Source organism: Cytobacillus sp. FSL R7-0680 (assembly GCF_038009245.1).
Lineage (GTDB): Bacteria > Bacillota > Bacilli > Bacillales > Cytobacillaceae > Cytobacillus > Cytobacillus kochii.
On the sequence record NZ_JBBPAO010000002.1, the window covers coordinates 57,672 to 173,014 of the forward strand.

Consider the following 115,343-nt stretch of genomic DNA (forward strand, 5'->3'; position numbering starts at 1 on the left):
TATCTTCAAAAAGAAGTGACAATCTATAGCTATAAAAATACAACCTCTTCCATTATAATCATAAGAAAGACATTTGACTAGATACCCCTAGATGATTGAATAAGTATGAGAAAAGGAGAACCTCATGACTGTATTATACGGCATTATAATCTTTTTACTCATTGTTGCTATTGTTGGTACTTTGTTATTGACAAGTCGCAGTGATGACAATTATCGATCTTCTACAAAGAAAAACAGTAGAAACCTTTCACTTATATATATTATCCTGATTATCCTATCTATTATTGCACTAGGTTTATATATTATCATTTACTAATACTTCTAATGAAGGAGATGATTATGATCAACCAACAATTAACTGAAGTGACTACCATTCATACAATGCTCCCAAACTATTGGCCACATTTTATCGCTTCACCTTATGCCTATTATGATCATGAGTCTGTTTGTTTATATCATCATCCGCATTTTAATGGTCAAGAAGTCATACTCCCATGGAACAATCAATTTACGGGCTCTACCTCAATAATTTTCGAAAATGAAGTAACAGCCATTGTCGACATAAATAATCTTAATAAAGAGGAAGTATACGCCACCCTTATTCATGAGCTTTTTCATTGCCATCAATATCATAAGAAAGAAAAGCGTTTTCCCAATGAATTAGTAGGAATTGCTTATCCTCTTGAAAGAGAAAATATTCAATGGAGAATCCAAGAAAGAGAGTGTCTTAACCACGCATTACGTATTACTAATATCAATAGACAAAGAGAAGCGATTCAAGCCTTCATATATTGGCGAGAAAAAAGAAAAGAGCAGTACAATGAGTTGGTACAGTATGAAAGCCGTATTGAAACAATTGAAGGACCGGCGTTTTTTATCGAATTCCTTGCATATAAAGATATCGTCAACCAAACAGATGAACTGGTACTTGAGCGTTATATTAAGTCATTAACAGACTACTCTATTATGACAAATAGAATAAGACATAGTTGCTATCCCTCAGGTTTAGCTCTTTGTTTATTACTTGAGAAATTCTCTCCACAATGGAAAGAAGAATTATTCGAACATCAACTAACTATTTATGAAATCTTACAAAAAGAATTTGAACCAATAGCTAGAGCACCAAAGAAAATGCATCTGCCATTTTCCTTAGACGATCTTATTCAGGAAGCTGAAATGAATAAAGAGCTTGAAATTAGCAGTTTTAAAAAAACAAATGGGTTCCTTCTAACACTGATAGGCAAAGGAAGGATTCAACAATTTGACCCTATGAATACCATACAATCGCATAAAAACTTCCTTCATAAAAACGGTATGACCATACGTCTTCAAGAGCAGTCCATATATTTTTCACGACCTGTATTAGCCTTAACAGAAAATAGATTAAACGATGTGTTACAGCTACAATTTGTCATTAATCACCCTCCGGAACAGACAATAGATGGCATCTTTATAGAAGGGATTGGCCATTTTTTGGGAGAGATCAAGCAAGTGGGTAATAACATCTATATCATATTAAGTAATTAACCTATGAATCAATATTGAACATAGTTTTGGAGAATTTCCTTCCCCTTATCCCATATCATCTTTAGCGCGTTTTTCCTTAGCGAATGACGCCTAATTTTTTTCTGCTCGGATCTTCTTTTTAGCTACAATTCTCCCTTTTTTTTTCTTCTTGAGTAAGATATACATCTGTTTTATATTTTCACGTAATCAATTTCCACTTACAATGAACGGCAGATTACATTGAGATTATTTCAAGCGACACTTCTACTTTTACGGCCATTCCATTTTCACTTCTATAACCTGACCCTTTATCTCTTTTTTATAAATCACAAACCTCATCCTTTCCAAAAATAATTGCCTTGGTATCAATGACCAAGGCAAAACATCATTCATTATCTTAAGGGGTCATAAGGAGTAAGATCAAATGGTAAAGTATGATTCAAAGCGATTTCACTAGCTACTACGCCTATATAAGGACCCATTGTTATCCCCGACGGCCCCAAGCCTGTGGCTATAGTGACATTATGATGTCCTTGCAGTTTACCTAATAACGGAAGGGTGTCGGGTCCCATTGGTCTAAAACCTACACGCATCTCGGAAATTGAACTATTTTCTAATGATGCTGCCATCTCCAGTCCTGCTTCAATTACTTCTTTCACTCCTCCAGCTGTCAATCGATAATCAAATCCTGCCCCCGCTTCTCTCGTTGCACCTACAACGATTCTTTGATCATCAAAGGCAAGCATATAGTAACTAGAATCCGGTATAACAACTGGCCAGTCTGAAGTAATATGTTCCTTTACACCGAAATGAATAATTTGCCCACGTTGTGGTTTAATAGCAATAGAACAATGAAGGGGTGAAAGAAACTCATTTGTCCATGCGCCAGTCGTTACAATGATTTGGTCACACGCATATAATTCTCCATTTACCTCTGCACCAACTACATGCCCATTCTTTAGAGTAAGACTTGCTTTGCCTTCTACAAATTGAGCCCCATGTAAGGAAGACGCTCTTTGCATCGCTTGACAAAGTAAATGTGCATCCACTCTAGCTCCCCCACTCACATAAAGTGCTTGATATTCTATATTCAATAGCGGGAATAAACCTCGTGCTTCCTCCCCTGATAAGCGCTTAATATCTCCTACCTCAGGCGTAGCCGCAGCTCGTTTGCTCATTGCCTCCGCTTGAAATTGTTTTATTACCTCATCCTCTTTGCTTATTGCCAGTGCACCAACCTGTTTATATCCTATATCCCATTCACCATCATTTTCTAATTCTTTAGTGAGCTCTCCATAATACAAAGCTCCCCTTCGAGCCAATGTATACCAATCTGGATGTTTATGATGAGTAATCCATGGACAAACAATTCCAGCTCCTGCAGCAGATGCCCTACCTTCATGGTTCGCATCAATTACAGTAACATCGATGCCGTTTCTACTTAAATGATAAGCAGCACTCGCTCCAACTATGCCTGATCCGATAATGATCACCTTAATTGTTAACATCTCCTTAATCAAACTGTGATATTTGCCGTTTTTTTATGAACGGCACCCTTTTTTTGAGAGGATTCACTATGTATACATATACTAATATAAAGGCTACTTCAGAGGTCCATTACAAATTTTATAGAAGGAGGAATGTCCATTGATATCTTTTAAAGTTCTACTTATCCTTCTCATCTTTTTATTTTCGATCTTGATAAGCTTACTTTTCAGAAAACTCACCTTTCAGTACTTTGATAGCATTGTCTTTCTTCTCATATCTATCGCCTCTTGCATTTCTATATTTTTCCTAAAAGGGAGTCATCAATATTTCTTCCTAATAGCCTGCATAAGCAGCTTTTTGATTTCCTGCATATATTTTTTTCTCTCATTCTATGAATAAGAATTATATATTTTGTTTGATTGTTAAAAACATTTTTTCTATTACTGTTTCTGGTATAACCGTAACTGCATCACCAAAACTAATTTCAGCAAAATACTCGTTATCTTTCTTTTGAACTCTAGATGTGATACCCACACCACATTCCTCATACACCAATTTCAACAATTGTTCTATATCCTCGATGTCTTTTTCAAAATAAAGATGGAACATATTTGATTGGGGTATTTTTGGTTTTGTATATAAACCATTTATTTGATTAAATCGCACAGCGAAGAATCGTGATATTTCATAATATCGCTTCATTTTATCTTTTCTTTTTTCATAATAATAGTCTGCTGGAATGATATAAGGGTAAAGACTAATGAGATCTCCGCCGAACCTTTTTTTCCAAATCTTTGCTTCTTCAATAAAAGACTCATCACCTGCTAAAATTGCTCCAGCTATCCCACCTACACCTTTATAAAAAGAAAGATATACACTGTCAAATAATGCACTTATTTCTTCTGCGCTCTTTTCATAATAAGGAAGCACTTCTAATAATCTCGCACCATCTAAATGTAGTTTAATATTATTCTCGCGGCAATGATTCGCCATTTGCAGAAGTTCTGAAAATAGGGGTACGGACCCGCCTATTTCTCTTTGCGGCAACTCTAATAACAATGCAGCGAACGACTCATCTAAGTGACTAATCTCTTCATAGCCTACAGGTCTACTTTCTTCACTGACGAATGTTACATCAAACTCGTGTAGCATCTTAGGGCCATCTTGTTCATGAATTTCTAGGTGGCATAATGGATGATAGGCAATTTTTTTTGATTGTTTTTTATCACTCCAGATTCTCAGAGCAATTTGTTGCGCCATTGTTCCACTCGGAAAGAAGACTGCTTTTTCTTTTCCTAATAATGTTGCCATCTTTTTTTCAAATTCTGCAATGATTTGACCTTCCCCGTAAAAATCGCTAGTGACATCTTCTGGTACATGACGGAAGGCTTCTTTAAGCACTTCCACTTGTCGCACTCCATGACCGCTTAAAGTATAGAGTGATTTTTGATAAATATCTTGCAATAGTGTCAAAGGTAGCGACCTCCTTATTCTGAATTTTCATGAATTATTATAACATGCCTAGAGGTGATTGGTAGGCAGAAAACTTCGCGTTACGAAATGATTGTAGTTATTTTATCAAACTCTAAAAAATCTTAACTACTTTTATCCTCGATGGCAGACAACAATTTCCCCCTGACAGTGACCATATTGTTTTTTTATGTGGGCTTTTTGTATACCTTCAATATTCAACGGATACACATGCGCCAAAACTGGGGTTAGATTACCTTTTTCTACTAATTGTTTTATCTCTTCTAACCCCTTCTTAATTGAATATGTAGTAATATATCTTATTGACAAACATTCTTTATCAACGACTTGAAATTTCGGTTTTGTGAATTTTAGCACTTCTGCTTCTGGCTTCAACCACCTTAACGCACTTAAATATGGATAGCCTTGTCCAATTGTATCAATTAGTAGATCAAAGCGTTGTTGCTTATGAATAGGATTCAGACAATCCCCATCAATATGAATGACATCTTTCTGCTTTACATCTTCGGAAAGTATGCCTACCACTGTGCCCATTGCCCTTAATAATTGAATGAGCATCAAACCTACATTCGTTTGACTACCTAAGATTAGAACATGGCTTCCTTCCCTCACCCTCCCCTCAACTGTTGCTTGCCATGCCGCTATACTACTTTCTAATAGAGCAGCCGATTCAATAAATGTTAAATTATTAGGCATGAGACAAACATTAGATGATGGTACTAACGTTTCGTTGGCATATGTCCCATATGTAGAAATAGTTGTTAGAAAGAAAACTTTGTCACCAGCTTTGAACTGGGAGACGTCTTTTCCAATTGCTTTAATGATTCCGGCTCCCGAACTTCCTAGAATGACCGGTAAGTTAAGATTGTCACTCAAACGTTGCCCCGACCTTAATTGCCAGTCACTCTCTAACACGCCACTCGCTTTTATTTGAATTAATATCTCGTCATCACCAACTGGTGGTGTTACTAATACAATTTCACGTAATTGGTGAATATCGCCATATTGAAGAATGCCAATTCCTTTCATAGAATGCCTCCGCTTATTATTACTGTTTATATTGTTCATTTTTACCAACTAGATATATTCTTAAAAATACATCTTGCACACATAATTTTATTGATGTATCACATTCTAATGATAATAATGTTTTTAGAGGAGGGTAAACTTGAGTGCAGCTAATTTCTTTCGTGTATTTAATGCCATCATCTTATGGGGAACGATGTTTTTTATTCCTGGTAAATCAATTAAAAGGTTTCTTCCTGTTACTTTATTTTGCTCTTGCATCCTTTTAATTGAAACATTATTTTCGTTTGTTTTTAAATGGTGGAGGGTAAAGGGCGGAAAGAAATACATGCTTTATGATTCAATTGCCTTTATATTGGGACCCTTATTCACAATTAATATTTGGGTGTTCCATTTAACATACGGGAAGTTTTTTCGATATGTCGGTCTTAATCTAATTATTGACCTTTTATTTGCCTATCCTTTCAATGCTTTCTTTCAAAAAATTGGTCATTATAAACTGTATAAATTCACATCATTTTCATTATTTATTTCTGCCTTCGCCTATGCATTAATTAATTATGGCTTTCAAGTATTATATGAACGATATCCGAAAGAATATATAAAAATGGATAAGGTGAGTAAAACAGAACCTACTGTTAAATGACCTTATCCTCTTTTATTCGGGAAAAAAAGCATTAGATAATTTTTGCTATTTTTTCAAGAGAAGTATTGATGGTAGATATTTGCTGTTGAAGAGAACATAATTGTTCATACGAATAAGTATTAAATAAGGCATTAATATAGGCCGCTCCCTCTTGTGTTAAACGAACACTAACAATTCGACGGTCATTATGTGCTCTACTTTTAGTTACAAAACCAAGTACCTTTAATTTATCACTCATATTCGTTGCAGCTGCTGGGGACATATAGAAATCTGTAGAGATATCCGTGATTTTCATTTCACCACGCTTTTTCAACTTCATCATAAGCCAAATAAGGTTATCATTGAGCGTTTCTTGTTTATGCAATAACACATTAATAAAGTATTTATTACTGGCCATTTCCCCAATTAGGTGCTGTATAATTATTTCATTCCTTGCGTTCATTTTTTCATTTCTCCTAATCTTTTATGAAGTAAAATAATTAAGGAAGGTTGACGCTCGGCTGTATAACCGAACGCCTATACAATTATTCTTCTGTCAATATAGTTTTTGCTAATGTATCATCTAATTCTTCAAAATCATCATAGCTGATTGTTTGATATAGTTCTTTTCTTGTTTGCATATTAGCAAGTGCATCTTTTTGTGACCCTGTTTCTTTAATGATATTAAAAACGTTTTCATATGCCTTCGCTGCCACTCTTAATGAAGTAACAGGGTAGATAACCATTTGAAAGCCCATTTGTGAAAATTCATCCGCTGAGTAGTAAGGTGTCTGACCAAATTCAGTCATATTTGCTAGTAAAGGAATTGAAATCGCTTGTGAAAATAGACTAAACTCTTCTTCCGTTTTTAATGCTTCTGGGAAAATAGCGTCCGCTCCAGCTTCTGCATATGCTTTCGCTCGTTCAATCGCTTCATCAAGTCCTTCCACCGCTCGTGCGTCTGTTCTTGCTATTATCATTAGATGAGGGGCAACTTCTTTAATTACTCTAATTTTTTGTATCATTTCTTCTGATGTTACAAGCTGTTTTCCATTTAAATGGCCACATTTTTTCGGTAACTTTTGATCCTCTATCTGCACAGCAGCCACTCCAGCTTCTTGCATTTCTACAGCTGTTCTTGCCGCATTTAATATCCCACCGAACCCTGTATCAATATCAACAAGTAATGGCAAATTAGTTGCTCGAATAATTTCTTTCGCCCTTTCTGCCATCTCAGTAGATGTAACCATACCTAAGTCTGGCAGTCCTTTACTTGCCGTATATGCAGCGCCTGATAAGTACAGAGCATGAAAGCCTGCTTGTTTTGCCATTAAGCCTGCCATTGCATCATGCGCCCCAGGTATTTGCAATATATTCTTATCTAGCATTTTTGAACGAAATTGCTCAGCTAAATCTTGTTGAGTCACAGGTTTATGAACAATCCATGCCATCTTGCATCCCCTCCTAGATTAAGAATAAATTCATAAATTCATTTACTGCCATCTCTTTTAACGTTTCTTGATCGGAAATAGCTCCAGCAATGCTTTTTTGTGCCTTGTTTGAAAAATGAGTTTTAATATTATACTCGAATTTCTGCAATACTTTTGGAATCGCTTCGTCACGGCGGAATCGATGACCTAATGGATATTCACATTCAATCTTCTCAGAAGAAGTTCCATCCTTATAATGGATTTGAACTGCATTAGCGATTGAGCGCTTGTTCGGATCTAAATAATCCTTCGAGTATTGCAGATCTTCCACTACCTCCATCTTCTCTCGTAAGGTGTCTACTCGGGGGTCGCTAGCTACATCATCCTCATAATCCTCAGCGCGAATATTTCCTTTTAATAAACCAATAGCTGTAATGTACTGAATACAGTGATCGCGGTCAGCTGGATTATGTAATGGACCTGTTTTATCGATAATCCTAATCGCTGATTCATGTGTGGTAATCGTAATTCGATCGATATCGTTTAAATCACCCACATCGCCATTTTGATGAAGTGAAACGGCACACTCCGCTGCAGTTTGCGCGTGAAATTCTGCCGGATAAGAAACTTTGAATAACACATTTTCCATTACATAAGCACTTAACTCTCTTTGTAGGGTAAGTTTTTGCCCTTTAAACAGAACGTCTTCAAATCCCCAGTTAGGTGCAGATAAGACACTGTTATAGCCCATTTCACCTTTCACAGCCATCATAGCTAACTGAACACCCCTACTTGTCGCATCTCCAGCAGCCCATGATTTTCTTGAACCCGTATTTGGCGCATGACGATATGTCCTTAATGCAGAATTATCCACCCATGCAAGTGATAATGCATGAATCACCTCTTCTTTTGTTGCACCAAGCATCTTTGCCGTAACAGCAGTTGTTGCCACTTTAACAAACAGTACATGATCTAAACCCACGCGATTTAAACTATTATCTAGCGCTAATATTCCTTGAATTTCATGAGCCTTGATCATCATTTCCAGGACTTCAATCATTTTAACTGGCTCTTTACCAACTGAAAGACGTTGCCTACTTAAATAATCTGCAACTGCCAAAATACCACCAAGGTTGTCAGAAGGATGCCCCCATTCAGCAGCTAACCATGTATCATTGTAATCCAGCCAGCGAATCATACAGCCAATATTAAATGCACCTCTAATGGGGTCTAATTCAAATGATGTACCAGGGACTCTTGTTCCATTAGGTACAACCGTTCCTGGCACAACAGGACCAAGTAGTTTTGTACATTCAGGATAATCAAGCGCTAATATTCCACAACCAATTGTATCGAGCAAGATATAATGTGCCGTGCGATAAGCCTCTTCACTTGTTATTTCATAATCCAATACATAATCAGCAATTTCCGTTAAAATAACATCGGTTTCAACCTTTTCATTCGTTTTCAGCATTTACTCGTACTCCTCCTCAATTTGGTAAAGTATGACGTGCACCTGAATAAATGACCCGCGGTCTAAATAAGCGGTTGTTTTCATGCTGTTCAATGACATGGGCACATAAACCAACCGTTCTTGCACTAAAGAAAATCGGTGTGTAAAGTGGGATAGGAATTCCTAACATGCCATAAACCGGTGCGGCATAATAATCTAAATTAGGGTATAGCCCTTTCTCAACTTCCATGATTCTTTCTCCTGCTTCACATTTTCGAAGCAACGAATCATCTCCATTTTGTATGGATAACTCCTGTAGAGCTTCCTTCATCATTAATGCTCTTGGGTCCATTTTTTTCATATAAACTCTATGACCAAAGCCCATAATCTTTTCTTTTTTAAATAGTTTTTTATAGAAGAGACCTTCCACGCCAGCGACACTTTCCGCTTCATTCAACATGTACATAACCGCTTCATTTGCACCGCCATGCAAGCTACCTTTTAAACTTGCAACTGCGCCCGTTAACGCTCCAAATAGATCGGATTGCGTGGAAGCAATTACTCTTGCTGCAAATGTTGAGTTTGGCATTTCATGTTCACTATATAAAAGTAATGATTGGTCAAATACTCTTTCTTCTAAATCGGAAGGTACTCTACCAGTTAACATATAGAAAAAGTTGGCACTATATGATAGGGATTTATCCGGTTCAATTCTCTCCAGACCTTGTAATATACGATAACTGTTAGCTACAATTGTCGGAACTCCGCCAAGTAGACGATAAGCTCTTTCTTTATTTGCTTGCTTCGACCTATCATCTAAGGTCGAATCATATCCAGCCAAGCTTGAGATGCCAGTGCGGAGCCCATCCATTGGATGTGTTCCTTTTGGTAAATGAGTAAAAACCTCCATTACGGCCGTTGGTATTTCATAATAGGACTTTAACGTATTAGCTAATGAATTTTTTTCCTCGTCTGTTGGTAATTGATCTTCTAGAAGTAAATGGATAATATCTAAATAGCTTTTCGTTTTTGAAAGTTGAATTAAGTCATAACCTTTTATGACAATCTCTCCATGAACAGTATCTAAAAATGAGATGCTGGTCTCAGAAGCTATGATTCCCTCTAACCCTGGTATATACTTCTCCTCCATGCTCACAATCATTTTCCTCCCATCCAATTACATCGTGCCTGACAATGCTGTAAGCCCTTTCAGCATTCCTTAAATATATTTGGATCTTCTCTTCTTCTACAGAGAGTGTTCGGATGTCTTCTTTATACTGATCTAATACTCTTTTTAAACTATAACTCTCAGCAGAATAGCTGTTCATCATGATCGTTGATTTCATTATGTTCACATAATAAGGAACGGTTCCAAACAAAGCTTTTTCCTCCGTTCTTGCTCACCTTTTTACCATATCAATCCATTAAAAAAACAACTTCTAGAAAGAAGTTGTTAAGTTCAAACGAATACTAAAATAAACATGCGACCTTGGCATGTATTCATTACCCGTACTTAACACCTCCTATATCCACGTAGGAATTGATGTTTACACTAAACAGGCAGGTCTCCTGGCTTATGGTCAACATGATACGAAACCTTCCCATCTCCAATTTTAGGAAACAGTGGTATCTTTCATATCACTCGCAAATACAGTTGCGGGACAGCGACGGAATCCAACCGTACTTCCCTTTTAAGTAAATAGACAAGCGAGCATTCTATTTACACCTATTTTTGAAAATATTCAATTGTTCTATTTAAATATATCAATATTTTAGAAAATTGACAATTATTTTCTTAATCGCACTACTTTTCACTTTAAAATTAACACTTTTTATTATAACAATTTAAATGTCGCCTACAAACATATCTTAAAAGAAATACAATTTTAACATAACATTTACCATTTTACAGAAAAAAATCTATCGCCCATAGACAGACAAGACGGCTTTTTGTTATAGTATATTAGTTACCATTGATAACTATTTTAAATGAGGTGAATATTATTATTGCTAGCCAAAGGTTCTTTCATCACTTTATGATGCTTTATCGCCCTTTTGAGAATAGACTGAACAGCTTATTAACGAAACATCAATTACAACGGGCACAGTGGACAATCCTTTATTATCTCTACCATTTTGGTCCAACAACTTTAGTAGAGATTGCTGCATATCAAGGTGTCGAAAAGCCAACAGTTACGAGGACCATAAATCAGCTTGAGGAATATGGATATGTAGAAAAAATCCCAAGCATGGATAAACGTGAAAAGAAAATGAAAATAACGAACGAAGGTGAACGCATATACAAAAAAATCCGCATTCCGATTGATCAGTTCGAAATGGAAATATTAGAGGGAATCACACCTGAGGAACAAGAAGAATGTATTCGTATTTTTGATAGTATTAAAAGCAATTTGTAAGGAGGAAGAAAAGAATATGAGTTCAACAAAAGAAAAATTATGGACCAAGGACTTTATCACCGTTTCTTCCGTAAACTTTTTTCTAACATTAGTGTTTTATTTATTAATGGTTACGATTGCGGTGTATGCCGTTGAAGCACATCATGCGACCGCCAGCCAAGCTGGCTTAGTTACTGGCATATTTATTATAGGAACATTGGTAGGAAGATTGTTTATCGGTAAATATATTGATCGTATTGGACGGAAGAAGACTTTAATCATTGGCTTACTATTATTTAGTTTATCAACAAGTCTTTATTTTATTGAAATTGATGTCAATTTCTTACTTATTACCCGCTTTATCCACGGTTTAACATTAGGGATGGCAAGTACAGCAAGTGGTACAATTGTCGCTTCAGTTATACCGCAAACAAGGAAAGGTGAAGGAATCGGCTATTTTAGTATGAGTAATACTTTAGCGACAGCAATAGGACCTTTTATCGGTATGTTAATGAGTCAATACACAACTTTTCATACGATTTTCATTTTTTGTTTGATTCTTGGTATTATTGGCCTACTTATCGGGTTAACTGTGAATGTGAAAGAGTTAACTGAAGATCAAAAAGCTCAATTTCAATCATCTGGTTTTCAATTATCTAGCTTTATTGAACCAAAGGCACTTCCAATTGCACTCGTCACATTAACAGTCGCATTTTGTTATTCAAGCGTCTTGTCTTTTATTAACTTTTATGCAATTGAAAAGGACTTAGTAAATGCTGCTAGCTTTTTCTTCTTTGTCTATGCCATCGCTGTCTTACTATCCCGTCCTTTCACTGGTAAATTAATGGACAGCAAAGGGGCAAATTACGTGATGTATCCAGCGTTCATTTTATTTGGAGTAGGTCTATTCTTACTTAGTAATTCATCAAATGGTGTTATGTTATTAGTGGCGGGGGCTTTGATTGGCTTAGGCTTTGGTAATATGCAGTCTTGTACACAAGCGATTGCGGTCAAATTAACGCCACCCCATCGCATGGGGCTAGCTACTTCCACCTTCTTTATCTTTCTCGATGGTGGTTTAGGTTTTGGACCCTATTTATTAGGTTTACTGATTCCTATAACTGGCTACAGTATGTTATACATTTACATGGGGATAGTGTCGATTGCTTCAATTATTCTTTACTTTTTAGTTTATGGACGAACCGAACATAATGGGAGTAAACAGACACATCAAACAGCATCAATGTAAAATAAGGTATGCTATAATGAAAGAAGAGACTCCACGTAATGGAAGTCTCTTCTTTCTAATTAAAATGGTTTATTCGGTTCATATGTCGGTTGTTGATTCGTCACTTCATACTCATAACTTTTCTCCATTGCTGCTTGTACTTCTTCTGACTGTTCTAATTCTGTATCCATTTGATTGTATTGTTGAGCTTCATTTTGAGCAGCAATAATTTTCTCATCCACTTGATTATCATACTTTTTTTCCATTGCTTTCACTCCCCTTTTATAAGATGTCTCGCCTATTTTCCCCCTCAAAAAAACGATTTATACAAAATAATAAAAAAGGAGACTGTTCCATGAAGGAATTAATTAAAAACCATCTCCCGCATCTTCAGGAAATACAGATTGAAAGCAATCATTCTGGTTGGGATCATCATATTTATATTGTCAATCAAACATATGTCATCCGAATACCAAAAACAAAACAAGTATTAGTGAAAATAAAAAAGGAAATAAAGCTACTTCACCAGCTCTCATATCTTTCTTCCATTATTGAAATACCAAATTATCTTCCATTTTATAATAAAGACGGACAAATGATTGGTGTTTTTTACCACTTCATTAAAGGACAAGCATTATCTCATTCATTGATTACTCCTCCTTTATATGAAGCCAAGCGGCTAGGAACATTTCTTACAGAATTACATCGTCTGGATATAGATGAAGCAAAGAAATGTAACATAGAAGAACTACATAGTGAAAATTATTGGGCGCAATTACATCAAGCCCTGATTAAAAAAATATTTCCGTTCTTAAAAGACGCAGAAAAAGAAGAAATTGATAAAATGTTTTTAGCGGTGTCAAAATTTAAAGAAGCAAAAGTGGTGATTCATGGTGATCTAACAAGTGCCAATATCCTTTATCATCCAAGCAAAAAGGAAATATCAGGAATTATAGACTTTACAGATACGCAAATAGGGGACCCGGCGTTTGACTTTGCAGGGCTATATTGGGATTTCGGAGATCAATTCACCAAAGAAGCTCTCGCATCTTATCAAACAAAATTCAATAAAGATGAAATGTATAGAAGAGTCACTTCCTTTTACGGCTTACAACCAATATTTCACAAATGGTTGAAAAACGTCAATGACCAGGATGAAAAAGTTGTTCGACAATCCATAAGTACAGGAATGACCAAAATACAAATTATGCACAGATAAGTTTAACAGTATTCTACAACTATTATTAGAAACCGGACAAATCCATATAATTTTGTCCGGTTTCTTGCTTATTATTACTTCGTTATTCCATCCACGCTGGCTTTCCAAATCCTTGAAACTCTTCGTCGATAATTTTTTCAAATTCTGCAGACTCAACCACTTCTTTTAAGTCTTTCGCATATTGTTTATCTTCAAAGTCTGCTTTAACTGCAACCACGTTGCGATAATCATCAAGCATATTTTCTAGTGCTAATGCACTTAATAAGTCCATATCGGCTGCCAACGCAAAGTTACCAGGAACTGCAGCAAGATCCACCCCCTCAAGAGATCTTGGTAATTGTCCTGCTTCAATCGGTTGAAAAACTAAATTCTTTTTATTCTCCTTCACATCTTTTTCAGATACTGTTAGTGGATCGGCGTTTTCATCAATCGTAATTAGACCTTCGTCATTTAACGTATTTAAAGCGCGTGCTGCATTCGTTGGGTCATTTGGAATAGCAATGGTTGCACCGTCTTTAATCTCATCAATTGAATTAAACACATTCGAGTAAATCCCCATTGGGGCTGTTGGTACAATAATTAATGGTGCTAAGTCCATGTTATTTTCTTTCTCGAAATTCTCCAAGTAAATTGTATGTTGGAAAAGGTTAGCTTGTATATCATCTTCATTTAAAGCTTTGTTAGGTTGGATATAATCGCTAAACTCTACGACAGTTACTTTATATCCTTTTTCCTCTAGACCAGGTACAATAGCTTTTTTCAACATATCACTATAAGGACCGGCAGTAGCACCAATTTTTAATTCTTTCGTTTCATCCACCTTTTCTCCACTCGTGTCTGAACCTCCGCCACATGCTGTTAGTAAACAAACAGTTGCAATGAATAAAACAATTAGCCACTTTCTCATTATGTTTCCTCCCCATAGCTGTAACCAGAATTTTAACCAATAAAAAAAGCCACTATTCATCATCTGAAAGAGGCATTGGTTTTATTCCGCCTTATCTTTCAGAATGAATGGATATCATTCTGCAGGAATTGGCACCTTCCCAATATTGGGGGTTGCCGGACGTCATAGGGCCTAGTCCCTCAGTCTCTCTGGATAAGCTTTTCATTTAATTTTTATGATATGATATTACTACTCTCTTTTATTTTTGTCAATGTTCGAAATAATGCTACATCCAATCTCCCAAGAAAATGGGTTTAGTGATCCAACTACCTTTCCTTTATTCTTTTAAAACAAAAAAGGAAATCGAATATTTCCTTTTATATAAAATTAACTGGACAATTTGTCTTTTTGGTTATAAAATGCGTTCGTATATAGATTAAATGAATGAAGGTGGATTAAAATGGAATTATCGCATCGTTTGAAGCAATTACCTCAACAATTTTTTGCTTCCCTTGTTCAAAAAGTTGCTGCTGCAAAACTTGAAGGCAGAGATGTTATTAACCTAGGACAAGGCAATCCCGACCAGCCAACACCTGCACATATTGTACAATCACTTCAGCAAGCTGCAGAAGACCCAATGACACATAAATATTCTCCTTTTAGAGGAATTAATGAATTAAAGAAGGCCGCCGCTTCCTTTTATGCGCGTGAATATGGGGTAGAAATTGAGCCTGAAAAAGAAGTAGCTATCCTTTTTGGCGCAAAAGCAGGTTTAGTAGAAATTCCATTATGCCTACTCAATGAGGGAGATTTAATGCTCTTACCAGATCCAGGTTACCCTGATTATGAATCTGGTGCGGTTTTGGCAAATGTAAAATACGAAACCTTTCCTTTAAAAGAAGCAAATCAGTTTCTACCTGATTACTCGCAATTTACAGAAAAACAAAAAAAGGATGCCCGCCTACTATTTTTGAATTATCCTAATAATCCAACAGGCGCGACAGCTGATTCCACATTTTTTGAAGAAACTGTTGCTTTTGCTAAGGAAAACAACATTACCATCTTGCATGATTTTGCTTATGGTGCTATCGGCTTTGATGGAAAGAAACCTGAAAGTTTCTTAGCCACAGCCGGAGCGAAAGACGTTGGTATTGAAATGTATACATTATCAAAAACATATAATATGGCTGGGTGGAGAATTGGATTTGCAGTTGGAAATGAACAAATCATTGAAGCCATCAACCTTCTTCAAGACCATATGTATGTAAGCTTATTCCCTGCGATTCAAAAAGCTGCAGCCTATGCATTAAATGGGGATCAAACAAGTGTAGACGAACTTGTTGCTCGATATGAGAGACGTAGAAATGCATTCATGAACGCTTGTGAAAAGGTTGGCTGGCACGGCAAGTCTCCTTCAGGATCGTTTTTTGCTTGGATGCCAGTGCCTGAAGGATACAATAGTGAAGAATTTGCTGACTACTTACTGGAAAAAGCTGATGTAGCTGTTGCCGCAGGAAAAGGCTTTGGGACCTTTGGAGAAGGTTATGTTCGGGTTGGATTACTTGTCGATGAAGAACGATTAATTGAGGCAGTAGAAAGAATTGGTCAACTCAAATTATTTTAATATAAGAGGTATGGCAGCCACAAACCTAGCCCATAGAAACATGTATAACTTATGTTCCTATGGGCTAGGTTGTGTAACTTGGAGGCTTTTATGAACGAACTCAAGCTTCATATTCTCTTCCTTTTAAATTCGCATTCCCGTTACAAGGTATCATCTTCATTGTTACATATGTCTTTACTTAGTTTTTTCGGAACGTATCTTTATCCGACAACCTTTTTCTTTTAACAAAGCCAACCTATAAACACATGTGCAAACATATACATTATCCAAGTAGGCTCTCAGTTTAATAAATGTTCATATAGCATGATCATTTATCACTGATTGAAGAAAACTTTGTAACGATTGTTCCGTATGAACAACATTTCTTAATTGATAAGGCTGAAGTGCTTTTGTTAGACTCGGATTTATACCAATGAGTCTCACTTCTCCTCCTGTCATTAGAAGAATGCTCTTGATTAAAAGCTCTAAGCCGCTCGTTCCCTCTTTATATACTTTAGCAACCGCTGTTAAATCAATCAGTATCCACCTGTAATCATGATCTGACAGACGGGCAAGCGTTTGCTCCATAATCGTTGTAAATTTATCGCCCGTCATATCGCCAAACAAAGGAATATAACAGATCTCTTTTGTTAAAGAGATAAAAGGACCTGATAATTCATCCAACCTTTGCAATGTTTTTTCTAATGTTTCCTTCTGCTCATAAAGCTCAAAATCTGTCTTTGCTAATCTGTTTTGTAGGGCCTGTAATTTCTCCATTAATGGTTCATTATCATCATCTTTGAATAAAAATTGCATGGACGCATTACCTTGAAAATCCCAACTGATATGAATATCAAATAGTGCTATCGGTATACTTCTTGTTTTTAAATTAGCTTCAAATCTCATACTCTTTTCTGGTATGGCAGCTACCCTTTCAAACTTAGAGATACTCCCTTCATCAACTATACTTTTAATCGTACCTTCTGATAAATCAAAGACTTCATCCGCTTTAGATGTATAGCTAATGATTTCACCATTCTTATTAGCTAGTATATACGGTATCGGCAAATGTAGATCAATTAATCGCATTTTTCCTCCCCTCCGTATTAAAAGCAGTGATCCATTTATCTACAGCATATAAGTTTGAAATAATTTCCGGCTTAATAGCGGTAAAAGAAGCTAAATCATATAAATTTGTCAATCTTCCACCTAATAAAATCCTAGGTTTCTTTGGTAAATAAGAAAAAGCTTCCATATATTCCGTAAGTGCCGGTAAATGGGTAGCAATCGAAACTGATAAGCCAATTACATCTGGTTTCCAATCCTTCGCAGCCTGCAATGCATATTGTACAGGTAAATTTGCTCCTAAAAACTTGGTTCTCCATCCATTCTCTGCAAATATACTGGCTACCATCTTTAATCCCAAATAATGCTGCTCTCCTGATAAACAAAGAAACATGGCGGTCGGTGCATCCTTAACAGGTTTAAACTTGTGCTTTGCAGCTAATCTTGAAAGAATGAAATCGCAAACTCCAGATGCCAAATGTTCATCTGCAACTGTTATCTCAAAATTTTCCCATTTAAGACCAATATTAACCATAGCTGGTGTAATAATATCTTGATAAATTTCTACATTAGTCAAATAATCGAATCGCTCAATATATTCCCAAGCATCAGCAACAGCTCCAGATAAAAGGATTTCTGCTAGATCTTCTCCTCTCGTCACTGTGCCTCGCCTCCTTGAACATCTCTTAAAATAGACACAGCCTCTCCTAACAAACCAATATATGCAGAACTAATTTCACTTTCTACCACCGTACATTTCTCTAATTCCTCTTCTAAAAAAAGAAAATTATCAATCAAGGTTTGCGTCGTCATACCATATTTAATTAAGATACCTCTTAACCAAAGGGCATAGTCAGTGAAAATCTTTGACGTATTTAATTCCATTGCCGTCTTTAAATAATCTAAGTGATGCATATTATCAATAAATGTTTGATTTCTCCCACGTTCACCATATCGTTCAATTAATGTAGGGTCTTCTCGAAATATCCTTTTTGTTACTTCTTCTGCGATTATTTCATATTTACTCACTTTACCACAACCTTATATTGCGACACTTTTGGAATGACTGCTGCTAATTCTTTATCTGGATACTTCTTTTCAAGATCATGAATTCGTTGAAAATCTTTACTTCTTACCCAGCGTAAATAATCTTCCTTTGTTTCAAAAATTAATTGTACTGTCAATTCTCCTTTACGTTTATCATTCTGAAGCAACATAAAGTCGACGAACCCATCTGCTTTATCGACTAAACGTGAACGATTCTTATATATTTCAATCACTTCATCTGCTTTACTTTCATTTACATCAAAAGTTGAGAATACGGTATACATAACTTCCCCCTACACATTTGGACTTGTGTTACTTCTCCATTCCATTACAATGGTTGGAATACTAAATCCGAAAATGGAATCATTCATTTTTCCTACTTGTTTAAATCCTTTTGAATGATAAAAATCCAAAGCAGAATCATTTCGCATCACAACAGAAACCGTAATTTTATTGACATCATAAAAATATTCAAACATCGCTTTTAGTAGGGCTGTACCAATACCTCGGCGGTGAAAACTCGGCAATATATATAAAGCACCTAATTCTATTTCTTTCTTAATATTTATTAATGAAAAATGAACGAAACCAATAACTTCTCCTTCTTCTTCAGCAACCAATAAAACCGAAGTAGATAAACTTCTCATTAAAGCGTCTTCAGTATATACAGATAATAAAAAATCAACCTGTGTTCGCTCGGGAATTAAGCCTTCATATGCGTAACGCCAACTCTCCCTAGCAACAGATTGGATTTGTGTACTATCTTTTCTTGAGAATAATCTAATTTTCATGTTCAATACCCACTAAAAGGAAGGAAATTTCCTTAAACGTATTTTATCTATAATTGTAACAGGAAATGAGGTTAAGAAAAAGGCAAAGGCAAGAATGGTATTGTTCATAAAATAAACAAACGTAAGTTTTTACTCAAAGCTTGTTCCAAAAAATCATTCTATTGTATAATAGGACTAGATAAAGGCATATATTAGAAAAGATCGGTGGTGCGGCAACACCGTCCGATCTCGCAATAGCATTAGCCAATGAACAATTGACACCATCCACCTATACATGAGGTGGATTATTTTTTATCATCGTTTTTGAATTGTAGCACAGCCATTATTAAACTTGTAAATGTACAAGCAAACACCAATGCCTCAAAAACTGACAAAGCAACACCCCCCTTCTACGGGGAATAATGGCTAAATTGACTATTGCTATTCTTATTATAGCACCACTATGTATATTTTTGGAATTTTGTGAAAAAATCACATAGATGCGATCATTCAATAGCAATTCAGCAAAAAAAGAGTTGAAACGAAAGAATAAATTTTTCATTCCAACTACTTCTCATTTCATGATTATTTCTTAAGGCCCCGTTTTAAGAGAGTGATTTCTAACTTAAAATTTCTTAGTGCTTCTTCCTTTGATTGATCCTTAGAAAATGTTTCGATAATACTCCTTAGTAAAACAGATGTAAGTATCTTCATTAAATACTTAAACTCTTCCTGATTTGAGATATGCAATATTTCTTTATTTACCTTTGATTCGAATTGGATAAACTGCTGATTCGTTTCATATCCATTGAAACTTCGACCAAATTCATGTTCCACTTCATATGTCATATTTAAAAATAAATTTTTGAGAAAGTTCCGATTCTCATCTTGTTCAGTAATCACCTTTTCGAAAAAAGCAATCATCATTTCAAAAATATCCCCATTGTGCTTATTCAATAAAAAGTAAACTTCACTTTGATTCCTTTTTACTCTCTCTTCTAGCAAGTAAAAAAAAGCATCTTCCTTATCTTCAAAATATTGATAAAAACTCCCCCTTGGAATACGGGCAGATTTTACAATATTACTAATAGATGCTTGCGATAGTGGAACACGAGAAAACTCTTGCTTTACAGCATTGATAAGCTTTTCGCGTTTTTCAATTGATAAATTATAAAAAGTGATTTTTGGCATTATACTCCCCTCCCTAAAGGAATCAATCTAAAACGAGGAACGGCGCTGTTCTTCACGCAGAAATTCCATGAATTGTGCAAGCGCCATAACAGGCTTCTCATTAATTATTATGATATATCTTTTTTTCATTTGTTCAGTTGCTATTTTGCTGTCATTAATACGTTGGATCATATAATCAACGCTTGTTTTCTCAATTGCTTTTCTGCGGATTTTCGATTCCTTAGATAAAGCCATACCTACAGCACCTAAAATGGAGTAGATGAGCAAAGTAATCCAAGTGTTTTCATCCATGGGCATGGTGAAAAGAACAATGATGATATTCATGATTGAGAAAACAACAAGCGGAAATGAAAATAACGAAAATCGAGAAGCAACTCTCATCGCTGGCGCTAAACGTTCATTTAATAATTCAATTTCTTTCTTAACAAATACAGGCATATCAGTAAAAGGATTCATATTCATGTGAATGCCATCCTTTCTATTTTATTTAATCACAAATAGGGTTTTCCCCTATCTATAGTTTCCCCTCACCTAATGGGAATACTGCCGGTAAATACATGCCGATGTTACCAAAATCAGTTGTGCATATTCCTTAAACCTTGTGGCTTTTTACATATAGAAACCTTTATACCTTGCAAACGAAGTTTCTTAACGATTTGGTTTAATGGCGTATTCAATATTTCCCCTCCCAAAAATGACAGTGTGTCATAATTAATTTTAATTTTAAATGACAACGTGTCATCTGTCAATTGAAAAACGATTGGATTTATTTTGTAAGTCGAAACTATTGTCAACTAAACTGGACAGGAGTATAATTTAACCATAACGTTATAGTTTGGAGGTATCATATTGGGAACGAGAAACTAAAAATCGGTGAATTAGCAGAAAGAGTAAATTTAACTAAAAGAACCATTGACCATTATACAAACCTTGGGTTACTTGAAGCAGAACGTTCTCCTTCAAATTATCGCTATTATGACGGATCAGCCATAGAAAGATTACATTTAATTGAAAAATGGAAATCAGAGGGTATGTCATTAGTGGATATTAAGAAAAAGTTGGATGAAAAAGATGTTCACGAAGCAGAAGAAATTGATGTACGTGAATTAAGAATTAAGATTAATGGGTTAAAGGATGATGTTTCAGAAGTGCTTGCCCATTTAAACAAGACTGATGTAACAAGTCAGGAGTATATTAAGAAAAATGTCTCTTCCGAAAGTATGTCCCTTATTCAAACATTGCTTTTACTCTTAAAATAAACAAATAAAAAGGCATTGCTTATAGGAAAGTTGGACAATGTAATGGTAAGACATGAATTCTCGTCACTTCCTGAGACTTACATTCATGAAGCAAAAAAATAGGAGGTGAAAGTCTTACCAAAAGTAAGACGATTACATTTTGACGGTAACGTTAAATTTAATATTACTTGTTATACTTATTGCTTTAACTGCTTTTTTCGTGTCGACGGAATTTGCAATAGTTAAGGTTCGAATGTCTAAGATTGATCAATTGATAGCGGAAGGGAATAGTAAAGCTGTTTCAGCAAAAAAAGTAGTCACCCATTTAGATGAATATCTATCCGCATGTCAGCTTGGAATCACTGTAACAGCACTTGGATTGGGGTGGTTAGGTGAACCCACAGTACTCAAGTTATTACAGCCATTATTTAATAATTTAAATCTTAATGCCTCTCTTACACATGTGATTTCGTTTGGTGTATCATTTGCGATTGTGACTTATTTACATGTGGTCCTTGGTGAATTGGCCCCAAAAACGATCGCTATTCATAAGGCAGAAGCCATTACCCTTGGTTTTGCTAAACCTATTATTTGGTTTTATCGCATTACCTATCCTTTTATTTGGGTGTTAAATGGATCAGCCCGTCTAATTGTAGCGCTTTTCGGTTTCAAACCTGCATCTGAGAGCGAAGCAGCACACTCGGAAGAAGAGTTACGAATTTTAATGTCTGAAAGTTATAAGAGTGGTGAAATCAACAAAAACGAATTAAAGTACATGAATAATATATTTGAATTCGACGAAAGAGTAGCGAAAGAAATCATGGTACCACGAACAGAAATTATTACTTTTTCTATCGATGATTCCTTTGAAAACCTTAGAAATATTATTAAACAAGAACGTTACACTCGTTATCCAGTTGTCGATGGTAATAAAGATAATATTGTCGGTTTTGTTAATGTTAAAGAGTTTCTTACCGCAAACCTTCAGCCTGAACAAACAAAGAAGCTTTCTATACATGATTTCATTAATCCTGTGTTGCGTGTTATTGAAACCATTCCAATTAACGACTTATTAATAAAAATGCAAAAAGATCGTATACACCTCGCAATCTTAATGGATGAGTATGGTGGAACGTCTGGATTAGTAACCGTTGAAGATATTGTTGAAGAAATTGTAGGTGAAATTCGTGATGAATTTGACGAAGATGAAATTCCTGAAATTCGTAAGATAAAGGAAGGCCATTATATTCTTGATTCTAAAGTATTAATTGAAGATGTTAACCATTTGTTAGACCTTGACTTGCCAGATGATGAGATTGATACAATTGGAGGATGGTTCCTCACATTAAATTTTGATGCGAAACTTGGTAGTCAATTAGAGTTGGATGGATACTTGTTTACTGTAACCGAAATTGATGGTCACCAAATACATTATCTCGAGGTAAAAAAAATGGATGATCCTATCATGACAAACAAAGAGCCGCTTATTGATTAATGAACGGCTCTTTGTTTTCACTTATACTAACTTTTTATCATCGAGTTTGAGCTGTTCTTCTAATTCTCTTCTCATTTTATCCGTTTCTAATAAATAATTTTGATGTTTTAATTCTTCTAATTTTATTTGATCTTCAATTATTTTCGCCTTTAATTCGGTTTGAGAACTTAAATGGCTAGTAATAATCGCAACGATCGGTATACCAAAAATCATTATGACTGATACTAATCCAATAATCATTCTGCCTATCCCTCCTCTAACAAATCGATCTTATTTACTATATTCTATGTTCAAAACAGCATTTCCTTTACCCTTAAACAACAAATGAGGTAATGTTTCACTTTTCAAAAGGCAAGTCCTGACCTATATTAATTCAAAATATGAAGTTACTTTCTTGGTACGAACCTTTCTATATATACGGTTTGTGCGAAAAAAAGTTTCATCTTTCAGGTATAAATGACTATTTCAAAATAAAAAGGACACCGTCAATCGATGTCCATTCGTTAAATTTGTAAATTTTCAATAATGGTGGATATACCGAGTCCACCGGCGATACAAAGTGTAACAAGAGCATATTTCTTTCCTGTTCTTTCAAGTTCATGGATAGCCTTTGTTAAAAGAATTGATCCAGTTGCTCCAATTGGATGCCCCATAGCAATGGCCCCTCCGTTCGGGTTTACTTTTTCTATGGATAATCCAAGCTCTTTTATAACAGCTAGAGCTTGAGCTGAAAAAGCTTCATTTAACTCAATAATATCCATATCCTCTATTGTTAATTGAACTTGTTTTAACGCCTTTTGTGTGGCAGGTACAGGGCCTATCCCCATATATCTAGGGTCAACACCAGCAGCTGCTTGAGCAATGATTTTCACTTTCGGTTGAATTGAGAACTCATCTGCTTTCTCCCTTGACATCAAGAGTAATGCAGCTGCACCGTCATTTCTACCACTGCTATTACCTGCAGTGACTGTCCCTCCTTGTTTGAATACTGGCTTCAGCTGTGAGAGTTTTTCTATTGTCGTTACACGGGGGTGCTCATCCACCATAAAAGTTGACGATTTTTTTCTTTCATTCACAGTGTAAGGAAGAATCTCCTTTTCAAAAAAGCCAGCAGTAATAGCTGATCTTGCATTTTCTTGGCTTCTTAGCGCAAATTCATCTTGTTCCATTCTTGAAATTCGATACTTTTCTGCTAAGTTTTCAGCGGTCATCCCCATCGTTAATTGCCCATATTCTTCCACAGGTTGTGAACCAGGCTGACTTTCCGTATTAGGATCAAGTAAAAGCCCATTTCCTGACTTAAGGCCGAAGCGAATATTCCGCATATAATATGGTGCTGTGCTCATAGATTCCGCTCCACCTGCAATAACAACATCGGCGAATCCACTCATGATTTGTTGGGCAGCTGAGTGAACGGATTGTACTCCTGAGCCACATTGGCGATGTAAAGTATAACTTGGTATACTTTCAGGAAAACCTGCTCTTAATGTAGCTAGCCTGGCTAAATTAGAGGCATCTGCACTTTGTTTTGCTTGTCCGATAATAATTTCATCGATTTCATTTTTAGGTACCTTCATCTCTTCCATTAACCCTTTAAGTACATGGCTAGCTAAGAAATCGACCGTTTCATTACCTAAACTACCACCTAGTTTCCCAATCGCTGTCCTCTTCGCTTCTACAATCACTACATCTTTCATCGCGTTTGCCCCCCGTTATTATGGCAATCTTCATTAAAAGGAGCTTCCGTCTTTTCTCTTATTTCTTCAATAGTGCTATTTGGCATTATTTCTATACAGTATAATTCTCCATTTCTCACCTCAAAAACAGCGAGCTCGGTAATAATTAAATTGACACTTCTTGTGGATGTTATTGGATAAGTACATTCTTTTAAAATTTTGCTCGTACCATCTTTGGATGTATGAGACATGGTCACAATAATTTTCTTTGCCCCTGTAAGTAAATCCATTGCACCCCCAACACCCATAATATTTTTTCTTGGAACTGCCCAATTGGCAATTAACCCTTTGGCATCTACCTGTAATACACCTAATATCGCCACATCTACATGTTGTCCTCGAATCATAGCAAAGGACTCCGCACTATTAAAATATGAAGCTCCAATTGCTTCACCTACAGGTAACTTACCAGCATTCACTATATTTGGATCAATATCAGCCTCGTTAACATCCGTTACCCCTAATAAGCCATTTTCTGTATGGAAAAATATATCACCATCTGCAATATGATTGGCAACAAGAGTCGGAATACCAATCCCCAAATTGACAACTGAGCCACTTTTTAGTTCTTGAGCAGCACGTTTAGCAATTAAATTTTGCATTTCATTTTTATCCAACACTCTTCACCCCATCTTTCGTTAAAATCTTCGTTGCTTTCACGATCCCATTTACAAATAGATGGGGTGTAATGATTTCTTCTGGAGATAGTTCACCAGGTTGCACAATTTCGTCCACTTCGGCAATCACATAATCAGCAGCTGTCGCCATCATCGGATTAAAGTTCCTAGCTGTTTTGTAATAAACAAGATTCCCTAATGTATCAGCTTTCCACGCACGAACTAATGCTACATTTGCTTTTAATGCGGGTTCAAAAATATATTTCACACCATTGATCTCTTTTTCTTCTTTTCCTACGGAAAGTTCAGTGCCTACACCGGTTTTCGTGTAATAGCCACCAATACCTGCACCACCTGCACGAATCGATTCTGCCAAAGTTCCTTGTGGAAGAAGCTCTAGCTCTAACTCACCTCTTTGATAGGCATCTCCCACATCTCGATTACTCGTAAAATAAGAGCCAATTCCTTTTTTTACTTTCTTTTGATTAACGAGTATACCTAAGCCTTTTCCCTTTTCACCGAGATTGTTAGAAATGATTGTTAATCCTGAGACGTCTTTTTGTGTAAGTTCATCAATTAATGACAGCGGTGCACCAATCAAGCCAAAGCCGCCAACCATGATTGTTTGATTGCTTTCCAATTTTTCAATTGCTTCTTTTGCCGTAGAAAAAATTTTCATTGCTCATGCCCCATTCTTAAAGAGTCGCTTGCTTCGAACCAAGCTGGAATACCGGCTGTCAATAAACAAATGGCACCTGTTTCAGCTAACTCGGGCTCTTCTGCCCCACTTCGTCTCGCTTTTTCCATCCACGTTCCCGCTATCTTACCATTGAGAACAGTAATATAAATACCGCTCATTAATAAAAGCTTGTTCTTACGAGAAACATGACCATCTCGGAGAATGACCTCTTCCATATCTCCGCCATCTTTTTTCGTTTGTAGCACGTTCTCAATAAACGCAGCATTCTCACTACCGATCATTTGTATATATTGACACAATATTTCTTCAACAGTATCTATATTTATTCGGTCTAATGTCTCGTCACCGACTAACTCACAAGCATATTGCATGGACTTTAAACCAGTTAGAAGAGCTTGTTGTCCATTATATAAATAACTAACTAATAAATATTCTGCTAATTCCGGTAACGAAGCTCCACCATCTATAGCACCCTTCGTATGGTAGACCATACTCCTTTCATATAATCTCGCCGCATTCATACCGACAAGTAATATATCTTTTTCTTTTACAGACAAAGCCCCCGGTTTCATAATGTCCCCACGGAGACTTGTATACTGATCGAGCATGTTTGGACTATAATCATGCATCTGTTGTACCCATCCAGGAACTTGATCATATACTTTTTTAAAATAGTCCAATCCCTTACTACTCATATTAATATCCCACCTTTTTATAAATGTTTATTTATACGCAAAAAGGCTACTTTAAACGAGACGCCTACAAAAAGGGTAAGAGTCTGAAGAGTTTAAAGTAGCCAGTATGTCCAATAGCTTAATTAAAAAAGTTCGTTTTCTAACGGCTAATGAATAGGCTTTCATTCTGTTTGTTTTTATTTTACACCACTTTTGAAAAATTTCAACTAGTCGCATCAATATTTCTTAAAAAAGCTTTTATGCTATTGTAAATTTCTGGTCTTGAAGTAAACACTAATGTATAGTGATTGCATGGCGTCGTTATTTTCTCTATTTGCTTAGCATATACCATTGTATCAATATAATCTTCTGCATGAAATAACGGGTCCATTGCACCAATTCCACCCTCTGCATGAACAAGAAAGACTGGGCAATTCACTTCTTTAAATATTTCTTTAGGATCAAATGTATAGAAACTGTCAAAATCGGTTTTAATCTTTCCTTCACTTGCATGATTTCTCCACTTTTGACCGATTTGATGAATCTCATATAAGCCAACGTTTTGCATATGCTCATCCCAAGGCACACCTAAGTTTTGATAAATTTGTTTAATCTCATCTAAGTATGCTTGTTCACTTTCATACGCTTTGCTCAATCGGGCAAGAGAGGGTTCAACAATCTTCTTTTGATGTGGTGTACATGTCGCTGCACCATCTAGCAAGATTAATCCTCGAACTTCAGATTGAAGTCTACTGGCCACAATAGAACAGATAAAAGCGCCCATACTATACCCCATCAAAATTGGTTGATCAATATTTAACTCTTTAATCAATGCTTCAACATCTAAAGCATGCTTCCATATGCTCGTATCCTCATCTGCATCCGCACTTTGCCCTCTACCTCTGACATCAATACTTACAATACGATAATCTTTTAAACTTTCTGCATAATAGTGCATTTGCATATAATTACCCGTTAACCCATGGACAGCAATTATCGTCCCTTTCTCACCTGGGTAATCAGCTATTTGTATACTTCGACCATTAATATTTTTTTGATAACATTCCATTATGACACCTCTTTATAAAAATATAAAACTAGTTATACTCCTTATTATTTGAAATGTCAAAAACTTTCCCCATCGTTATATCCTGTAAAATCCCTTGTTGATGTTGATGGTTATACTATAAATACCACTTGTTTTTTAGAGCAATTATAAGAATAAAAAATGATACGTTTAACTATTTACTTTTAGTCATCTTTTCGAATTTGATTAATAAATTATATTGAAAGTGGAAGAATCAAATGGATGATTTCTCTTAATCTTTTATTTTACAAATCAGCTAAAGTGGGTATAATGAATAGTAACTTGAAAGAAAGGTGGGGTACGGATGACTGGCAAAAAGATATACTCTTTTGGATTACTTATCATGTTCTGTGCATTTTTAGTTGTCCACTATCCTAGCGATCATTCAAGTTTGAGCACTTGGGGAGACCATCAGCATGCAGTCTTTAACGACTCCCATTTAAGTGATACCTCTCCATTAAAAGATGAGCTCAAAAAACATCCTCTTGTTTTCGAGCATGTTTCACTGATACTCATCAGCTTACTCTTACTTGGCATCTGCCAACTCGCTTATGTTTCTATGCAAAACAGTAGACATAAGCAGCCGATTTTCTTCCAATCTAATTATCTCTAATTATTCCTTAAATTTGTAAGAATATAACACAAATTTAAGGAGGATATGATAATGATTGTTCGTATGATTATGATTAGTATGTTTTCAATAACTGCAACTACACTTTTATTTTTCCAAGGATTAGAGATTTTTCAAGCTTTCTTCGACTATTATAAAAATAAATAAATACGTTAATTTAGCCGCTCACTTTACTTGAGCGGCTTTTATTTTAATCACTTCTATTCCTTGTTTTTAGAAACAACCATTAGCAGGGTAACTAATTATTATTCTAAAGTCATTGCGATTCGCCTCATAAACCACTAGATATTTTTTTATGGGCTTTGGTGGTATAGTAAAAAATGGGCAAAATCCATCCAGCCATACTGTTGAGATAGAACTAGATATTAAATTAAACAATAAAACAAGGTCGCCCATTCACTACAAGTAAAAAGACCAGAATAATTATCCTGGTCCCCTTCTATATAAAAGCTTTATTTCGCTTTTTCATGCCTTTTTTCTAAACGTTTTTCGATGACTTCAAGCTGATCTGGATTTTTTAATAACTCTTCTTTATTACGACGAACTAATTCGATGTATGATAACTTTTTCTTTCTCATAAATATTTCTCTCCTTATTTAAATGACTTTATTTTCTGAAAATAAAGTACATATCTTTTTAGAAGAAAACAGTTTTGTAAGATTTTCTGACAAAATTAATTGTCCATACAAAATCCTTTTGAGTTTTCTTTAAATTCAGATTAATATGAAACAGAAGAAATGTCAAGACTTTTGAACCAAAATGCTATCTTTATATAATTATGTCATAAAACCTTCACAAAATTTTAACAATTAAACAAACCTTATTAAATACTGTTTTATAACATATTCAAACAATATTGAGCTGTATTCATATAGGAGAATTTTCTTAGACCCATCAAATATCTGGTATATCAAAAACATATTGACATAAATACCCTTTTATATTACATTTTCTTATTTATTGATGTAATCTCCCCTCTTTAGCTAAGGTCCCAGACATAGAAAATTAACTATGAAAGCCAAATAAGCAAATTTTCTGTGGTAGAATAATCCATAAATAACCGGTTTGGCTGGTTTAATAATACATTTAGCGATAAGGAGAATTTACCTTGGAATTTAAACTATTAGAAATGAATGATTTAACTAAATGCTCGGAAACATTTATTGAAGTATTCAATGATGAGCCATGGAATGATGAATGGACATTTACAAAGGCTAAAAAATATTTACTGAGTTTTTATCAGACACCTGGATTTTTAGGCGTTTTAGCAGTAGAAAACGACGAAATTATCGGCTTTATTCTTGGTGTAAAAAGAGTATGGTGGAGCGGAGATGAGTTTTTTATTAATGAAATGTGTGTAAAAACACAAAGTCAAAATAATGGTATTGGAAAAGCGCTGTTAAATCATTTAATAAAAGAGCTTCATAACAGTAATATAAGTAACATTACACTTCTCACAGATAGAGGTATACCTGCCGAAGAATTTTATAAGAAAAATGGTTTTGAAGAAATAGAAAGAATCATTTTCTTGCATAAGAACATCCAACTTTAGTTCTAGAAGTAGATTTATCCATTTTAATTGGATAAGAAAAGACTGGTGTTATAACCAATTATTGATAATAAACACCCAAATTGTAAAAGAAGGTCTTTTACTAACCAGAGTTTCTTTAGTTAAAGAGCCCATCTCGATTGAGAAGGGCTTTAGGTTTATTCATCTCGATTATCATTATCATTCATATCTTCCGGGTCTTCCACCGCATCTTCTGGATCGGGATCACTATCTTTTTCATCATCTTTAAACATAGTATCATCTTCATCTACTCCAGGTATGTTCTCATCACCATTATTATCATTTTCTACACCATTATTGGTTTCTGGAGGTGGATTCTGATCTTGATCATCATTCGCTCCACATGCTGCTAACGAGAAAGACAATAAGATACTTGAAAGAATGAATAAAAACCTTTTTGCCATAACTTTCAACTCCTTTTAAATTATTGACTCTTTAGTCGTAAATATTTTCCCCTTTTATAAGAAAAATATTTATAAAAAAGTAAACCTCCCACTTAGAGGAGATCTACTTGGAAGGAGTTATACACCAATAGTATGTTCTTGAGGTATAGAAAGTATCCTTTTAATAAGGTTATTACTCATACTTAAAATATTGATCACCATAATTGAAGTTGACATCACTTCTTGTTAGTGCATCCAATACAGAAAAACGCATTCAGATTTTAGTACTAAAAGAGTAATATGACAGAGCCAAGCTGGTTGTTAAGTATCCGATAGAAGATGAAGTGAAGTCAACTAGACTAAAAACTCAAGATGGATAAACATACTATGGATATTTTTAAAGAACTTATTTGAAGTAACACTTGAAAAACGTAAAGATATAGATGAAATCTCAATTCACGGACTACACACGGAAGTATTTTGTTTTATAAAGGTATTTCTCTCTAAGGCATGCTGATGTAGATACAACCAATACACGCAGTTTAATAAGGGAATTAAGAAAAGTTGATGAGGATTTTACAGTGAAAGTTCTAGCAGCTTTATAATTCTTTTAAAAAATACCATTTACAAACACTCCTAAAACCTGATATTATAACCTATTGTTGACGTGGTTCGAAACCATCCCACGATAAAAAACTAGGAGTGTAATCAAATGAATATTAGAATGATTGTAGCTAATGGTCTTTTGGCTGCTATGTATATTGCCATATCAATGGTATTACAGCCAATTGCTTTTTCAGCTATTCAGTTTCGTTTTGCTGAGATATTTAATCATCTCATTGTTTTAAATCGTAAATTTATTTACGGCATTGTCCTTGGTGTTTTCTTAACGAACCTATTATTTTCACCAATGAAGCCATTTGATTTAACATTTGGGGTCGCCCATTCCATTATCTGTTTACTAATTAGCTTAGTACTTTTTAAATTTGTTAAAAATATTTGGTTACGGATGTTAGTAAACACCATCGTCTTTACTGTAATGATGTGGATTATTGCCTTACAATTAAAAATTGCTATTGGCCTTCCATTCTTATTCACATGGCTCACAACTGCCATTGGCGAATTTGCTGTTTTAATTATCGGGATGCCTATTATTTACTTTTTATATAAGCAGTTGTATAAAAGTAATTTAGATTTATCTAATGATATGAAAAAGCGTTCAACCTTTTAAAGAGGTGAACGCTTTTTTAATAACTCCAATCAAAATTTTACAATTGTTCTTTTTCTTCCTTTAATGCCTGATCTAAACGGTCGTCGTCTCCAGCTCCATCTTCATCAATTTTTTCTTTAGATAAGAACCAACCGCCTACTGCGATAAGAATAAGAACGATGTAGAACGTTGCTTTCCAAGCGGTTGAATGAGAGAACCCCTCCGGTAATACAGCCAGTGCAGGGTGTGCAAGAGTCGTAACTGCTAACTTTACACCTACCCAACCGACGATCAAAAAGGCAGTAATTTCTAACCCAGGACGTTTATGAAGTAAGTCTACAAAGATATTAGCTGCAAACCTCATAATAATTAGCCCAATCATACCACCTGCAAATACAACGAGGAATTGTCCTGTATCCATACTTCCAATTGTACCAATACCAGTTGGTGGTAATGCCATCGCTAAAGCAATTGCTGCCAAGATTGAGTCTATTGCAAAGGCAATATCAGCTAACTCAACTTTAAGAACCGTCATCCAAAAACCTGATTTCTTTTTCGGCTTGGCTGAAGGATCAGGCACGTCATGCTTTTTGACCAGAAACTTCCGGAATATATGATTCGCTGCGATAAAGATTAAATAAATTGCACCTAATGCTTGAATTTGCCATACATCAACAAGAAATGAAATAGCGAATAATGAAGCAAACCTAAATACAAACGCTCCAGCTAAACCATAAAATAATGCTTTCTTTCTTTCCTTTTCAGGTAAGTGTTTGACCATAATGGCTAGAACAAGTGCGTTATCCGCTGCTAATAATCCTTCTAATACGATAAGAACTAAAAGCACCCAACCATACTCTAATAATAATGCTGCTTCCAAATGAATTTCCTCCTTCATTTATGTAACATCCCCTGCGAATATCATCTTCAAGTAAGAAAAACAGTATTAGCATTTGCTTAACCTTCCCTGTTTATTTCACTTAAAAACAAAAAACCTTTACCGATATTCGGTAAAGGTTTAAAACATAAAAGACCTTCACCGAATTTGGTAAAGGTCTTGCTAACAACGATCAGAATTGTTGCCAACAAAGCCGAGAGCATGATACTCCGAATTGACGACTTTGCTGTAAAAGCTACTCCCCTTTGGAGATGCTATTCATTTGATACCTCTATCATATGCAATCATACCTCAGCTGTCAATCATTTTTTTGCTGTTCATGTATTTTTATTAAATGGGCTAATAGTTTTGGTAAAGTTTCGAAAGCAAAAGGAATTTGCAGACGCTCTGTTTTTTGATGTGCATCCCTTCCCATTGGTCCAACATTAATTACAGGGGCAGTTATCTTTGCCATTTCCTTAAATGGGATTGAATACAATTTCTCTCCTCCTGGCAAATTATCGTTATAAATATCCATATCCTTTAAATCAGCATGTAGGCCCGCATAACTCAAATCAGATATCCCATTGAAATAATTGACTGGGTGAATACGCTCTTGATATTTTGTGTCAGCAAAATCTATTAAAGAAGAAGATAATTCAGCAATACACTCATTCTCACTAGAATTAACAGCAGGATAATACGGTGGGGCATAAAATAAAATAATCATCGGACCTAATTCTTGACACAGCATTGCCAATTGGTCGACAATTTGTATCGTTTGATCACGAATATCGCCCTCGGTCTCTTTGGCAATCGATTGCTCTAGTATATCTATATACTCTGCACTTGTTTTCTTGACTGCGTAAGCCCTGATTTCCTCATACAAATAAACGTGAATATGTGATAACTGTGACTCATCCAAACCATTTAATCGATATTTATCTCTTATAAATGCTTCCATTTTATCAGCGGCCTTTATAGCCACTTCCTTCATTTCATGCATGACATCAACAGGATTTCTTTTCATTAATAACACATTATAAAGACTTGCTGAACGATGAGGAATTTGTGTCGTATAGCCTTTTTTCAAATCTCTTTGCCAAAGCAATGTCGGTGGAGGAGACATCACACCATTTACCTGTTCTGAAAGCTCTTCATTCCACTCAACTTCATTCGTTAAAATAGATGACATCCAACAAGCATTCATCCCAGAAAACGGCTCACCGACATGAGATTCTTTCCCAAAACACAATGCTCCCGGCATAATTTTGCCTATCGTTCCTGTATAAAAATAATGATTATTATCTTGGGGAACTTGAGAAAACATCGGCTCGGAATTTAAATATAATGTATAATTGAGGCAATGTTCTTCTCCAAGAGAAACTAATCTTGGAATCACTTCTCTCATACCAACTGAATTCACTTCCTCGTCTGGGACAGCTACTAATAACAAATTGATGTTCCAGTCTTCATTCGCCGCTTTTTCTAACAAAGACATATGTTGAACTAATCCGCATTTCATATCCATCATACCTCTACCAAACAACCAATCTCCACTAATTAAATCTTCTTTTGCATCTTCCGGTAAGGTATCAAGACGATTATGCAGCTCTCTCGTCAATTCAACAGGATTAAAAGCGAGATGCTGCAGGTCACCATAGTCTTCAATATCTACTACGTCAAAATGACTAATCATCACTACCGTTTTTTCTGCTAAGTTATTTTTATATAGAGCCGTTAATATAGAACGACCATCTGAAGTCGGATGATTCACTACATACCCGGGATATTTTTGGTAATAAGGTAAAGATTTTAATACTTGTTCCACTCTTAAAGGAAAGTATTTCTCTCCTGGTGAAAGGCTAACACTATCAATGGATACAAGCTCTAATAAAGTGGCCAACATTTGACTTTTAGATTGAATAAACATTTCTGTGCTCATATCACTTGCCCCCCTTATTATTTTCATCACCTAGGTTGTTGCCCTGAGATACTATATGCTTATGAATTAGTATAATGATGCGTGTTTTTTACTACTGTTTAAAGAATATATTAGTCCTTTGTACCAGCTAAGTAAATATATTTTTAGAAAATTGGAAAACGGGGTATATGTTAAACAATTAAAAACTTTAACAGAAACTACTCGCAGTATTCATTCACATTCAGTAACTTAGGTATAGATAACACAAAGAACCTGCATATACACTTTTCTACCAGTGTATATGCAGGTTTCCCTACAGACCCCTAACATAGCTTTATCCAATTGGTAATGCGACCTCTGCAAAAAATTCTTCATACAATGCCTGAACAGCTTTCTTCTCATCTACTTCTTTAACCGCAAACATCATACTTACCTCTGAAGATCCTTGGTTAATCATTTCAATATTAACATCCGCTTTGGCTAAAGCATTCGCAGCCCGAGCCATCGTGCCAATGTTATGACGCATACCTTCGCCAACAACCATAATCAACGCCAAACTATGTTGAATATGTACTTCATCGGCTACTAATTCACTTTCTAAACGTTTAAGTAAAACTTCTTCTTCATCTTCTTGTAGTTGATTCTCTTTAATAATCACAGTCACATCGTCTATACCAGATGGTGTATGTTCATAACTAATCCCGAACTCTTCTAAAATGGCATATAATTTTCGACCAAATCCGATTTCACGATTTAATAAATATTTACTGACATAAATACTACAAAAACCAGTAGCACTCGCAATACCGACAACTGGCCCATTTTGATTTTCTCTTGTCCGTAAAATCGTCGTGCCCCTTGCCCTTGGATTATTCGTATTTTTGATTTGCACAGGGATTCCTGCTTGAATGGCAGGTATAAGCGCCTCTTCATGTAAAACAGTAAAACCTGCATACGATAATTCGCGCATTTCTCGATAAGTTAATTCTTTAATTTCTTTTGGCTGTTCAACGAAAGTTGGATTTACTGAAAAGACTGCATCCACATCGGTGAAATTTTCATATACATCTGCCTTTACCGCATATGCTAAAATCGACCCGGTGACATCAGAACCACTACGAGAAAAAGTAAATATCCCTCCGTTTTGGCCATAACCAAAAAACCCTGGAAAAATAATCAGTTCACAAGACTCACGTAGACGTCTAAGCTTTTCATAAGATTTAGGTAACACTTGCGCATTGCCATGCTCATTTGAAACAATTAGCCCTGCTTCTCTAGGATTCATATACTTAGCTTTCACGCCTTGTTCTTGGAAATAGCATGCAACCAATTTAGCATGGTTATCTTCTCCACTTGCTTTTATACAATCTAAGTATTGTTCAGGGTTGTTTTTATCTCCAGCCAGCCTCACTAATAAATCATTTTGAATCGTCTCAATGATGGTTGGCGGTAGTATAAGGTCGTCAGCAATTTCTTTATACCGAGCGACCACTTGCTCAATATAAGGACTCGGATCTTCATTATTGATTGCATGCAAACCACATGAAATAAGTAAATCAGTAACCTTTGTATCATTCTCATGTCTTTTACCCGGAGCCGACACCACAATTATTCTTCTTTCATTGTCAGAATGCACAATATCAAACACACGCTTTATATGCTTAGCATCGGCAAGCGATGAACCGCCAAATTTAACAACTTTCATCAAGACATCTCCCAATTTATTCTCTATTTTATATCTTCATTCTACTACTGAATGAGAAATAATCAAGAACTTTTTCTACTCAGTGAGAACAAATGTATTTTTAGAAAGGACATAAATGTGATGAAATGAACAATTTGTTAGTAGATACCAATGCGAAAAATTCTTGTTTTTGTAAAGAAAATCAGTGAAAATACCACTCATTTTTCTTCAAATGCCAATGATATGCTTTTTCTTAACAACAGCTAGTTGAAAATAATTTAAGCACTACTTCTAAACAATCTTTAATCGATATTTTCCTATTGCAACTATTACTCCATTCCTTACTTCAGCACTTTTGTCTTTTACTGACCTTAGGAAACTTATCTAAAAACACCGTAGACATAGTCTACGGTGCTTCAGTTCATTCATACGGGTATTTTATCAGCTATATTGATTAAATATATTGCTTTGGTGTTTGAGACTTCTCCGTCATCCATTCATATTGCTTCCATTTTAACTCAAATAATTTTAATGGATCATGGTAGACTTCTGGATTACTTCTCATTATCTCTAGTTCTTTGTTATCATTTGCAATTGTCATATGAGATTCTTTTACTGTTTCTTCTAATACCGCAAATGGTGATTGGAAAAACATTTGAATATCACGATCCAACGCTTTCTCAAAAAGTTCAAATTGCTGGATAAAGTTGTCTGTAATTTGACTTGCTACTTCACGATAGTCCTCATTGTCAACAAATTGTTTATACTTATTGTAAAGCATTGTTTTATTTTGTGGGATGAGTCCAAAGATCTTCCCTGCGCTTTTCAATAGCATTTGCGTTGGTGTATGACGTAGCATAATATTCGCTTTATCTAACCTTACAGTACCGTGAGTCAGGCGGTCAGCATCGCGCTTCCAATCTTCGAGAATACGGAAATCACAGTTTAATTGTAATTTTTCAAAGCCGTATAATTCATTGAAGCTATCCGCCATCTCTACTAAGAAAGCCTGGCCTGTCAAAAATTCTTGCTCACTTTCCATAATCCAAGCTTGAATGGATTCCCTATATTCCGGTAATACCTTTTCGGATATATACTGTTGGACTCGTTCATTCATTTCATTATTCAACTCGATATGAAGCTTACTAAAGTCACTATCTTCTCGAATCAATTGGCTACACTCACGTAAAATATCTGGAATAGCTGCGGCTAGCTTATCTTCCATCGTCTTTTTAATATCACGATAAGAGTGACTGATATTTTTCACTTTTTCTTCTTCCATATCTTCTAATTGATGAATAGCACCATTCAACTTTGTTAACATTTCTTCATGCCAGTTCATATCATCAATTAGCGCATTTTCTTTTTCTATTCGTTTATCAAGAAGAAACTTAATCGATTTTTGAATATAATGCAGCATCTTCTCTGTCCGCTCTTGCATTAAATGACGTCCTTCATTCAATCCAGCTAAAAATACTGCAAAATCTTTCAACTGTTCTGTTGGATCATATTGCGGTGAGTAAGCAAAGATTGTTGCTCTTGGAAAATAGGTAGAAACTCTATCAGCAGTTTCATCCATCCACTGCATGGCTTCTTCCTCACTACTAGCTGCATCCATATGATTTAAAATAAAATGCACCGGTAGACTAGGTGATTGCTCTCTAATTTTTACGGCAACATCTAATTCTCTATCTGTTAACGGATACTCTGCATTTAAGATAAATAACAGGCTATCGGCAAAATGCAAATATTGAAATACATCATTTCTAAACTTGTTACTGCTAGAAAGGCCTGGTGTATCCATAACCGCCATTCTTTGTTGCGATAGGAAAGGTAGAGAATGTTTATAATCGACCAATACTTGGTCCGATCGTTTTTCTCCTGTTCTTAAATCATCCATAGAGTCAAGCGGGATAATAGCAGTATCAGAAATAGAAGTGAGTTCTTTATAATCAGCATGCTTATACATCACAGTTGCCGTTGTATTCTCTGCTTTCACATAATCTCCAAGTAATTCTTGGACAAACTCAGTCTTTCCACTCCCAGACATCCCCGCAATGATGACATGATTTGTTTCTAAATCAAGTAGTTCTTTTACCATCCATTCAAATCTTGCACCCATTAATACATCGTGTTTCCTTGCCCACTCCATGATGGATTGGAATAATTGATAATTCTCTTCAAGTGTATGCTCCACTGGCGCTGCTTCTTCTATCATTCTTTCCGCATCATTCATCACTTCAGCATCAAAACTCTTAGTAAATAGATCACTCCATGCAAGAACTGAAGCCGATGCAATAAGGCGGTAAGTATCTGAAGAGATTCTCAACCAGTTTTGCAAATGAGGTGGAACGATTTTAGAAATCTCTTTTATTTGTTTTTCGCCATTTATTAATTCGAAATAAGTATCATGATAAATAACCGATAATTCGTTCCAATGATACCCGCTTTGTGTATCTAACTTTTGCATAAGTTGGTTAAATTCATCTAACCAATTAAAATAGTATTCTTCCCCTTTATAGCTTTGCCAAAATGCGACAGATACAGCTTCGAACTGGCGAACATCATTTTGATAAAGAATCGTTAACGCCTCAATAAAATACTTGGGAGCCGTTTTTTTCGTTTTCCCTTCTATAACATATCCCTTTAATGTGTGGAACCAGCTAATTTCTTGCGTTCTCATGGCTTCATTTACAGCTAATTCCACTGCATTTTGCCAATCTTGATGGTCTTCAAAAAAGACGCGTGCGATTCTTGTTACATCTGGATAATCCGGATTTAAGAAGACTGCTTTTTTAATTGCATCTACTGCCTTCTCTAATTTTCCCTGTTGTATGTATAGAGAGAATAATTGGAGGAGTACTTCTATCTTCAATACATCTGAATCTGTATCAATTGATAAATAAATTTCCTCTGCAGTACCTAATAGGTCTAATTCAAAATAGGCATCTGCGACATTTTTCCGTGCCCATGGTTGAAACTCATTATCTATATTTTCCCATTTAAAGATGGCCGCTTCATAATCTTTATGATGAAAATATACTTCACCTTGTGCAAACCGAATCATTGTCAGGTCTGGCGATTCTTTTAAATTCTCTTGCATATAAGCATTCCCTAATACTTCAACGGGATGTGTATGTTCATGATTAATTGTAAATGTGTCATGGAATTGTTTATTAATTAATTGATTTTCTATACTCATGATTGTTCCCTCTCTTTGCAATTTAGGATAGAACCATTATCCTATCTGCTTCTATCCTGTTATTCTAACAAAATAATCACTGCAAATAATTTCATTTAGCTATCATTTTTGATACATAAATGTTGAAGAATGTAATATTTTTAACTTACATTTATATTATTCGTTGCATTGTTACCTTTTTTGCACGTTGAATAGGAATTAGTTTTTGATAGGATTATATTTTTTAGAGTATGCCGAGTTTATACTATACATACCTCTCATCAATTTCTTTAAAATGAAACCTTTTTTATCCTGAAACGTCTATAATCTTAGTGAAAGGAGCGTCATACGATGAAGAAAAAATCGAGGGTTTTAACTATTATTACAACTATTACCCTATTATTCTCATTACAAACCACTGTTTTTGCTTCAACAGGGTCAGCCGATTCTGAGGAAAGTATTAATGAGAAATATGGATTACCAATTGTTGCCTATGGTGAGGCTTTAAGTTCAAGCCAGAAAGAGGAAACCAAAAAGCTATTAGGTGTAAAAGAAAACAGTAAAGTAGAAGAAATTATTATTACTGCTGATGATATTGTTCATTATATTAAAGGTGATCCCCGCTCTAATATGTATTCCTCCGCGAAGATTACGCGCACAGATACAGGTAAGGGTGTAATCATCAACCAAATGACACCTGAAAACATTACTGAAGTAACTGATGAAATGTATGCCAATGCCTTACTTACAGCTGGTATAGAAGAAGCCATAGTTGATATCGCTTCTCCGGTAAAAGTCAGTGGTCACTCAGCTTTAGTTGGAATATACAAAGCCTATGACCAAGGTGAAGGCGAGAAGTTAGATGAGGAAAGAACAGAAGTAGCTAACGAAGAACTAAGTATTGCGACAAATTTAGCAAAAAAAGAAGGTATGGACCAAGAGAAGGTAACCGAACTGCTCACTGAAATCAAAAAAGAAATAGCTGAGCAAAACCCTGCAACAAAGGAAGATATCCAACAAATTGTTGATGAACAAATGCAAAAGCTAGAAATACAGCTTAGCGAAGAAGACCGCAAGCTCCTTTATGACCTTTTTGAAAAAATGCGAGAACTTAATATTAACTTTGATAATGTCAAATCCCAATTAGAGGATTTGGCCAATAGTGTACAGGAAAAAATTTCAGAAGCAGTTGGTGATAAAGGTTTTCTTCAAGCTGTATCTGACTTCTTTAAGAATTTAATCGATTCTATAAAAGGAATTTTCTCCTAATAAATTTGAACCAACTCCAATTACGGAGTTGGTTCTTCTCTTTTTGAAAGATTTCGGTAGGACAAACAAGACCAATTTTGTGAAACTCACTTACTTTTTTATTTCTAAAGTAGTAAATGCATGATAGCTAACTATCAATATATAAGTGAAGAGACACCATGCGGGTAATCACAATAGATAGCTGGGGAAATCGAGGGTGCACGGGCTTCTTTGGGTATTCAGCATAGTTAGCTGAGCACAAATCGAAATTGCTCGGCCTTCTTGGGAGTTTTCAGCTTACTTAGCTGGGCAAAACTCATGTGTTTGGCTATCACTTGAATTTCTGGCAGCAAACCTCCATAACTTTGTTAATCACCCAAGGGAACCAAACGATTGACATATAGCCTTTCTTCATTGACAATCACCAAACGATGCTATTTCTAACTAAAAATCTGCCATCAAATTCAATCGGAACGCCTTTTCCGTCTTTTTCAGCATGAATATGTAGATGTGGTTCTGACGTATTACCTGAATTGCCAACTAAACCGATTGGCTCGCCTACTTCTACCCTGTCACCTGATTGCACACGTACACTACCTTCTTGCATATGTGCTAGTAAAACCTCTACACCTTCACAGGATATAACAACTGAATTACCTGCTGCATTTTTAGGGTCTGCATTGGGAGGGACTAAATCTGCTAAATCATTCTCCGCTTGGACAACCTCTCCAGTACACGGACTTGTTAGCTCATCACCGAATATTTCGTATTTATCCAACTCATTGGGATAAATTCCAGTTGCTCGACTACCTAGCGCATTTAATTTCACGATATCTACCGCATAGGCTTGACTCTCATGATCATGATGATAATTGATTTGGACATGACTGCCACCTTGCCCAACATAATAAACCCCATCATGCAGCGGGAAATCTAACTGTACTGCCTTCATATTCGTCGAGAACCCACTAAATGTCGATACATTATAATAACCAAAAACAAGAATAAGAAGCCCGTAAATGACCATTGATATTTTTTGCGATAAATTGAATTCTGTCTTAAACGGTAGTTTGTTCACTTTCTTCCAAGATAAAAATACAGCAGCAATGAAAAAGACCAAAATAAGAAATCGTAAGTAGTAACTAAACAAATCCCAAGGAGAGGAAAAGAACAGCCAAAGGATGAGTAAACTTGTCATCGTAGCCTGTAAAAGCCAGTCTAGCTTACTATGAACCTTTCCTTTCCATAATGAAAAAGAAAAAACAACAGGTAAAACAAACTGAATAAATAATAAAAAAAGGATATCAAAGGTCATCGAATGTCTCCTTTTCTCGTAAAGTTATATAAATTACGTCTGACGACTATTAAATGTTCCCCCTTTTTTTTATGAAAATGACTTTTGACCCTGTAGAGCGACTGAATAAAGTACCTTCATTGCTCAGATATATTTTGTAATAACCTCTCCACTCTGTCCAAACTAATAGATAAAACAAGCATTGATCCTATGCCCCAAAAGTGCCAATATCTTGTATTATGAAAGAGAAAAACTGCTCCAATGATAAACATTAGTAAGGAAAAAACGATACCAAGTAAGACTTTCTTATCTTTCAAAATAGTCGTTTTTAAAGAAACTCTCCTTTTTCTTACTACAATAATAGCCAAGAAACACATTCCTAAAGCAATAATGTGCATAATTCCATTTCCGTTTCTACCTAATTGATCAGATGTTAAAAATAACAAAAAGCTTCCAACTACAATCATGCTCACACTTAAAATGACGCGCATTTCACCCCTCACTCCCTCTACTTAAACATCGGATCCACTCATATTCAATTGCAGGTAGCCCTTCTTCGTTATCACTATTAAAGGCTATCTTTTTAAATTCTTTGCCTTCGTAAAACTGCTGTGCTTTTTTGTTTACTTCGAAAGTATATAATTTTAAACGCCCGCATGAACGAGCTTTCGCATGCTCTAATAATGCCCCACCAATTCCCAATCCTTGATGAGCTAAATGTACATATAGTTGATTAATCTCGCCTTCATTATAAGCAATCATGCCAATTGGCGTTTCATTTAGCACCGCTAAATCTACTTGAAATTGTTTTGTTAACATATGATTGAGAAAATAGATATGCCCTGTCATACTATGTATTTCCTTTTGACCAATAGCAGCTTCTTTACTCTCCCTCCAAAAGCTAACTGTCGAGAGGGCATACTTCTTTTCATAAGCAATGATTCGCCAGTCTTTCACCATATAACTCTCCCCTTCATTGTCCAACCCTTATATATATTCATGACAAAAAGATGATCCCCTCCTTTTTTATATGGAGAAAAACTTTTTAAGCGCGCTTTTTTTGTATATAATAGATAGAATCAACAGGCACTTTATTTATAGGCTTATTCAGATTAAAATAAGGTAAAGAACAAGGTAGAAAGGCTGATATCGGATTGGAACAATCAAACTTTATTCGTACAATTATTAAAGAAGATTTAGAAAATGGAAAGCGCGACACTGTTGTAACCCGTTTCCCACCTGAACCAAATGGCTATCTTCATATTGGACATGCCAAATCCATCATTATTAACTTTGGTTTAGCAGACGATTTTAACGGGCAAACAAACTTACGCTTTGACGATACAAACCCACTAAAAGAAGACCAAGAATATGTCGATGCCATTAAAGAAGATGTAAAATGGCTCGGGTATGATTGGGAAGAGCTACATTATGCATCTAATTACTTTGATGAAATGTATAACCGTGCAGTGCTTTTAATTAAAAAAGGCAAAGCATATGTCGATGATTTAAACCAAGATGAAATTCGTGAGTACCGTGGGACTTTAACTGAGCCTGGTAAAGAAAGTCCTTATCGTAACCGTTCAATTGAAGAAAACCTAGACCTATTCGAAAAAATGAAAAACGGGGAATATGAAAACGGTCAAAAAGTTTTGCGTGCAAAGATAGATATGTCATCACCAAACTTAAATTTACGCGACCCTGTCATTTACCGTATCTCTCATGCGACTCATCACAATACGGGTGATACATGGTGTATTTATCCTATGTACGCTTTTGCCCATCCGCTTGAAGATGCAATCGAAGGTGTAACGCACTCATTATGCACGACAGAATTCGAAGATCAACGTCCTCTTTATAATTGGGTTGTAGCGGAATGTGAAATGGAAAACCAACCACAACAGATTGAATTCGGACGCTTAAATATTACAAATACAGTAATGAGTAAGCGAAAACTAAAGCAATTAGTAGATGAAGGAATTGTTGATGGCTGGGATGACCCAAGAATGCCAACGATATCGGGTCTGCGTCGCAAAGGGTATACTGCTAGTGCCATTCGTGAATTTGTTCAAGAAACTGGTGTCTCTAAAGGTAGTGGTGCAGTGGATGAAATGATGCTTGAGCACTATGTGCGCGAGGATTTAAAACTCAGTGCCCCACGAACAATGGGAATCTTGAAACCTTTAAAAGTTGTAATCACCAATTACCCTGAAGGCGAATCCGAGTGGTTAGAAGCGGAAAACAATCCTGAAAACGAGGAAATGGGCACAAGACAAATTCCATTCTCTCGTGAAATATATATAGAACAAGAGGACTTTATGGAAAATCCTCCAAAAAAATATTTCCGTCTTTTCCCTGGAAATGAAGTGCGCTTAAAGCATGCTTATTTCATCAAATGTAATGATGTGATTAAAGATGAAGATGGTAATGTTGTTGAATTACACTGCACTTATGATGTTGAAACGAAAAGTGGTACAGGTTTTACAGGTCGTAAAGTCAAAGGTACATTACACTGGGTTGATGCAAAAAGTGCCATCCCTGCTGAATTCCGTCTATATGAACCTTTAGTATTAGACGAGCAAATGAAAGAAGAAGCATCAGAAGACAAAGATTTCTTAGACTATATTAATCCAAATTCACTTGAAGTGGTGCAAGGATTTATTGAACCAAACTTGAAAGATGTTCAACCACAAGATAAATTCCAGTTTTTCCGTCACGGTTACTTCAATGTCGATTCTAAATATAGTACACCTGAAAAACCAGTCTTCAACCGAATTGTATCGTTAAAAAGCTCTTTTAAGCTAAATAAGTAAGATATCTTACGCGAATGGTTCTACTTAATGAATCATTCGTGTTTTTCGTGATCTGATCTTTACACCGTTCACTTTATAGATTATTTACTTGTCCCTTCACTAAGGGAATGCTAAGGAACTTATAAAAAGACAAAAAGAATGTTGAAATTAGCTTGCATCAATATGCGAGAGCGTTAATTCTTTCTCACATTTGTAAGCCCTTATTGCCCTACTCATTTCTCTATTCCTCCAACTATTAGTCGTGATTTCTCCTTTTGCCCTACTCATTTCTCTATTCCTCCAACTATTAGTCGTGATTCCTTCATTTGCCCTACTCATTTCTCTATTCCTCCACTTATTAGTCGCGATCTCACCATTTGCCCTACTCATTTCTTTATTCCTTCACTTATTAGTTGCGATTCTTCCTTTTGCCCTACTCATTTCTTTGGTTCTCCATCTATTAGTCGCGATTTCTCCTTTTGCCCTACTCATCTCTTTATTCCTTCATCTATTAGTCGCGATTTCTCCTTTTGCCCTACTCATCTCTTTATTCTCCCAACTATTAGTCGCGATTTCACCATTTGCCCTACTCATTTTTTATTCCTTCACCTATTAGTCGCAATTTCTCCCTTTTACCCTACTTCGATTTCTCTATTCCTTCACTTATTAATCGCGGAAACCCTTAATCATCATTCTACTTCATCGCCCTATTAACTTACCTGGCAAGCCGGTTTTTTTCGTCTTTCAGATTGGCCAACATTTCTGATAATTGCAATGATATTTATGAAGCATTTTGCTTGCCAACACTTTTTCCTTATAAAAAAAATGGTTCGCTACCTTACCTAAATTACGGTACTTTGTTTTCTATATTTTTTGTATATGTGTTACTTTAAACCCTTCTTCATATTTAAGACCGTATCCTAAGGCTCTATCCATACTAATGTGAGCAGACCAGATCAAAGATACCATCAATAATATAGGTTCCTTTATTACAAAATAAATTCCTAAAATCAATAGGGGGAAAATAAATGTATGGCCTATATTATAGAGAATCACCCCTACTTTTTTGTTGAGGAGATAGCCAAACATAAAGACGTCTGGTAAAAACAAAAAAATAACAAAGGCTAGTATTGAGAATTCCCAAGTAATATAAGCTACTACTGTTAATAATAGTAAAAGAATATATTCCCATTTAACAATAATGCGATTACTCATTTTCCACACCACCTATTTTCATCTGTTCATATACATGGTGAATGAGTTGATCTAAGTTTCTTTGGTTCTCTTTAAAGTTTCCTTCCTTTATCATGAAACGAATCTCTTTTAAAGCTTCCAAAGCAACTGTCAAAAAGTGAAGTTTCTCTTCAACACTATCAACCTTTACACCTATTAACTGCTCCGATTTTATTTTACAATCCTCTGACGGCTGAGTCCGATCTAATATAAACAGTTCACTGATTTCTTGTAAAGAGAATCCTAATTGTTTTAACACAATGATATATTTGAGTTCTCTTTCATTTTTGTCTGTATATAATCGATAGCCATTTTCAGATCTTTCTGGAGTAATTAAACCGATTTTTTCATAGTAACGGATTGTCTCACTAGAAATATCATATTGAGAAGCGATTTGTTTAATATACATTTCCTTCCTCCTTTTCTTCTTATTTTGAAGATAACATTGGAGCTTACTACAAGGTCAATATATTTTTGAATTTTTCCAATCTTTATCTTGCATCACAGCGATACAATCATTTCTAAAAAATGTGATACGACATACACTTAATAAGATAAAGAGTTGAAAGGTGATGACCATGTACCCTTATTCATATAATGAAGTGCGAAACAAAGAACGAAGATTACATGTGAATGGTTTAGGAAGACTTTCCGTCCAACCTGATATAGCCACTATTCATATCGGTGTCATATCGGAAAATGAAGAAATACAGATAGCTGAAAAGGAAAATACACAAGCCACAGAATCTTTCCTTTCTGCTTTAAAACAAGCCGGTATCAATGAAAAGCAAATACAAACGACTCACTTTAATGTACAGCCCATCTACCATCAACAAGATGATTCTTCGCAGATTTCAGGCTATCAAGTGACAAATGAAGTCCGCGTTACCGTCAGTCAACTTAATCAAATAGGTACAATTATTGCTTTAGCAATGGAACACGGAGCCAATCAAATAAATAGTCTTGAATTTGGATTAACGGAGAAACAGAAGTGGTATTATAAGGCATTAAATGAGGCATTAGTGGATGCGATAAGTAAAGCCCAATCTATAGCTAATGTTTTAAATGTAACAGTAGATCTTACCCCGATAAAGATTACCGAAGACAGCAGACAAATACAGCCCTTCACACAGAAAATTGCTCTTCAATCTATTGCTTCTCCGCCCATTGAACCTGGTGAAATCATCGTGGAAGCCATAATAACTGCCGTTTTTCGTTATTCATAACATGCATCTTAATCATTCATGGTGTATGATGGTCGTATAGAAATGGAGGCCATTACATGTTTTATCGACTGACAAAAGAACAGCAACAACAAATGATTGAAGAAATCCAACAGTTTTTTCTTCAGGAAAAAGACGAGGATCTTTCCGAATTCGCTGCTGAACGTGTGTTAGATTTTTTTAAAGAATCACTCGCCCCTCACTTTTACAATGCAGCTATCCAAGAGACTCAATCCATGCTAAAAGAACAGTTTGCTAGTATTGAAGATGAGGTATTAACCTTAGAACGCCCCATTCGACGTTAATAAAAAAAAGTGGCCAATTCAGCCACTTTTTTGTCTATTCCATTTATTGATAGTTGGATACAAATTCATCACAGAAATCGGTCATAACCACCTCAACGCCTTGGTTGAGTAGTGATTGAGCATCGGACCATCGATTAATTGTATAAGTACGTAATGGGATTTTGTTTTCTATTGCCTGTATACCATGTATGGATTGCACAAATTCTTTTTGACAATGAATAGCATCGGCTCCAATATTCTGAGCTACCTTAATTGCATTAGCATGTATACCTAGAATTAAATACCCTGTATTTATTTCATTATCTAATGTTCGTATTCTCTTCACACTCTCAGGGTTAAAAGATGAAAGAATGATTCGATCTCTTAAACCATATTGCTCAATTAAAGTTAACACCTTCTCCTCCATACCATCGTAACGAAAGACATCATTTTTCAATTCTACATTTATAACCAATTCATTATTCTCCTCTTTCGCCCATTGAAAAACCTCTTCTAATCGTGGGATTCTCGCATGGTTAAATTCGGTGTTAAACCAGCTCCCTGCATCAAATTGCACAATATCTTTATATTTAAAATCCCTGATAAACCCTGTACCATCTGTTGTCCGATTGATTTTCTCATCATGAATGATGACAAGTTCACCATCTTTAGATAATTGGACATCTAATTCGATTCCGTGAACACCAGCTTTTCTTGCAGCTTCAAAAGCAAGCATTGTATTCTCCGGAAAGCGACCACTTAATCCACGGTGGGCAAATATCATTGCTCAACCATCCTCTCCCTTTTCTACAATTGTATAAAAATTATTTAAACACAGTATGAATCGTTTGTAAAAATTCCTTTTTATTGATGTTAAAGATTAATCGAATGTAAGCAGGGTATACTCTCATATAAAGACATGTAAAGGAGATAAAATCTTATGAGAGAGTATGATTCTGAGCAACATTATATGCCTATCACCTCAACAACGAGCGGTATGATTGTTAATTCTGCAGAAGGTGTTGATTATATAAACATTCAAATCGTTAATGTTTGTTTTGTTAAAACAGCAGAGGATGCATGGGTCCTTGTTGATGCTGGTATGCCAAAATCAGCCCAAAAAATTATTGAAGCTGCAGAAGAATTATATGGAAAGGGTGCGAAACCTGTTGCGATCATATTAACACATGGACATTTTGATCACGTAGGTGCGATTCATGAGCTATTAGAAGTATGGAATGTCCCTGTTTATGCTCATTCGATGGAATTACCTTATTTAACTGGTCGGAAAGATTATCCAGAACCTGATAATACAGTTGATGGTGGATTATTAGCTAAGTTTTCGAATTTATTCCCTAATGAAGGTATTAATATTTCACAACATGTAAAACCGTTACCAAGAGACGGTCATATTGACGAAATGCCCGGTTGGCAGTGGATTCATACTCCTGGACATACAGAAGGTCATATCTCGCTTTACCGCAAAAGCGATGGTGTCTTAATTGCTGGAGATGCCTTTTGTACCGTTAAACAAGAGTCCCTTTTTAAAGTGATGACACAGGAGCAAGAAATTAGTGGTCCCCCAAGGTATTTAACCACTGATTGGCAACTAGCAAAAGAATCTGTCAGAAAACTCTCTGACCTTAATCCTCATATCGCCATCACAGGACATGGTATTCCTATGGCTGAACAAACTCTCCAACAAAGCCTTATTACTCTTGTAAGGGAGTTTGATGACATCGCAATGCCTGAAACTGGTAGATATATAAAAGACGACGAATAATAGTAATATTCAATATCTTTTATTTCGGTATCCTGAAGATTTTGCTATTATTAAGGGTAGACTTGAAAAATTTCTACCGATGGAGGATACCTTATGTCTAAAAGAAAAATGATTATCACACAAAACTTAAGCGAGGAACTTAAAACAGCCATTACAGAAATCACTCCTGATTGGGAACACATCATAGGGAAGGATAACGAAGTTTGGGAGAGTCATATGAAGGATGCAGAAGTGATTGTTGCTTGGAAACATCGTATGCATGATACCTATGCGAATAATGCTAACCTTCGTTGGATTCAAACATGGAGTGCTGGTGTGAATTATTTGCCACTCGAAGACTTTGACAAGAAGAACATCCTTCTAACAAGTGCAAACGGGGTACATGCTTATCCAATTTCGGAGACGATTTTTGCATTGATGTTAGGTTTAACAAGAAGTATCGACCGTTATGTTAAACAACAACAAGAAAAAGTATGGGATGGAACTGGTAACAAACTCGAAATGCATGGAAAGACCATCGGTATAATTGGTGTTGGAATGATTGGACAAGAAACTGCTCGAATTGCCAAAGCGTTTAATATGCATGTCATTGGTGTTAGACATTCAGGCAAACCTGTCGATTACGTAGATGAAATGTATACTTCACTGGAACTTGACGACATCCTACCTAAATGTGATTATATTGTCGTCACCCTGCCTTTAACGAAGGATACATACCATATGTTCAGTAAAGAACAGTTCAAACGCATGAAACAAACAGCTTTTTTTATTAATATTGGACGCGGTGAAATTGCTGATGAAAACGCACTTTATCATGCTCTTTCAGAAGGAGAAATTAAAGGTGCTGGTATTGATGTTTTTGAAAAAGAGCCGCTCCCTGAAGATAGTCCATTATGGGGATTAAATAACTTAATCATCACCCCACATACATCTGGCTCAACCGAACATTACAACGAAAGAGTCATTAAAAACATCTTCATTCCTAACCTAAAAAAATATTTGAATGGCGATGCTCTCGATACGAATGTAGTGGATTACAAAAAAGGATATTAAAAAACAAAGTCCGAACGATTATTTAAACGCTGCTAAAGCTTCGAATAATCGTTCGGATTTTTCACCCCTTTTAAGAGGAAATTCATTTACAACCCTATTTGTTTGCCACGTTTTTTTCTTTTATTGGCTTCATCTTCTCTGTTCTTCTTTTTCTTAATAATGATTCAATCGCACCTGATCCAAGGAGTACACCAGGAATGATAAAGACAAGACCAACCCAATGATAAACCGTGATTTGCTCCCCTAAAAATAATGCCGACCCGACAAGAGCAAAGAATGTATTTAAGTTTAAAAAGATGGCGGCTTCAGCAGGACCAATTTTACTAATCGCATAATTGTAGCCCATTTGTCCAATAGCCGTTGCTAAAATGGCAGATGCTAAGAATAAAATCCATAAAGAACTTGGAGCATCTAATAAATTTGTAAATGCCAAAGGCTCTGAAATCAAACCTATGATGGCGAGAATTATGCCCCCAAAAACCAGCATATATCCAGTGAGTAGTCTACTATCAATAGTTTTCGCTGCCTTACTGATAAGAATAAAGCTGAACGCTTGGGATAAAATCGATAAGAAAATATAAATATCTCCAAAAGAAAAACCAGATAACCCTCCATTACCGATTACAACGATAAAAGAAACACCAATAATGCCAAAGATAAAACCTATAATCTGCATACGTGAAGGCATGGTTTTAATGATAATGGCGGAGAGAATAGCCGTCAAGACTGGCCCCGAACCTAAAATTAATCCTCCGTTAGCACCAGTTGTTTCCATTAACCCATGTGCTAGGAAAAAATGATGAGCCGTAATATTAAAGAGACCACCATATATAATATATTGAAATTCCTTCCGATTTGGTCTTCTAACTTTCCCTATAACTCCGAGCATAAGAAAAACAAAAAATCCCGCAACTAGAATCCTGATAGCAGTAATCGTAATCGGTGGGAAAGATGAGACAAGGATTTTAATAGCGGAAACATTAAATCCCCATATCATCATTAATATTGTCATAAATAAAAATAGACCGAGCTTGTTCATTCCCATCCTTCTTTCCGTCTCTGTAATGAAGTAAATTTTAACATATATTTTCTTCATATGGATAGAAAGTAAGCAATTGATGAGCAAGAAAAGGTGGAAGCATCCGCCCCCACCTTTACAGAACTGAACCTTACCTATTTTAAATCCTCTTCAAGAAACATTTGTGGCTCTACCTTTTTCTCTTGTTGCTTTCTAGGTTTGATCATCCGATCAATTTGCGCTTGTTGATATACCGCCGTTCCAACAATACTAGCTACATCCTTTAGTTTTTCCTTACTAATTTTATCAATCGTATCATCTGGTGTATGGTACCAAGGTTCTGAAGGGCTGTGAATAAATAAAGCTGCTGGAATACCTACCTCGGCAAATGGCACATGATCACTGCTGCCGCCACTTCTAATCGGTGTCGCTTCTCCATTTAACCTCGAGCTAGTCTCTTGAGCTAACTCGGTAACAAGGTTTGGCTCCCCATCAATTGTGGCCAAAACTAAATTACCTGCATCTCTACTCCCGACCATGTCTAAGTTAAAATTCGCCACAATTCTATTTCGCTCATCTTCAGGTAAACTATTTACATAATGTGTAGAACCAAGTAAACCTACTTCTTCAGCACCAAATGTAATAAAACGAATTTCTGTATCAGTTGGGAATAATTTAAGTACCCTTGCCAATTCAAGAGTCATCGCTGTTCCTGAAGCATCATCATTGGCCCCTGGTGCACCAGCTACAGAATCATGGTGAGCACCGATCACAATAATATCATTCGTATCTCTTAATTTTGAGGTTGGTTTTTTCGTCGCTATGACATTATGAGATGTTTTTTCTCCTGTACTTGCCCCTTCTATATTGATAGTCGCTTCTGTAACCTCTCCGGCTTCTATACTAGCAAGCAACGCATCTCCCTCTGCTTTTGACAAAGAAATCGCAGGAACAAATTGATCATTATGTGCTCCCAAAGTTCCATTTAAAGAGCCCTCACTATTATTATAAATAATTACACCCGCTGCCCCTGCCTCTCCTGCATTCAACACTTTCTCACTGAAGCTTAACTCTCCGCGTTTGATTAAAACAATTTTTCCTGTAACATCACCTAATTCCTCTGGTTTACCTAGACCGCCATAGACGATGTCCCCATTCACATTCCCACTAATAGAATACGTAAAGTAGTCAGGGTTTAGTTGTTCATTATATCCATCGACTTGTAGTTCAATCGTATGTGGGGGTGTATACCCAACATAGGTAAACGGTTGAATATCTGCACGATAACCGTAATTCCTAAACTCTCTTTTGATAAATTCGACAGCCTCATCTTCCTCAACTGTTCCCGCAACTCTCGGCTCTTTTGCAAGATGAGCAATATTGCGATAGATTTTGTGCTCATTTACTAACTTTGTAATTAAATAGTCATAGAAGTGATGTGAATGACTCTGTGTATCAGCAGCTTCAACAGGTTTAACAACATAGCCATGAACACCTAATGCACCAAATACGAGAGTAGTAGCCAAACTAAATTTTAAGATAGATTTCTTCATTTTTTTCCTCCTATTAATCGATTTTCTAAAAGTTTAGACTATTAATTCCGAGTTAATAAGTGTAGTATTCACTATCTTTCAATAGGGAAAAAATGCTAGTTTCTCATATACGAACCTTTTAACTACAAATGATAGATGACAAATGATGGATAGAAGAGGAGGGTTACTCTCAGGTAAATATAAATAAAAAGGAGTGATAATGAGAAGGTAATTTAATAGAGAGCTTATATTTAAACAATTTCACAGATCCTTACATTCCATAAAATTTCAAATCAAAAAGTTTTCCAATACATTAAGAATGCAAAATCAGCCTTCAATTCTAAGTAAATAGGCATGTTCTCCAACAATCAATTTCAAATCAAAAAAGCTGACTATTACAGTCAGCCTTCTTAAACAACTACTATTTATTTCAATACATCATGGTCAACATAACGCTCACCATTTATCTCACTAATTACATTAATAGCTACCTTCGCGCCATCACCAGCAGTAATAATTGTATGTACACTTACACCTGCTGTCGTACCTGCAGCCCAGATGCCAGGAATATTGGTTTGACCTGATGCATCTACATCAATAATGGTTTTTACTCTTGGCTCTGTTCCCGGTTTCGTTTGTACACCTGCTTTTTCGGCTAAATCAGCCAAGAACCCTGTTGCTAAAATGACATGTTTCGCTTCATAACTACCTTCAGAAGTAGTAACAACGAAACCTTCTTCTTTTTTCTCAATAGATTCTACTGTTGCATCTACTAATTCTGCCCCAAATTTCTCTGCCTGTTTTTTCCCTGTGCTAACCAAATCCGGACCTGATACCTCTAATACACCATAATGGTTTTCAACCCAAGCCCTTTTTGTTACACCTTTGTCATTATCAATAACAATCACTTTCTTCCCCGCTTTAGCAGCAAATAAAGCTGCACTCGCACCAGAAGGCCCTGCTCCAACGATTAGAATATCATACATGTTCCATTCCTCCTCAAGAAATACTCTCTCTTTTCTAGAATAGACAAAATAATTAGAAATGTAAAACATTCTATCCTTTTAGAGGTCAAAGCTGCTTTTGTAAAATCACCATATGAATGAGTTGTTTACCACCCTCATAAATAGGGCGGTCATAATGTTTCACAAAGAAATCATCAATCTGATGAGAAATATGAAATCCACACGCCTGGTAAAAAGGGATCGTAAGGGGACTATCTCCCGTTCCTACTTGAAGCTTGCGGGCTCTCCCTTTATAGAAATCTTCCACAAGCTGAATCATCTTTTTGCCATATCCTTTTCGTTTTAAATGTGGGGCAACAGCCATATTCTTTATTTCATATATATCTTCATTCTCCTTTGTTACAACACAAACGCCGATTAACTTTTGTTTTTCCTCGAAAATATAAAGGTCTCCCCGCTCTAAATACTGATCAATCATATTCTCTTGTTCATCTGCAAGCAGTAGCAGATCTATATATCTTTTCTTATCTTCATTAACGAGCTTTAACTTCATCATGTCACATCCTTACGTATTAATCTTCATCCTTTATATCCCGATCTTCTGGAATTGGTTCCTTCGATAACTCTTCCACCAATTTCTTATATTTTTCTAATTGTTGAAAATGGGTTTTAAATTGATCTTTATAAATGAGTACTGCTCCCTCGCTATCATGAATGACACGAATTTTACCTTGGAGGATCAACTCTTCTACATAACTGACTGATACCGATAAATATTGAGCTGTCTCTTCTATTGTTAAATACATGATTACTTCATCTCCTCCAACTAGTTTCTACTATTATAACTTATTTCTTTAACGCTTATTTCTCCTACTATCATACTTAATTATTAAAATACTCAATCTTTAATGGCAAAATTTTTCATAATCGATTACTATAAAGTATAGTGATTATTTGTTTTACAGAACAGGAGCATAGATATGAAAACAAAATTCTTAATCTTCTTTTTTTTAGGAAGTATCATTTGGGTCATTTCAACAAACCTACTCATTAGGGAATTTCATACATCATCCAACTTAATCTCCATGATACATATAAAAGAAATTTTATATATCTCCTTTACAACTTGTCTCTTCTACTATTTTATAAAAAGAATTGAAGAACTAAATACATCCAAAGAAGATAAAGAGAGATTATCCACACTTATTAATGCAATGGTCGATTTCGTAAATTTTAAAGACGAAAAAGGGAGATGGATCGAAGCAAATAAAGTCGCCCTTGAACTATTTAATCTTGAAGAAGACCAATATCGAGGAAAAACAGATATTGAACTCGGCGATCAAGCAAGAAGTTTTTACAAAAACTCCTTCGCTCATTGTATGATTTCAGATGAGGAAACATGGGATAGTGGAAAAATTGCGAGAATCGAGGAAAATATATTACAACCCGATGGAACAAAGAAGATATTCGACACAATTAAAGTTCCTCTTTTTCATGAAGACCGAAGTAGAAAAGGGCTTGTAATTATCGGTAGAGATATTTCCGAAAAAAAGAGATTGGATGAATTATTACAAGAAAGTCAACAGCAATATAAATCGCTGTTTTTGTACAGCCAAGATATGATCGTCATGATGGATTTATCCGGACGGATTACTCAAGCAAACCCCCAATTTAAGGAGATAACCGGTTATCAGCCAGAAGAAGTACTCCAACAACCCATCACCCACCTATTTCCTAAAGACTTACATGATGAATTATTTAAAAGTCTTGAACACATACGACAAACGAATCAACATATACAATGTGAGATGGCGATGAACCATAAAAATGGTCCTCAAATCATCTTAGAATGTACAGCTGTGCCTATGATTATCAATAATAAACAAGCTGGTATTATTTGTTATGGGAAAGACGTCACAAAGCTACGATTAGCTGAAGAACAATTAAGAAAAACGGAAAAATTATCTGTAGTTGGTGAACTATCAGCGAGTGTGGCTCATGAAATAAGAAACCCACTCACTTCGTTAAAAGGATTTGTACAAGTATTAACGACAGAAGACAGTAAACATGAATTTTATTATCGCATTATGGAAGAAGAATTGGATCGCATCAATCATATTGTTAGCGAACTATTACTACTAGCCAAACCACAAGAGATTAAATTCATTCAAGCAGATATCTATGAATTACTCCATAATGTCATTTCACTATTAAAAACGGAAGCATCACTCCATAATATCCAAATTCAATTAAAGTCATATTTACGTACGCAAATTTCTATACTGTGTGAACCTAATCAACTTAAACAATTATTTATCAATTTAATAAAAAATGCTATTGAAGCCTCAACTGACGGAGACGGTGAAATCATGATTTCATTAGAAAAGGAAGAGGATACTGCTATCATAAAAATATCTGATAATGGCGATGGCATGTCTCCAGAATTATTAACAAAACTCGGCGAACCTTTTTATTCATCCAAAGAAAAAGGTACTGGTCTTGGTTTAACAGTCAGCAATAAAATAGTTCAAAGCCACAATGGTTCCATTCATTTCTCAAGTATTTTACATGAGGGAACAACAGTAACTGTCAAGCTGCCGATACAAATCGCTTCGCGTGTACCAGTTGGATAATGAAACAGCCAAAATGCCGGTTTACAGAAGAACATCGGTATTTTGCCTTGGCTATTCTTTAGTCTTTTAACATAAGTATTGATACTTTCTAGACATGCTCTTTCAGTTCAATTATTCTTCCATCTAAAAAGGCACGGATAAATACTAAATTAGCATTTATCCGTGCCTAATGAATTATTTATCTTTTACTTCTAATAGTTTTAGCCTCAAGTCGTTTTCCATATGGGCTAGATCACTTTCGGCTTGTTTTCTTTTATGTCGACCTTCTTCTTGGATGCGCAATGTTTCTTCAATCGTTTCGACTAGGTTTTGCTGGGTTTTCTTTAATGTTTCTATATCTACTAAACCGCGTTCGTTCTCTCTCGCTGTTTCTATAGTGTTCATTTTTAGCATTTCTGCATTCTTCAATAGTAAGTCATTCGTTGCCTTTGAGACATGCTTTTGCGCTTCTACTGCATGGCGTTGGCGAATCAAAGTTAAAGCAATAGAGACTTGATTCTTCCATAATGGAATAGCAGTCATAATGGATGATTGTATCTTTTCTACTAGCGCTTGATTTGTATTTTGGATCAGTCTAATTTGTGGCGCACTTTGGATGGTGATTTCTCGACTTAACTTTAAATCGTATAAACGTTTATCCAATCTTTCAGCAAATTGGACTAAGTCATTCACTTCCTGTACTTTCATTTGATCCTGTGATGATTCAGCTTTCTTTTTTAGATCCGGAATCGATTGTTCTCTCATTTCCTCAAGCTTTAGTTCCCCTGCAGCGATATAAATATTTAAGGCATGGAAATATTCTTTATTGCTTTCATACAGCTTATCTAGCATAACAATGTCTGAGAGAAGCAGGTTTTTACTTCGCTCTAACTTCACACTGATGCGATCAATTTGTGCGCCTACCTTTTGATATTGCGACAATACTTCATGGACAGAACCTGAAAGCTTGCCAAATATTTTTGAGAAAAAGCCTTGTTTTTCATGCTTTAAATCATCCGGGTTCACTTCATTAAATTTTTGCATAAGTTCGCCCAAAATTGAGCCTACTTCGCCGACATCTTTTCTTTGCACATGGTCAAGCATCGCATGTGAAAAATTGAGTAACTTTGATTGAGCAGGCGTACCATATGAAATCATAGCTTGATGATTACTTGGGTCGATTTGTTCAGCTAATTGGTAAGCTTTTTGCCTGTTTTCCTCTGGAATGACATCAATCAATTTTACACGACTAGATGAGTCCTCACTTTTAACCTTTGTGACTGTCTCGTCGTCATTACCAAAAGGGTCCGCTAAAAGATCATCCAATATATCTGCACCAAGGGTAGGTTGATTTGACGTATTTTTTTCTTTTGTCATTTTAATCGCCTACTTTCATCATTCGTTTTCTCATCTTTTAATTTCTTAATGTTATGTTTGGCTACATCTATTTCATAATGAAGATCATCAATATCATTCGCTAGCACTGAACGTAAATCCTTATCTACATGAACCATTAGCTCTTGCAAAGTTTTTCTGGTCTCTGTTAATGATTGCTCAAGTTCCCAATCTTTCTTTGGTTGTGAGGAAAGAAAAACATATTTTTCAGCGAGTTCTACCGCTGAATCCAAATGCGAATAGAAGAATGATTCAGCTTGATAAAAGCGTCTCGGCTCCTTTTGCACAAGCTGGTAAATCCTTTTTGTCACTTTAATAAAATCTTTACGTTGACGACCAGATGGCCAATGGCGAATTGCCATTAAAGCACGATGTAAACGACTCATCTTGATTCGGGCATCATCTAAATTATCTTGGATAAAACGAAACTCTTTCCGCTTGAGTCCCTTACTTTTCATCCAACGATGGACAATAATTATTCCACTCAACCAATACGTAAATACACCCACACCAGCACCAATTAGTCCACTCATCCAAAAACCGTAATTCATAAAAAAGTAGCTAATTAACCATGTCAACACAGACACAGGTACAGTGATAAGTATCCGTAGAAAAAACACATAGAACGGGTTCAAAATTATCGACTCCTGACTTTACCGCTTATACTATTTACGTAATTCGTCTTATTTAAGTTTCAAAATAAGTGAACTTATTTTTACTTACCCTTACAGTATAAGAATACAACATTTGAAGGAGTTTTTTCCATGGACTAAGATTGTAATTCCAACTAAGCCTTAAGTCTTAAAGCAAATATTTACAAAAAAACTCGCTTAAATAGCGAGAAAGGCTGAAATAATGATCAAATATAAAAAAATGCATTTTCATAATATTAATGCATTCATTTATGTATCATTCTTAAAACGATGAATCCTTTTATGAATAGCCTAGTTCAACGGTTACTATTGTACCGCCACCTGGTTTACTATCAATCTTCATCGTTCCATTATGCTCTTGGATAATTTTATTGCTAACAGTTAGTCCTAAACCGATTCCTTTATCCTTAGTAGTATAAAAAGGGGTACCTAAATAATGCAAACGATCTGAGCTTATACCTATACCCTCGTCTTTAAAATTTATTCTTACTCTTTTATTTCTTAATACTTCTATAGCTATAATTACTTCTCCACCATTTGGCATTGACTCTATAGAGTTTTTTAAGAAATTAATAAATACTTGCTTTAATTGATTTTGATTACAAAGTAATTCAATTTGTTGATCTGGCTTTAAGAATCGAATTTGAACATTACACATCATGGCTTGTGGGTGAAGAAATTTGAATGTAGCTTCTAAAATCTCATAAAGGTCAAAATAATCATAATCAACTACTTGCGGCTTAGCTAAAGACATAAATTCGTTGACAATTCCGTCAATACGCTCTAGTTCATGAGAAATAATTGATAAATACTCTTTCTGTTTATCTTTCTCCTCCATATAATGTAATAGTTTTGAGAAACCCTTTAACGATGTCAGTGGATTTCTGATCTCATGTGCCACACTGGCTGCTAGTTGACCAATAATGGATAGGCGATCTAAATTTCTTAGAGCATCATCATTTTTCACACGATCAGTGACGTCCCTACCGACACAAACATACAATTGAATTTCATTAAATTCATTAAAAATCGGAGAAATATTAGACTCAATATATATGATATTCCCACTACTCGTTTTCATGCGTGATTGAAGAATTTGGGATTCTCCGGTATCATTAATTTTTTTATACAATAACTCACTGTACTCTCTTTCTTCTTTATTCATATGATCCATTACACCTTTCCCCAGATAGGTGCCTTTTTCCAACCCTAATAATTCCTCAAAGGACGGGGATACATAAATTACCTTCTTATCTAGTCCGTACAGTAAAATTAAATCTGACGTGTGCTCTGTAATTAATCGACTGATCCCTAAATTATTTGAGACAATATCCTCTATACATTCAGAATCCGCCAATTCTTTAATAAATGTAATCCCACCAGCAATTTGCTCTAACGAATCATAAATGGGATAATGCGATAATTCCAAATTAATAAGATGGCCATCTTTATGAATACCCTTTGCTTCCGCTTTATCTTGAAAGGGCTTTAATATATTGTCCTTCTTCAACCGCAAATGAGTATATAAATTCGTACCAAGTGCATCTTGTTCACGGTAGCCCAATAAGTCCGTATACGATGGATTAATTTTATTTATCCGATGATTTATGCTTGTCAAAACGATAGCTGCAGATGTATGGTTCATTAATAAGTGAGTAACCTCAATTGGGTAAACCACCTTTAGGCTACTATGATTTTGAAAAAGCGCATCATTCTTTGACATAGAAACCTCCAAACTTCCTCTAACCCAGTTTATTCTACAATTTTATTTCTTTTCAGTGGTCTTAAACTGAATGACTATCAATATGTTGAATGTTTTCATATAACATTTGATTTGTGGTTGGTTGTGCTAGCTTGTGCTTTTTATACAATGCTATTACCGTTCCCGCAAAAAGCTCCACTTCACTTTTCCTTCCAGCCTCGACATCTTGTGCCATAGACGGCTTACCCTCTGCATTTAATTGATTGAGAACATTTAGCCAATACGATAAGTCATCTTCTGTTAAAGTGACCCCTTCATACTGTGCTATACGGATCACTTCTCGCATTGCTGCAATCATCGTTTCTCTCGGCTCTCCCTCTACTTGAATTGTTCCATAATTCCCCCGATAGACTGCAACTGTCTGATTCACACCCACATTCAACATGAATTTGCCCCACTGCCTCTTTATCATATTAGTATCTACTTCATACGGAATACCTGTGCGATCGAAAAATTCAGCTACTTCCTTTGTCATTTTTGATGTCTCACCAGCCTCCTGATCGCCAAAACAAATCATCCCCATATGATGATAGCTTAGTATATTGTTTACTTTAACAGCATCCATCCCTTGGGCTACGCTATATAAAACTTTGTCTTCTCCAAATACACTACCTAATATGCGTTCACTTGAAATCCCGTTTAATAAAGAAAGAATGATTGTATGCTCATTGACAATTGGCTTAGCTAATTCAATGGCAGCATCCAACCCATCTGCTTTAACTGAAAAGATGAGTAAATCAACTGGTTTTTTTATACTTTCTGGTGTTCTATAATCAAAATCGCAAAACTGTTGGTTTGCATAAACTCCTTTCTCTTTATATTTTTTCACTCTTGCCTCATCAGCAACAAATGTAAGTGCACCTTTTGGTAATGAAAGGTTCATTTGGCTACCGAAAAGAACGCCCAACGCACCCAATCCAATAAAAGAAACTGATTGAATCCCCATTCATCTAACCCTTTCATACTTTTATTGAAAATTTTATCACAAAATTCTAAAAAAATAAGGGGCTAGAGAAAGTTAGTTTAATAATTTTATATGAATAAGGATTTCTTACCTATTTATTGCTCTATATTTTCGTCTTAAGACTATTTAACTCGCTCGGCATAAATAATATATCTCTCAGGTGCATCTCCCACAAAACTAAAAGGGTAACAAGTAGTAACAATTAATTCTTCTTCTGTTTGTTGCAATGTAATGACACTTGTATCTTCTTTATCGACAATTTTTGTTTTAGTAATTTTATAATCAAATTCGCCATATGGTACTTTTATAGTGAAAATATCATTTAATTTTAACTTGCCCATCCCTCTAAAGACAGTGTCCCTATGACCTGAAAGTACAATTTGACCTCCTTCATCGGGATATAAACTCCCTAAATAATGGCCAACTCCTTTAGCCAGATCATCTGCATCAACTCCCTCAATAATGGGTAATTCTGCATCAAGCTTCGGTATCAAAAGTATCCCTGCTGCTTCTCCTTTTTTCGGCAAATAAGCTTCTGCCTTTTTCGCCCCTTCAGCTACCTTTGCCTTGGCCACTTGTAATGACTGGGATTCCTTCACATTACCAGCAACAATTGTCCAAACACTAAATCCGATAAATAATAAACCAATAAACATCATACTAAGACCGACTTTTTTCAAGCTCGTCTACACTCCATTCAAAAACGAATTAATCTACTAAATCTTAATTCCAGTATATAGTAAATCGCTAGTAATCTGGTAGCAATATTTTATTTTTTCCACCCGCTGTAAATAATAATAATTACGATTTATATTTAAAAAACTGCATACCAAAATATAGTCAACAAGTGCACAAAAAGACACTACACTTTCTGGAACATTGAATAGGATGGATTAAATATCCTTACTTATGAAGCTGGTAATCAGGTGGTTCGGTATTCGTTCAAACGAGTGGATGGAGATCAAGCCGCACCAAAGTTTGTGCAATTTAGTGACCATCGTATTTATCCAACACCAAGCGCTCATTTTCATATGTATCTAGGTAATGACATCAGAAAACTCTCCTAGAAGAACAAATGGGCCAACTTATGATCCATCAGATTTGGGTGGAGAAGAAATTGTTCACGATCGTACATTAAGACCTAAATGATATATAAAAGCTAGGTTTGTAAGAGAAAAGAAAACAGGTTTACTCACTATGAAACTAAAATAGAACACGAAAAATTTTTCGTGTTCTATTTTAGTTTAACTATTTATAATGTCTTTGTATGATGAATGGCTTGTGCCAATGAAGAATAGATTTTAATATTACGGAAATTAATACCTAATTGAACAGCTGTTTGCGCAATTTCTGGTCGAATACCTGAAAGACTGGCGACGGTACCAATTAATTTCAAGCCATCTATAACCTGAAAAATTTGAGCAGCCACCATTGTATCTATGATTGCTACGCCAGATAAATCAATTACAAGCTCTTCAATTTGCATATCGTTACATTGTTCGAGTGTCTTATCAAAAATGACTTGAGCACGATGAGTATCAATATCTCCAACTAGAGGGAGAATAGCTACATCCTGTTTAATTTTTATTACTGGTGTACTAAGTTCAATAATCATCTCTTGCTGTGCTTTTAACATACGATTAGATTCTTCGATATTTCTTCTACTAAATTCACTCATAATTTTTCTAAATGATTGCGAAATCAATCGATTAAGCGTGTTAACCTCTTTATGTGATAACACCGTCGTTGATTCTTCAATATAATTTTGAACTACATCGAAATATTGTTCTTGCACACTAAGAAATTCACTAATGATTTCATCTAAGGGCGTGCTTAAATGGGCAGGGTCCTTTGCAATAGAAGTAACCCATTCATCGAATGCTTCTGTTGGTGCCTCAGATTCTGTGTTAAATAACTCTGCAAAGATTTCATGGAATGCATGATTTTGTTTCTTTAATATAGTAATTTGAGAATCGTCTGTTGTGCTATAGACACCATCTTTACTCTTATCTAATTCCGCATACCAATTCTCTGTTAAATCCCAAGTTTTCTCCTTAAAGTACTCGTAAAATGATTTCATCCGCATTTTCTCCTAATCATCAACATTGTCAGTATCACTTTCCCCAAAATATGATACCAGAATTCTTATACCCAATCACCTAAAACTATAAACCTATTTTTATAAATTTTTTTAAATTAAACTGTTTTTACATGGAACGCCTTTTTCAACCAATCTTTTCCTTCTACTAATCTACTAACCATCATCGCGCACACCGTATTACCTGTTGAGTTCAGAAGTGTGGCTGGCGCATCAATAATTGTACTGATCACAGCTATAATCGGCAGTACTTCAGGCGGAAATCCAAATACACTCAAGATGAGCATTTCACCAATTAATCCCCCACTAGGTATCGCTCCCATAACCGCACCTACTAAAAAGGCGACTGCAATGATACTTAATATTGTTGGCAGATCTGTCATACTTTGCCCAAACAAGCTAAATATAAAAACAATCTTAATCACGCCACCAAAAACTGAGCCATCTTTATGGGTGTTTGCTCCTAATGGGATAACTGTTTCAGCTATATCTTTAGGTACGCCCATTTTCTTCGTCGCGTCAAGATTAACTGGAATACTTGCCGCACTTGAACATGTTGCAATTGCAGTCACTGAGGGTGAAATCGCATTTTTCCAAAATACACTGATTCCCTCTTTCCCACCAGCAATAAAGGCATACAATGTGAAAAAGCCAAAATAATAGACAAGTGTTATACCTAGATATAAAACAAAAGCACGAACATACCCACCTAAAATCTGCGGTCCTAATTCACCAATGATCGTTGCAAAATAACACCCTAGACCAATCGGCGCATAATACATAACAATCTTTACAATTTTCATCATAATATCTGTGCCTGATTGTAAGAAGGTAGCCATTGGTCTGCCTTTCTCACCTACTAGTGCGGTAGCCAAGCCAAATAAGATTGCGAAAACAATAAGCTGTAACATATTGCTCTTAGAGAATAAAAGATGAAAATCATTAACAGTCACCGTCTCAACTAGTTTTGCAAGTAACGAAATATTCTCAGGTTCCTCTTCTGCCACTTCCGCCTCATCCATCATAGCAATAATACTTGAAGTATCCGTATCTTTTAATGGATCGAATAGAGAGGTACCTGCGAATCCTAATACAGCAGAAACGACTGCTGTTAAAAAGAAAACGAGGAATGTACTTCCCATAATTTTACCTAAACGTTTCATCCCACTAATATTCGCAATAGCCGATGCTATACTAAAAAAGACGAGTGGAACAATAATCATAAACATTAAATTTAAAAATAAATCTCCAAAAGGTTTCACAACTGATGTCGCAGGCCCAAACACTACCCCTGCTATACCGCCAATAAGAATAGCAGCTAATAACAAAATAGTCGTACGATAGGTCGAAAATAACTTCTTCATTATAAAAAACTCCTTCCTCTCTTATTTCATGACACAAAAAGAAAACTCACCCATTGGCGAGTTACTAATGGTAGCATTCAAATGTTCTAACTAAATTGATAACCCTTGTATTTTAGCGTATTTTCAACCTTTAAGCTAGCTATTAATGATTGGAAATGAGATTCGCTAACCCTACTTTCGCTTCTCTTATAATGCCTTCATCCTGTTTATCCATCCCATAAAAAAGTAAATAGCACATCACATGCAGCCCTCTGAACATAGCTAACGATTCCGTTTCTTTATCAATTTCACCATAAATAGAAAAAAAGCTTTCCCTCATATATGATGGAACGAACGTATAAGCAACAGCTAAATCAACCGCTCGATGGCCAAGATGCATATCCCCAAAATCAATTACACCTGCAAGTCTTAAATTATTACAAATCAGAAAGTTGCGGAAATAAAAATCCCCATGAACCAATGTATTCCTTGCCGTTACACTCGTATTTATTGCTAGTTGAATAATGGCTAAAAAAGGTTTTCGGGAGTCAATAACTTCATTTGCCTCCATCCATTCTAATCGTTGAATAACTTCTAGTTTTTTTGCATGAACGTCTAGCCTGCCAATTTCATCCCCTATGATTCCAAGAAAATGACTACTTGGTATTTGATGAAGGGCTTTTAAAAATAAGGCAATGTCCTCAACGATAGCGCCACGATCTTTCACGCTTATCTCTCGTTCATTGGTAGAAACACCCTTAATCAACGGATAACCTGTGAATGGGTATGGAAACTTACTACTTGGTTGACCAATATATATAGGTGTAGAAATTTGAATATTACTGTGTAAGTGTTGCTTTAATTGTGGTAACCATCTATTTTCTCTTTCTATTAAGGGTACAGCAATTTTTCTTCGTGGTAATCTAAAAATGACCGATTCATTTACAACGAAGACTTTATTATCCCATCCTTCACCGCTCTCTTTAATAGAGACAGGTTCAAGTATCGGAAACTGTTCCCTAATTATTTGTTGTGCTTCGTCTATAGTAACTTCAACATCGCTATCCCATATCGCAGACAAATTTCAGCCCTCCTCTTTAATAACAGTTTGCTATTTACACCTAAATCCTATATTATCACACTAACTAAAGCTTCCTTATTTATGCTTGTAAAACTTCAATTTTAAACTCCTGAGTAATAGTTCTTTTAGACACGAAAAATTCCCCTTTAACAGTCAGATTTCTTGAAAAATTTGACTACTAAAGGGGAGCATACAATCACACTACACCTGCTTTACTTTTTATTTAAGTTGTTCCGGTACGTCTGTCATAATGACCTCGACACCTGTTTCAACTAATTGTTCCTTTACTGCTCTTTCGTTTACCGTATAGACACGAAGAGGAAATCCTTTTTCTATCGCATCTCTTCCATAAGTAGAAAGAGCGAAACTTGGTTGACAATGAATGGCATCGGCACCTATATCCCTTGCTACTTTAATAGCATCCTGTTTCACACCAGCAATTAAATAACCAACCGAGATATTCGGATTTATCGCTTTTACTTTCTTTAAACTAGGTGCATTAAATGAAGAAATAATTACTCGGTCTTGTAATTGGTACCGATCAATCAAATCTAAAACTTTTCTTTCCATCCCCTCATAAGCAATGATATCGTTCTTTAATTCTATATTTAATGTAAGGTCATTGCCCTCCTCTAAAAGCCACTCTAATACTAGTTGAAGTGATGGTAAACCCTCGCCGATAAAATTAGAAGAAAACCATCCTCCTGCATCTAAGCCAAGGAGTTCGTCTAAAGTTAAATCTTTAACATAACCCTTGCCATTCGTAGTACGATTAATTTGTTCATCGTGAATAATGACCAGGTGGCCGTCCTTACTCATTTGCACATCTAATTCGATTCCCTCAACTCCAGCATCTAAGGCTGCTTGGAATGCAGTCATTGTATTTTCAGGAAAGGTACCACTCATTCCACGATGAGCATAAATAGAAACTTCCTCCACCCTCTCACTGACTCCCATTTTTTCTGTTCGCTGCCTCTAATGACTGATCTATTTCTGCTGCCGCACGCTCCAATGCTTCTTTCGGTTCAACACCTTGATATAGGCTTTCCATTGCGCTCACAACTTTTTGACGCGCTTCTGGGAAGACAGAAATTAATGCCCCTTGAGTCGCCTCAGATGGAATTGTATTTTTCAACTGATCAACTGTTACTTTTAGCTGTGGATACTTCTCCCACTCTTCTTGTACAAGCGGTAAGTCGTAGGCTGCTGGGTTAATAGAAAAATAACCTGACTTTAAATGCCATTGTGCCTGTACTTCAGGGGTAGTCACATACTTCATGAACTCCCATGCAGCACGCTGTTTTTCCTCATCAATATCTTTCGCCATCCATAAAGAAGCGCCGCCAATAATTACCCCTTGTCTGTCTACTCCATCCGGTACAGGTAAATATCCTGCGCCAACCTCAAACGGTGCATTATCAACTGTAGCTCTAATACCTGCTGATGAATCTAGATACATAGCAATTTTGCCAGATTGGAAAGCAGCCCGGATATCATCCCAATTTTGTCCAGTATTATAGAAGGTACCTTCTTTATGCATCTCACTAATTAATTCAAAGACTTTTAGTCCTTCTTCACCGTTAAATACTGCCTTTTCCGCATTACCAGTGCGTCCGTTATCATTATCAACAAATAATCCACCTTGGACCGCGATTAATTCCTCAATAAACCAGCCGTAATTTAAAATTGAAAAGCCCACCTGGTCATCGTTCGTTAATTTCTTAGCCGCCTCTTTTAATTCACTATACGTCTCAGGCGCTTTCTCTGGATCTAATCCAGCTTCTTTAAAAGCATCTTTATTATAAATAAGTACCGGAGTGGATGAGTTAAATGGCATGGAATATTGCGTGTCATCTACAGCATAATAATTAGTGATATTCTTCTCCCATTGATTCATATCGTATCCTTCATCATCAATAAATTTCTGCACTGGTTGTATTTTCCCTGAATCAATCATATATTTCGTCCCGACTTCAAAAGTTTGCATGATTGCTGGTGCATCTTCTGTTCCAGCTACCGTATTAAACTTCGTAATCGCTTCTTCATATGTCCCTTGAAAAACTGGTGTCACTGTAATCTCATCTTGTTCCGCATTGAAACCATCAGCTACTTCTTGCACAACACGCTCAAGCTCGCCACTCATCGAATGCCAAAATATCACTTCTGTTTTTCCATCTCCACTAGCTTCCTCTGTAGTTGCTGAATCATTTGAACATGCCGTCATGAATATGAGCATACATAAGATACTGACCACCCAAAGCTTCTTCATTCTTTTCATCCTCTCCCCACTTCTACTTTATTGCTCCTCTAGTTAACCCTTCCTGTAAACGTTTTTGACCAACAAAGATTAATAGTAAAGTTGGCAAAATGACGAGCATCACCCCTGCCATTACCACCCCCCATTCAGACGCAATTTCTTGTGTCTGCATCTGCTTTAAGCCAATTTGGACGGTCCTTACCTTTTCATCATTCGTGACAAGCAATGGCCATAAGTACATATTCCAAGCCGTCAAGAAGCAATAGATTCCAAGCGTAATTAAACTTGTTTTCGAAATCGGCAAGACAACCGTTAAGAAGAACTTAAAGCGACTCACCCCCGAAACCTGGGAAGCTTCATATAATTCAATAGGAATCGTCTTAAACTGTTGTCTAAGCAGAAAAGTCCCAAAGGCCATAGCGAAGAAAGGAATCGTTAATCCTGGAAAACTATTTAACCATCCTAATGACTGTATCGTTTGAAAGTTTGGTACCATCGTCGCTTCCCAAGGAATCATCATCGTGGAAATAAAAAGCATAAACAAAAGGTTTTTCCCTTTAAATTTTGTAAAAACAAAAGCGAAGGCCGCTAAACTGCAGAGTAGTAATTGTCCCAACATAATGACTGTGGATACGACCAAGCTGTTAATCAAATACCGCAGTAATGGAACCTTTTCGAAAGCATGAAGGTAATTGGTTAGTGTGAAGTTTTCTGGTATGAGCTTTCCTTGCAGAACTTCTCCCCCTTGCATAAAACTAATCATAAAAGCGTAAACAATGGGGAAAAACATGATAAAACCTGAGAGAATAAGGACTAAATATAATAAGATCTTCTTCCCGATTGTCATTGATAATGCACCTTCCTCTCACCGAGCTTGAACTGGATCACTGTCAAGATGAAGACACATAGAAAGAGAAGAACCGCCTGTGCGCTGGCAGAGCCAATATTATAGTTAATGAAGGCATCTTTATAAATGGAATACACAATCACATTGGTCGAATCGATTGGTCCTCCCTTTGTCAAAATATCGATTTGCCCAAATGACTGAAATGAATTAATCATCGTCACTGTAAGAACAAAGAAAAGTGTTGGTGATAGCATTGGGAGTGTGATTTTTCTAAAGGAATAAGAAGAACTTACCCCAGCAATTCTTGCGCTTTCATATAATTGGGAATCGATATTTTGTAACCCCCCTAGCAAAATGAGGAACGTAAACCCTGTATTCATCCAAATCGTCGCGATTGCGACTGAGAGCAAAGCAGTATTCGGATCTAATAAGAAATGCATATCAGCAAAACCAAAAAAGTTTAGTATTTTGTTTGCTATACCAATCGATGGGTTATAAATAAACATCCATATGACTGATGAGGCAGCTACACTCATGCCCATCGTTGAGGAAAAGATGGTTCTAAAGAAACCAATGCTTTTCAATTTCTGATTAGCTAGTAACGCCAAAGCAAGAGCGAGAATCACGCCAACTGGTACCGTGTATAAAACAAATAAGAAAGTGGCCTTAGCACTTGTTAAAAAACTAGTTGAAGAAAGCAATGTGGTAAAGTTTTCCCAACCCGCAAAAGACAACGGTTTTCCTTGTGTATCAGTATAGAAAAAGCTCAAATATACCGTCCTAACCATCGGATAAAATAGAAAAATAATAAATAAAATAAAAGATGGTAGTACATATAACCAGCCCTCTAAAGATGCAAGGGAAAATCGATTTTTTCTTAGAGATGGCCGCTTTGGGTCAACGTTCATATTAAGTGATGGCATAAAACTAAATCACCTCCACACCTTCAAGAAAAGTATTCTGTTTCGTTTGATCATCAAAAAAAACTAAGTCCTCTATTTTGATAGCAAAAGAAACCTTCTCTCCTAAAGGAATCGCATGCTGACCTTGCCACCTTGCTGTCCACTGCAATTTATCCGTTAACTGAAAATTAATTAGTGTTTCTGTACCAAGCATTTCTACATTCGTAACGGTAGCTTGCAATGTGGCTTCATCCGTATTCGTTGCTCTTACTAGATGCTCAGGTCTAATTCCAATCGTGAATTCACCAGCTAAATTCTGATGAATTTGTGGGAGCCTTGTCTCGCATGGGAGATGGACATTTCCATTTTGAATATATCCATTAACCATATTCATTGGCGGTGCGCCAATAAACGATGCCACAAAAGTATTCGCCGGGTGATTATAAATATCAAGCGGCTTCCCAACTTGTTGCACTTCACCTTGATTTAAAATCATCATGCGATCGGCCATCGTCATCGCCTCTGTTTGATCATGTGTGACATAAATCATCGTAATACCCAATTTTCTTTGTAACTGCCTTATCTCTGAACGCATTTTTGTTCTCAATTTTGCATCAAGATTTGAGAGTGGTTCATCCATTAGACATATAGGATCTTGTGTAACGATTGCTCTAGCGAGTGCTACACGCTGTCTTTGACCACCCGATAATTCTCTTGGTTTCCTTTTCAAATATGGTGTGAGTCCAAGCGTTTCTGCCGCTTCCTGACACCTCTGTGATTGTTCAACTTTCGTCAGTTTTTTCACATGTAGACCAAAGGCAATGTTTTGTTCAACTGTCATATGAGGAAACAGAGCATAATTTTGGAACACCATAGATAATTCTCTCTTACTTGGCTTTAACTTATTTGCATAAGCCCCGCCAATATAAAGCTCACCACTACTTATTTCCTCTAATCCAGCAATCATCCTTAACAACGTACTTTTTCCACAACCAGATGGCCCGACTAACACAAAAAATTCCCCAGGCTCAATCACAATATCAATCCCTTTTAACACTTCTATATCCGCTTGGTAAGACTTTCTCATCTGTTTTAATTCCAAAGCACGCATATTCTCTCACCCCTTTTACCGCCCCCTAAAGAAAGCCATATACCGATGAAGTAAAAACCCTTTACTCGTCGAATATACGGCTTTTTGAAGGAAGGCAAGTCTTTCCACTTGTTATATATTCATGATACTTTTGGAATATGAAGGAAATATTAGATTCTCGTATAATAATGTTAAATACGCTTTAACTTTATGGATGTAAGGTAAAAACAGTGGTGAGAACAGATAATATAATCGGTTGTTCACATCGCCGTTACCCCATCCAGCTACCTACTTCCTATTTACTCATCAAATAAAAAAAAAAGAACATACATAGAGATATGCATGTTCTTATTCCAATATATGATTACTCGATGATAGACCATTCCTTTAGCTCTAATCGACGAGCATGATGGACAATATATGGGTCATTTTCTGCTAATGTCATAGCCTCATCATAACTATCAGCATTGTATACGACTAGCCCGCCAGTTCCATCAGCAAAGGGACCTTTAGCGAAGATTTTCTGTTCTTTCTCCAGTTTGTTTAAATACGCTAGGTGATCTGGACGAATCTCCTTACTTTTTTCAATATCTACCATATGCAGTATTGCCGCAAAATAAGCTATGACGATAACCTCCTATGAATCTATTTACTTTTTTCTAGATTATACACCAACACCAAGAGAAAAAAGAATAACCGCTAGTACAACAGCAACAATTGGTACCACTACAGTCATTAAACCGAATGCAGGATAAGCATCCTTATGCGTTTCCCCAGCAATAGAACGAATGGTTGTCACCGCATATCCTCCATGTGGTAATGAATCAAGCGTACCTGAAGATAAGGATACCGTTCTATGAAGCGCTTCTGCATTCACACCCATATCTAAATAATGAGGTGCTAAGATTGGTAAAGCAATTGTTTGCCCGCCAGATGAGGAACCGGTTAATCCAGCGATAACCATAACAGACAATGCCCCTCCAATTAATGGTGAACCGGGAATACTGGTCATAAAATCTACAGCAGAAGAAAACGCAGGAGTGATTTTTGCTACACCACCAAAACCAACAACAGCAGCCGTATTTCCAATTGCTATAAGAGCTCCCATTGTTCCTTCGCCAACAGCTTCCCAGAAATTTCTGAAATATTTACGATTAAGTAACCATGTAGCGATAACACCACCTGTTAAGGCAAGAATTAATGCAGATTGCGCTAAAGAATCGTGGAAAACAAATGCAACAATAAGAACAACTAATAAAGGAATAAGGCTTAATAAAGGATGAGGTAATTCACTTCTTATTTCATTGTTATCCGTATCTCTTCCAACAAATTTCTCCCCCTTCCTTACCGCCCTCCGTATCACTTTCATCAATAACCAATAGCCAAATATAAGCATAAATATCGCTGTTATTAAACTAACTTCCCATCCGGCATAAGGGTTTGTCCCTAAATAAGGAATTGGAATCCAGTTTTGTATTTCTGGTGAACCTGCAGATGTCATCGTAAAAGTCGTTGACCCAAAAGCAAGTGCAGCCGGAATAAATCGCCGAGGTAAATCGGCTTCTTTAAACAAACTTACTGCCATCGGGTAAACAGCAAAGGCAACTACGAATAAACTAACACCACCATAGGTTAATACTGCACAAGAAAGGACTACTGCAAGCACAGCATGCTTCATCCCGATTTTAGTTACAATCCAATGGGAAACGCTTTCAGCAGCACCGCTATCTTCCATTACCTTCCCAAATATTGCCCCGGCTAAAAACATCAAGTACCAAGAAGTAATAAAACCGGCAAAACCATCCATATAACCCGTAATGAAATCTACTTCATCCTTACCTGCAAACTGTGGAAATAACGGAACACCGTTCAGCACTGCAACAAACAGTGCTGAAAGTGGCGCCACAATTAAAAGGTTCATCCCACGCATCACAAGGACAGTAAGTAAGACTAACCCTCCAATTAAACCGATCATACTTAACATTGAATATCACCTACTTTTTATCAAGTTAAAAGCTCATTTACTGTTGATTTCCGTATCTTCTCACACGTAGTAAAGCTTGTTCTGCATGACCTGCGAAATTCTCTAATTGACATAAACGTGCAGCATATTCACCAATATAGGCACTTTGTTCTTTTGATGTTACCTTCTGATAGGTCACTGTTTTAAGAAACTTTCCTACCCACAAGCCACCAGTATACTTCGCTGCCCCTTTTGTTGGTAGTGTATGGTTGGTACCAATCACCTTATCACCGTACGCTACATTCGTTTCTGGTCCTAAGAACAAGCAGCCATAATTCGTCATATTCTCTAAAAAGAAGTCTGGGTTTTTCGTTAATATCTCTACATGTTCAAATGCAAGTCTATCTGCTTCTTTTAAAGCTTCCTGTTCGTCCTCAACTAAAAGGATTTGTCCATAATCATTCCAAGAAACACGTGCTACATCAGCAGTCGGTAATATCTTTAATTGGCGTTCAATTTCTTTCACTGTTTCCTCTGCAATTTTTTTAGAGGTAGTTATTAATGCACCTGGAGATGTCGGTCCATGCTCTCCTTGACCTAATAAGTCAGTAGCAATCATTTCAGGATCGCTGGTTTCATCAGCCACGACTAGTGTTTCCGTAGGTCCAGCGAATAAATCGATACCCACGCGACCATATAATTGACGTTTGGCTTCTGCAACAAAAGCATTTCCTGGACCAACAATCATATCAACCGCTTCCATTGTTTCCGTGCCAATTGCCATACCAGCCATTGCCTGGATGCCACCTAAAATATAAATTTCATCTGCTCCTGCTTTATGCATAGCGTACACAGTTGCTGCAGGGATTTCACCATTGATGGGAGGAGTGCAAGCGATGACCCTTTTTACCCCAGCAACTTTCGCAGTTAAAACACTCATATGTGCTGAAGCCACCATTGGATAACGTCCACCTGGAATATAACAACCTACACTATTAACTGGAATATTCTTATGACCTAAAATAACACCTGGCATTGTTTCAACTTCAATGTCTTTCATTGATTTTCTTTGCTCTTCGGCAAAATTTCTAATGTTATTTTGAGCAAACTCAATATCTAAAATAGTTTGTTCAGGAATCGAAGCGCAAATCTCCTCTATTTGTTGCTTACTTAAACGAAAAGTTTCTGGAGTCCATTTATCAAATTTTTCCGATAGTTCTTTTAAAGCCTGATCCCCTTCTCTTTCAATTTTATTAATTGTGTTTCTTACAATCTCAGAAACTTTTAAATCTTCTTGTTGAATATCCTCTTCTACTTTTCCTCGTTTTAGGTAAATGACCATCATTAATTTCCTCACTTTCTGGATTTTTGCATACGTATGCAAAAGCATTCAAAAAAATATATCATTCCATTTTGCATACGTATGCAAAGGTTATGAAATAGATGATAAATGAAGCGTTTTCATTTGTCAAATATATATTTTGTTATTTTCCTATATTCAGAAATTTTTACATAAAGAAAAATCCTTGGGCTGCAAGGACTTTCCTTCTTTTATTTTGTCGTTTGACGATGGATAAACTTACCTTGAACCTTTACTGTCTTATGTCCGGTTTCCCGCTGATTTCGTTCAAGAAGGCGAATGGTTTCATCCACCATCTCTTCAATAGGTTGAACCCATGTAGAAAGATTATAATTAGGCCAAGAGGACATTTTGATATCATCAAAACCAATCACCATTGTCTGTTCTGGCACCTTTATTTCCTTGCTTTTCAATGCATCAAGAGCACCTAATGCCGTAATATCATTAGCCCCAAATATCACATCTGGTACATAATCTTTTTCAATCAATTCTTTTGTTAAGAAAAAGGCTCTCTCGTATGTATAGTCACCTTCAAGAATCTCGACGGGGATTCCTTTGTTTTTGAAGTAATTAACAAAACCTTCTTGTCTTTCCTGACTAGTTGATGTATTTATTTTACCTGTAATAAAGACGATTTTTTCACAGTACAGGTGATCGACATATTTTGCTATTTCATTTGCTGCATTGATATTATCACAACTGACAGAATTACACTCAAGATTCTTATCATAGCGATTAAACAATGTCACGGGAATATGATTATTTTTTAGTTTAGTCACGATGTTAGATGAGAGCATTGCATCTGTAATTATAATCCCCTCGACATTATATTCAAGAAAGTGATTGATTTCTTCTTGCTGTATCTCTTCATTTTCTGTATAGACAAATAAAACTGAATATCCCTTCGCTTTTAGCTTGTTCGTAAAAATCCCTAATACTTCATGGTAAAATGGGTTTTGAATATCCTTCATTGCTAATCCAATCATATTTGTTCGTTTCGTTATAAGACTTCGTGCAAGAGCATTCGGCTGATAGTTTAACTGCTCAGCCACCTCAAGCACTCGCTGTCTTGTCTTCTCGGACACACTTGCACCTGGAGTAAATACTCTTGATACAGTTGACTGCGAAACATTTGCCAACCTCGCCACTTCTATCGCCGATACTATCCTTTTCACTGTTTTTTCGACCCCTAATCCTTTTGATATGTTATAGTTTAACATTTTTTCGAGTGAATGTTAGAACCCTAACATGACGTTATCAATAAAGTTCTATTCACGAAAAAAACCTAGCGGATCAATAAACTAGGTTTTTCCTTCTCCCTTATTTAACGACCTCCATATGATCCATCGGCCAAATAACCGCTTTGGCTTTCCCAAGGATTCTTTCTTCAGAGATGACACCTATGACCCTACTATCAAGACTTCGTTTTCGATTATCTCCTAATACAAAATAATGCCCCTCAGGAACAACGGTTTGACTTACTTTCGTATCTTTGAGCTCAAAATCATCTGTAAGCATGCCTCTTTCTAGTGCTTCTTTTAACTCATCTAAATAAGGTTCATCGTATTCCTTACCATTTATGTATAAATGATCATTTTCATAGGTAATTTCATCTCCTGGCAGGCCAATTACTCTTTTAATAAAATTACGCTCTCCATCACTATCAAACACTACAATATCAAAGCGATCAGGTTCACCTAATTTACTCATAACAACTCGGCTTTGGTCATGTAATGTCGGTTCCATTGAAGCCCCATCTACAACGACAGGAGAAAAGATGAAAATACGGATAAGAAAAGAAATAATTAGTGCAATTATCAATGCTTTGATCCACTCAAACATTTCAGTTCGGACTTTTTGCACACACAATACCTCCTAATATTTCTCCATTTTCTATTCGCTATCAGGCGAGCAAACTCCTCCCGAATGTAAAATATATACATCTCACTTGTTATATTTTCTTATACATCTCTCACAAACACAACTTTTTCCCCTATTCTCCTGAGGAATTAATTCTAAGAGCGTTTGTGGGATACCACCAATATGGAAGCACCAACAATTCTTGAGCTTGCTCTCTTCAAGCCCACAGTTGTTTTGCTCACCGCAAACTGGACATTGTTGTTTATTCATCATTTCACCTCTCACCCAATACTACTCAGCTTTTATTATGGCATAAACAGGAGATGAAGTTCACAGAAAAAATAGGAAAAGCATGTAGCCTTTCCTTTAGCATCTATTCACTAAAATCAAGATTTTGCGGTTCTTTTGGTAGACTCTCTTGAAAAGAAAGGTTCGTTGTTGGCACATGTTCACTGACTTCTACTAATTGAAACCCATCCATCCAGACCTTCCCTTTTCCAATGAGTAATACCCCGAAATGAATGGACATACTCTCTTCAGGCACATCTAATACAATGGTATAATGATTCCACTCATTTGTACCCGTAATGGGGCGATTATCCATATTATCGAACTGTAGTACATCACCATTATTGTCATCTACTCTCATCCAAGCCCCACATTTCTCTACATCTTCCGTCTTTATATAACATGTTAGTTTCAGTCTTTTCCCTCTATATTTCTCAGCTTGGAACTGTTGCATAATAGTAGCGAATTGCTGGCTATTCACATCACTAATATTTTTAAGTAGAGCAGATTGATGCCCAGTATGGAAAGTTTGTTGATCCAATGTCATTTGATAATGTTCTGGGGCGCTTCCACTTAATATCCAGCCATGAATAATTGTTTCTTTCGTCATCTTATTGTTCTCCTCCTTTAAATGGATAAGACTAAATAACTTACGGTACTTGCCCGGTGGTAGAGAATAAATCTCTTTAAAAGCTCTCGTAAAAGCCTCTTGAGATTGAAAATGAAGCAAAAAAGCAATCGAAAGAATAGATTCATCACTTTCTATTAATAACGACACTGCTAAAGCAAGCCTACGAAAACGAATATATTCACCAATTGTCCGACCTGTTTCTTGTTTGAATACCCTTATTAGATGAAACTTGGAATACCCTACATTCCTTGTTAAATCATCAAGTTGAATCTTATCTAGTAGATGCGTTTCTATAAAGCAAATTGTTTTTTGCGTCGTTTCACTATACTGCACTCTCACTCACCTCACCTTTATTTTACGATAGTTGATTGAGGTTTTTTTGATGGGGATTGCTAAAATAATTAATTATTATCCTACAGGGGGAATTTATTCGATGGTTACTTGTTGCTCATATATTGTAAATAAATGTTTAAAAAGTAGAATCAATATGAACTTCTTTTATAGAAGTTCTTCCCCGTCCGAAAACGCGAAACTCAAAGACTTCTGATTAAACACTTTAAATGACAAAAGGATTAGTCCTTTATTTTACGGCTCTGTTTTCTTTTGTACTTTCCCTTCAAATCAGTACTTCAATTATCCTGCTCATGAGGGCTATTACTATCAGTTTACTTCATTTTTTATTTGGAAGCCCTCTCTGTTCATATGGTATAATTTAACTAAATGGGAGTGATAAGACATGAAAACCATAAGCAAAGGGAAGTATCTATGGCTTTTCTTATTAATGGCGGTTCTCTTTTTCAATACCCTTCTATATCAGACCTCAGTTGGTGCATTGATTCTACCGGCAAATGCGCAAGACGTTGTTTTAGGTTCATTGATTGACTTCATGATCATTTCGCCATTATTTTCCATGTTATATAAAGGGAAGTTTTCTTTAAAATCTGCATTGTTACTTTGTGCGAGTGGCTGCCTTTTGGCAAGATTGATTATACCAGCGGAATTGCTGGCGCCATATTCCTCTTTTGTATGGGGCGTTATTTTAATCGAGGGTATATTTATTTCTTTAGAACTTTTACTTATTGTAACCTTTATAAAGTATATGCCAAAAATTATTAAGGAAGTAAAACAAAGCTCATTACCTACTGTGTTCTCATATTCAAATGCTGTTGATCACTACACAAAGAAGTATCAGATTATTCGTATTGTTTGTTCGGAATGTTTGATGTTCTATTATGCTTTTGCTAGTTGGAAAAAAACACCGCGAGAGGGAATAACACTTTATAAAAACTCCAGTTATATTGCTTTTCAGATAATGCTTATCCATGCCATCCTCATTGAAACTATCGCGATTCATTGGTTAATCCATCAATATTCTATCGTTTTATCAATGATCCTATTTATCAGCAATGTGTATGCTGTTATTTTTTTCATTGGTGACATACAAGCAATGAAATTAAACCCTATTTATTATCAAAACGGTACTCTATACCTATCACTCGGATTAGTGAAACGAGTGGTTATTCCAATTGAAAATATTAAAACACTGATGGAGGAAAAATCATTACTTCAAGGGAAATTATCAAAGGATACCGTTGAATTTATGACTAGAGATTTAGAAAAAGTGTACCCAGATATCATTCTAGAACTAAAGGAACCTGTTCATGTAACTTATTTTATGGGATTTAAGAAAGCCTATAAAAAAGTAGCGATTCGCTCTGATTCTCCTTTACAGTTGAAAGAGTGGCTCACTTTATAAATCACCTTCCCACCTACAAACCTAAAAAGAGCGTGCACCTCAGGATTGTGCACGCTCCTAGCTTATTTATTGATCTCTTCTGCCACTACATGACTTAGAATTTCGATTCCCTTTTTAATTTCCTCTTTACTCGCATAGCTAAATGATAAACGTAAGAAGCTTTTGCCTTCATCTTGGTGTAAGAAGAAGTATTGGCCAGGTACGTATGCTACGCCTGCTTTTTTCGCTTTCGCAAGCATTGCCGTTGTATCGACCCCAGGCACTTCAATCCACATAAAGTAGCCACCTTCTGGGCGGTACCATTTCACACCCTCAGGCATGAAATGAATCAATGCTTCGTATAAAATGACTGCTTTTTCTTCATATTTTTCTGTTAGTAAAACAGAACGATGGGCTAAATTCACTTTTTCTAGATAAGCAGACATTAACGACTGGGCAAAGGGATGCTCTAAATCCTTCTTGAACCAGAAAAGCGCTTCTATCCACTCACTATGTGCAGCGATCCAGCCAATACGCATGCCTGGAGCGACTATTTTCGATAGCGAGCCGACATAAAACACACGATCCTCTTCATCTAATGATTTTAATGTTGTTGGACTCTCTCCAAACGCAAGCTCCCCGTAAGCATCATCTTCAAGAATGAGAAAATCATACTCTTTTGCTAGTTTGATTAATTTCTCCCGCCTAGCGAAAGATAACGTCGTGCCTGTTGGATTCTGGAAGGTTGGAATTGTATAGAGAAGCTTTGGAAGAGGTTCTTCCTTCTTCGTCCGTTCGATTAATATACCTTCCAATTGTTTCGTGTCCAAACCATCTGCATCAATAGGGATTGTGATGATGTTTTTCGTGTAATTTTGGAAGATTTCCAATGCCTCCATATAAGTCGGTGACTCGACGATAATGAAGGCATTTTCATCTAATAAAATACGAGCAATAAGATCGATGGCCTGACAAGCACCTGAAGTCACAAGTACTTCATCCTCTTGCACTTCCATCTTTCGTTCGTTCATACGCTCAATCAATTGTGTTTTTAATTGATCAATTCTTGGACTACCAATATAGTGAAGCGGCAAATCTTGTTCTTCTGTCAATAATCGGTCTGTAGCTTCCTTTAATTCAGTTGACGGAACAAGGTTAGCAGCCGGATAACCTGAGTTCAGGCGAATACATCCTTCCGGTACTGCCGACATCCATGACCCTGGAGGTATATTGCTGAGGGCCTGCTTAACGACCTCAGGGAAATAGGCTTCTCTCTTCAATTGTACCAAGCACCTTTCTGTTTTCATTTATAAAATTAAATAGATTTTAAGCTTTCTTCTCGTATTAATGATAACAGTTCTTCTTTGTATTGTGCGAATTGATTTGTCGCTTTCACACTAAAGTCTCTTGGTCTAGCAATATCAATCGGCACCTTTTTCTTCAGCCTTCCTGGTCTAGCTGTCATTACATAAACCGAATCAGCTAGAAAAATTGATTCATCGACATCATGCGTAATAAAGAGAATCGTTTTCTTCGACTTTTCCCATGCCTTTAATAAAACCTCTTGCATAATATTTCTTGTTTGCGCATCAAGTGCACCAAACGGTTCATCCATCAATAATACCTTCGGGTCATTTGCTAACGCACGAGCGATGGCCACACGCTGTTTCATCCCTCCAGAAAGTTGAACAGGATAATGATTCTCAAATCCCTCTAATCCAATTAATTGAAGATAATGGCGAGCGAGTTCATCTCTTTCCTTTTGTTTTGCTCCCTTTAATTTTAAGCCAAAAGAAATATTTTCTTTCACCGTCAACCAAGGATATAGAGTATACGATTGGAATACCATGCCCCTATCTGGGCCAGGCCCATCGATAGGTTGGCCATCTAATAATACCTCACCAGTTGTCGCTTCTTCTAAACCAGCAACAATTCTTAATACCGTTGATTTACCACAACCGGAGGGACCAAGAATCGTGACAAATTCACCATCATCAATGGTAAAGGATGTTTTTTGTAGTGCGGTTGTGTCGCCGCTTTTTGTTCTAAATATTTTATCCACATCTTTAATTTCAAGCTTCGGTGTAGTCATATTACAATCCTTCCTTTCTCATCCATGAAAAAGATTTACGGTAAATCCATTTAAAGATGAGGTCAGTCAATAATCCTAATAAACCAATAATCAAAATACCAACAATAATTTTATCAGGTTGTAGGAATCTTGATGCCTGCATAATCATATAGCCGATTCCACTGGAAGCACCAACAATCTCTGCCACAACTAAATAAGTCCACGCCCATCCAAATGTAATTCTTAATGTATCAACAATCCCAGGCATGGTTGCCGGGAGTATTACTCTCGTAAATACTTGTAACTTAGAAGCACCTAATGTATAAGAAACATCAATTAAATCATTATGCACATTCTTTGTTACATCCATGATCATTAGCGTTAATTGAAAGAAAGTTCCGAGAAAGATAACACTCATTTTTTGCGTTTCTCCAAGACCAATCCATAAAATTAATAATGGAATAAACGCTGAAGCTGGCATATAACGAATAAAACCAATGAGTGGCTCAAATGCGCCTTGCATAATTTTTAAAGAACCCATTAATATCCCAAGCGGTACACCAATTAAGGCTGCCACTAAGAAACCGACTAATACTCTTGAAAAACTAATGCCTATATCTGAAAGAAGATTTCCATTGGTAAATAAATCTATGCCTGTAGTTAATACCGCCGTAGGTGTTGGTAAAAACAACGGGTTAACGAGCCCAGTATAAGTAATACCTGCCCATATTCCTAATACAATAAGAAAAGTGATAATGCCCACTGATGAATAAAGGGACTTTGGAATATCTTTATTCGGGGTTAATAATTTTCCTAACATTTTTTCTCACCCATTTTCTAATTTTTCCTTCTTCAGCCATTTACCAGAGATAAAAATAACCTGAGCCTAACCGCTGACTGCTTGCGGTTAGGCTCCAAATGATTCATATCATTACTTGATAAAAGTGGGGTTAATAATATCTTCTGCTGCTGGTTCAGCTTTAATAATCTCTTGTTCTTTATAGAACTTTGCCGCGTTTTCAGTCGATTGGTAAATGCCGCCTTTAGCGTCTTCTATACCAAATAATTCCTTATTCGCCTCATTATCCAAGAACTTTAATCCTTCTGCCGTTGCAACAAATTCTTCTACATCAATTTTTAAGCCTTTTGCCATGATTTCATTCGCTTCATCTTCGTTTTCTTTCCAGTAGTCCATTGCTTGACCCATGGCTGTTACAAATGCTTGTACATCTTCAGGACGCTCTTCAATGACTTTTTCCGTGAAACTAACTGTATCAACAATAATACCAGGAAGATCTTTCGTTGTTAGTAATACTTTACCGTTCGCTTCAGAACCGTTAGATAACCAAGGCTCCCATGTAACTGCTGCGTCTACTTTACCAGCTGCAAATGCTGCTCCTGCATCCCCAGCAGACATTGGTACAACTTCAACATCTTTTTCAGTTAAGCCTCCATCTTTTAGTGCGGTTAAAGCTAACATATGACTTGTAGACCCGACTTCAAAAGCAACTTGCTTGCCTTTTAAGTCACTGATTTCTTTAATATCATCTTTGACTAAAATACCGTCTCCACCGTAAGAATCATCCAATAACCATACCACATTTAAAGGAATATCTGATGCAGCTAATGATACTTGCACATCAAGTGCAGTTGCCATTCCATCGATTTGTCCGCTTGCTAGGGCTTGTTTTCTTTCTCCAAGACCTTCAACAATTGAAAGTTCAACATCTATTCCATTCTCTTCAAAATAGCCTTTTTCTTTTGCTAAAAATAGCGGTCCATAACCTGTCCATGTTGGTAAAGTAACTTTTAATGGTTCTTTGTTTTCGCCAGAACCCTCTTCAGATTCACCAGATCCGCCGCAAGCAGCTAATGTTACAGCAAGGACCATCATTGTAATTGCTAAAAACCATTTTTTCATGACTTATTTTCCTCCATTAACCATTCTATTTATTTTTTTAACATGTCTTTTCCGTATTCATCTGCTTGCTTGACAGCTGTGATAACCATATCTGGTGTCACCGCAAATGGCATATTCTCCATATCTTCAATAGTCACTGAAACGTCTCCAAGTTCCTGCCACTGTGATTCAGACAATTCAGGCACATTCATTTGCTGTAGTGTATATGGTAGATTCACTTTTTGATAGTAAGCAATTAACTCTTTGATTTCGCTTTCTTCTTCATTTTCCATTGCTAGCATCGATAAAATACCAAAAGCAACAATTTCACCATGATACGTTTCATGTATTTCTGGGAATATCGTCAACCCAGAGTAAATGGCATGCGCACCTGCAGTTCGACAATCATCACCGCCGTACCCACTTACACTTCCACTAATTAACAGAATCGCATCAATCATATCTTCAAGCTCAGTTGACAATTCCTTATTTTTCATAGATGTAACTGATTGCTCACCGATTGCTAACATCGTTTTGTATAACTGATTAGCAATAGCAATCGCTGTTTGATTCCTTGCATTTGGTGTTGCTTTTTTAACTGAAGTCTTCGTTTCGAACCACTTAGCTAACGTATCACCAATTCCAGCAATCAGATATCGAACAGGCGAGTGCAAAATAACTGTTGAGTCAACAACAACCATTTCTGGTACCTTCGCATCTCGACTGATGGCAAGAAATTCACCTTGTTCACTATATGTAATCCAAATAGGAGTCGTTGCTGCGCATGTTGCTGCAATCGTCGGGATTGCAACAAGAGGTTTATTTACGTGTGCGGCTACTGCCTTAACAGTATCAATCGCTTTCCCTCCACCACATACAAGGATGACATCATAATCGATTGTACTGAGTTCTTCTATTAATCTCTCAACATTTTCTCTAGAAGATTCTCCACCGTACCAAATGGAAGCATCCAGTGTCATTCCCTCATTATTGAAACTGTCTCTTATATGACTTTCCACTATTTCACGACTCTTTATCCCACCAATAAGGACGACTTTTTCTCCAAATTTCTTTACATTACTGCCAATTTTCATAAGTGCGTTTGGCTCTCTTATATACTCCGGTGTACCTACTGTTATTTTCATTAGAAAGAACCCTTTCTATCCAATTGCATAGATATGAATATTTATTAATTTTATTTAATCAATATACGACTTTCCACCTAAGCTGTCAATGAAAAATTGTGATTTTACCCTGATATAATTTGTTGTACCAGTCAGTTTTTAATTAATATAAATAAAGTGTTTTTTCTAAGTTCTTATAAAGATAACTTTTTGAAAATAAAAACGAATGGTTTGTGGAAAAAGTGGAGGACATTTAGCAGCTTGGAAGGCAGAGATAAATACAAAGTTATAGTATAATCAGCCTTATCAACAACGATGGGAGACCTGTTTGTGAAAAGTAAAGGTGTGATTTCTTTCGGTGAAGTAATCATGGATCGCATTATTTCACCTAATAGCCAATCATTCATGAAAGTAGGAGGAGCAACCGCTAATGTAGCCATCCGTCTAGCTAGGAAAAGTGTTCCTACCTTTTATATGACAAAAATAGGTACTAATGAGCATAGTCAATATGCCAAACAGCAATTAGAAGATGAAGGTATCAATCTGTCTGGTACCATTACTTCAGTTAATAAAAAGTTATGTATAGTATCAATTGTGCAAGAGGATGGAGAGCGTGAATTTCAATCTTACGAAAATGACACCCCTCATATATGGTTAGAAGCAGACGAGTTGAATGAAAGCATCTATCAAAAAACGCATATCTCCTATTTCGGTTCCGGGACGCTTTTTCATGACATCGCAAAGAAGACAAGCTTGAAAGCACTTGAATTAGCAAAGAAATATCAGCATTTCATCGTCATGGATGCAAATATCCGTTTAAAGAGATGGAAGAATGAATCAGATTGTAGAAAGACAATCAATTCCTTTTTAAAAGAGGCAGATCTAATTAAAATGACGGAGGAAGAGCTGCTATTTCTTTGTAAAGCCAAAGATTATAGAACAGCATTACAACAGCTTTCTTCATGGTCTAATCAGTGGATACTGATTACTAGGGGTCGTTTAGGTGCAACATTACTTCATAAAGAGAAGAGTATAACCGTTGAAGCACCTACCGTAGATGTTGTTGACACAACTGGAGCAGGAGATGCCTTCTTATCAAGTATTTTGCACGATATTTATTATCACGGGATTCCATCAAACGAGCTGGAATGGAAACATGTACTCCTTCGAGCAAATACAGAAGGAGCACATGCTGTTTCTATTTTCGGTGCTTATTAAATAGTCTACTCTTTTAAAGCAAAGACAATCATAAGCTGAGGCAGAGTGGGTAATGCCTCTTCATTTATATTGAACTTGGGATGATGGTTTAGGATAGCGACTATTTTCACTTCATCCCAACATTTACAAATGCAACAACCTTCCCTTTATATAAATCCAAAATCTTTTAGCTCACGTTGAAGGTTCTAGCTCGGAAAAAGTATCCTTTCAAACGGTTCATGAACCTTTACCTTTAGAAACTTTCGGGATGATTATATATGGGAGGCTTCCATGGTATGAAATGACATGTTTAATAATGGATGAAGCATTAGTTCGTTATCTACTCAAATTGCGCCGCGCTCAGCTTCTACTTTTGCTTCAAATGCGGCGATTCCCTACTCAATTTCGTATCATTCTGAAAGCAGTGATTCATCGGCTCATTACTACCTTTCAAAATATATCTACCCATATTTTCACAGCTGTAGCTAGTATTAATAATGCGAGAATCATTTGCAGCACTTTCGTATTCATTTTTTTACCTGCCATTGCACCTAAAGGTGAAGCAATTAAACTAGCAATAACCATGATGATTGCCGGATAATAGTCAACTTGCCCAGTAGTGACTTTTCCAACAGTTGCACCAATGGATGATATTAAGGTAATAGCAAGAGAAGAAGCAATCGTCATTTTTGTTGGGATTCTTAATACGGTTAACATAATCGGGACTAATAAAAAGGCACCTGCAGCCCCAACAATCCCTGCTGCCACACCGACGACAAGCGCAAGAGCTGCCGCTAACCATTTATTAAAAGTCACTTGATCAAATGGGATATCATCTAATCCCTTTTTAGGTATAAACATCATGACTGCAGCAATTAAAGCTAGTATACCGTATACGAGATTAATGCCACCTTCTGACATGAGCTTCGATCCATAACCGCCTATAAAACTACCTATTAAAATACTAGCCCCCATATAAATGATTAATGTTTTATTCAAATATCCACCTTTACGATATGCCCAAACCCCGCCAATCGTAGCGAAGAAAACCTGGACAGCACTAATACCTGACACTTCATGCGCAGTAAAAGTCGCGACACCTAGTAATGGTGGAATATATAATAGCATCGGATATTTAATGATAGAACCACCGATACCCAGTAATCCTGATAAGTAAGAGCCAATAAAACCAATTAAAAATATCGTCACAATAAATGCTAAATCCATTATGCTCATCTCCTTAAAGCTGACCTAAAAAAGGGACCAATCTCCGGTCCCTCTATATGAATATTTCTTTATCTCACCGCACAGCGATTGGGTCCAATCTCCATCTCTCTTTGTTTATCATTATCTGGAGTGATTTTCCCCATATTTGTTTGACGTATTTCTTGATACGCATTGGGTTGCGGTGGGAGATTTTCAGTGACAATCTTTCTAAATTCACTTTCGTCCTCAATATTTAACCCATGGTTCTGTTTAAAAAGAACACCTAATTTTTTGGCAACACTGCCATCATCATTCAATTCATCAATCATCATAAAATGGGCAGGTAAAACGATGAGTTCACTTGATAGTTGTTTATATCGCTTATATAAACTCTCACGTAAATCTCCAACCCAGTCATCTGCAAGCCCAGCTAAATCGGGTCTACCGATAGAATCAATAAACAATATATCGCCTGTTAATAAATACCGTTCATCTACGACAAATGAAGTCGAGCCAATGGTATGTCCCGGTGAATAAAGGGCATGAATATTGATAGATGTTTCCCCAATTTTCACTTCACTACCATCTTCTAGTTTGGCATAATTGAATGTTACTTCCCCTGCATCTTTAGGTGGTAACCAATAAACAGCGTCCATCTTTGCTGCGATGTCACGTCCGCCAGAAATATGGTCTGCATGTAAATGCGTATCAAAAACATGCGTAATTTTCACCTTTTTTTCTTTGGCAAAATCAAGATATACATCTATCATTCTCGTAGCATCGATAATTGCTGCTTCACCATCTGAAATGACCATATAAGATAGACAGCCTTTACCCATACGGACGAATTGATACATTTCTCCTCCTGTACTCAATTCCCCTACTTTAACAGGCTCTAAATGCTCACTCCACGCTTTCATTCCACCTTCTAAATAACTGACCTCCAACCCTTCATCTGATAGCATCTCCGCCACCATGATAGAAGAGCCTTCTTTCGCACATACAACTAAGATAGCTTGATCTTTAGGCAGCTGCTCAATGATTCCTTCTACACCGTCTAATAGGTCAAAGTAAGGTATATTCAAATAGTTAAAATCATGACCTTCTACCTTCCAATCTTGAAAATCAGCTTCATTACGAACATCTAGAATAAATAATGGCTCTTTATTTACTACCATCGTTGTTAATTCACTTGCTTTCATTTTATTAAAAGACATCATTATACCCCCAATGGTATTTATTATTTCAAAATTTTTTGTGCTACAACCATATTTTCATTTATTATTTTTAAATTCCTTCCACTTTCCCATTCCAACTATTCATACCTGGCACAACATTGACTGCTTTAAATTCCTTACTTTCTAAAAGTTGTGCTGCCATATCACTTCGGTTACCGGTACGACAAATAACATAAATAGGCTCATCTTGATTAAGTTTATTTAGTTCTTGCTGCAAACGTCCAAAAGGTACAGATAACGCGCCAGGTATGTGACCAAAAGCATACTCCGCTTCTTCTCGAACATCTAGAATCTGTATAGACTCCCCGTTAGCGATTTTCTCTTTCAGCTCATCATTCTTAATGACATGTGGATGGTGCCGTTCTGGTTGTTCCTCATAATCAGAAGCCTTACGAACATAATGCTTTAGTACTTCCCCTTCCTCTACAGTACCTAGATATTGATGTCCTGTACTTTCAGACCAAGCTTTGAGGTCAGCTTTAGACCCTTTGTCAGTTGCTAGAATTTCCATTACTTGCCCTGCCTCTAATTCCTTCATGGCCTTTTTTGTCCGGACAATTGGCATCGGACAAGCTAACCCTTTTGCGTCGACTGTTTGATTTGCTTTCACTTCATTCATCTCTTTGGCCCTCCTTATATACCTATATGGGTATATTTAAATGTAAAAAAAATTATACTACCTTGCCATCCCATGCGAGCATTCCACCTGACATGTTCTTCACACGATAACCATGTTGTTCTAATAAAGCTGTTGCTTGCCCACTTCTTGCCCCTGAACGACAAACCATTATATAATCTTTTGATTTATCTAATTCATGCATTCTGAACTCTAATAATCGTAATGGTATATGAATGGCTGATGGAATTTTTCCTTGTTCTACTTCTTCCACTTCTCTTACATCCACAATGCTCACATCATAGTTGTTTTGCAAGAGGTCTTTGACACTTTCTGGTGATACTTGAATCATAATAAAACTCCTCTCTTACCAGGCATTCATCCCGCCTTTTATATTTGTGATTTTTGTATACCCTAGTTTCTTCAATTGTTTCGCTGCTTGCATACTCCTCAAACCACTTTGACAAATGACTACTACTTCTTTGTCTTTGTTTAAATTCTCTGCTTGATCCTTCAATTGCTGCAACGGAATGTTTTGGAAAGAAGGAATAGACCTACCTTTAAACTCTGAATGAGTTCGAACATCAACAAACTGTTTTTCCTTATCTTTTAGCACCATTCGTAAATCGGCAGTTGAAATCTGCTTTATTCCTTTCACTGATATAAAACGTGTAAGAAAAAAGGCAGTAATAAAGAATAAAAGGACATAATTGATCATTTCCATTTCATATCCCCCTATTGATTAGATAAATAAATTCACATTCCCATCTTCAGCATCTGCTAAATAAGCAGCTACACCTGCATACTCAATACCGTCTAATAGTTCCTCCTGTTGTAACCCCAACAAATCCATTGTCATTGTACAAGCAACCAGTTTGATATCTTGTTCTTGTGCCATTTCAATTAAATTAGGGAGAGGGACTGCATTATGTTTTTTCATCACATTTTTAATTAATTTTGGGCCCATACCTGCAAAGTGCATATTAGATAGCCCCATGTTATCGGCACCTCTAGGCATCATTTTTGCAAACATCTTTTCCATAAAACCTTTTTTTACTGGTACTAACTCTTCTTTTCTTAAAGCATTTAGTCCCCAAAAAGTGTGAAAAATTGTTACTTCATGATCGTAAGCTGCTGCACCATTAGCAATAATGTAAGCCGCCATAGCTTTATCATAGTCCCCACTAAATAAGATAATAGTTGTTTTTTTCTTTTCTACCATAATAGCCTCCTTCTTACCCTTTTTTAATCCAGAATTTAAAAACATTATTTTCTTCAGTATGATCAACTAATTCATGGCCACCAGATTTAGCCCATGCTGTTAGATCACTTTTTGCTCCTTTATCTGTTGCGTGAATTTCTAAAACCTCACCACTTTGCATGTCATTCATTGCCTTTTTCGTTTTCACAATCGGCATTGGACACGCGAGCCCTTTGGCATCTAATACTTTGTTTGCATTCATTATTATTTCCTCCTTTTTGATATACATATACCCCTATAGGTATAATAAAAGATAAAAAAATATATTGTCAAGAGAACTCTATCTACTTTTTACTAACATCGATACAGCCTCTTTTACCATTTCTTCATTACTTGATCCTTCAGTCCCATTTAGTACGCATTCAACTAAATTATTGCTGACGATTAAACCAATCGTCCGATCTGCTGCAGAACGAACAGCTGAGAGTTGTGTTACAATTTCCCGACAATCTTTATTATCTTCCATCATTTTTACGATACCGCGTAATTGTCCTTCCATTCGTTTTACACGGTTGATCATTTGTCGATTATATTTCATTAATGCCTCCCTCCTTACAACAACCATCATATACCCCTATAGGTATAATGTCAAATGGAAGTAAAAAGAAAATATTAAATTTCTAATATCCCTCTAAAATATTGTTTTACTCCAACCTTATTTGCCCAGCTTTTTGTTCCATATTCATAATGCCACCACTCATCTATATTCGAGATGAAACCAGCATTCAACATCGTTCTTTTTAATAGTTTTCTATTGGCTAGGTAAATATTTTCGAGCGAGGTCAATGGTTTTTTTTCCTCAAAATAATCTAACTGCGACCTTTCATGAAATTCATCAAATTCACTTCCCATTGGTAAGAGCCCATTGCCATCAAATAAGGTAAGGTCAACTGCTCCACCACTTAAATGCGGAGAAGGGTGATCAACATCTTTTGTAGGCTTAGCCACATATTTTGCTAGTTCCCTTTCTAAAGAAACACCTTGAAACCCCTTTAGCATTAACTCCTTCTTTGTTGCTTCATAAATGGCAAGCTGTGTTTCAAAAGAGCGCCATCCATCCCATACGTTAACCCCGATTCCTTCCGGTAGAAAAGTAACTACTTTCAAAAGTTGAGTAGCAACCTCACTTCTCACATAGCATTCGTTATGAGTACCGTTTAGTCCCATTTTGTAGTAGTACGGTTCAATTTTAATTCTTTCCGATAAACGAGAGAGCGGCACCATTCGTTCGGTCATTCTTTGTTCACCTCTTTTCACGCCATTTTCTATATTTAATTTAGTAGCTTCTCGTCTCTGTTATTCTTAAAAGTCATCTTTAAGCATCTCAAAGATTCATGTCCTAATTTACCAAAAGTAAATTAGGACATACACACTTTGCTTGACTATTCCCTACTTATTTTTGGGGTGTGATCTGGTTGACTTTCCACTCAGTTGTATTTGTTTTTCCTATTTCCTTTTTCAAAATTTTCCATCTCATCCTGCTGATTTTCATTCTGGATGTTTTATCATTTATTTATTCGTTACTTATCGCCATTACCCTTTCTAGTCATTTCATTTTCTTTCCTCATTGGCTCCAACATTTACTGAAACATTAACCAGAGATTTTTCACATGTGCCAGCTTCATCTTTCTGATACTATGTGATCGTTTTTCTTGAATATATTACACAGAACTGTTCTGTGTCACTGGTATCCAAATAGCTGTTTTCACTTGATCAGCAGATAAGTCTTTAGTTTGGATAGAGACAATTTCAGGTCCTTCAAGTTGTTGGTAGTTAGTTGAAGGAAACCATTCTGCGTATATTCTTCCCCAAGCTTCTTGCAATGTCTTTGGAAATGGGCCGATTGTTTCAAAAATTGCCCATTCCATAGCTGGCACTTCAAGTGCTGAATATCCTTCCACTTTATTTGAGATAGAAGCAACACCAATATAATGATCGAGCTCTCCTTTTTCTTCCATTCTTCCTTCAGAAAAATTGGTTGAGGCTTGGATGATGCCATTTGGTTCAACATTTGATAATGTTAATAGCTGTTGAATCTTTTTCTCATCTAGTTGATGCCACATTTCTTTAATTGCTGGATTTACACCCTTAAATACAATTGGTACTCTTTTTTGTAATCCGATAATCCAAAAAGCCTCTTTTTTTACGATATGATAATCCATTTCTACTCCTCCCTGTATGATTAATTGGAAGGTCATCTTAGGAAAAACTTTTAAAACATGTTGATTATGTCTTACCATTCTTGGAGTAACTCCATGAAATGAATAAAATGCTCTAGAAAAGGCATCAGCGGAACGATATCCATATTTTACAGCGATATCTATTACTTTCAGATTCACATGATCTTGTATATCTATTGCTGCTAATGTTAAACGTCTTTTTCTTATATACTCAGATAAGGGCATACCCGCTAAGAAAGAAAAAGTTCTTTTAAAATGATAAAGTGAACACCCAGCTACCCTAGCCATCTCTTTTTCATTCATTTGTTCAGTTAAATTTTTTTCGATGTAAGCTAGAGCATCATTTAACCCTTTCATTTGATTCATTATCTGACCTCCCATAAATATAGAATAGCAACAGATACTAAGTAAGAGTCCGACAATTCTTGCACTAATATTATCGGGAAGAAGTTATCCTCCAAGTTTTGGCGATTGGGGATTTGTCCTAGCTAAGCGGAAGCCCATCTCACTTGAAGATGTCGATATTTCTGTTGAGACAAAGTTTTTACGAATGAGATATTAGAAGGACTCACTGTATTCGGAAAAGATATCGATGAGAAAATGATAGATAGTAAAGGCATGCCTATTGAGCCGGAAGTGAATACCTTGATCCATCCAACCTTAATCGAGAAATATGAACGTGCTTGGAAGAGCTATTAAAATAGAATATCTTACACTCACTCTTAAGTAGTTTTGTCCTTTCTCTACCTTTTTTTCATATGAAAGACGTTTTATTACATCTTAGTTTCCTCGTTGCTTGAATGAATACGGAATTTATATTCTTATATATCTGTTGTTATTCGTTCAAGCAAACTTGTTTACGATTATTCTTTGCTACTATCAAGAAGATGGATTTTCTAATTACATGCCTAATTTTGAACTCCTATTCCTGATTAATTCAGTAGCAATAATAAATATAGAATGAGCTGATTGGTTTAAATTTTCGTTAAGGTTACCACTTAAATAGCTTTACTTTTATTGTTATAAATGAGAAAAGGAATGACAGTCGCCATCCCTTTATTTTCCTACTGATTCGTAGCATATACAATTAGTCACATGATCATTAACCATTCCCACAGCCTGCATAAAACTATATATGGTTACAGGACCTACAAATTTAAATCCCTTCTTTTTTAAATCTTTACTTATCTGGCTAGATAATTCCGTTTGAGCAGGGACTTGATCTTCGGATTTCCACTCATTCTGATAAGGTATATGATCTACATAGCTCCAAATGTACGCTGCAAAGCTGCCGTATGTTTTTTGAACTTCCAATAAAACGCGAGCATTATTTCTAACTGATTGTAGTTTGGCTAAATGCTTAATCACACCGTGGTTCTCTTTAATGGCTAATAGGTCGGCGTCTGTTAAACTTGCACAATATTCAATATCAAAATTATGGAACGCCTCATGGTAGTTAGCTCTTTTAGATAGAACAATCTGCCAAGATAGACCTGCCTGAGCACCTTCCAATGAAAGCATTTCAAACAAATAGCGATCATCTTTACTAGGAATACCCCATTCCTTATCATGATAAGTCTGCATTAATTGATTGCTATTTGACCAAGAACATCTATACATATATATGCCTCACTTTTTTTCTTTGACTATAACATTGTTTAATGGTCATTGCATGTATAAGAAAGACAAGATTATTTTACTAAAATATAATTCCAACTTTATACCCTCAATCAAAAGAGGCGTAAGGTTAGGGAGCTCATCCTAATCGATAAAGCAAGCATGATAACATACGATTCGGCATATTTACCATAAAATACTGATAGGATAAACAGGAAATTATTTTACAATTCGAACAGAAAAGAGGAATGGCGATGAGTAAAGTAAAAGCTTCTCTATGTGCATTATTAGTTATTTGTCTTATCCCTATTACTGCTACGGCTAGTAGTGGATGGGATTATTTAGGTGAACAGAGTTTATCAAGTAACGGAGCAGAAAGTGAAATTTATGCTTCTACTGGTGGCGACTATATGATTTGCCGTGATAACTATGTTGGTCCAAAAGGAAAAGTGAAAGTAGAGTTATGGGAGTACGATCCCGAAAGCTATAATGATTATGTCGGCTATCGCAATATTGCAAGGGGAGAATGCGGGATTTTCCGTAGTATCGGTAAATTTGTTGACGGAGGAAATGAAGCAGAATTTTTCGCTAAATCTCGTACCAGTAGTAATATTCATTTAATTTTTTACGATTAATAAGCAAAAAGTGCGCGCCGGCTTACGAGGTAAGAAGCTGGTGAGCACTTTTATCTATGGGTTATCTTTTCACCCTTGAAATGGTTAAACCATCTCCTATTGGAATTAAAGTAGACTCTAGTTGAGGATGACTAGCGACTATTTGATTAAATCTCTTCATATTTTCTGTATAACGTTTAGGTTCACTACTTTCATCCGCTACACTTCCATTTGCAAGTACATTATCACAGACGATTAATGCACCATCCTTTGCAAGCTTAATACAAGCAATTAAATAATTTTCATAGTTTTCTTTATCGGCATCAATAAAGAAGAAATCAAATTGTCTCCGTTCCTCTTCAAGTACTGCTAAACTTGTAAGAGCTGGACCTACGATATAAGATACTTGCTCATTAAACCCCGCTTTAGCTAAATTGCCTGAAGCTAGTTCGGCATAGCTTTCTTTTATTTCTAAAGATGTTAGTTCTCCCGACTTCCCAAATCCTCGTGCTAAACAAATGCCACTGTATCCACCGAGCGCACCAATTTCTAGAACATTCTTTGCTCCTGATGTTGATACGAGCAATGTTAAAAGCTTCCCGGTAGAAGGAGAGACAGAAATGGCTCTCATTCCATTTTCATTAATTGATTGAAGTACCTCCTCTAGGAGCTCATCGTATTGATAAAACACCTTATCAATATATCGATTAATTTGTTTCATGCTCATCCCCCTTATCCGTATTCAGTTCTGACTCTCTCGCTAATTCGTTCAAATGAAAATGATGGATGTATTCTTCAATAATCATATCTATTGCTCTCAACTCTCCCACTAATATAGGGTTAATGGTCTGCAATTCTGGTGATGTTAATTGTTTCTTCAAAATCGATTCCTTGAGCCTTAAGCTCTCTAAAAAAGTGAGCGCTCGTCCTCTACGAAATGTTTTAGCCCCCTCTTTATGCGGGCGGTTTCTTTTGCCCCTTCGCTCACCTCTAGGATGATCCTCGAATTCACTTTGTTTATCTTTCATTATCTCACCTCCTTCGTACATTACAATTGTATACAAACGTATACAATTAAGTCAATCTAGATTATATGGGTGACTGTTAGTAGCTAGTGAATGTTCACTTGCCTTTTTCTTGAGTCATCCCTCTCACACATGCTACCATTAAAAGTGACATAAATTGGAGGCTGTGACTATTGACAATACAAATAGAAGAACATTTACAGCAAATAACTGAAAGAATCATTACTCAAAAACCTTTATTAGCAGAAAAGCGACATATAGCAGCTAATCAATCCTATACAAAGAAAACACAAGTGGATATCAAACTTTGGCGAGAAAAGTTAATAAATATTTATGCTCAATCTATCTCAACATCCGAAGAGCACACGTTTGAAACCTTACAAGAATGGGGAAAAGAAACGGTTAATTTATGGGCAAATCTTAACTTGAATCTTGAAACTGCAATTGAGGAAGTAAGATACTATCGATCACTGATCGGTGAAATCATCAAGAAAACGGCCAATGATTTCGCTCTAAGTATTGATGTATTTTACGATATCATTTCAAAATTTGATGCTGTAGTAGATCGTGCTGTTTATTGGCTGAGTATGTCTTACTCGAAACAGTTTAATCAGCGAATCCTTAGTGCAGAAACTGCAGCCGAAGAACTTTCAATTCCCATTGTAAGAATTACAGAAAAACTCGGGGTCATCCCTTTGATTGGTATTATGGATACAAATCGTGCACAAAAACTGATGCATGTCTCAATAACGTCTGCTTCTAATCTTGAATTAGAGCATATCATCTTTGATTTATCAGGCGTACCCATTATTGACACGATGGTCGCCAAGCAATTATTCGATGTAATTGAAGCACTTCAATTAGTCGGCATTTCAGCGAAAATCTCGGGTATTCGCCCAGAAATCGCTCAGACAATGGTTTCACTTGGCGTTAGTTTTAAAGTAAAAACCTACTCTAGTCTTCACCTCGCTGTAAAGGAAATCCAATAAATGAGAAAAAGAAGGGGCCAGCTTTGGCCACCTCCTTCTTTTATAAATGTGTATAAAAATCTCTGACACATTATTTCACTCCCCAAAAACAATTGATTAACTCTAGTCCCTCATCCAAGCAACAGAATTAAGAGAAAATATGTATATTGGATAGACAAAAAAGCCTGCAAGAATAAATAATCCTGTAGAGGGATTAGGGCTGTCTCCAGGATAGGTAATAGGAAACAAGACGCTGTTTACATAAGAGAAAACAACTAGATAAGGAAGCCATAAGAGTAGCGACCAATAATGAATCTTTCTCTTTTCAAACCATTGAAGAATAAGAAAAATAAGCCATACTGTGATAGCAATAAAGCCGATCAAAATAGCACTTATAATAATGATATTCACTGTTCCAGTTTCAAAACCTGATAACCGTGCAAATCGATGAACGTTTGCCATAAGTGTTATTGGAAGATAAAATATAAGAGCTAAACAGATGCTAATGACATTTATGCGGAAAAAGTTCTGCAAGAATTGCACTCCTTTTCTGTAAATATATAACTGTATATTAGCAATATTTTTATCGAATTTCAATAAATAATATTTCTAATACAATAAATACATAAGGATTCCAACCCATTAGGCACTAGCTAATCCAACTCAAACCGACAAACCATATTGATCATTCATCTCCCAGTTTTTTCGCGAAACTTCTCCTAAGAAAATCGATTGTTTCTTTCCATGAATGCACGCTCGCTTTTGCTGTTTGTGCTTTTGTACCACCGGTAAAGCCATTGGCTACAATCGGTAAATACGGTATTCCAATTTCATGGCCTGCGGCTTCATAAAAATGTTTTTGAATATGTTCATGTGTACAAACATCATGAAAAACAGAAGAACGAAAATTAGCGTCTTCTTTTCCAGATATCAATAAGAATTCCTTTTTGGTTTCTTCAATAGGGATAATGGCTTTATTGAGTTCATACAAACAATCGTACCAGTACGATAATGGATTCCCTCCTTTCATCCATCGTGCCCTACAGTAAGACGCTACCTCTACAGGGTTTTCTTTAGAGGCATAGGGTAAGGCTTGTCCGCGAAAATTCCAAGCAGGCGGTAACGTTCTTTCTTCAGACCATGGCACAATGCCTGCAAAAGAAACGGCTGAACCATTAAGAGAGACAGCTGCTGTGATTTCATCAAACAAGACAGCCGACCATAAAGCTAGTTCACCACCTCTTGATGTTCCATGGATTCCTATCCAGTTCGGGTGAGCATCCCTTCTATTTGTCAACCAAATAATTGCATTTTCAATGAGTTCTAGAGGGACCTCTACCAATCTATCATTTAACCCTTCTTCACCAAAATAAGCTAAAGCCAATGTGTTAAAACCATATGCAGTTAATGCACTTGCAGCAAAATCGTTTGTCCCCCCTTCAGAACCTGAAACGACTATAAGGGAAGGTCTTACTTTATGATCCCGATGATAATAATACCTCCCGATCAAGCCATCACCATTGATTGGGATACTATCCACTTTTTCATCTTTATACCATTTCTTCATTATTATTTTCTTATCTAAACAAATATTATTTCTATAAAGAGCAATTTCATATTCATGAGGATTTAATCTTATGTACGGCTCGCCTTTATTTTCTGTTTGTTCTTCTATTTGCAGCGACCAAAAAAGACCCATTGCGTCCGTTTCGGTATAAGTGCCTTCATATGGCTTTGCGGTTGCTAAGTCAATTTTCCCATGTTCATCTGCAATAAATTGAGCATAAGAAATTCTTTTAATGAACTTATTCTTCGTTACTGAATGCCTAATAAGCTCTACTTTATACCGCTTACCACTTTGTAAGGGATAGAAGCTTAAATGGAGTGGCTCAGCAATCATTGAAATCCAGCGATTGTTTTTTTCATGAATAATAGTCATCTCTTAACCTACTTTTCGATATTTTGTTGCTTCATTTCTCTTTCAATTGAACGGACCATTTCTTTTAGCTCTGCTATCTCCGTCAGCAATTTCTGCTGATCTTGTACTTTTGGTTGAAAAAACAGCCGATAAAGCTGCGAAATTCCCCAATATACCATATATAAACTAATACCAAATACAAGGAATATAATCGCAATGGGTATGATATTCTCCATTAAAAATACACCTCCATTTGTATTTCTTTCCTTTGTCATTCTCTCTTTAGAAGGTTTTTCAGATAACTATATTATATATCACAATTTACTTTTTTGTATTTTTTTTACAAATAAACCATAGTTTTTTACTTCTATTAAATTAATAATGGAAAATAATGTAATAATTCTAACTTTTGAGTGCTAAATTGGTATCGATGCCGTGTGAAGTATAAGGGATTGCTTGCCTTATATAGTGGGGGTTATTCTATTATTAAGAAAAAGAGTTCTATAGGGAAATATCCAAGTTGAGCTGCAACCCTTAGGTGAGATGGTAATTAAGAAAAGAACAAAGACTATCTTAGCTTTGTTCTTTGAATTCATAGCATATAATTGTTCCATTCATCATTTCTTTATTGAGCTGCAACCCATGGCGATAGTTGCAGACTTACATCACTTGTATTAATGTTTTGGCCAATAAAAAACCCCTGCAAATTTTGTGCTCTGAAATTAATTGATGGTGCATCTTGTGTACTCGCATAACCTGCCGTTTCAGCACCAATATTACATCCATTTACTTGATTATATACAGCTAAATAGTATTGTTCTTCTGCTAGTAATGTGACTGGTGAAACGAGTGGTAAGTTGAATACTCCTGGTGTAATTGTAGTAACAAGAGGTGTGACCGCTATTACGGTTGCATTATTATTACCCACAGGACTTAAGATAGCCATTTGAAAATCGCCTGTTACGTTCCCATCTTGAACAATATAGCAGGAAAGTTCTGATACCGTTTGCTCTGTTTGATTAAATACTAATGCACCGACTGCCTGAAAGTTCCCTCCACCTGCGTTAAATGGTAATTCTGCATTGATGCTACCCATTGTTAATGTTTGAAGGAAATTTCCACCACCTCCACCACTTGGACCAGTTGCACCCGTCGGACCTTGTATGCCTATTCCTGTTGGACCAGTGGGGCCCGTTGGACCTATGGGACCTGTTGCTCCTGTCGGACCTGGTGGGCCTCCCGCTGGACCGGTTGCACCCGTCGGACCGGTGGGACCTCCCGCTGGGCCGGTGGGACCTGTAACACCTGTTGGACCAGCAGGGCCGCCTGATGGTCCTGTGGGGCCTGTAATTCCTATTCCTGTCGGACCTGTTGGACCCGTTTGTCCTGTGGGACCAATCGGGCCGGTTGCTCCTGTTGGTCCCGGAGGTCCTCCTGCTGGACCGGTGGGACCAGTAGGACCGGTAGGACCACCGAATGGACCAGTGGGACCTGTGACTCCTGTTGGTCCTGGAGGTCCTCCTGATGGTCCAGTTGGACCGGTTACTCCTATTCCTGCCGGACCAGTGGGGCCTGTTGGACCAGTTAAACCGGTTACTCCTATTCCAACTGGACCGGTTGGACCCGTTACACCAGTCATACCGATAATGATTGTACCAGGACAACATATATTACAGTTATCACAATGGGAGTAATATCTTTTATTACATTTACGACAATATTTCTTTTTCTCTCTACTAACTAACACGATGAAACCTCCCTTTTTTTAATCTATATAATTATGTTATTTGTACAACTTCCTTTTGATTGTATTCTTGCCTATAGGCTAATACTTTGTCATATCAATTCAAAATAAAAGAGCTGCCTCAGCAGGCAGCTAATTCTAAAAGCTTCAATCATATGGTTGATACTGAATAGGGTGAAATTGTTTTTGTTGAGTATGTTGAGTTTGAGAATTAGGTTGGTAATAGTGTTGATGGGGATTATGATGTTGGGTTGTTTGTCGTTGACAATCCGCCGATGGGCCAATGATTACTGTGTTAGTAATAGGTGAAATCGCTTCTTCCCATTTATTCTGATCAAGACAATAGTTAGCAGACATCACTTTACTTGGAGTTAATCGCAAAATATCTGAGCCATATATAGCTTGTGGATAAGGAGCATCAAAAATAGCTAATAATTGCGTGTTATCCTCGGTCGCTACCTCATAATGCCAAAAACCTTGAGGGACATTTGCTACTTGCCCTGGTTGAATTGGTATATTTTTCAACTCATTCGTAAAGGGATTAATAAAAGAAACGACCGCAGAACCTCTCACACAATAGACCAGTTCTGAAGCATTTTGATGAATATGAGGTTCTACATATTTCTCTTTACTAAGAAAAATATCTAACATTGACACATTCCCAAGCGTGTTTAGCTGATCCCTCCCTAAAGCATTAATATAGTTTTGGTTATCCCTTTTGAAAAGTTGGTTATTTCGTAAGTCATACATATATTGGTTATTAGGTGATTGATAATCTATATATAAAACAGCCATACCACTCACTCGCCTTCCTTAAATCTCATTCGCTTTAGTATATGGGCTGGGCTGTAAGAGGTGAATACTTTTTATTCTGTGATTTGATTCCATGAAAATTCTTTAGAATCAAGTATCATAAGGAATTTGAAGTTTCTCATACGACAGTGAAAAAGATTGGTTATTATAAGGAGCATTTCATTTAATACATCCCACTTTCCGCTATCAGTCGTCAATACAGCGTGCAGGGCAGTTAGCTAAAACTATACCCTAACAAAAACCGGATTAAGGATATGTCTGTTCATCACCTTTGAAAAAAGGGTAAGGACGATGATGCCTATGGGTCTAATTACTATTTGTACTTTCTAATCGAAGGAAAAATAAATAAAACTGACACCTTTTGAGGAGTCAGCTTATCGTTTAATTGTATATCTACAATTTTAAGAGAGTAATTAACTAACTTACTTTTTTACCTTTTCCATTATCTCAATCATCTCTCGATACCCTCTATCCCTCGCATGTTGCAAGGGTGTTACCCCATCTTTGTCTGTAATCGTAATATCTGCTCCATGATCAATAAGTAATTGAACAATTTCTTGATGTGTTTTCCCACCATCACTTAAAATGATGGCCTCGAGTAATGCTGTCCAGTGCAAATTATTGATATGATTCACATCCGTATCAGAATGTGTGAGCAGTTCCTTTACAACTTCAATATGTCCCCGTTCACATGCCGGAATAATGGCAATGCCACCGTAGCGATTAGTGATTGTTGTATCGGCCCCTGCTTGGATAGCTAATTGAACAATTTCAAGGAGTCCTTCAGCACCTGCGTATAAAAGCACATTTTCTAATCGTTTATTTCGAATATTGATATCTGCACCATGCGCTATTAACACTTGCACAATTTCCACTTGATTTTGTTGGGTCGCAGCCATAACGGCTGTATTCCCCTCGTCATCTAGTGCATTTATATTCGCCCCGATATTTAACAATGTTAATAAATGATCTTTGTCTCCATCTCTAGCTGCCTTTATTAATTGTAAACTCACAATAACTAACCTCCATCTTTAAAGTGTACCTATATATATGTTTATAGTTATGAGGGGGCAAATCCTGCTTGACTGATATAGATTTGTTCTGGTGGGAAAACTTTTTTAAATCTTTTCTCTACGCAAGTGATAACAGACGGTTGATACCATTTTTCCAATCCTAATGCGTGATACTTCTTTTCAATCCCTAAACGACTTGTCCGTTTTCCACCACTGCCATCACCCATAAAATAATCATCGATACATACACGATCAACATATTCTGTTAATTTTGTGGGAAATTCCTCACTGCTAGGCAGTATGGGGGCAACTGCTACTTGTGTGGGGATATTGGCATCTGCTAGTTTTTTTAAGGCATTCATTCTCGCCTGAATAGGCGGTGCTTCGTTTGCAAACTGCTTACGTATTTCTTCATCATCGGTCTCAATCGTCATACTGACTCGAACCCTGTTTCCTAATTTCTTTAATAAATCAATATCCCTTGTAACAAGCGGGCTTCGTGTTTGAATAAGGAGAAAATCTGCTGGGTTGCTAACAAATACCTCTAAAAGTGACCTTGTGACTTCTTCCTTATACTCCACCGGTTGATAAGGATCTGTACTCGAAGACATGAAGATTGTGACGGTTCCTTTCTTCTTTTCCCTGTTCAATTCTTTGTTTAACAACAGAGCAGCTTCCTTTTTTACATCGACCCACTCACCCCATTCTCCTTTTCGAAAAAGGGAAACAGGCATTTGTCTTACATAACAATACTCACAGGCAAATGTACAGCCCGTATAAGGATTCAGAGTATGTGTGTATCCTGAAAGATAGCCAGTTCCTTTATTGAGAATCGTCTTCGGTTGTTTATAAAGATACTCTTTTGTCATCTTCCCAACACCCCATTATGAGTTAGAATACTTTACGACTATAAATAGTCAATGAGACCGCCCAAGAAATCAAATAAACGAAACTCACTAATACAGCGAGGAGCAGTATTTCACTACCATTTAATGAAACCATATACTCAAAAGTAGACATTAAAGTCCCAGCCATATTCAAATCGAAAACCCTCGCTACTACCATAGTTACCCCAAATAACCCCAGTGTACCAATTAATAAATATTGACTCTTAAATTGATAAGAAAACGGAAATAGGAAAGAAATAGCCAACATTACAAGACCAAAAATAAGTAATGCCTCTTTCCAGCTTGTAAACGTCGCATGAATTGAAATATTCCAAACAAATACTACCAGAACGACTAAGGCGGTGTATATAAGTGTACCAAAATATTTTGAGCTTACGATTTCTTTTCTTGTATAAGGTAATGCATTGAGCATTTTGTTAATCTCCGGTTTTTCATCAATGGCAAATGCATTCATCGCCAAGGCAATACTGAAAATGAGCGCATTCCATATGCTTGAAGAATTTTGGGTTAAGAATAAAATAAAAATTGGTAGCAAAAAAATCATCGTGTTCCTTTGTAAGATAAAATCTTTTTTTAACAAGTTAAACATGCCTCTCTTCCCCCTTTTTCGTATAAAACATTAAATCTTCAATTGTTGGCTTTTCAGTGACGACTAAATCACCAAATACGTCATGTACTCTTCTTTTGTTCGCTGTTAATCCTTCAAAACCTGATGAGGATTTGCGAATACCAATGAACTCTTTTTCCGTATCGCGATCTAATAACTCGATGCCACCCTTAACAATAGCGTAATCTTCTTCAATGCGAAAAGCTTCTTTTGTGAAAATATGCTCACCATTATGAATGAAAGTAATATAATCTGCTATTCTATCTAAATCCGAAGTAATATGAGTAGAGAAAAAGATCGTCTTCGTCCCATCTTCCATAATTTCTTGTAAAATATCTAATAATTCTCGCCGAAAAACTGGGTCTAAGCCAGATGTCGGTTCATCCATGATAATCAGTTCAGCATGATGCGACAAAGCAACTGTTAAAGAAGTCTTCATTAACATGCCTTTGGAGAATGTCTTAATTTTCTTCTTTAAAGGCAGCTCAAATTTTCTTACATACTCATCAAACAATGCATCATCCCAATTACGATAAGCAGGGCGTAGAAGTTTGCGTAATTGAGCAAGAGTAATATGTTCATAGTAGACATTCTCATCAAAAACAAAGCCAATCCGTTGTTTGATTTCTTTTTCAAATTGTTTATATTCAAGTCCAAATACCTTCACGTCGCCTTTGTCCGGTTGCAGTAAATTCATCATCAAATTGATTGTTGTGGATTTCCCTACCCCATTTCCCCCGATAAACCCAGTAATAAACCCTTTTTTCACAGTTAGGTTCATGTCTGTTAATTGAAAACTCCCGAATGATTTATGGACACCTTTTAACTCAATTACATTCTCCATTAATTTTCCTCCCTGTATAGAAATGAAAGTAATTCGATTAATTCAGTAAGTGGAATGCCTATTTCCTTACTATTTTCCACGGCAGACAGTAATTGTTCTTCAATTACCTTCATTTTTCGTTCTTTCATCATTTCATTATTTTGTTCGGATATGAATGATCCTTTACCAACTACAGAATAAATAAAGCCATTCTTTTCAAGCTCTTCATAAGCACGCTTTGTGGTAATGACACTGATGCCAAGATCCTTCGCTAACTGCCGCATAGAAGGCAAAGCCTGCCCTGCTCCAAGCTCGCCTTTCAGTATTTGCGTTTTCACTTGTCCACAAATTTGTTCATAAATCGGTTCTTTCGATTGATTAGAAATGATTATTTGCATCATTAACCCTCACCAACATATTGTATATATACTTTATATACAATATACACAAATAAATGAAGGTATGCAATACTTTTTACAAATACAAAAAAAAGAAAAGCATCTCCCACTTAATAGAGTGCTTTTCCTTCCAACAATATGACTATTCAATTACTTTTTCCCAACCAATATTAAAGGCAACTTTCCAGCTAACCATTAAATATAGAACTGCTAAACCTAAATAGATATAGGTTCCATAAGGATATATCGTACTTACATAATGCAAAATAGCGAATACACCAGCCAAGAACATCAGGAAGAATGCGATGATTCCATTTCCTGTTTGAGTATATTGATCAAAAGACTCTGTAAACGGAATGGCTTTTTTAAGAATCGCAAAACAAATAACAACAAATGTAAAGGCATTAAGTAATACAATGATTAATTCTGGAATAATCTTCAGACCATACAAAAAAGTAAAAACCAAACTTAGGAGTAAAAACGGTGGTAAAAACAGTTTCACTAAGAAGGCTTTAATCGTTCCAGAAAAAATCGGCTTTAGCTCAATAATTGGAGCTGTTCTGTAAATCCAGGCCCCTTTATACTTAACGGAATACGGCATTAGCAACATAATCGTCGGAATGACAAGTAAACTAAAATAAATTGTTAAATAGGTATGACTATTTGCTAGGTCTTCCCCATTATCACCTAATACACCGAAAATGAAGATAAAAGGGATTACTATTGAAAACCCTAACGACGGATAAGCTTTCAGTTTAAAATCTCTTTCATTTTTCATCATCGCACTAGCAAAACGGTAAAATGCTCTTTCCTCCTGTGTGCGACAGAAAAGTTGAAGTAACCATTTTCGCCATTTCGCCTTTTTCATCCCCTTTGACTTCCCTTGATAAGTCAGCTTCTGCAGGCTATGTTCAAACATATCATTGAATTTTAAATATAGGATGATCGCTGTACATGGAACGATGATGCTTAAGGCGGCAAACAGAAGATAAAATCCCTCTGTGCTTTGGTTTAAGAGTAAATCCATATTGGCGGCGAACCACATAGGAAAGATAAATACTTGCCACCACTGCGGTTCAATTGTGATGGTTAAATTGATGATTTCAAATGATCGTGCTAGTAGCTGATAACCAACCATAATCATCAATGACAACCCAATTTGTACATAATTGATTAAATCTTTAAGTTTCTCACCATCGAAAAATTGTAAGATTAAGAAATAAAATAAGGCAGTAAGAACAACCACAAATAAATTAATGAAAATAAGATTAATAACAGCAAGCAGCAAGAAAAGAATGCCATGTCTAATCAGACCAACAATTAATGGAATCGTCACAAGGGCAATAGATAAATACCCTAAATAAATAATGATATGCATCATTTTCGCCGCACTAACCGTTCTGCGATTAATAGGCTTAGGGTAAAGAATATTGCGGTCGCGAATATCTAACAATACACTGGAAAAGTCTGAAATCATCGAAGTCATAATAAAAAAAGTAAACATACCGAAAAACATACTCATTTGAAATAAATAATGCTCACCAATAAAAAGCAAAGGGATCATAAAGAGCCCAAATAATACATATAACCATAATGACTTAATAAATTGATTACCCTTATCCTTCTTTTGCGAGTTTTGAGCTAACATTGTCGGTGTGCGACGACCATCCATCGTTAACTTCACCTTTAATATTGCTCTCATCACTTCATAATCAATATCAAATTTCTCGAAGACTTTTTTCAAAGGATCGAGTAGTTTAAGTGTTGGGATGTCCTGCATTATGCCATCTCCTCTACCACTGAAACAAATCGTTCTCCGATTTCCTTTTGTTGATTAAATCCTGTAAGTTGATTAAATATTTGCTCAAGCGTGCCTTCTGTATTCTGACTTTTCAGCTCATCAAATGTACCGTCTGCGGCGATTTTCCCATCATGGAGCAAAATAATTCGACTACTGATTTTCTCAACGACATCCATAATATGAGAAGAATAAAAGATTGTCTTCCCTTGCTGGGCAAGTCTCGTCATAATTTCCTTGAATATCATTACACTATTAGCATCCAATCCATTAATAGGTTCATCGAAAAACAACACATCAGGGTTATGTAGTAAGCTTGAGATAATTAATAGTTTCTGGCGCATCCCTTTCGAATAGGATGAGATACGAGAACGAAAGACCTCTCCAATCCCAAAAAGCTCCATTAAACGCTTCGCTTTGTATTCCGCAAAGTCAAACGGCAAACCATACAACTCACCTATAAAGGTTAAATACTCCTGTGCCGTTAAATTATCATACACTTCTGCCATCTCTGGCACATAGCCAATCCTTCTTTTATAATTAACGTCTCCATCAGCAATATCACGACCAAAAATCTTTACTTCTCCATTAAAATCTCCTTCAATCCCTAGAAGAATTTTCACTGTTGTACTCTTTCCCGCGCCATTCGGTCCAATATAACCAATAATTTCTCCACGTCTTACCTGTAGTGAGACACCATTCAACACCAACTTAGATCCGTATCTTTTGTATAAATTTTGAATATCAAGAATGATATCTTCCATCTTTCCCCCTCCTATCTTTTCACCATTATAACGTAAAAATGGGTTTATTTGGTTTGATGTCGAAAGGTTTATACGAGTGAATGTTGAAGATTAGTAGTATCGAACTTTTAACCTACTAAAACGTTCAGCTAAAATGGCAGGAAATATCCCTTGCTTTTTATCATATATATCAATAAATGTAAGAATGAAACGAAGTATGAGGAATGAAGAAAATAATTGTCATTTTTGTTATTGTTTTCCACACTGTCTGCCTGCAATGACTCGCCTTATTTATATAAGGGAGAAAGTGAACATTCGGAAGGAGAGCTTCGTTATATCATATTGTCAGACGAAAGTGGAGAGTATAAGCTTACGATTAAATAAGGGGAACCCAGAGGAGTTAAAGAATGTTTTAAATTATAGCTTTAGCTTCGAGACAAGTCAGTTTGCTGGTGGAGGAACGAGAGCTTTCGATGAAAATGAAGATATACCTAATCCGCGGGTATTTAGAGATAGTGGTAGTTTAGACAACAGCTTGCATTTACTAAAGGATGAAAAGATTGATGTAACGGTCAAGTGGGGAGAACAAATAGAGGCTTTCACCTTAACAACTAATAAAGAGTAAGGTTGTTCCCCCTCTCGTAACAACCTTACTTTTTATGAAAAACTCTCTTTTTCAAAAAAATCATCACTATAACAATAAACACAAGAGCAATGGCGCCATAAACAATATAGGAATACATATCCATATAACCGACCACGGACTCCCATGATTCTCCTACCGCAGCGCCAATAAGGACGAGGACGATATTCCAAATCAATGTCCCAGCCGTTGTCAAAATAAGAAAAACAAGAAAATTCATATGCGCCATCCCTGCCGGTAAAGATATTAAACTCCTAATTAAAGGGATAAAACGACAAAAGAAAACGGTCCACTTTCCGTATGTTGAAAACCAACCGTTTGCTTTATGAATATCTTTTTTGGTTAATCTTAAAATATGACCCCAACGTTCTACGATTCGCTCCACTTTTCTGATGTCAATCAGCAAGCCAACACCATAAAGAACCACTGCGCCACCTACTGACCCTAAGGTCGATGCTACGACAACGCCAGCTACACTTAAATTCGTAGTAGTCGTCATAAATCCACCAAAAGTTAAGATTACTTCAGATGGAATGGGCGGAAAGATATTTTCCAACATAATCAACAAAAAAATCCCAACATAACCAAACTGCTCCATCACACTTGTAATCCAGCTCTCCATCTGCCTTTCACCTACTACTCTATGATTCTATTACCATACCCTTTCTTTGGTGAAATAACCAATGAGTTGGAGCAATCTGATAAAATATTGCTTAAAATAGGGTGCTATATAAGCAGTTTATATAATAACCATTCATCTCGGATAGGAATACCATTACTTGCCACAAATGGTATGGAAGGTTTTACAGTTCGCGCTTTCTCTACTGCGTTTGGATAAACTGCTTTTAATACATAGCCGCGTTTTTGATAAAAAGATAATGCATGTAGATTATCGTTGGTTGTGATGAGCTGAACCGCCTTTGCCCCCAATTCTCTTGCCTTTTCTTCAATAACACACATCAAACTTGAACCAATTCCCTGCCCTTCATATACACTGTCTAACGAAATGACTTCACATATATCTTCATTATGCCTAATGTAAGTCACTAGGCCAACAATCTCACCTTTAGCACTCTTATATACATAGCCATCCAGCTCATCACAATGATAGACGCCAGAGGAGAGAACCATCTCTGTCGTTCCCCAATGATTCGCGAAAAAATCACTCACTTTTTCTCTATTATCCTCGTCTATCATCTCAATCATAGATAACATCCGTTCTCCATTGTTTAAACGCTGGACTTAACTCACTCCAAACATCAAATTGATTGCCATTACAATCGTAGAAAATAAAGTTCTTGCCCGCATGACCACGATCTTCAATTGCTCCTACCAACACTTCTTCCTCTATAAAAAGGGTATGCAATCTTTCCAGCTCAGCTAACCCGTCCACTTCAAAAGTAACAGAAAAATGTTCTCTGCCTTCTATGTCAACAAATTGGGAACGCTCTCCACCTTCTGCTTTTACTAAAAAGATACTTTGATTCGCTAAATCTAGAATAGCTTTATGTTGATCCCTATAATTAACAGCTGCACCCAGATGTTTCTGATACCACTTTGCTGATTGTTCCACATCTATTACAGGTAGATAAGTCGTTCCTATTCTTACTAGACGTTCCTTCATTTCTTTATCAGCTCCTTATTGCTAAAATATTCGCCTTTGCTCTTAGATTTCCTTTTCACTTAATGAAAATGGAAGGATTCTAACAGTTGAGAAGCGAACACTTTATTAGCATTAAAACTAATAAGGAGGCAGCATCATTTGAGAATCGTTGATACAGTTGGAGATTTTGTGAGCCATTATCAACCAACATCCGAATACTTAGAACAGTACTATCATCAATTTCAAGCAGACTATGAAGTTTATTTCGCCCATCATTGTTTACATATTGAAACAAAAAAACGAGCAGCATTGAAGAAACACCCACCTAAGCTACCAGAACTTTTACCGATGAGAGACTTATTTCTTGAACACATACCAAATATACTTCAACGATATGAAGCGATGTTTAATGTAAAATATACTAAAACAGTCCGCTTGCTCGTCGGCTTATATGGGAGCAATGCCTTTGTGTATCAGCAATATCAACCTGATGTAGCCTTTTGTCTAGAAAAACTCCCCTATAACGAAACCTATATTAAAATTATTATTGCCCATGAGTTTGGACATGTCATGCATTATTTATATAATGACATCTATTCGCAAGACTGGCATCTTGTCAATTGGACTCATCCCTATACATGGCTCTTACAAGAAGGCATCGCAACGGCCCTTTCCACGCTATTAGTAGAAGCACGATTAGACGAACATTTCGCCTTTGAAGAAGACAGAAAGTGGCTTGACTTCACTCAAAAAAATGAAAGTTTGATCGCGAAACAGTTTCTTTATGATATGAAGACCATTAACGATAGTCATACAATTTATAAAGAATGGTTCTCTATTAATGGAGGGAAAAACTTCAAGCAGACCCGCTTAGGCTATTACCTTGGCTATCGAATCGTTAACGCATTATTAACACAGTATGATATAAAAGAAACATTCACCATTTGGAAAGAAGATGAATTTGTTTCTATAATGGAACAACAGCTTAGAAATATGACCTGACAGACAATCGCGATTTGTAGTGTTCCCCCATCTACTAATCGCGATAATCATTCATGTGTGTAAAAGTCCTTTACACCCCCTTCACGCAACTTTTACATAAATTAGAACAAAAGTGCGATTGCCACAACAAATTCAGCAAGCATTCTTTCCTTTCAATCGTAAAAACCCTTCCAAATCACTCCTTTCCGCCACTAATTACCCATTTTTTCTTCTTTACTCTTTTTTCACCCTCTCTTTATCAACCGTTAAAAATTCGACCTTATAGTTATCTTGTACAAACCATTTTAGGGGGGAAGAAACATGTTGAAAAAGACTTGGAAAAAGAAACTATTGTCACTCGCACTTGTATCTACCATTGCTGTCGGGGGCATCTCTACCGTACTACCTGAGCAAGAAGTAGAAGCGAAAGGAAAGCCAAAGGGGAAAGATAAAGCACAAAATGTCATTTTCCTTATTCCTGACGGTTTTTCCGCGGCCTATGCAACAAACTATCGTTGGTATAAAGGTGAGGATACCGTTCTTGACTCGATGAACATCGCGATGCAACGTACATACTCAGCGAACTCCAATATTACAGATTCAGCAGCTGCCGGAACGGCGATGGCAACTGGCGTAAAGACCAATAATGGTATGATAAGCACCGATCCGACTGGTAAAGAACTAAAAACAATTTTGGAAGAAACAGAAAGGAAAGGGAAATCATCTGGGCTAGTTGCCACTTCAACGATTACCCATGCGACTCCAGCAGCTTTTGCTTCACATGTCGCTTCTCGTGCAGATGAAGCAGATATTGCCCCTCAATTACTCGACAATGATGTGGATGTCATCTTAGGTGGAGGACAAAAATACTTTACTGACGAATTAATTGATGAAGCGAAAGACGAGGGCTACCAATTAGTTACAAATAAAAGAGAATTGGATCGTGTGAAGAAAACGAATAAAGTGCTTGGTTTATTTGCCGAAGAAGGAATGGCACCGGAGCTTGATCGCGAAGACACACAACAGCCTAGTCTAGCAGACATGACAGAAACGGCTATCGATACATTGAAAAAGAATAAAAACGGCTTCTTCTTAATGGTGGAAGGAAGTCAAATTGACTGGGCAGGGCATGCGAATGATGCAGCATGGGCAATGAAAGACAGCGAAGCATTTGAAGAAGCTGTCATTGAAGCAATGGATTTCGCTAAGAAAGATGGCAATACGCTTGTTGTTGTTGCTGGAGATCATGATACAGGCGGAATGTCTGTTGGCGGTTACGGAAATGGTAGTGCCAATGTGGAAATGCTACGAGATGTGACGGCTACAGGTGACTATATGGCATCCAAACTTAATAAGAAACGGACAAACGCTAAGAAAGTGCTAAAAGAATATGCAGCGATTGATTTAACGAAAGCTGAAGTCAATGCAATCAAAAATGCTGATAATCCAGCTTCATCTATCAATCAAATCATTTCAGAAAGAGCATCTGTCGGTTGGACAAGTACCGGCCATACAGGAATTGATATCCCCGTTTATACTTATGGCCCAGGATCAGAACTGTTTACTGGCACAATGGAAAATACAGACCTACCAGTAAACATGGCAAAAGCGATGAAAATGAACTTTAAGCCTGGAAAATAAAAATGAAACAAGCCATCTCCAATCAGTTGGAGATGGCTTTTTAATCTACTAAAACTAACCTTCCTGCGCCTCTTTCTAGTACATCCCCTGCACCCGGAAATATAAACGTCCATGGCATTGACGTATTTGGCTCAACATGTATTTGATTCGTTGTAAAAATATGTTGAGCAAGTTGGGTTCCATCCTCAGCTAAATAAGACACAACAGTATGCTCTAAAACAAAAGCTTCTTTCGTTGTATTTTGAATCAGTACCGATATCAATAAGTCCTCTCGATGATTTTTTGCTTGCCAAATAGAGGTAAAACCAATCATTCCATTATGTAGATGAGGAACAGATTGACTATAAATCCCCTCAATCTCTTTACGGTCCTTTTCTGATAAGGTTGAGGCCCATTTTTCTTGAAAAACTAATGAATGCATTGCTTCATCCCTTTCCTATTAACTTAATATTAGACATTTAACTGATAGAAGTAAAATGAAATAAAATTACCTTAATTAAGAAGGACAAGCTTTAACGGACGGTTCGAATAGTAAGGACATTATTAGAATAACCTTATTTTTACTAGGATTGGACAAAGACAATCCTATAAAATTTAAAAGTGCTTAGGCATGAACTCAATTTAACCTATTAAAAGCACCTCCATGTTCAATATACTTTACAAAACGAAGTCCTTATCTTGATTGTAGGTACTATTTATATAACCTATTCTATATAAGAACAGTGCAAAAACTCTTAACAAAGGATACATTAGCGAAAGCGCTTGGCTATCACTTGCCACAAACCAACTGGCTAGAACCTTATCCACTTTTAAAAATCCTGATAAAAGCACGTGGACAACAAAGTTGAAAAAGTATTGTCATTTACATAATTAAAGAGGAAATAAATTTAATCGCCAAAACAGTCATGATTACAGTCATAACGGCATGGGTAAAGAAAAAAAAGGGAACCACACAAGATTTGTGTGGTTCTACAATGAAGATAGATTCATTTGACTAGCTACCGAACATTAATTCACTTTTCTATGTTGCTGATTTAACTTCTGGATAATTGTCTGATAAAACTCCACTTTTTCCTTCTGCAACAAAAACATCTGATGATTAGGGTTCTCCTCTTGCATTGGTCGTAAATCATCAAACAATGTTTTATGAACATTTACAACATCCTTAAGAATATCAATAACGGCATCTAATTCCTTTTCATTCAATCTCTGTGACATAACGAGTCCATCTTTCTATATTTGAATTGAGTTTCTTAAAACTAAATATAAATAACAATTTCAAATTCAGGCTTTATTGATAAATAAAACAAATAGCTATTAATTACGACAAATAACCAAAATTAACCTTACTTGTTATTATTATTGTATTAATTTTATTTTAATATATAGTATTAAATGTTAAGATTTCAATGTCATATTTGAAAATACTATCTAGACAAGCAGTTATCTAAGTATTCTTCATGATTTGCAGCTATCTCAACAGATCCTAAATCATACATTATTTGAATTGCCTTTTTACAATTTTTAGTTCCCAGTTCTATTTTATTTGTCTTAATTTCATACAATCCTCTAATGAATAAGAGTTTTGTTTTCTCAAAAAATAAATCTGTATCTTTTAATAAATCTTCCAGTGTCTTAATAAAAAATAAAGAATCTGCATATCTTTTTCCTTCAACACAAAAAATCACAGCATTGAGTAAAATTCTAATAACCTCTTGTCTGTTGACTCTCAAATTCATATACATTTTAGTCTTTTTTAATATTTCCTTAGATAGAATAACCATTGAATCCATAGTCAATAAATTCATAGAGTTTCCAAACAGGACAATCTCAAAATATCCCCACGTATCAATAGATAATAAATATTCACTTATATAATCCCTATCTACTTGAGAGACATCCTTCGACGGGTCTAGTGTATGTATAATTGCGCTAATCATAATATAACTAAACTTATATGTAGGACTATTTGTCTCGATATATAAATCCATTTCTTTCTTTTTATACTTTTCTAAAAGAATAATATTGTTGCTCTCATATGCTGATTTGATATCATCTAATAAAACTTCTTGGTCGAGTAATTTATAGTCGTTGGCTATGAAACTAAACTCTTCTATTGTCACATTTATTTTGTTTAATAATGAATAAAAATTTGATAGGGAAATGTCTGATTCATCTCTTTCAAACTTAGATAAGAACGAAATGCTAATATTTCCTTGAGCTATATCTTTCAATGAGAGGTTTTTGGCAAGACGTATCGTTCTAAAAACATGTCCTAATTTATTCATATTAAGCCCTCCGATTTTCATATATGACAAAAAGCAGGCATTATTACATATTTTATTCTATCATTTATTAGGAAGAATATCATATATAGGAGGTGTAAATAATGACTAAATCCATTAAAAATTTGTTTCTAAGCGGTTTCGGAATCATAATAATCATTGGCACACAATCATTGTCTACTGTTTTATGATTATCTATAGTACACATTATGCTAATAGAGCCCTTTTATTAACAATCAAGGGCTCTATTATACTACATAATTTCAAATATTATCCTTCCTCACACCAAATGTATAAATATACATAATAATAATTACACTTCCTTCCATTAACTATTTGCAGCAAACTTTTCTATTTTCATTTAAAAAGAAAAACTACCTCTATCTCCTCCCCCGTTCCCATATCTTTCACGTTGTACTTATTGTTCTTCACTTCATTTTCGCCAATAATAATGACTTTTTTTATGTTTTCTTTATTTGCACGTTCAAGTGCTCTGCGAAGCTTCATTTTACTCATTTCTAGCAATACATTGTATCCTTTTTTCCTTAAGTCATTGGCAACTGTTAATGCCTCGATATTTTTACTAAGTGGTATCACATAATAATCAACTGGAGAGGGGCTTAAATCCTGAACATTTTTCGCTATGAATGCTGTAGAAATGACATCTAAACCAAAGGATATTCCCACTGTTGGCATGGTTTCATTTGTGCCAATAAGACCTCCAATCGCTTGATCGTATCTTCCTCCACTACCAATACTTGATGTAATTGTTTTATCCACAAGAAAGATTTCATAAATTGTGCCGGTGTAAATTTCTAACCCTCTCGCTAAAAAAGGATTAAAATTACATTGTCCCTCTATAGATAAGGCCTGCAAAAAACTTTCTAGTTCAGCGATTTCTTTGCCCCCTTCTTGTACTTGAGTGGATTCATAAGATTCAAAAGAAGATAACGTTGAGTTTTCCTCATCTTCTAAAAACCTTTGAATACTACTTAATGTATTTCCTGAGAGATTGAGATGATTAAGTTCTTTCATCACGCCATCGGCACCAATCTTATTCAGCTTATCAAAGACCAATATCACTCGATTGAGTTGGCCTTTATCGACTCCAAAGAGTGCCAACATTCCGCTTAGGTATTTCCTATTATTATATTGAATCTCCACCTGAAGACCAATTCTCTCAAACGCATCAAGGGCCATAAGCATTAATTCGGCTTCTGCCATCTGACTTTCAATGCCAGTTACATCTACATCACATTGGGTAAACTCTCTAAGTCTACCCGTTTTAATAGGACCGTCCCGAAAAACCTTCCCAATTTCGTAACGTTTAAAAGGCATCCTCAATTGAGGGTTCATCGCTATCACTTTAGCAAATGGAATGGTTAAGTCATACCTCAGAGCCAGCTCTCTTTGTCCTCTGTCGGATAAATTGTACATTTCCTTAAGGATCTCATCTCCACCGCTATATTTGGAAGCCATTAATTTTGAATAATTCAGTATCGGTGTCTCTAGCGGTTCACATCCGTATTGAACGAATACCTCCTCCAATGTTCGAGTAATGTCTCTTCTCACCTTTGCAATTTCCGGTAAATAATCTTGCGTCCCTTTTACGTTTTGTTCTTGCATTTTCTTCATTCTACATTCTCCTTTTTTATATAATAAAAAAACCGCACTTGATATAAGTGTGAACTTAATCAAATACGGTTGAATG

125 protein-coding genes, 1 pseudogene and 3 riboswitches are annotated in these 115,343 nt (G+C 36.2%); of the genes and pseudogenes, 28 read left to right on the plus strand and 98 right to left on the minus strand.

What is annotated here, in order from left to right; genetic code table 11:
- Positions 1 to 124 precede the first annotated feature (124 nt).
- Both MKY26_RS22375 and MKY26_RS22380 read left to right on the plus strand, forming a co-directional pair.
- Positions 125 to 316, plus strand: coding sequence for a hypothetical protein (locus tag MKY26_RS22375; protein WP_095370279.1), 192 nt, complete (start codon positions 125 to 127; stop codon positions 314 to 316).
- A 23-nt stretch (positions 317 to 339) separates the two neighbouring features.
- Entirely contained in the window at positions 340 to 1,527 is a 1,188-nt protein-coding gene (locus MKY26_RS22380) for a hypothetical protein (protein WP_095370280.1), read from the plus strand.
- Between the two features lie 371 nt (positions 1,528 to 1,898).
- On the opposite strand, the gene MKY26_RS22385 is transcribed toward MKY26_RS22380, so the two are convergent.
- The 3 genes from MKY26_RS22385 to MKY26_RS22395 form a co-directional block, all read right to left on the minus strand.
- On the minus strand, positions 1,899 to 3,014 hold the full coding sequence (locus MKY26_RS22385; protein ID WP_341099274.1) for an NAD(P)/FAD-dependent oxidoreductase: 1,116 nt from the start codon (positions 3,012 to 3,014) through the stop codon (positions 1,899 to 1,901).
- A 382-nt stretch (positions 3,015 to 3,396) separates the two neighbouring features.
- Positions 3,397 to 4,467, minus strand: coding sequence for a threonine aldolase family protein (locus tag MKY26_RS22390; protein ID WP_341099276.1), 1,071 nt, complete (start codon positions 4,465 to 4,467; stop codon positions 3,397 to 3,399).
- Between the two features lie 132 nt (positions 4,468 to 4,599).
- Complete coding sequence (locus MKY26_RS22395) at positions 4,600 to 5,514, minus strand: NADP-dependent oxidoreductase (protein WP_341099277.1); 915 nt, start codon at positions 5,512 to 5,514, stop codon at positions 4,600 to 4,602.
- Positions 5,515 to 5,653: 139 nt separating this feature from the next.
- Between MKY26_RS22395 and MKY26_RS22400 the strand changes: the two genes are divergently transcribed.
- Positions 5,654 to 6,157 (plus strand): hypothetical protein, encoded by a 504-nt coding sequence (locus tag MKY26_RS22400; RefSeq protein ID WP_233435300.1) that lies wholly within the window; start codon positions 5,654 to 5,656, stop codon positions 6,155 to 6,157.
- 31 nt (positions 6,158 to 6,188) lie between these two features.
- On the opposite strand, the gene MKY26_RS22405 is transcribed toward MKY26_RS22400, so the two are convergent.
- The 5 genes from MKY26_RS22405 to MKY26_RS22425 all read right to left on the minus strand — a co-directional run bounded on the left by MKY26_RS22405 (position 6,189) and on the right by MKY26_RS22425 (position 10,398).
- Positions 6,189 to 6,599 carry a MarR family transcriptional regulator gene (locus tag MKY26_RS22405; RefSeq protein ID WP_095370282.1) on the minus strand — a complete coding sequence of 137 codons (411 nt, stop codon included), beginning with the start codon at positions 6,597 to 6,599 and terminating at the stop codon, positions 6,189 to 6,191.
- An 82-nt stretch (positions 6,600 to 6,681) separates the two neighbouring features.
- A complete protein-coding gene (prpB, locus tag MKY26_RS22410) occupies positions 6,682 to 7,587 on the minus strand; it encodes a methylisocitrate lyase (RefSeq protein WP_095370283.1) in 906 nt (301 codons plus the stop codon).
- A gap of 13 nt (positions 7,588 to 7,600) precedes the next feature.
- Entirely contained in the window at positions 7,601 to 9,040 is a 1,440-nt protein-coding gene (locus MKY26_RS22415; RefSeq protein WP_095370284.1) for a bifunctional 2-methylcitrate dehydratase/aconitate hydratase, read from the minus strand.
- Positions 9,041 to 9,056: 16 nt separating this feature from the next.
- Positions 9,057 to 10,178 carry a citrate synthase gene (mmgD, locus tag MKY26_RS22420; RefSeq protein ID WP_341052718.1) on the minus strand — a complete coding sequence of 374 codons (1,122 nt, stop codon included), beginning with the start codon at positions 10,176 to 10,178 and terminating at the stop codon, positions 9,057 to 9,059.
- Positions 10,123 to 10,398: a hypothetical protein gene (locus tag MKY26_RS22425; RefSeq protein ID WP_307317097.1), complete on the minus strand. Its 276-nt coding sequence runs from the start codon at positions 10,396 to 10,398 to the stop codon at positions 10,123 to 10,125. The genes mmgD and MKY26_RS22425 overlap by 56 nt, the downstream gene beginning before the upstream one ends.
- A 163-nt stretch (positions 10,399 to 10,561) precedes the next feature.
- Positions 10,562 to 10,764: riboswitch (cobalamin riboswitch) on the minus strand.
- A 228-nt stretch (positions 10,765 to 10,992) separates the two neighbouring features.
- Here MKY26_RS22425 and MKY26_RS22430 point away from each other — a divergent pair.
- On the plus strand, positions 10,993 to 11,436 hold the full coding sequence (locus MKY26_RS22430) for a MarR family winged helix-turn-helix transcriptional regulator (RefSeq protein WP_224934930.1): 444 nt from the start codon (positions 10,993 to 10,995) through the stop codon (positions 11,434 to 11,436).
- 16 nt (positions 11,437 to 11,452) lie between these two features.
- Positions 11,453 to 12,664: an MFS transporter gene (locus MKY26_RS22435; protein ID WP_328200010.1), complete on the plus strand. Its 1,212-nt coding sequence runs from the start codon at positions 11,453 to 11,455 to the stop codon at positions 12,662 to 12,664.
- 59 nt (positions 12,665 to 12,723) lie between these two features.
- On the opposite strand, the gene MKY26_RS22440 is transcribed toward MKY26_RS22435, so the two are convergent.
- The gene (locus MKY26_RS22440; protein ID WP_095370289.1) at positions 12,724 to 12,909 is read right to left on the minus strand and encodes a hypothetical protein; all 186 of its coding nucleotides are present in this window, start codon (positions 12,907 to 12,909) and stop codon (positions 12,724 to 12,726) included.
- Between the two features lie 89 nt (positions 12,910 to 12,998).
- On the opposite strand from MKY26_RS22440, the gene MKY26_RS22445 reads away from it, so the two are divergent.
- Positions 12,999 to 13,862, plus strand: coding sequence for an aminoglycoside phosphotransferase family protein (locus MKY26_RS22445; RefSeq protein ID WP_095370290.1), 864 nt, complete (start codon positions 12,999 to 13,001; stop codon positions 13,860 to 13,862).
- Positions 13,863 to 13,944: 82 nt separating this feature from the next.
- Here MKY26_RS22445 and MKY26_RS22450 read toward each other — a convergent pair whose 3' ends face one another.
- Entirely contained in the window at positions 13,945 to 14,769 is an 825-nt protein-coding gene (locus MKY26_RS22450) for a MetQ/NlpA family ABC transporter substrate-binding protein (protein ID WP_307317105.1), read from the minus strand.
- A gap of 88 nt (positions 14,770 to 14,857) precedes the next feature.
- Positions 14,858 to 14,968, minus strand: a riboswitch (SAM riboswitch).
- A gap of 240 nt (positions 14,969 to 15,208) precedes the next feature.
- Between MKY26_RS22450 and MKY26_RS22455 the strand changes: the two genes are divergently transcribed.
- Entirely contained in the window at positions 15,209 to 16,372 is a 1,164-nt protein-coding gene (locus MKY26_RS22455; protein WP_341099280.1) for a pyridoxal phosphate-dependent aminotransferase, read from the plus strand.
- Positions 16,373 to 16,666: 294 nt separating this feature from the next.
- Here MKY26_RS22455 and MKY26_RS22460 read toward each other — a convergent pair whose 3' ends face one another.
- From MKY26_RS22460 to MKY26_RS22490, 7 genes are all read right to left on the minus strand, one after another.
- Positions 16,667 to 17,440 (minus strand): STAS domain-containing protein, encoded by a 774-nt coding sequence (locus MKY26_RS22460; protein ID WP_341099281.1) that lies wholly within the window; start codon positions 17,438 to 17,440, stop codon positions 16,667 to 16,669.
- On the minus strand, positions 17,427 to 18,077 hold the full coding sequence (locus MKY26_RS22465; protein WP_095370294.1) for a cobalamin B12-binding domain-containing protein: 651 nt from the start codon (positions 18,075 to 18,077) through the stop codon (positions 17,427 to 17,429). Before MKY26_RS22465 ends, MKY26_RS22460 begins: the two co-directional genes overlap by 14 nt.
- Positions 18,074 to 18,445 (minus strand): hypothetical protein, encoded by a 372-nt coding sequence (locus MKY26_RS22470; RefSeq protein ID WP_095370295.1) that lies wholly within the window; start codon positions 18,443 to 18,445, stop codon positions 18,074 to 18,076. Before MKY26_RS22470 ends, MKY26_RS22465 begins: the two co-directional genes overlap by 4 nt.
- Positions 18,442 to 18,747 carry an antibiotic biosynthesis monooxygenase family protein gene (locus MKY26_RS22475; RefSeq protein ID WP_095370296.1) on the minus strand — a complete coding sequence of 102 codons (306 nt, stop codon included), beginning with the start codon at positions 18,745 to 18,747 and terminating at the stop codon, positions 18,442 to 18,444. Before MKY26_RS22475 ends, MKY26_RS22470 begins: the two co-directional genes overlap by 4 nt.
- Positions 18,748 to 18,756: 9 nt before the next feature.
- Entirely contained in the window at positions 18,757 to 19,254 is a 498-nt protein-coding gene (locus MKY26_RS22480) for a GNAT family N-acetyltransferase (protein WP_095370297.1), read from the minus strand.
- A gap of 564 nt (positions 19,255 to 19,818) precedes the next feature.
- Positions 19,819 to 20,424, minus strand: a complete 606-nt coding sequence (locus MKY26_RS22485) for a TetR/AcrR family transcriptional regulator (protein ID WP_095370298.1) — start codon at positions 20,422 to 20,424, stop codon at positions 19,819 to 19,821.
- 27 nt (positions 20,425 to 20,451) lie between these two features.
- A complete protein-coding gene (locus MKY26_RS22490; RefSeq protein WP_095370299.1) occupies positions 20,452 to 20,886 on the minus strand; it encodes a DUF5392 family protein in 435 nt (144 codons plus the stop codon).
- Positions 20,887 to 21,335: 449 nt separating this feature from the next.
- Between MKY26_RS22490 and MKY26_RS22495 the strand changes: the two are divergent.
- From MKY26_RS22495 to MKY26_RS22505, 3 genes and pseudogenes are all read left to right on the plus strand, one after another.
- Positions 21,336 to 21,431, plus strand: a pseudogene (locus MKY26_RS22495) (MerR family transcriptional regulator); the annotation flags it as partial.
- Positions 21,432 to 21,464: 33 nt separating this feature from the next.
- Complete coding sequence (locus tag MKY26_RS22500; protein WP_233435301.1) at positions 21,465 to 21,683, plus strand: hypothetical protein; 219 nt, start codon at positions 21,465 to 21,467, stop codon at positions 21,681 to 21,683.
- Between the two features lie 139 nt (positions 21,684 to 21,822).
- The gene (locus MKY26_RS22505; RefSeq protein WP_370873364.1) at positions 21,823 to 23,157 is read left to right on the plus strand and encodes a hemolysin family protein; all 1,335 of its coding nucleotides are present in this window, start codon (positions 21,823 to 21,825) and stop codon (positions 23,155 to 23,157) included.
- Between the two features lie 21 nt (positions 23,158 to 23,178).
- Here MKY26_RS22505 and MKY26_RS22510 read toward each other — a convergent pair whose 3' ends face one another.
- The 6 genes from MKY26_RS22510 to MKY26_RS22535 all read right to left on the minus strand — a co-directional run bounded on the left by MKY26_RS22510 (position 23,179) and on the right by MKY26_RS22535 (position 27,953).
- Entirely contained in the window at positions 23,179 to 23,397 is a 219-nt protein-coding gene (locus tag MKY26_RS22510) for a hypothetical protein (protein ID WP_095370302.1), read from the minus strand.
- A gap of 263 nt (positions 23,398 to 23,660) precedes the next feature.
- Positions 23,661 to 24,854, minus strand: coding sequence for a thiolase family protein (locus MKY26_RS22515; RefSeq protein ID WP_341099282.1), 1,194 nt, complete (start codon positions 24,852 to 24,854; stop codon positions 23,661 to 23,663).
- The gene (locus MKY26_RS22520) at positions 24,851 to 25,495 is read right to left on the minus strand and encodes a 3-oxoacid CoA-transferase subunit B (RefSeq protein WP_341099370.1); all 645 of its coding nucleotides are present in this window, start codon (positions 25,493 to 25,495) and stop codon (positions 24,851 to 24,853) included. Before MKY26_RS22520 ends, MKY26_RS22515 begins: the two co-directional genes overlap by 4 nt.
- Positions 25,496 to 25,502: 7 nt before the next feature.
- A complete protein-coding gene (locus MKY26_RS22525; protein ID WP_307317116.1) occupies positions 25,503 to 26,189 on the minus strand; it encodes a CoA transferase subunit A in 687 nt (228 codons plus the stop codon).
- The gene (locus tag MKY26_RS22530; protein ID WP_307317118.1) at positions 26,186 to 26,905 is read right to left on the minus strand and encodes a carboxymuconolactone decarboxylase family protein; all 720 of its coding nucleotides are present in this window, start codon (positions 26,903 to 26,905) and stop codon (positions 26,186 to 26,188) included. The genes MKY26_RS22525 and MKY26_RS22530 overlap by 4 nt, the downstream gene beginning before the upstream one ends.
- 202 nt (positions 26,906 to 27,107) lie before the next feature.
- Complete coding sequence (locus MKY26_RS22535; protein WP_095370306.1) at positions 27,108 to 27,953, minus strand: alpha/beta fold hydrolase; 846 nt, start codon at positions 27,951 to 27,953, stop codon at positions 27,108 to 27,110.
- A gap of 322 nt (positions 27,954 to 28,275) precedes the next feature.
- Between MKY26_RS22535 and MKY26_RS22540 the strand changes: the two genes are divergently transcribed.
- Positions 28,276 to 28,584: a hypothetical protein gene (locus MKY26_RS22540; RefSeq protein ID WP_095370307.1), complete on the plus strand. Its 309-nt coding sequence runs from the start codon at positions 28,276 to 28,278 to the stop codon at positions 28,582 to 28,584.
- Between the two features lie 470 nt (positions 28,585 to 29,054).
- Here the strand turns inward: MKY26_RS22540 and MKY26_RS22545 are convergent, their stop codons facing one another.
- Positions 29,055 to 29,180 (minus strand): FbpB family small basic protein, encoded by a 126-nt coding sequence (locus MKY26_RS22545; protein WP_095370308.1) that lies wholly within the window; start codon positions 29,178 to 29,180, stop codon positions 29,055 to 29,057.
- Between the two features lie 530 nt (positions 29,181 to 29,710).
- Here MKY26_RS22545 and MKY26_RS22550 point away from each other — a divergent pair.
- The gene (locus MKY26_RS22550) at positions 29,711 to 30,154 is read left to right on the plus strand and encodes a GNAT family N-acetyltransferase (RefSeq protein ID WP_095370309.1); all 444 of its coding nucleotides are present in this window, start codon (positions 29,711 to 29,713) and stop codon (positions 30,152 to 30,154) included.
- Between the two features lie 155 nt (positions 30,155 to 30,309).
- On the opposite strand, the gene MKY26_RS22555 is transcribed toward MKY26_RS22550, so the two are convergent.
- Positions 30,310 to 30,576 carry a hypothetical protein gene (locus MKY26_RS22555; RefSeq protein WP_095370310.1) on the minus strand — a complete coding sequence of 89 codons (267 nt, stop codon included), beginning with the start codon at positions 30,574 to 30,576 and terminating at the stop codon, positions 30,310 to 30,312.
- Positions 30,577 to 31,216: 640 nt separating this feature from the next.
- A riboswitch (PreQ1 riboswitch) is annotated at positions 31,217 to 31,261 on the plus strand.
- A gap of 6 nt (positions 31,262 to 31,267) precedes the next feature.
- Between MKY26_RS22555 and MKY26_RS22560 the strand changes: the two genes are divergently transcribed.
- Complete coding sequence (locus tag MKY26_RS22560) at positions 31,268 to 31,786, plus strand: QueT transporter family protein (protein WP_307317121.1); 519 nt, start codon at positions 31,268 to 31,270, stop codon at positions 31,784 to 31,786.
- A gap of 37 nt (positions 31,787 to 31,823) precedes the next feature.
- Here MKY26_RS22560 and MKY26_RS22565 read toward each other — a convergent pair whose 3' ends face one another.
- From MKY26_RS22565 to MKY26_RS22580, 4 genes are all read right to left on the minus strand, one after another.
- Positions 31,824 to 32,663 (minus strand): TerC family protein, encoded by an 840-nt coding sequence (locus MKY26_RS22565; RefSeq protein WP_411674999.1) that lies wholly within the window; start codon positions 32,661 to 32,663, stop codon positions 31,824 to 31,826.
- Positions 32,664 to 32,961: 298 nt separating this feature from the next.
- Entirely contained in the window at positions 32,962 to 34,587 is a 1,626-nt protein-coding gene (locus MKY26_RS22570; protein WP_341099283.1) for a M20/M25/M40 family metallo-hydrolase, read from the minus strand.
- Between the two features lie 313 nt (positions 34,588 to 34,900).
- Positions 34,901 to 36,271: an aspartate kinase gene (locus MKY26_RS22575; RefSeq protein WP_095370313.1), complete on the minus strand. Its 1,371-nt coding sequence runs from the start codon at positions 36,269 to 36,271 to the stop codon at positions 34,901 to 34,903.
- Positions 36,272 to 36,704: 433 nt separating this feature from the next.
- The gene (locus MKY26_RS22580; protein ID WP_307317128.1) at positions 36,705 to 39,452 is read right to left on the minus strand and encodes a GTP-binding protein; all 2,748 of its coding nucleotides are present in this window, start codon (positions 39,450 to 39,452) and stop codon (positions 36,705 to 36,707) included.
- Between the two features lie 330 nt (positions 39,453 to 39,782).
- Between MKY26_RS22580 and MKY26_RS22585 the strand changes: the two genes are divergently transcribed.
- Positions 39,783 to 40,700, plus strand: coding sequence for a DUF1002 domain-containing protein (locus MKY26_RS22585; protein WP_307317131.1), 918 nt, complete (start codon positions 39,783 to 39,785; stop codon positions 40,698 to 40,700).
- A 400-nt stretch (positions 40,701 to 41,100) separates the two neighbouring features.
- Here the strand turns inward: MKY26_RS22585 and MKY26_RS22590 are convergent, their stop codons facing one another.
- The 3 genes from MKY26_RS22590 to MKY26_RS22600 all read right to left on the minus strand — a co-directional run bounded on the left by MKY26_RS22590 (position 41,101) and on the right by MKY26_RS22600 (position 42,933).
- Complete coding sequence (locus MKY26_RS22590) at positions 41,101 to 41,994, minus strand: M23 family metallopeptidase (RefSeq protein ID WP_341099288.1); 894 nt, start codon at positions 41,992 to 41,994, stop codon at positions 41,101 to 41,103.
- A gap of 116 nt (positions 41,995 to 42,110) precedes the next feature.
- The gene (locus tag MKY26_RS22595) at positions 42,111 to 42,464 is read right to left on the minus strand and encodes a hypothetical protein (RefSeq protein WP_341099290.1); all 354 of its coding nucleotides are present in this window, start codon (positions 42,462 to 42,464) and stop codon (positions 42,111 to 42,113) included.
- A 1-nt stretch (position 42,465) separates the two neighbouring features.
- Complete coding sequence (locus MKY26_RS22600) at positions 42,466 to 42,933, minus strand: GNAT family N-acetyltransferase (protein ID WP_341099293.1); 468 nt, start codon at positions 42,931 to 42,933, stop codon at positions 42,466 to 42,468.
- Positions 42,934 to 43,127: 194 nt separating this feature from the next.
- On the opposite strand from MKY26_RS22600, the gene MKY26_RS22605 reads away from it, so the two are divergent.
- Positions 43,128 to 44,786 (plus strand): glutamine--tRNA ligase/YqeY domain fusion protein, encoded by a 1,659-nt coding sequence (locus MKY26_RS22605; RefSeq protein ID WP_307317141.1) that lies wholly within the window; start codon positions 43,128 to 43,130, stop codon positions 44,784 to 44,786.
- A 147-nt stretch (positions 44,787 to 44,933) separates the two neighbouring features.
- Here MKY26_RS22605 and MKY26_RS22610 read toward each other — a convergent pair whose 3' ends face one another.
- The 3 genes from MKY26_RS22610 to MKY26_RS22620 form a co-directional block, all read right to left on the minus strand.
- On the minus strand, positions 44,934 to 45,104 hold the full coding sequence (locus MKY26_RS22610; protein ID WP_341099294.1) for a hypothetical protein: 171 nt from the start codon (positions 45,102 to 45,104) through the stop codon (positions 44,934 to 44,936).
- 525 nt (positions 45,105 to 45,629) lie between these two features.
- A complete protein-coding gene (locus tag MKY26_RS22615) occupies positions 45,630 to 45,980 on the minus strand; it encodes a DUF4260 domain-containing protein (protein ID WP_341099296.1) in 351 nt (116 codons plus the stop codon).
- Positions 45,973 to 46,407: a MerR family transcriptional regulator gene (locus tag MKY26_RS22620; RefSeq protein WP_095370320.1), complete on the minus strand. Its 435-nt coding sequence runs from the start codon at positions 46,405 to 46,407 to the stop codon at positions 45,973 to 45,975. The genes MKY26_RS22615 and MKY26_RS22620 overlap by 8 nt, the downstream gene beginning before the upstream one ends.
- A gap of 163 nt (positions 46,408 to 46,570) precedes the next feature.
- Here MKY26_RS22620 and MKY26_RS22625 point away from each other — a divergent pair, with 163 nt between their 5' ends.
- Together MKY26_RS22625 and MKY26_RS22630 are read left to right on the plus strand one after the other, a co-directional pair.
- Positions 46,571 to 47,224, plus strand: coding sequence for an SIMPL domain-containing protein (locus MKY26_RS22625; RefSeq protein WP_340978120.1), 654 nt, complete (start codon positions 46,571 to 46,573; stop codon positions 47,222 to 47,224).
- 56 nt (positions 47,225 to 47,280) lie between these two features.
- Positions 47,281 to 47,526 carry a DUF2164 family protein gene (locus MKY26_RS22630; RefSeq protein WP_095370322.1) on the plus strand — a complete coding sequence of 82 codons (246 nt, stop codon included), beginning with the start codon at positions 47,281 to 47,283 and terminating at the stop codon, positions 47,524 to 47,526.
- Between the two features lie 43 nt (positions 47,527 to 47,569).
- Here MKY26_RS22630 and MKY26_RS22635 read toward each other — a convergent pair whose 3' ends face one another.
- The gene (locus tag MKY26_RS22635; RefSeq protein WP_095370323.1) at positions 47,570 to 48,289 is read right to left on the minus strand and encodes a glycerophosphodiester phosphodiesterase; all 720 of its coding nucleotides are present in this window, start codon (positions 48,287 to 48,289) and stop codon (positions 47,570 to 47,572) included.
- Positions 48,290 to 48,445: 156 nt separating this feature from the next.
- On the opposite strand from MKY26_RS22635, the gene MKY26_RS22640 reads away from it, so the two are divergent.
- Positions 48,446 to 49,288 carry an MBL fold metallo-hydrolase gene (locus MKY26_RS22640; RefSeq protein WP_341099300.1) on the plus strand — a complete coding sequence of 281 codons (843 nt, stop codon included), beginning with the start codon at positions 48,446 to 48,448 and terminating at the stop codon, positions 49,286 to 49,288.
- Positions 49,289 to 49,381: 93 nt separating this feature from the next.
- Positions 49,382 to 50,341 carry a D-2-hydroxyacid dehydrogenase gene (locus tag MKY26_RS22645; protein WP_341099302.1) on the plus strand — a complete coding sequence of 320 codons (960 nt, stop codon included), beginning with the start codon at positions 49,382 to 49,384 and terminating at the stop codon, positions 50,339 to 50,341.
- Between the two features lie 94 nt (positions 50,342 to 50,435).
- On the opposite strand, the gene MKY26_RS22650 is transcribed toward MKY26_RS22645, so the two are convergent.
- The 5 genes from MKY26_RS22650 to MKY26_RS22670 form a co-directional block, all read right to left on the minus strand.
- Entirely contained in the window at positions 50,436 to 51,380 is a 945-nt protein-coding gene (locus MKY26_RS22650; protein WP_233435304.1) for a DMT family transporter, read from the minus strand.
- 134 nt (positions 51,381 to 51,514) lie between these two features.
- Complete coding sequence (locus tag MKY26_RS22655; protein ID WP_095370326.1) at positions 51,515 to 52,912, minus strand: M20/M25/M40 family metallo-hydrolase; 1,398 nt, start codon at positions 52,910 to 52,912, stop codon at positions 51,515 to 51,517.
- A 404-nt stretch (positions 52,913 to 53,316) separates the two neighbouring features.
- Positions 53,317 to 53,877 carry an NAD(P)/FAD-dependent oxidoreductase gene (locus MKY26_RS22660; protein WP_095370327.1) on the minus strand — a complete coding sequence of 187 codons (561 nt, stop codon included), beginning with the start codon at positions 53,875 to 53,877 and terminating at the stop codon, positions 53,317 to 53,319.
- Between the two features lie 85 nt (positions 53,878 to 53,962).
- Positions 53,963 to 54,412, minus strand: coding sequence for a GNAT family N-acetyltransferase (locus MKY26_RS22665; RefSeq protein ID WP_341099305.1), 450 nt, complete (start codon positions 54,410 to 54,412; stop codon positions 53,963 to 53,965).
- A 16-nt stretch (positions 54,413 to 54,428) separates the two neighbouring features.
- Entirely contained in the window at positions 54,429 to 54,662 is a 234-nt protein-coding gene (locus MKY26_RS22670; protein ID WP_095370329.1) for an excisionase family DNA-binding protein, read from the minus strand.
- Between the two features lie 174 nt (positions 54,663 to 54,836).
- Here MKY26_RS22670 and MKY26_RS22675 point away from each other — a divergent pair, with 174 nt between their 5' ends.
- Positions 54,837 to 56,489, plus strand: coding sequence for a PAS domain S-box protein (locus tag MKY26_RS22675; RefSeq protein ID WP_095370330.1), 1,653 nt, complete (start codon positions 54,837 to 54,839; stop codon positions 56,487 to 56,489).
- Positions 56,490 to 56,663: 174 nt separating this feature from the next.
- On the opposite strand, the gene MKY26_RS22680 is transcribed toward MKY26_RS22675, so the two are convergent.
- The 5 genes from MKY26_RS22680 to MKY26_RS22700 all read right to left on the minus strand — a co-directional run bounded on the left by MKY26_RS22680 (position 56,664) and on the right by MKY26_RS22700 (position 61,901).
- Positions 56,664 to 57,845: a toxic anion resistance protein gene (locus tag MKY26_RS22680; protein ID WP_095370331.1), complete on the minus strand. Its 1,182-nt coding sequence runs from the start codon at positions 57,843 to 57,845 to the stop codon at positions 56,664 to 56,666.
- Positions 57,842 to 58,498: a 5-bromo-4-chloroindolyl phosphate hydrolysis family protein gene (locus MKY26_RS22685; protein WP_095370332.1), complete on the minus strand. Its 657-nt coding sequence runs from the start codon at positions 58,496 to 58,498 to the stop codon at positions 57,842 to 57,844. Before MKY26_RS22685 ends, MKY26_RS22680 begins: the two co-directional genes overlap by 4 nt.
- Before the next feature lie 298 nt (positions 58,499 to 58,796).
- Positions 58,797 to 60,239, minus strand: a complete 1,443-nt coding sequence (locus MKY26_RS22690; RefSeq protein ID WP_095370333.1) for a PAS domain S-box protein — start codon at positions 60,237 to 60,239, stop codon at positions 58,797 to 58,799.
- A 61-nt stretch (positions 60,240 to 60,300) separates the two neighbouring features.
- Positions 60,301 to 61,224, minus strand: a complete 924-nt coding sequence (locus MKY26_RS22695; protein WP_095370334.1) for a ketopantoate reductase family protein — start codon at positions 61,222 to 61,224, stop codon at positions 60,301 to 60,303.
- Between the two features lie 140 nt (positions 61,225 to 61,364).
- Positions 61,365 to 61,901 carry a class D sortase gene (locus tag MKY26_RS22700; protein ID WP_370873367.1) on the minus strand — a complete coding sequence of 179 codons (537 nt, stop codon included), beginning with the start codon at positions 61,899 to 61,901 and terminating at the stop codon, positions 61,365 to 61,367.
- 240 nt (positions 61,902 to 62,141) lie between these two features.
- Here MKY26_RS22700 and MKY26_RS23420 point away from each other — a divergent pair, with 240 nt between their 5' ends.
- Complete coding sequence (locus tag MKY26_RS23420) at positions 62,142 to 62,309, plus strand: ZinT/AdcA family metal-binding protein (protein WP_095370336.1); 168 nt, start codon at positions 62,142 to 62,144, stop codon at positions 62,307 to 62,309.
- A 185-nt stretch (positions 62,310 to 62,494) separates the two neighbouring features.
- On the opposite strand, the gene MKY26_RS22705 is transcribed toward MKY26_RS23420, so the two are convergent.
- From MKY26_RS22705 to MKY26_RS22770, 15 genes are all read right to left on the minus strand, one after another.
- Positions 62,495 to 63,322 carry an STAS domain-containing protein gene (locus tag MKY26_RS22705; protein ID WP_095370337.1) on the minus strand — a complete coding sequence of 276 codons (828 nt, stop codon included), beginning with the start codon at positions 63,320 to 63,322 and terminating at the stop codon, positions 62,495 to 62,497.
- Positions 63,323 to 63,438: 116 nt separating this feature from the next.
- On the minus strand, positions 63,439 to 64,704 hold the full coding sequence (locus MKY26_RS22710; RefSeq protein ID WP_095370338.1) for a dicarboxylate/amino acid:cation symporter: 1,266 nt from the start codon (positions 64,702 to 64,704) through the stop codon (positions 63,439 to 63,441).
- A 142-nt stretch (positions 64,705 to 64,846) separates the two neighbouring features.
- On the minus strand, positions 64,847 to 65,764 hold the full coding sequence (locus MKY26_RS22715; protein ID WP_341099308.1) for a phosphotransferase: 918 nt from the start codon (positions 65,762 to 65,764) through the stop codon (positions 64,847 to 64,849).
- 219 nt (positions 65,765 to 65,983) lie between these two features.
- A complete protein-coding gene (locus tag MKY26_RS22720; protein WP_233435305.1) occupies positions 65,984 to 66,703 on the minus strand; it encodes a glycerophosphodiester phosphodiesterase in 720 nt (239 codons plus the stop codon).
- A 4-nt stretch (positions 66,704 to 66,707) separates the two neighbouring features.
- A complete protein-coding gene (locus MKY26_RS22725; protein ID WP_095373522.1) occupies positions 66,708 to 68,033 on the minus strand; it encodes an ABC transporter substrate-binding protein in 1,326 nt (441 codons plus the stop codon).
- A gap of 22 nt (positions 68,034 to 68,055) precedes the next feature.
- Positions 68,056 to 68,868, minus strand: coding sequence for a carbohydrate ABC transporter permease (locus MKY26_RS22730; RefSeq protein WP_095370341.1), 813 nt, complete (start codon positions 68,866 to 68,868; stop codon positions 68,056 to 68,058).
- Positions 68,865 to 69,776: a carbohydrate ABC transporter permease gene (locus MKY26_RS22735; protein ID WP_445293147.1), complete on the minus strand. Its 912-nt coding sequence runs from the start codon at positions 69,774 to 69,776 to the stop codon at positions 68,865 to 68,867. Before MKY26_RS22735 ends, MKY26_RS22730 begins: the two co-directional genes overlap by 4 nt.
- 19 nt (positions 69,777 to 69,795) lie before the next feature.
- A complete protein-coding gene (locus MKY26_RS22740; RefSeq protein ID WP_095370343.1) occupies positions 69,796 to 70,881 on the minus strand; it encodes an ABC transporter ATP-binding protein in 1,086 nt (361 codons plus the stop codon).
- Between the two features lie 343 nt (positions 70,882 to 71,224).
- Positions 71,225 to 71,485 (minus strand): YciI family protein, encoded by a 261-nt coding sequence (locus tag MKY26_RS22745; RefSeq protein ID WP_095370344.1) that lies wholly within the window; start codon positions 71,483 to 71,485, stop codon positions 71,225 to 71,227.
- 39 nt (positions 71,486 to 71,524) lie between these two features.
- The gene (locus MKY26_RS22750) at positions 71,525 to 72,844 is read right to left on the minus strand and encodes a GntP family permease (protein ID WP_307317187.1); all 1,320 of its coding nucleotides are present in this window, start codon (positions 72,842 to 72,844) and stop codon (positions 71,525 to 71,527) included.
- Positions 72,845 to 72,881: 37 nt separating this feature from the next.
- Entirely contained in the window at positions 72,882 to 74,165 is a 1,284-nt protein-coding gene (gene hisD, locus MKY26_RS22755; protein WP_307317310.1) for a histidinol dehydrogenase, read from the minus strand.
- Between the two features lie 209 nt (positions 74,166 to 74,374).
- Complete coding sequence (locus tag MKY26_RS22760; protein ID WP_095370346.1) at positions 74,375 to 75,358, minus strand: LacI family DNA-binding transcriptional regulator; 984 nt, start codon at positions 75,356 to 75,358, stop codon at positions 74,375 to 74,377.
- Positions 75,359 to 75,503: 145 nt separating this feature from the next.
- Positions 75,504 to 76,046 (minus strand): signal peptidase I, encoded by a 543-nt coding sequence (lepB, locus tag MKY26_RS22765; protein ID WP_095370347.1) that lies wholly within the window; start codon positions 76,044 to 76,046, stop codon positions 75,504 to 75,506.
- An 81-nt stretch (positions 76,047 to 76,127) separates the two neighbouring features.
- Positions 76,128 to 76,316: a cysteine-rich CWC family protein gene (locus MKY26_RS23425; protein ID WP_095370348.1), complete on the minus strand. Its 189-nt coding sequence runs from the start codon at positions 76,314 to 76,316 to the stop codon at positions 76,128 to 76,130.
- A gap of 100 nt (positions 76,317 to 76,416) precedes the next feature.
- A complete protein-coding gene (locus MKY26_RS22770) occupies positions 76,417 to 77,295 on the minus strand; it encodes a helix-turn-helix domain-containing protein (RefSeq protein WP_307317190.1) in 879 nt (292 codons plus the stop codon).
- Positions 77,296 to 77,698: 403 nt separating this feature from the next.
- Between MKY26_RS22770 and MKY26_RS22775 the strand changes: the two genes are divergently transcribed.
- Positions 77,699 to 78,718 carry a beta-carotene 15,15'-monooxygenase gene (locus tag MKY26_RS22775; RefSeq protein ID WP_341099312.1) on the plus strand — a complete coding sequence of 340 codons (1,020 nt, stop codon included), beginning with the start codon at positions 77,699 to 77,701 and terminating at the stop codon, positions 78,716 to 78,718.
- Between the two features lie 62 nt (positions 78,719 to 78,780).
- On the opposite strand, the gene MKY26_RS22780 is transcribed toward MKY26_RS22775, so the two are convergent.
- The 5 genes from MKY26_RS22780 to MKY26_RS22800 all read right to left on the minus strand — a co-directional run bounded on the left by MKY26_RS22780 (position 78,781) and on the right by MKY26_RS22800 (position 83,813).
- Positions 78,781 to 79,977: an aminotransferase-like domain-containing protein gene (locus tag MKY26_RS22780; protein ID WP_341099314.1), complete on the minus strand. Its 1,197-nt coding sequence runs from the start codon at positions 79,975 to 79,977 to the stop codon at positions 78,781 to 78,783.
- Positions 79,978 to 80,012: 35 nt separating this feature from the next.
- The gene (locus tag MKY26_RS22785; RefSeq protein WP_341099316.1) at positions 80,013 to 80,789 is read right to left on the minus strand and encodes an ABC transporter ATP-binding protein; all 777 of its coding nucleotides are present in this window, start codon (positions 80,787 to 80,789) and stop codon (positions 80,013 to 80,015) included.
- A 1-nt stretch (position 80,790) separates the two neighbouring features.
- On the minus strand, positions 80,791 to 81,588 hold the full coding sequence (locus MKY26_RS22790) for an ABC transporter permease (RefSeq protein WP_095370353.1): 798 nt from the start codon (positions 81,586 to 81,588) through the stop codon (positions 80,791 to 80,793).
- Positions 81,589 to 81,699: 111 nt separating this feature from the next.
- Complete coding sequence (locus MKY26_RS22795) at positions 81,700 to 82,689, minus strand: ABC transporter substrate-binding protein (RefSeq protein ID WP_341099319.1); 990 nt, start codon at positions 82,687 to 82,689, stop codon at positions 81,700 to 81,702.
- 29 nt (positions 82,690 to 82,718) lie between these two features.
- On the minus strand, positions 82,719 to 83,813 hold the full coding sequence (locus tag MKY26_RS22800; RefSeq protein ID WP_095370355.1) for an iron-containing alcohol dehydrogenase family protein: 1,095 nt from the start codon (positions 83,811 to 83,813) through the stop codon (positions 82,719 to 82,721).
- A gap of 309 nt (positions 83,814 to 84,122) precedes the next feature.
- Here MKY26_RS22800 and MKY26_RS22805 point away from each other — a divergent pair, with 309 nt between their 5' ends.
- Positions 84,123 to 85,010: a carbohydrate kinase family protein gene (locus MKY26_RS22805; RefSeq protein WP_341099321.1), complete on the plus strand. Its 888-nt coding sequence runs from the start codon at positions 84,123 to 84,125 to the stop codon at positions 85,008 to 85,010.
- A 429-nt stretch (positions 85,011 to 85,439) separates the two neighbouring features.
- Here MKY26_RS22805 and MKY26_RS22810 read toward each other — a convergent pair whose 3' ends face one another.
- The 11 genes from MKY26_RS22810 to MKY26_RS22860 all read right to left on the minus strand — a co-directional run bounded on the left by MKY26_RS22810 (position 85,440) and on the right by MKY26_RS22860 (position 93,110).
- Entirely contained in the window at positions 85,440 to 86,216 is a 777-nt protein-coding gene (locus MKY26_RS22810; RefSeq protein ID WP_095370357.1) for a sulfite exporter TauE/SafE family protein, read from the minus strand.
- 68 nt (positions 86,217 to 86,284) lie between these two features.
- Positions 86,285 to 87,412 carry an MBL fold metallo-hydrolase gene (locus MKY26_RS22815; protein WP_095370358.1) on the minus strand — a complete coding sequence of 376 codons (1,128 nt, stop codon included), beginning with the start codon at positions 87,410 to 87,412 and terminating at the stop codon, positions 86,285 to 86,287.
- Positions 87,413 to 87,482: 70 nt separating this feature from the next.
- On the minus strand, positions 87,483 to 88,052 hold the full coding sequence (locus MKY26_RS22820; protein WP_095370359.1) for a sulfurtransferase TusA family protein: 570 nt from the start codon (positions 88,050 to 88,052) through the stop codon (positions 87,483 to 87,485).
- 52 nt (positions 88,053 to 88,104) lie between these two features.
- On the minus strand, positions 88,105 to 88,401 hold the full coding sequence (locus MKY26_RS22825) for a rhodanese-like domain-containing protein (protein ID WP_328199645.1): 297 nt from the start codon (positions 88,399 to 88,401) through the stop codon (positions 88,105 to 88,107).
- A gap of 15 nt (positions 88,402 to 88,416) precedes the next feature.
- Positions 88,417 to 88,773, minus strand: coding sequence for a rhodanese-like domain-containing protein (locus tag MKY26_RS22830; protein ID WP_095370361.1), 357 nt, complete (start codon positions 88,771 to 88,773; stop codon positions 88,417 to 88,419).
- Positions 88,774 to 88,791: 18 nt separating this feature from the next.
- Entirely contained in the window at positions 88,792 to 89,271 is a 480-nt protein-coding gene (locus tag MKY26_RS22835; RefSeq protein WP_095370362.1) for a DsrE/DsrF/DrsH-like family protein, read from the minus strand.
- Positions 89,272 to 89,284: 13 nt separating this feature from the next.
- The gene (locus tag MKY26_RS22840; RefSeq protein ID WP_095370363.1) at positions 89,285 to 89,512 is read right to left on the minus strand and encodes a sulfurtransferase TusA family protein; all 228 of its coding nucleotides are present in this window, start codon (positions 89,510 to 89,512) and stop codon (positions 89,285 to 89,287) included.
- A 78-nt stretch (positions 89,513 to 89,590) separates the two neighbouring features.
- On the minus strand, positions 89,591 to 89,848 hold the full coding sequence (locus tag MKY26_RS22845; protein WP_095370364.1) for a metal-sensitive transcriptional regulator: 258 nt from the start codon (positions 89,846 to 89,848) through the stop codon (positions 89,591 to 89,593).
- Between the two features lie 74 nt (positions 89,849 to 89,922).
- Entirely contained in the window at positions 89,923 to 90,546 is a 624-nt protein-coding gene (locus tag MKY26_RS22850; RefSeq protein ID WP_341099323.1) for a M15 family metallopeptidase, read from the minus strand.
- A 425-nt stretch (positions 90,547 to 90,971) separates the two neighbouring features.
- Entirely contained in the window at positions 90,972 to 91,856 is an 885-nt protein-coding gene (locus MKY26_RS22855) for an AraC family transcriptional regulator (protein ID WP_095370367.1), read from the minus strand.
- Positions 91,857 to 92,546: 690 nt separating this feature from the next.
- Positions 92,547 to 93,110 (minus strand): DNA-3-methyladenine glycosylase I, encoded by a 564-nt coding sequence (locus MKY26_RS22860; RefSeq protein WP_322909946.1) that lies wholly within the window; start codon positions 93,108 to 93,110, stop codon positions 92,547 to 92,549.
- A 251-nt stretch (positions 93,111 to 93,361) separates the two neighbouring features.
- Between MKY26_RS22860 and MKY26_RS22865 the strand changes: the two genes are divergently transcribed.
- The gene (locus tag MKY26_RS22865) at positions 93,362 to 93,742 is read left to right on the plus strand and encodes a hypothetical protein (protein WP_095370369.1); all 381 of its coding nucleotides are present in this window, start codon (positions 93,362 to 93,364) and stop codon (positions 93,740 to 93,742) included.
- Between the two features lie 61 nt (positions 93,743 to 93,803).
- Here the strand turns inward: MKY26_RS22865 and MKY26_RS22870 are convergent, their stop codons facing one another.
- Positions 93,804 to 94,442 (minus strand): O-methyltransferase, encoded by a 639-nt coding sequence (locus MKY26_RS22870; RefSeq protein ID WP_322909945.1) that lies wholly within the window; start codon positions 94,440 to 94,442, stop codon positions 93,804 to 93,806.
- A complete protein-coding gene (locus MKY26_RS22875; protein ID WP_095370371.1) occupies positions 94,429 to 94,749 on the minus strand; it encodes a hypothetical protein in 321 nt (106 codons plus the stop codon). The genes MKY26_RS22870 and MKY26_RS22875 overlap by 14 nt, the downstream gene beginning before the upstream one ends.
- Positions 94,750 to 94,919: 170 nt before the next feature.
- On the opposite strand from MKY26_RS22875, the gene MKY26_RS22880 reads away from it, so the two are divergent.
- On the plus strand, positions 94,920 to 95,735 hold the full coding sequence (locus tag MKY26_RS22880; RefSeq protein WP_340978105.1) for an STAS domain-containing protein: 816 nt from the start codon (positions 94,920 to 94,922) through the stop codon (positions 95,733 to 95,735).
- Between the two features lie 102 nt (positions 95,736 to 95,837).
- On the opposite strand, the gene MKY26_RS22885 is transcribed toward MKY26_RS22880, so the two are convergent.
- The 12 genes from MKY26_RS22885 to MKY26_RS22940 form a co-directional block, all read right to left on the minus strand.
- Entirely contained in the window at positions 95,838 to 96,248 is a 411-nt protein-coding gene (locus tag MKY26_RS22885; RefSeq protein ID WP_341099325.1) for a hypothetical protein, read from the minus strand.
- Between the two features lie 151 nt (positions 96,249 to 96,399).
- Positions 96,400 to 97,653 carry an acyl-CoA thioesterase/bile acid-CoA:amino acid N-acyltransferase family protein gene (locus tag MKY26_RS22890; protein ID WP_341099326.1) on the minus strand — a complete coding sequence of 418 codons (1,254 nt, stop codon included), beginning with the start codon at positions 97,651 to 97,653 and terminating at the stop codon, positions 96,400 to 96,402.
- Positions 97,654 to 97,661: 8 nt separating this feature from the next.
- On the minus strand, positions 97,662 to 97,868 hold the full coding sequence (locus tag MKY26_RS22895) for a hypothetical protein (RefSeq protein WP_095370375.1): 207 nt from the start codon (positions 97,866 to 97,868) through the stop codon (positions 97,662 to 97,664).
- Positions 97,869 to 98,257: 389 nt separating this feature from the next.
- Complete coding sequence (locus MKY26_RS22900) at positions 98,258 to 99,379, minus strand: BclA C-terminal domain-containing protein (protein WP_445293146.1); 1,122 nt, start codon at positions 99,377 to 99,379, stop codon at positions 98,258 to 98,260.
- Between the two features lie 144 nt (positions 99,380 to 99,523).
- Positions 99,524 to 100,171, minus strand: a complete 648-nt coding sequence (locus MKY26_RS22905) for a cupin domain-containing protein (RefSeq protein ID WP_180317000.1) — start codon at positions 100,169 to 100,171, stop codon at positions 99,524 to 99,526.
- 440 nt (positions 100,172 to 100,611) lie between these two features.
- Positions 100,612 to 101,202, minus strand: coding sequence for an ankyrin repeat domain-containing protein (locus MKY26_RS22910; RefSeq protein ID WP_341099328.1), 591 nt, complete (start codon positions 101,200 to 101,202; stop codon positions 100,612 to 100,614).
- A 47-nt stretch (positions 101,203 to 101,249) separates the two neighbouring features.
- Positions 101,250 to 102,071: an SPL family radical SAM protein gene (locus tag MKY26_RS22915; protein WP_341099329.1), complete on the minus strand. Its 822-nt coding sequence runs from the start codon at positions 102,069 to 102,071 to the stop codon at positions 101,250 to 101,252.
- Positions 102,072 to 102,093: 22 nt separating this feature from the next.
- Entirely contained in the window at positions 102,094 to 102,699 is a 606-nt protein-coding gene (locus MKY26_RS22920) for an ABC-2 transporter permease (protein ID WP_095370378.1), read from the minus strand.
- Positions 102,692 to 103,561 (minus strand): ABC transporter ATP-binding protein, encoded by an 870-nt coding sequence (locus MKY26_RS22925; RefSeq protein WP_340978101.1) that lies wholly within the window; start codon positions 103,559 to 103,561, stop codon positions 102,692 to 102,694. Before MKY26_RS22925 ends, MKY26_RS22920 begins: the two co-directional genes overlap by 8 nt.
- A complete protein-coding gene (locus MKY26_RS22930) occupies positions 103,561 to 103,938 on the minus strand; it encodes a GntR family transcriptional regulator (RefSeq protein WP_322909937.1) in 378 nt (125 codons plus the stop codon). The genes MKY26_RS22925 and MKY26_RS22930 overlap by 1 nt, the downstream gene beginning before the upstream one ends.
- Before the next feature lie 142 nt (positions 103,939 to 104,080).
- A complete protein-coding gene (locus MKY26_RS22935; protein ID WP_307317241.1) occupies positions 104,081 to 105,718 on the minus strand; it encodes a hypothetical protein in 1,638 nt (545 codons plus the stop codon).
- Entirely contained in the window at positions 105,718 to 106,500 is a 783-nt protein-coding gene (locus tag MKY26_RS22940) for an ABC transporter ATP-binding protein (RefSeq protein ID WP_307317243.1), read from the minus strand. The genes MKY26_RS22935 and MKY26_RS22940 overlap by 1 nt, the downstream gene beginning before the upstream one ends.
- A gap of 286 nt (positions 106,501 to 106,786) precedes the next feature.
- Here MKY26_RS22940 and MKY26_RS22945 point away from each other — a divergent pair, with 286 nt between their 5' ends.
- The gene (locus MKY26_RS22945; RefSeq protein WP_341099331.1) at positions 106,787 to 107,104 is read left to right on the plus strand and encodes a hypothetical protein; all 318 of its coding nucleotides are present in this window, start codon (positions 106,787 to 106,789) and stop codon (positions 107,102 to 107,104) included.
- A gap of 25 nt (positions 107,105 to 107,129) precedes the next feature.
- On the opposite strand, the gene MKY26_RS22950 is transcribed toward MKY26_RS22945, so the two are convergent.
- The 3 genes from MKY26_RS22950 to MKY26_RS22960 all read right to left on the minus strand — a co-directional run bounded on the left by MKY26_RS22950 (position 107,130) and on the right by MKY26_RS22960 (position 108,746).
- A complete protein-coding gene (locus MKY26_RS22950; protein ID WP_307317248.1) occupies positions 107,130 to 107,744 on the minus strand; it encodes a DedA family protein in 615 nt (204 codons plus the stop codon).
- 104 nt (positions 107,745 to 107,848) lie between these two features.
- Entirely contained in the window at positions 107,849 to 108,328 is a 480-nt protein-coding gene (locus MKY26_RS22955; RefSeq protein ID WP_095373525.1) for a GNAT family N-acetyltransferase, read from the minus strand.
- Entirely contained in the window at positions 108,321 to 108,746 is a 426-nt protein-coding gene (locus tag MKY26_RS22960; RefSeq protein WP_307317251.1) for a VOC family protein, read from the minus strand. Before MKY26_RS22960 ends, MKY26_RS22955 begins: the two co-directional genes overlap by 8 nt.
- Positions 108,747 to 108,884: 138 nt before the next feature.
- Between MKY26_RS22960 and MKY26_RS22965 the strand changes: the two genes are divergently transcribed.
- A complete protein-coding gene (locus tag MKY26_RS22965) occupies positions 108,885 to 109,727 on the plus strand; it encodes a hypothetical protein (RefSeq protein WP_341099333.1) in 843 nt (280 codons plus the stop codon).
- Between the two features lie 300 nt (positions 109,728 to 110,027).
- Positions 110,028 to 111,347, plus strand: a complete 1,320-nt coding sequence (locus MKY26_RS22970) for an alkaline phosphatase (protein ID WP_095370387.1) — start codon at positions 110,028 to 110,030, stop codon at positions 111,345 to 111,347.
- A gap of 40 nt (positions 111,348 to 111,387) precedes the next feature.
- Here the strand turns inward: MKY26_RS22970 and MKY26_RS22975 are convergent, their stop codons facing one another.
- The 4 genes from MKY26_RS22975 to MKY26_RS22990 form a co-directional block, all read right to left on the minus strand.
- The gene (locus MKY26_RS22975) at positions 111,388 to 111,768 is read right to left on the minus strand and encodes an SLAP domain-containing protein (RefSeq protein ID WP_307317259.1); all 381 of its coding nucleotides are present in this window, start codon (positions 111,766 to 111,768) and stop codon (positions 111,388 to 111,390) included.
- A gap of 587 nt (positions 111,769 to 112,355) precedes the next feature.
- Positions 112,356 to 112,565, minus strand: coding sequence for a hypothetical protein (locus MKY26_RS22980; protein WP_095370390.1), 210 nt, complete (start codon positions 112,563 to 112,565; stop codon positions 112,356 to 112,358).
- Between the two features lie 209 nt (positions 112,566 to 112,774).
- Entirely contained in the window at positions 112,775 to 113,635 is an 861-nt protein-coding gene (locus MKY26_RS22985; protein ID WP_180317001.1) for a helix-turn-helix domain-containing protein, read from the minus strand.
- Positions 113,636 to 113,989: 354 nt separating this feature from the next.
- Positions 113,990 to 115,267 (minus strand): histidine--tRNA ligase, encoded by a 1,278-nt coding sequence (locus tag MKY26_RS22990; protein ID WP_341099340.1) that lies wholly within the window; start codon positions 115,265 to 115,267, stop codon positions 113,990 to 113,992.
- Positions 115,268 to 115,343 lie beyond the last annotated feature (76 nt).

What these genes read in the sequence shown, in the direction of transcription:
- MKY26_RS22375 (WP_095370279.1), top strand. Translation starts at nt 125, where the DNA reads ATGACTGTATTATACGGCATTATAATCTTTTTACTCATTGTTGCTATT.
- MKY26_RS22380 (WP_095370280.1), top strand. Translation starts at nt 340, where the DNA reads ATGATCAACCAACAATTAACTGAAGTGACTACCATTCATACAATGCTC.
- MKY26_RS22385 (WP_341099274.1), bottom strand. Translation starts at nt 3,014, where the DNA reads ATGTTAACAATTAAGGTGATCATTATCGGATCAGGCATAGTTGGAGCG.
- MKY26_RS22395 (WP_341099277.1), bottom strand. Translation starts at nt 5,514, where the DNA reads ATGAAAGGAATTGGCATTCTTCAATATGGCGATATTCACCAATTACGT.
- MKY26_RS22405 (WP_095370282.1), bottom strand. Translation starts at nt 6,599, where the DNA reads ATGAACGCAAGGAATGAAATAATTATACAGCACCTAATTGGGGAAATG.
- prpB (WP_095370283.1), bottom strand. Translation starts at nt 7,587, where the DNA reads ATGGCATGGATTGTTCATAAACCTGTGACTCAACAAGATTTAGCTGAG.
- MKY26_RS22415 (WP_095370284.1), bottom strand. Translation starts at nt 9,040, where the DNA reads ATGCTGAAAACGAATGAAAAGGTTGAAACCGATGTTATTTTAACGGAA.
- MKY26_RS22435 (WP_328200010.1), top strand. Translation starts at nt 11,453, where the DNA reads ATGAGTTCAACAAAAGAAAAATTATGGACCAAGGACTTTATCACCGTT.
- MKY26_RS22440 (WP_095370289.1), bottom strand. Translation starts at nt 12,909, where the DNA reads ATGGAAAAAAAGTATGATAATCAAGTGGATGAGAAAATTATTGCTGCT.
- MKY26_RS22445 (WP_095370290.1), top strand. Translation starts at nt 12,999, where the DNA reads ATGAAGGAATTAATTAAAAACCATCTCCCGCATCTTCAGGAAATACAG.
- MKY26_RS22450 (WP_307317105.1), bottom strand. Translation starts at nt 14,769, where the DNA reads ATGAGAAAGTGGCTAATTGTTTTATTCATTGCAACTGTTTGTTTACTA.
- MKY26_RS22455 (WP_341099280.1), top strand. Translation starts at nt 15,209, where the DNA reads ATGGAATTATCGCATCGTTTGAAGCAATTACCTCAACAATTTTTTGCT.
- MKY26_RS22460 (WP_341099281.1), bottom strand. Translation starts at nt 17,440, where the DNA reads ATGCGATTAATTGATCTACATTTGCCGATACCGTATATACTAGCTAAT.
- MKY26_RS22475 (WP_095370296.1), bottom strand. Translation starts at nt 18,747, where the DNA reads ATGTATACCGTATTCTCAACTTTTGATGTAAATGAAAGTAAAGCAGAT.
- MKY26_RS22480 (WP_095370297.1), bottom strand. Translation starts at nt 19,254, where the DNA reads ATGAAAATTAGATTATTCTCAAGAAAAGATAGTACACAAATCCAATCT.
- MKY26_RS22485 (WP_095370298.1), bottom strand. Translation starts at nt 20,424, where the DNA reads ATGCCAAAAATCACTTTTTATAATTTATCAATTGAAAAACGCGAAAAG.
- MKY26_RS22490 (WP_095370299.1), bottom strand. Translation starts at nt 20,886, where the DNA reads ATGAATATGAATCCTTTTACTGATATGCCTGTATTTGTTAAGAAAGAA.
- MKY26_RS22510 (WP_095370302.1), bottom strand. Translation starts at nt 23,397, where the DNA reads ATGATTATTGGATTAGTATCAGTCATAATGATTTTTGGTATACCGATC.
- MKY26_RS22515 (WP_341099282.1), bottom strand. Translation starts at nt 24,854, where the DNA reads ATGAAAGATGTAGTGATTGTAGAAGCGAAGAGGACAGCGATTGGGAAA.
- MKY26_RS22520 (WP_341099370.1), bottom strand. Translation starts at nt 25,495, where the DNA reads ATGCAAAATTTAATTGCTAAACGTGCTGCTCAAGAACTAAAAAGTGGC.
- MKY26_RS22525 (WP_307317116.1), bottom strand. Translation starts at nt 26,189, where the DNA reads ATGAAAATTTTTTCTACGGCAAAAGAAGCAATTGAAAAATTGGAAAGC.
- MKY26_RS22530 (WP_307317118.1), bottom strand. Translation starts at nt 26,905, where the DNA reads ATGAGTAGTAAGGGATTGGACTATTTTAAAAAAGTATATGATCAAGTT.
- MKY26_RS22535 (WP_095370306.1), bottom strand. Translation starts at nt 27,953, where the DNA reads ATGGAATGTTATCAAAAAAATATTAATGGTCGAAGTATACAAATAGCT.
- MKY26_RS22540 (WP_095370307.1), top strand. Translation starts at nt 28,276, where the DNA reads ATGACTGGCAAAAAGATATACTCTTTTGGATTACTTATCATGTTCTGT.
- MKY26_RS22545 (WP_095370308.1), bottom strand. Translation starts at nt 29,180, where the DNA reads ATGAGAAAGAAAAAGTTATCATACATCGAATTAGTTCGTCGTAATAAA.
- MKY26_RS22555 (WP_095370310.1), bottom strand. Translation starts at nt 30,576, where the DNA reads ATGGCAAAAAGGTTTTTATTCATTCTTTCAAGTATCTTATTGTCTTTC.
- MKY26_RS22560 (WP_307317121.1), top strand. Translation starts at nt 31,268, where the DNA reads ATGAATATTAGAATGATTGTAGCTAATGGTCTTTTGGCTGCTATGTAT.
- MKY26_RS22565 (WP_411674999.1), bottom strand. Translation starts at nt 32,663, where the DNA reads ATGAAGGAGGAAATTCATTTGGAAGCAGCATTATTATTAGAGTATGGT.
- MKY26_RS22570 (WP_341099283.1), bottom strand. Translation starts at nt 34,587, where the DNA reads ATGAGCACAGAAATGTTTATTCAATCTAAAAGTCAAATGTTGGCCACT.
- MKY26_RS22575 (WP_095370313.1), bottom strand. Translation starts at nt 36,271, where the DNA reads ATGAAAGTTGTTAAATTTGGCGGTTCATCGCTTGCCGATGCTAAGCAT.
- MKY26_RS22580 (WP_307317128.1), bottom strand. Translation starts at nt 39,452, where the DNA reads ATGAGTATAGAAAATCAATTAATTAATAAACAATTCCATGACACATTT.
- MKY26_RS22585 (WP_307317131.1), top strand. Translation starts at nt 39,783, where the DNA reads ATGAAGAAAAAATCGAGGGTTTTAACTATTATTACAACTATTACCCTA.
- MKY26_RS22590 (WP_341099288.1), bottom strand. Translation starts at nt 41,994, where the DNA reads ATGACCTTTGATATCCTTTTTTTATTATTTATTCAGTTTGTTTTACCT.
- MKY26_RS22595 (WP_341099290.1), bottom strand. Translation starts at nt 42,464, where the DNA reads ATGCGCGTCATTTTAAGTGTGAGCATGATTGTAGTTGGAAGCTTTTTG.
- MKY26_RS22600 (WP_341099293.1), bottom strand. Translation starts at nt 42,933, where the DNA reads ATGGTGAAAGACTGGCGAATCATTGCTTATGAAAAGAAGTATGCCCTC.
- MKY26_RS22610 (WP_341099294.1), bottom strand. Translation starts at nt 45,104, where the DNA reads ATGAGTAGGGCAAATGAAGGAATCACGACTAATAGTTGGAGGAATAGA.
- MKY26_RS22615 (WP_341099296.1), bottom strand. Translation starts at nt 45,980, where the DNA reads ATGAGTAATCGCATTATTGTTAAATGGGAATATATTCTTTTACTATTA.
- MKY26_RS22620 (WP_095370320.1), bottom strand. Translation starts at nt 46,407, where the DNA reads ATGTATATTAAACAAATCGCTTCTCAATATGATATTTCTAGTGAGACA.
- MKY26_RS22625 (WP_340978120.1), top strand. Translation starts at nt 46,571, where the DNA reads ATGACCATGTACCCTTATTCATATAATGAAGTGCGAAACAAAGAACGA.
- MKY26_RS22630 (WP_095370322.1), top strand. Translation starts at nt 47,281, where the DNA reads ATGTTTTATCGACTGACAAAAGAACAGCAACAACAAATGATTGAAGAA.
- MKY26_RS22635 (WP_095370323.1), bottom strand. Translation starts at nt 48,289, where the DNA reads ATGATATTTGCCCACCGTGGATTAAGTGGTCGCTTTCCGGAGAATACA.
- MKY26_RS22640 (WP_341099300.1), top strand. Translation starts at nt 48,446, where the DNA reads ATGAGAGAGTATGATTCTGAGCAACATTATATGCCTATCACCTCAACA.
- MKY26_RS22645 (WP_341099302.1), top strand. Translation starts at nt 49,382, where the DNA reads ATGTCTAAAAGAAAAATGATTATCACACAAAACTTAAGCGAGGAACTT.
- MKY26_RS22650 (WP_233435304.1), bottom strand. Translation starts at nt 51,380, where the DNA reads ATGAACAAGCTCGGTCTATTTTTATTTATGACAATATTAATGATGATA.
- MKY26_RS22655 (WP_095370326.1), bottom strand. Translation starts at nt 52,912, where the DNA reads ATGAAGAAATCTATCTTAAAATTTAGTTTGGCTACTACTCTCGTATTT.
- MKY26_RS22660 (WP_095370327.1), bottom strand. Translation starts at nt 53,877, where the DNA reads ATGTATGATATTCTAATCGTTGGAGCAGGGCCTTCTGGTGCGAGTGCA.
- MKY26_RS22665 (WP_341099305.1), bottom strand. Translation starts at nt 54,412, where the DNA reads ATGATGAAGTTAAAGCTCGTTAATGAAGATAAGAAAAGATATATAGAT.
- MKY26_RS22670 (WP_095370329.1), bottom strand. Translation starts at nt 54,662, where the DNA reads ATGTATTTAACAATAGAAGAGACAGCTCAATATTTATCGGTATCAGTC.
- MKY26_RS22675 (WP_095370330.1), top strand. Translation starts at nt 54,837, where the DNA reads ATGAAAACAAAATTCTTAATCTTCTTTTTTTTAGGAAGTATCATTTGG.
- MKY26_RS22680 (WP_095370331.1), bottom strand. Translation starts at nt 57,845, where the DNA reads ATGACAAAAGAAAAAAATACGTCAAATCAACCTACCCTTGGTGCAGAT.
- MKY26_RS22690 (WP_095370333.1), bottom strand. Translation starts at nt 60,239, where the DNA reads ATGTCAAAGAATGATGCGCTTTTTCAAAATCATAGTAGCCTAAAGGTG.
- MKY26_RS22695 (WP_095370334.1), bottom strand. Translation starts at nt 61,224, where the DNA reads ATGGGGATTCAATCAGTTTCTTTTATTGGATTGGGTGCGTTGGGCGTT.
- MKY26_RS22700 (WP_370873367.1), bottom strand. Translation starts at nt 61,901, where the DNA reads ATGATGTTTATTGGTTTATTATTTATCGGATTTAGTGTTTGGACAATT.
- MKY26_RS22705 (WP_095370337.1), bottom strand. Translation starts at nt 63,322, where the DNA reads ATGAAATCATTTTACGAGTACTTTAAGGAGAAAACTTGGGATTTAACA.
- MKY26_RS22710 (WP_095370338.1), bottom strand. Translation starts at nt 64,704, where the DNA reads ATGAAGAAGTTATTTTCGACCTATCGTACGACTATTTTGTTATTAGCT.
- MKY26_RS22725 (WP_095373522.1), bottom strand. Translation starts at nt 68,033, where the DNA reads ATGAAGAAGCTTTGGGTGGTCAGTATCTTATGTATGCTCATATTCATG.
- MKY26_RS22730 (WP_095370341.1), bottom strand. Translation starts at nt 68,868, where the DNA reads ATGACAATCGGGAAGAAGATCTTATTATATTTAGTCCTTATTCTCTCA.
- MKY26_RS22735 (WP_445293147.1), bottom strand. Translation starts at nt 69,776, where the DNA reads ATGAACGTTGACCCAAAGCGGCCATCTCTAAGAAAAAATCGATTTTCC.
- MKY26_RS22740 (WP_095370343.1), bottom strand. Translation starts at nt 70,881, where the DNA reads ATGCGTGCTTTGGAATTAAAACAGATGAGAAAGTCTTACCAAGCGGAT.
- MKY26_RS22750 (WP_307317187.1), bottom strand. Translation starts at nt 72,844, where the DNA reads ATGTTAAGTATGATCGGTTTAATTGGAGGGTTAGTCTTACTTACTGTC.
- hisD (WP_307317310.1), bottom strand. Translation starts at nt 74,165, where the DNA reads ATGGTCATTTACCTAAAACGAGGAAAAGTAGAAGAGGATATTCAACAA.
- MKY26_RS23425 (WP_095370348.1), bottom strand. Translation starts at nt 76,316, where the DNA reads ATGATGAATAAACAACAATGTCCAGTTTGCGGTGAGCAAAACAACTGT.
- MKY26_RS22775 (WP_341099312.1), top strand. Translation starts at nt 77,699, where the DNA reads ATGAAAACCATAAGCAAAGGGAAGTATCTATGGCTTTTCTTATTAATG.
- MKY26_RS22785 (WP_341099316.1), bottom strand. Translation starts at nt 80,789, where the DNA reads ATGACTACACCGAAGCTTGAAATTAAAGATGTGGATAAAATATTTAGA.
- MKY26_RS22790 (WP_095370353.1), bottom strand. Translation starts at nt 81,588, where the DNA reads ATGTTAGGAAAATTATTAACCCCGAATAAAGATATTCCAAAGTCCCTT.
- MKY26_RS22795 (WP_341099319.1), bottom strand. Translation starts at nt 82,689, where the DNA reads ATGAAAAAATGGTTTTTAGCAATTACAATGATGGTCCTTGCTGTAACA.
- MKY26_RS22800 (WP_095370355.1), bottom strand. Translation starts at nt 83,813, where the DNA reads ATGAAAATAACAGTAGGTACACCGGAGTATATAAGAGAGCCAAACGCA.
- MKY26_RS22810 (WP_095370357.1), bottom strand. Translation starts at nt 86,216, where the DNA reads ATGGATTTAGCATTTATTGTGACGATATTTTTAATTGGTTTTATTGGC.
- MKY26_RS22815 (WP_095370358.1), bottom strand. Translation starts at nt 87,412, where the DNA reads ATGTCTTTTAATAAAATGAAAGCAAGTGAATTAACAACGATGGTAGTA.
- MKY26_RS22820 (WP_095370359.1), bottom strand. Translation starts at nt 88,052, where the DNA reads ATGAATGAAGTGAAAGCAAATCAAACAGTCGACGCAAAAGGGTTAGCT.
- MKY26_RS22825 (WP_328199645.1), bottom strand. Translation starts at nt 88,401, where the DNA reads ATGATTCAAGTATCACCAGAAAGTGTCAAAGACCTCTTGCAAAACAAC.
- MKY26_RS22830 (WP_095370361.1), bottom strand. Translation starts at nt 88,773, where the DNA reads ATGGAAATGATCAATTATGTCCTTTTATTCTTTATTACTGCCTTTTTT.
- MKY26_RS22835 (WP_095370362.1), bottom strand. Translation starts at nt 89,271, where the DNA reads ATGGTAGAAAAGAAAAAAACAACTATTATCTTATTTAGTGGGGACTAT.
- MKY26_RS22840 (WP_095370363.1), bottom strand. Translation starts at nt 89,512, where the DNA reads ATGAATGCAAACAAAGTATTAGATGCCAAAGGGCTCGCGTGTCCAATG.
- MKY26_RS22845 (WP_095370364.1), bottom strand. Translation starts at nt 89,848, where the DNA reads ATGAAATATAATCGACAAATGATCAACCGTGTAAAACGAATGGAAGGA.
- MKY26_RS22850 (WP_341099323.1), bottom strand. Translation starts at nt 90,546, where the DNA reads ATGACCGAACGAATGGTGCCGCTCTCTCGTTTATCGGAAAGAATTAAA.
- MKY26_RS22855 (WP_095370367.1), bottom strand. Translation starts at nt 91,856, where the DNA reads ATGAATCAAATGAAAGGGTTAAATGATGCTCTAGCTTACATCGAAAAA.
- MKY26_RS22860 (WP_322909946.1), bottom strand. Translation starts at nt 93,110, where the DNA reads ATGTATAGATGTTCTTGGTCAAATAGCAATCAATTAATGCAGACTTAT.
- MKY26_RS22865 (WP_095370369.1), top strand. Translation starts at nt 93,362, where the DNA reads ATGAGTAAAGTAAAAGCTTCTCTATGTGCATTATTAGTTATTTGTCTT.
- MKY26_RS22870 (WP_322909945.1), bottom strand. Translation starts at nt 94,442, where the DNA reads ATGAAACAAATTAATCGATATATTGATAAGGTGTTTTATCAATACGAT.
- MKY26_RS22875 (WP_095370371.1), bottom strand. Translation starts at nt 94,749, where the DNA reads ATGAAAGATAAACAAAGTGAATTCGAGGATCATCCTAGAGGTGAGCGA.
- MKY26_RS22890 (WP_341099326.1), bottom strand. Translation starts at nt 97,653, where the DNA reads ATGACTATTATTCATGAAAAAAACAATCGCTGGATTTCAATGATTGCT.
- MKY26_RS22895 (WP_095370375.1), bottom strand. Translation starts at nt 97,868, where the DNA reads ATGGAGAATATCATACCCATTGCGATTATATTCCTTGTATTTGGTATT.
- MKY26_RS22905 (WP_180317000.1), bottom strand. Translation starts at nt 100,171, where the DNA reads ATGGCTGTTTTATATATAGATTATCAATCACCTAATAACCAATATATG.
- MKY26_RS22915 (WP_341099329.1), bottom strand. Translation starts at nt 102,071, where the DNA reads ATGACAAAAGAGTATCTTTATAAACAACCGAAGACGATTCTCAATAAA.
- MKY26_RS22920 (WP_095370378.1), bottom strand. Translation starts at nt 102,699, where the DNA reads ATGTTTAACTTGTTAAAAAAAGATTTTATCTTACAAAGGAACACGATG.
- MKY26_RS22925 (WP_340978101.1), bottom strand. Translation starts at nt 103,561, where the DNA reads ATGGAGAATGTAATTGAGTTAAAAGGTGTCCATAAATCATTCGGGAGT.
- MKY26_RS22930 (WP_322909937.1), bottom strand. Translation starts at nt 103,938, where the DNA reads ATGCAAATAATCATTTCTAATCAATCGAAAGAACCGATTTATGAACAA.
- MKY26_RS22935 (WP_307317241.1), bottom strand. Translation starts at nt 105,718, where the DNA reads ATGCAGGACATCCCAACACTTAAACTACTCGATCCTTTGAAAAAAGTC.
- MKY26_RS22940 (WP_307317243.1), bottom strand. Translation starts at nt 106,500, where the DNA reads ATGGAAGATATCATTCTTGATATTCAAAATTTATACAAAAGATACGGA.
- MKY26_RS22950 (WP_307317248.1), bottom strand. Translation starts at nt 107,744, where the DNA reads ATGGAGAGCTGGATTACAAGTGTGATGGAGCAGTTTGGTTATGTTGGG.
- MKY26_RS22955 (WP_095373525.1), bottom strand. Translation starts at nt 108,328, where the DNA reads ATGATTGAGATGATAGACGAGGATAATAGAGAAAAAGTGAGTGATTTT.
- MKY26_RS22960 (WP_307317251.1), bottom strand. Translation starts at nt 108,746, where the DNA reads ATGAAGGAACGTCTAGTAAGAATAGGAACGACTTATCTACCTGTAATA.
- MKY26_RS22970 (WP_095370387.1), top strand. Translation starts at nt 110,028, where the DNA reads ATGTTGAAAAAGACTTGGAAAAAGAAACTATTGTCACTCGCACTTGTA.
- MKY26_RS22975 (WP_307317259.1), bottom strand. Translation starts at nt 111,768, where the DNA reads ATGCATTCATTAGTTTTTCAAGAAAAATGGGCCTCAACCTTATCAGAA.
- MKY26_RS22980 (WP_095370390.1), bottom strand. Translation starts at nt 112,565, where the DNA reads ATGTCACAGAGATTGAATGAAAAGGAATTAGATGCCGTTATTGATATT.
- MKY26_RS22985 (WP_180317001.1), bottom strand. Translation starts at nt 113,635, where the DNA reads ATGAATAAATTAGGACATGTTTTTAGAACGATACGTCTTGCCAAAAAC.
- MKY26_RS22990 (WP_341099340.1), bottom strand. Translation starts at nt 115,267, where the DNA reads ATGAAGAAAATGCAAGAACAAAACGTAAAAGGGACGCAAGATTATTTA.